The following is a 115343-nucleotide window of genomic DNA, read 5'->3' as shown; positions in this document are numbered from 1 at the left end:
GACCGTAGCCGGCTGATTTCCGCCCCGGTGGCCGTACTTCAGCTTAAAGGTTTCGCCGCCCTGAGACAGCGCCAGCAGCTGGTGTCCCAGGCAGATGCCGAAAATCGGAACCCGGCTCATCAGCTTCCGGATTTCTTCAATGCATCCGGTATTTTCCGCCGGGTCTCCCGGGCCGTTGGACAGCATTACACCGTCCGGTCGGGACGCCAGAATCTCCTCTGCGGAAGTGGTGCTGGGTACCACCCGAACCTCACAGCCGTACCGGTTCAGCTTGCGGATGATATTTCTTTTTGCGCCGTAATCGATCAGGGTGACGCGATATTTTGCTTCTCCTTCCGGAGAAACGGTGTACGCCTCATCGCAGGTAACGGACTTTACGGCATTAACAATTGTATATTCTGTTACTGCATCCAAGTTTTCCGGAATCTCGGAGCAGATGACTGCGTTCATTACGCCGTGCTCCCGAATTTTCCGGGTCAGCGCACGGGTGTCGATGCCCCAAATACCCGGCACATCGTTGTTTTTCAAGAATGTATCCAGATCATATTCCGAGCGGAAGTTGGATGGGGTATCGCAGTATTCCCGAACCACATATCCCTTCAAGGCGCATTTGCCCTCGAAATCTTCTTCCATCATTCCGTAATTTCCGATTAGCGGAAATGTCTGCATAACAATTTGTCCGCAGTAGCTCGGGTCCGTCAGCGTTTCCACATAGCCTTCCACACCGGTGGTGAAGACCAGTTCGCCGATAGAATCCCGTTCCGCTCCGAACCTTCTACCTTCCAGAATCGTGCCATCCGCCAGTATCAGATAGCCTTTCTTATCCTTATTCAAAGTAATCTCCTTTCAAAAAACCATCATTTCATACATTTCATAACCCTTGCGAATTTTTCCTATCTCATCACCTCCCGCAAAATTTCCCTGAAATAGCAACCTTCCTCTTTCTTTTAATCTATCTTGTGACCTTGTCCAGCCCAATGATGAACTGCTTCAGGTCTTTGATATGCGCTTCTGCTTCCCGGCGCGCCTTCTCCGCATCACCGGCAACAATTGCTTCCATAACATGCTTGTGTTCCTTCGGAATCCGTTCGAATACGGTTCCGTCATCATAATAGAGATACCGGAACCGCATGGACAGTTCCTGCACCTGACGGCTCAGCTCAATCAGCACGTTGTTTCGGCTGCAGCGAACGATGAAATTATGGAACTTCTCGTCGTATTCCACGATTTCCTCTTTATCTCTGGCTTCCACAGCCATCTCATACAGCCGGTGCATCTTGCTCAGTGCCAGCTTCTCTTCCTCTGTAATCCGCTGTGCCGCCAGACCGGCCGCTAGACCTTCCAAATCTTCTCGTACCTCAAAAATATCCAGCATGTTCTGGATTGAAATGTCCGATACGTACGCACCCCGTCTCGGTTCAATCACCACAAGTCCATCCGTCGCCAGCTCTCGAATGGCCTCCCGGATCGGTGTCCGGCTGACATTCATTCTCTCTGCCAGATCGATTTCCATCAAACGCGTTCTGGCTTGAATCTCGCCGGTAAGGATTTTGTGTTTGAGTTCCAGATATACTAGTTCTCGCAACGGCTTCTGAATCTGCAAATCAATGTTCATCATACATCTCTCCACTTTCTGTGTACCATACCTTCCAGTTGTCCCGAATCCATGGGGCATCTTTCGCCATTCGGTAATCAGATTCGGCTTGTGCCATCGAATTATAGTATGCAACCATTGTGGGGCCGCTGCCGCTCATCAGCACCCGGTCCGCCCGGAGATTTGCCTCCATGGCATCCTTTAGCGCTTTCGCTTCCGGATACTGTTTCAGTGTGTATTCTTCCATTCGGTTAAAAAAAAGTTTCTCCTCCACCGAACGTCCGGATTGAGCATCCAATGCTTCGTACACTTCTCGCGTAGATACTCCGATTCCCGGATTCATCAGAATCACTCCGTATGGTTTCGGTTCCGTCGGCCGAACAATTTCGCCGATTCCCTCAATCTCTGCAGCTACTGAAGCTTCTTCAATTCCCGGCAATTCCGAAAAAACCGTTCTGTTCTTTCGCGCATTCATCATCAACGAGAACGGTACATCCGCTCCCACCGATGCCCCCAGCACCATCAGTTCCCGCAGCGAGAACGGGTTTCCGCAAAGGGCATTGGTCGCCAACATGCATCCTGCCGCATTGCCGCTTCCCCCGGCAATGCCTGCCGCTACCGGCAATTTCTTATCCACGAAGAGATACAGTTCCTCCGGTCGTTTTCCGTCTTCCGGCAATGCCTTCAGCACCGCTTCCACTCCCCGGTACGCCAAGTTGTCCGATCCCAGGGAAATTGCACTGTAATTCATACAAAATTTTACACGAACACCCTGGATAAAGCAATTGTTTGAAGGAAATTTTTGCATGCAAATACCCAAGGACTCTTCCGTAAGTCCCATAGTCACTACATCGTGAAGTCCAAGATCTTGCATAAAGGACAAAATATCGTGATATCCGTCCGGACGTCTCCGGAGTACTTCCAGCGAAAGATTAATCTTCGCATAGGCGTTCATGGTGATAGATGAATTCATGCTTTTCCCTCCTGATTCGGAATCTGCTTACAAAAAAGGAATGCCAAGGGCATTCCTTTCAAAAAATACTATCTCTGGTTCCGATTGCCGAACTTCTTCGCCGCTTTCGCCGCCTTTGCCGTCGGACCGTGTGAGGAAATATATTTACCGCCCGCTGTAGAAATCGGACGCGGTGCGGAAACGCTGTACACGTTCGGGAGAATCTCACTCAGCTTCAGCTGATAATCCTTCACGTACTCGGCTTCTCCGTTCTTGTTCTTCCGCTTTGCCTTCTTTGCGGCCTTTTCTTCCTTCTTCTTGTTCTCTGCAATAACCTCTTCCACGGTCTTGCCGGTGCGCTTTGCTTCGTGGTACGGATTGAAAGCGACCTCTTCCTTCTCGTCCTTCTTATTTTTCTTTTCCTGCTGCTGGTTGGCATTTCGAATGGTCATCACGGTAATACCACCGAAGATCAGGAACATCATGCCCATGTTAATCATCATGTTCAGGCGCTGATTGAAAGTCGTGAAAGAAAGGGTGGTCTCCTTGCCCAGGCGGTCACCCTGATCGTCCATCAGATTCTCGGAAATTACCAATTTGTATTTCGCGTTGTTCTCAACCTTGAATTTCTTATTGTTGCTGTCACCCAGAACCAGCAGAAGACCCTTGTCCGCCTTGCTGCTCATCACCTTAATCGGAATTTCCTTGCCGTTCGGGTCCACAATCTTTACGCACTTCGCGTTGTTCTTCTGTGCCTTTTCGCCGGCCAGCTCCCGGTTGAAACGCAGCTTCACGCCGACGTTCTCAATGGAAGTATTGGTCTGTCCATCCTTCGGATAGGAATTCACCAATTTAAAATCGCTTTCATCCGCCGAAACGAATGCCATGCTCATTGTTACCAGCACCGCTGCCAGCAGTGCAATCAGGCCTTTTCTCTTCATCAATTGTTTCCTCCATCAGTATTGTCCGGCGATGTCATTCTCTGCCGGAAAAGTTTTCGCTTCCGTGCCTTCACCGCGCGCATGTTCCGAAAGAAATCCGACAGAATCTGTCCGCACTCCGCCTCCAGAATTCCCGTCTCCACCTCCATTCGGTGATTCAACCGTTCCTCCTGTACCACATTGAATACAGAGCCGCAAGCTCCGTTCTTCGGATCCATCGCACCAATCCACAAGCAATCCAACCGTGCCAAAACCATGGCGCCGGCGCACATGGCACAAGGCTCCAAGGTGACGTACAGCTCGCAGCCGGTCAGCCACTTGCTTCCCAGCACCCGCTCCGCCTCCCGAATGGCCAGCATCTCCGCATGCCCGGATGAATTTCGGTCGGTCTCTACATGGTTATATGCTTTTGCGATAATCTCTCCATCTCGCACCACAACCGCGCCCACCGGGACTTCTCCGATTTCCGCCGCCGCTTCCGCTTGATGCAGTGCCTCTCGCATATACATCTCATTTATATCCATAGCCGAATAATTTTATCATAGTCGGGGTTTCAATACAAGTTCTTTCGCAGATTATACCCCCCCATTTAAGAAAACTTTTGGTTAGTCGCATTTAACAATCTAGACAAATGTTTCGCCATTGCATATAATGGAGTAGGTAGATTTTGTTAAGATAAAGGAGGGTTATCCCAATGGCTACATTAGATGTAAATGTTGAAGTAAGTGCTCGCCACGTGCACCTGTCCCAGGAGGACATCGAGAAACTGTTTGGTGCAGGTTATGAGCTGAAGGTTAAGAAGGAAATCGCAGGCGGTTTCGTTGCAGAAGAAAGACTGACCATCACCGGACCGAAGAGATCCATGGAGAGAGTTGCAATTCTGGGACCGGCTAGAAAAGGCACTCAGATTGAGCTGGCTGCTACAGACGCTCGTTCCCTGGGCGTAGATGCTCCGATCAGACTGTCCGGAGATCTGGCAGGCACACCGGGAATCAAGCTGACTGCTGAGAACGGAAACTCCGTTGAGACCGAAGCAGGCTGCATCGTTGCTCAGAGACACGTTCACCTCTCCGAGGAAGACGCTGCTAAGCTGGGCGTTGAGCAGAACCAGAACGTTGATCTGAAGATCGATACCGGCAAGAAGAGAGCTCTGGTATTCGGCGACGTTATCGTAAGAATCGGCGGACCGGTTTCCGTTGTTCATCTGGACACAGACGAAGGCAACGCTGCATGCACCGGCAGAGCTTGCGTTGGTACCGTTATCGCTGAATAATTTCGGCACGAACGAATTTTTGTAAAAAAAGAACGAGAGGGAATCGGTAAAGCCGTTTTCCTCTCGTTTTGTATTGCATAGATTTCCGGTTCGTTTCAATGTATCATCCCGACACTACGCCAGCTGATGGAAGTTTTCCCGCAGGTAGTCCACGAACGCCTTCATCACCGAGTTCATCCACTTGTTCTTCAGGCGAATCAGTTGGGTCCACATCTGCATCTCCAGCTTTTCCGTATCGATAATGGCCAATGCGCCGTGATTGATTGGATCGTCCGCCAAGAATTTCGGCAGAAAGGACACGCCCTTCCCCTGGCAGATCATGTTGATAATAGCGGAGGTGGAGCCGATTTCCAGGCTCGGATGATAGCTGATACCCCGCTCGGCCAAAGCCTCTTCCATGTAGAGGCCGTAGCTGACTCCCCGGTCGGAAGTGATGAAGTTATCCCGAACCACCCGTTCCAACGGTACGTTCTTCATGGCAGCCAGCGGGTTGTCCGGATTCGTGACGAACACGATATCCTCTTTCCGCTCCACCACACTGACGAAGTCCGCAGAAATCAGTTTCCGCTCCAGGGTAAAGATGAAGTCCAAATCGTTCTGACGAAGAAGATCGAATGTGGAGGTCAGCATATCGGACGTCTTGATCACCACGTCAACCTTCGGATATTTCTCGTGAAAACCCGGGAGAATTCCCGGAAGAATTCCGGCCGAAAAGGACGAGCTGGCACCTATGCGAAGTGTGCCGGAAGGCTCATCGTCTTCCTTCATGAACGACGCCGCTTCTTCCACCGATTTCAGCAACCGCAGTGCATATGGCATGAACTTTTCGCCGGAATGGGTCAGCTTTACACTTCGACCGATTCGATCGAACAGCTGCGTGCCCAGCTCGTCTTCCAGCTGCTTGATCTGTACCGTAACCGCCGCCTGAGAGTACCCCAGCTGTGCCGCCGTCTTGGTAAAGCTCTGCATTTCCGTCGCTTTGACAAATGTTACTATATTACGAATTTCCATAAACGTTCTCCTTATACCTTTCAAAATTTATAATATCAAAAACAAACGCAAAATTCAATAGACCGTTGAAAATGTTGATATACTTGAATTTGAGAAGATATTCGATTTTCTGAATATCCCATTTGGTTTTCGTAAATCATTTATTATTTTTTATTGTTAGATTTATAACTATTAATTTTACAAAACATTCCCCGTATAGTATTATCATATTGTAATAAACAAACCTCTACAAAATAACCATATAAGAAAAAAACAGAAGTGACGCCGTTCTTATCGCTTCTGTTTTTCTTTTTTGATTTTATTCTCGCCCTCACGGAGATCTTTCGGTTGACTTCTTTTCGAATCACCTATATGATACATAATAGTATACGAAAGGTGGATTATTATGAAAAAACAATTTACTCATATCTTTACGCTTCTCACCATGGCACTGGTAATGGCTGCCGTACCGGTATGCTCTTTTGCGGCGACCGGCGGAAAGAGCCACGTAAGGGAAATTCTCTTTGCAGGCATCGCCATCGCCTTCGCAATTGATATGTGGCGAGAGTTCAAGAAAAGAAAATAACGGAAATCAAAAGGGAAAATGCACCATCATCGCATTCTCCCTTTTTTATTTCTATTTGTATTTCGTCTTAACCCGATTCAGATAAGAGGTCTTCGTTGTCGGCGCCTCCTCCATCCCCAGGAGCAGTGACAACACGTGGCGAATTTCTTTTCCGTTTCGAGCGTACTGTCCGGCACAGGAAGCGCAGAACGTGGTATTCCGAAGCCCGGAAGAAGTCAGCCCTTCGCCGAATTTTTTTGCCAGCTCCGGCTCCTCTGCCGATGCCATGCCCCCCAGACCGCAGCACTGTTCTGCCGCAGTCACTGCCGGCTCATATCCCAACAGTTTGCAAATGCCGTCGTACCATTCCCGATCGATTCGGTCCGGGCACGGAATCTGAATCTCGATATCCTTCGGCACGGAAATCTCCGGGACCAACTCCGGAAGCACCTCGTAGATGGATCTCACCCGTTGAGGAATTCGTTCCTTTAAGAAATAGTAACAGTTCGGGCAGGTGGTAATCACCTCGCCGATGTCCCGGCTCTCCAGTTCCCGGCTGATTCGGTTCACGATTCGCTCCTCGTCCCGGTAGAGTCCCAGCTCCGCAATGGGCTTTCCGCAGCAGTCGTACACCGTTCCGATGCCCTTGGCCTTGCACAGGTCCGCGATTTTCCGGTTGGTCTTCGGAAACATCGAAGGGAAGTTGCAGCCCGGGAACAGCACCCGCCCCGCCGTGGCATTTCGGTAATTCCGGAATTTGTAATCCTTCTTTTCCTTGAGCACGAAGGAATAGGGTTTCTCCTCCAGCTTTCCGTCCCGCACCTGCATCCGCCGCAGATTCTGAAACAGCTGCCTGCCGGAAATTCCCGCCGGGCACACCCGGTCGCAGTTACCGCAGAGAAAGCACCCGTAAACATGTTCTTGTAATTTCGTCACATCTCCCAGATCCATCTCGTACTTGTCCAGGAATGCGCAGTTCTCCCGGCATTTTCCGCAGTGCACGCAGGCATCCGCTATGTTCTGCAGGGATTCCAACGAGCAAGTCTCGTCCCATTTTTCGAATTTACTCATCGGAGGCCTCCTCTTCCGGCACGTATTTCTTCCGCAGGGTTTTGCTCAGCACCATCACCGCCACCACAATGGCCGCGGTCAGACCGATATACAGCAACTTGTTGGACGCACCGGTGAGGGCGTAAGTTCCCACGGTGTACATGGCCACCCCCGGGATCATGAACACGAAGGTGCCCAGGGAATACTTGCCCAGACTGATATCCGTAATCCCGTAAGCGAAATTCTGCAGGTTGTACGGAAACAGCGGCACCAGCCGGGTGATCATCAGCACCATCATCTCATTTTTGGTGCTCTTATCGAAGAGCAATCGGTTGATGTAGCGATTCTTTACAATTTGATCCCGCAGGCTGTCCTGCAAAAAGAACCGCCCTACCAGGAAGGCGGCAATCGCCCCCAAGGTGGCCGACAGGACGCAGAGCAGCGTGCCCCACCAGGGACCGAAAATCGCCCCGGCGATGATGGCAAAGGTCACTCCCGGCACCGCCAGCACCACGCTGGCAATCACCATCACCACGATGTAGATTAGGGCTGCCTGCAGAAAATTGGTCTTCACCATCTGCTGCAGGTTTCCGTACCAGTCATCCCCGGAAAAGATATCCGACCACCCGTAGTAATGATTCAGCGCCACAATCAGCAATACGATTAGAACGAAGGCAATGAGCTTGATCGCTCCCTTTTTCTTCTTATTTGTTGTCTCCACACCTTTCTCCTGTTTTTAATGTTACATATCCTCCGGCATCCATTGGAAGTTATCCTTTCCGGCGCCGATTTCAAAATGGCATTTCACGATGCCCAGGTCCACCTTGGTGAAAGGACCCTTTCCCGCTTCCACGGAAACCACGTTTCCGAACCGCTCGAAATAAAAGCTCTGCCGGTTCATGGCCGTGGGTGCCATCATGGCCGCCAGCACGCCGTTCTTGTACCATTCCGGAACGCTGAGGCTCACCTCCGTGCCGTCGCTCACGTCGCACATGGACTTGCTCTTCCGGCTCTTCCCCTGGTTGGCGCCGTAGCCGATGGCGATGGCCGCCACCACTTTCTCCCCCGGTGCCAAGTTGTAGCATTCCGGTTTTTTCTTGAAGGTGGAACCCACCCAGCAGGTATTCAGTCCCAGCTGCTGGGCCAATAAAACCACTTTTTCGCCGTAATAGCCGCACCGTTCTTCCAGAGTATCGTCTTTCTCCCCCGCCAGAATGATGTAATTCTCCACGCCGCGAAACCGCATGGCTTTGGACCGGAGTCCGGAGAAGGCCTCCGGCTCGTGCAGCACCAGATGCATGTGCAGACCCCCTACCTGATTGCAGGCCCGCATGGCGGCCAGCAGGCGTTCCACGATTTCCTCCGGAATTTCTTTTTCCAGATATTGACGGACGGAATGCCTCCGCTGTATCGCTTCAATGATGTTCATCGCTAACTCCTTTTACAGAAACGCTCAGCCGATTAGTACTTCTTTACAATAAACGGATGATCTTCTCCCTTCAGGTAGGCCTGAATTCCCAGAATGGAATTCTCCACCATGTTGGCTACCGCTTCCTCCGTGTAGAAGGCGGTGTGCGGGGAGAAGAAGACGTTGTAGAAACTGCGGAGGATGGCCATCTCCGGATTGTCGATGATGGTGCCGGACAGATCCTTGTAATAGATGCCCAGTTCCTTTTCGATGACATCCAGGGCGGCAAAGCCGATCTTGCCGTTGGACAGGTTGCGAATCATGGCCTCCGTGTCCACCAGCTGGCCCCGAGCGCAGTTTACCAGGATAACCCCGTCCTTCATTTTCGAGAAGGCGGTTTCATCGATCATGTGGTAGTTGTCCTCCAGCGCCGGTGCGTGGAGGGTGATGATGTCGCTTTCGGCGTACAGGGTATCCAGGTCCACGTACTCCGCATGCTGCCGAACCGCATCCTTTGGAAAGATATCGTAGGCCAGAATTCGGCATCCGAATCCGGACAGGTGCTCGATGACCGTCTGACCGATTCGGCCGGTGCCGATGACGCCCACGGTGCTCTTGGAGATTTCCCGGCCCAGTTTACCCTTCAGGGTGTAATCCTGTACGTTGGCCTTATCCATGATGTACCGCAGCTTCCGGCAGGCGATGAGCATCAGCATGATGGTGTAATCCGCCACGGAGGCCGGGTCATAGGTGACGTTGGTGACTCCCATCCCCACCTCAAAGGCATGCTTCACGTCGATGTGATCGTATCCGATGGTGCGGGTGGAGATGACCTTTACGCCGTTCTCCTTCATGGCATCGATCATCTCCGCCGGGGTCGGAGTGGTGATGATGGAAATGGCATCGTAGCCTTTCGCCAGATGGTAGTTCTCCGGTCCCGGGGACTGGGTGGTGTAGCCGAATTCCACACCGTACTGTTTCGAAAATTTTTCAAAGAAAGGGAGTTCGTCGAACTCTCTCAGGGTATATACAAAGATTTTCACTTTTTTGCCTTCCTTTCCGGTCGTTTTTGCATTACGTTAAACTATTTTTATTATATCTCAATCCTCTTACCCTTGCAATCCGGCGCCCTTGGGATTACAATAGAGCGTACGTGTTTTCGGCGGAGATCGCCTCTGCCGGAAGACATTCCCATCAAGCAGTTCGGGTCCGATATCCTGCTTGTAAAATATCAAAACCAAAGGAGTACTATTATGAAAAAATGGATCAAAGGGGAACTGGAGGATTACCGAATCCTTCTTCGCAACGTTCCCAGTCTCGTAACATCTCTTTTCGTGGTCAGCGTCATCATGATGAACCTTCTGGCCAACAAGGAGCTGTTTTCGTTTAAGTATCTGGCACTGGACTGCGGTTTCGCACTGAGCTGGGTATCTTTCTTGTGCATGGATATGCTGTGCAAGCGCTTCGGCGGAAAGGCGGCGGCGAAAATCGCCATTCTGGCTCTGGTGATCAACCTGGGTGCCAGCTTGATTTTCAAGGCGCTGACCATGACGCCGGGCATGTGGGGGGAATACTATTCCACCGGCAGCATGCAGGTGAACGACGCGCTGAACGCCACCATCGGCGGGGCCTGGTACGTGGTTCTGGGCAGCAGTCTGGCCATGTTCCTGTCTTCCATCTGCAACGCCGGCATCAACTCATTCCTGGGCAAAAGGCTCCGGAACACGAGCTACCGGGATTTCGCCATCCGCTCTTTCACCTCCACGATAATCGCGCAGTTCATCGACAACCTCACCTTCGCGCTGGTGGTGTCCTACCACTTCTTCGGCTGGACCCCGGTGCAGGTGTTCTTCTGCTCCCTCACCGGCGCCGTAATGGAACTGCTGTGTGAAGTGGTGTTCAGCCCGCTCGGCTATCGGGTAAGCCTGCAGTGGGAAGCGGAAAAAGTAGGCGAACCGTACCTGCAGTATTGCCGGAAAACGGCGCAGTTCGCGTAAATTGTTTTTAGGAGAATGTGATAAAAGGAGTTTGCCATGGACATTCTGATTACCGGCACGTCCGACGGTATCGGTCGGGCCACGGCGGAATATTTTCTGGAGCGGGGTCACTCGGTGGTGGGTTTCGACCGGAAGCCCCCTGCCCTCGCACATCCCAATTATCGCCATGAGATTCTGGATATCTGCGATGCGGATGCCTATCCGGAGGATGTGCAGCCGGAAATTCTCATCAACAATGCGGGCGTTCAGGACAGCGGACGGGATATCGAAATCAACCTGATGGGGACGATTCGAATTACGGAAAAATATGCCATCGCCAACCCGCGGATTCGGGCGGTGGTGATGGTGGGATCCGCCAGCGCTCATACAGGGTCGGAATTTCCGGAGTATGCGGCCAGCAAGGGTGGACTTCTCACCTATACGAAGAACGCAGCGCTTCGTCTGGCGCCTCGGGCGGTGTGCAACAGCATCGATCCCGGCGGGGTTCTGACGGATTTGAACCGACCGGTGATGGAGGATCCGGAGCTGTGGAATCAAATCATGGCGCTGACGCCGCTTCGACGCTGGGCGACGCCGGAGGAAATCGCGGAATGGATCTATTTCGTCGGGGTACGGAATCGCTTCATGACCGGGCAGAACCTGCTGATTGACGGCGGGGAAGCCGGAGACGCCCATTTTGTATGGAAGGACTAGAGTTTTTAACGCATGCTGAATAATCTGATTTTTTGTCTCAACGCGACGGTGCCCATCTTTTTTCTGATTCTTCTGGGGATGTTTCTCCGGAAAATTCAGCTGGTGGACGATGCTTTTACCGCGCGGCTCAACACGCTGGTGTTCCGGGTTTGCCTTCCGGCGCTGCTCTTTCACGACATGTACCGGACGGACTATCGGACAAACTGGAATACCGCTTACGTGGTGTACTGCGCCTTGGCCACGCTGGCCAGCATCCTGATCTGCACCGGAGTTTCCTATCTTCTGAAGGATCGGAGCATCCAAGGGGAGTTCATTCAGACGTCCTACCGTAGCAGCGCTACCATTCTTGGCATTGCGGTGGTCCAAAATCTGTATCACAACGTGGGAATGGCGCCTTTGATGGTCATCGGTGCCGTGCCCATCTACAACATCGCGGCGGTGATCATCCTGGAGATGTACCGGCCGGACCGGGGGAAAATGGACGCGATGCTCCTCCGCAAAACCCTTCACGGGATTCTCACCAATCCTATCATTTTATCCATTCTCTTGGGTTTTGCATGGTCTCTCCTGTGCCTACCGCTTCCGACCATCGGCGATACCACCGTGGACTACGTGGGTCGCTGCGCTACCCCGCTGGGAATCATCGCCATGGGTGCTTCCTTTCAGTGGGAGAAAGCCCGGCAGTCTGCCGTTCCCGCGCTGGTCAGTACTTTTATCAAGCTGTTCGGTCTGTGTGCCCTGTTCCTGCCATTAGGAGTTCATCTGGGGTTCCGGAATGACCTGCTGGTGGCGGCACTGGTGATGTGCGGTTCGTCCACCACCATCAGCTGCTTTGTCATGGCAAAGGGCATGGGGCACAAAGGAGACCTTACCATCAGCACGGTGATGCTCACCACCCTGCTTTCCGCCTTTTCTCTCACCTTCTGGCTGTTCATCCTGAAGAGTCACGGGTGGATCTAAGTTTCGAAAAATTAACGCTACATCTTCCGGGGATATAAATGAAAAAAGAACTGCAATCCTTATCCTTACGCTGATCACGATATTCTGCTTCGTGCCGATGTCCGCATCTGCCGCGGAGTCCAACGTCATCCGCGTATCGAACCAAAAGGAATTCGAGGAAGCGATTGCTCGGGTCAACAAGGATTCCGACAGCGAATATACCATCGAGCTGACCGCCGATATTTCCGCAACGGCTTTTCCATCGACTCGTCCCGCAAAGCGACCATTCTGGGAAATGGCCATACACTGACAATGGGAGTGTACGGTTCCATCCAGGTGACCAAGGGGGCGGAATTGACATTGGGTTCGACGGACGGCAACGTCCTGAACATCCGCAGCGCAGAGGGTATGAACAACGATGCGCCGGACATGCTGAATATTGAGGGCACCTGCAATATGTACTCGGGTATGACCCTTTCGGGAAGAGAAGGAAACAACTATTTCGGCGGCGGTGTTTTTGCATCCGGTTATTATTATGCGTCTGCGGACGCGATTTGCGCCGCTACCCCTGCCGCAGGAGCTACGAAAAAGCCGGGACTGTATGTTAAAAACGCTCAAATATCGGACAACACCGCTGGTACATCGGACGGAATGGGTGGCGGCGTGCTGGTGTCCATGCTGAAATCGCCGGCAGCGGCTTCCATCGAAACCACGAACGTCAAAGAAAATAAGGCAGCGACCGGTGCCGGAATTGCATCTTACGGTTACTATACAAATATGAATATCAAGGGATGCACCGTCACAGAGAATACCGCGAACAAATTCTCGGTACACCGAGCAAGAGAAGGCGGCGCGCAAGGAATACACCGGCTATGCCAGCATTGACGGCTCCGGAGAGGTGGCTTTAATTGCCGCCGCAAATCCGTCTCTGGTACACATCAAATTCACCAATGAAGACGGATCCACGGTGTATAAAGAATCGTACTACCCGCTGGGCACCACCGCCAAAGATATCATCTTGCCGGACGCCACTAAAGCATCGGATGAGAAATACGATTATATTTTTAAAGGCTGGAGTCCGACCATCAAAGATGCCACGGAGGGTGCGGTGTACACCGCCGTGTTCGAGAAGGTATTTAAACAGTTTACGGTTCAATACGAATTCAAAAGTCTTACCGCCGACAAAGAACTGCCGGAAGAAGTGACGGCTTTGCTTCCGAAGGATCCCGCCGGCGACGGAAATGTGAAGTTCACCGGAACCTGGGAATTTACCCCAAAGGATCCGGACCCGCTTCCATCCACCGGCGGCATGGGAACGCACCTCTTCATCATTGTGGGCGCGGCCCGAGAGAGGCCGGCCGGCGACCGGTGGGCCACGCTGACCCAACGACGTGGTACCCCGCGACGAAGGATCAAGGCTTTGACGCGTGTGAAGCACCACGTCCACCCGAACGAAGACCCTTTCGGGTCCAACAACGTGGTGCCCCGCGACGAAAAATCAAGGCTTTGACGCGTGTGAAGCACCACGTTTACCCGAACGAAGACCCTTTCGGGTCCAACAACGTGGTGCCCCGCGACGAAAAATCAAAGACTTGCGAGGAGTCAGGCGCCAACAGGATCGGCCGGTTTTCCGAGGCGCGGTTTGCTCCCCCATCCCCGCTAGGTCTTATAGTTCCGTCTCGGGGAGCAAAATCTTCACACAAATCCCGCGCCGGCGCATAAAAAACATTCCCTTTATACAAAATCAGCGGTGCGCCAACAGGCATTTCACCTGTAGCACACCGCTGTTTTCAATCTTCTTTTTTCAGGTCTTCCCTTTTTTCTTCAGTGCGGCCGACCGCTTCTATGGCTCGGCAGCGCCTCCTGTTTTTCTAGAACGTGGCCACTTCCGGATCCGCCGGCGCACATGCTTTTACCGACTTGGCGTAAAGCACCGGGCCCTTCTCACCATAGGCTTCCTCGTATTCTACCCGGACTTTGGCGGTGATTTCCACCCAATCGCCGGTTTTGAAATCATCCGCATTGGCGTAAATGCACATCAATCCGGCGAACTGAATATCCTCCACGCAGCAGGTCATCACGTGACGGCCGAAGGCGAAACGTCCCTTCGTGCCCAGGTCCTCCGCCATGGCCACGCGGCCCTTCAGGGTCAGGGTTTTGCCCTCGTAATCGTCCTCGTTCTCGTTGATATCCCGGTACCACTCCGCGTAATCATCATCGGAAATGGTGATTTTAGACTGGGTCTTATCGAACGGCAGCGGGTCCTCGATATCATCCGGCTCCACATCGTACGGACCGTACTCGTAGAGAATTTGAGATCTCCGGTTCGCCACCCGCACCTCCTTGTGGAACGGCATTTTGTCAAACCCCTTGGTGCAGCGGTTGAACACCACCAGCTCCGCGGTCTGCATTTTGTCAAAGCACAGCTGACGCATGTTCTGGTTGTACATCAGGAACGTGGTGGCATCCACGAACAGCATCTCCTGCGCCACAATCCAGTTCGGCGGCAGGCTGGCAAACAGGGACTGGAGCATCCACATGCCGTTGTACTCCACCAAAATCCGGTCGAACCGATACTTGCTCTCCAGCTTCTGCAATGCCATACGCGTCAAATCCGCCTCGTCATCGATGTATTCCACGAAAACGTTTTCCGGACTTGCGAATGCGCTGATATCGTATTCCGCCTCGCCCTCTTCGCAGACCAACAACAACGTCGGCACCTCCGGATCGAAGTCCGGGCTGTTCAGTGTATCTTGAATAAAAGTAGTTTTGCCGCCGCCCAGGAATCCGGTAAAAAGATATACCGGCAGTTCTCGGGCTTGACGATCTTCCAATCTTACTGTCATAATTCTCCCCTGCTATTATAATCCGAACAACTCTTTGATGTGATCCTGTGCCAGACCCACACCGATGACGCAAATCATGCCGGTGGCTTCCGGCTCGCCCTCACGCACTTCCGGTTCGCCCGGAACGTAATCGAACTGGTACCACTTGCCGTCGGTACCTTCCAGGATACCCTTGGAACGGAGCACCTGTCCGCATTCCGCTTCGTTCTGGATGGCTTCCAGAGCAGATTCAATCTGCTCTCTGCTGTATTTGTGAGCAGTGGTAACACCGAATTCATCGAATACCTCGTCCGCATCGTGACCGTGGTGGTGGTGATGATGATGGTGGTGACCGCAGCCGCATTCATGGTCATGGTCGTGATGATGCTCGTGCTCTTCGTGGTCATGGTCGTGGTGATGTTCGTGATGGCCGCAGCAGCCGTGTTCTTCATGGTCGTGATCATGCTCCTCATGGTCATGGTGGTGCTCGCAGCCGCACTCGTGGTCATGGTCCTCATGGTCATGATCGTGATGATGGTGCTCCGCCTCGTGCTCTTCCTGTTCCCGATGTGCTTCTTCTCTCAGGTGATCCAGCTCCGCGGACAAAGTCTTCTTCTGTTCCATGGTTTCCAGGATCTTCTTGCCGCTGATTTCCTTCCAATCCGTGGTCACGATGGATGCCTCGGTATTGTGTTCTCTCAGCAGACCGATGACCTGATCGATTTTCTCCTGGCTCAATCCCTGCACGTGGCTCAGGATAATGGAGCTGGCGTGTTCCACCTGGTTCACGTAGAATTCGCCGAAGTTCTTCAGATACATCTTCGCCTTCTTGGCATCCACCACGGTGGTAAAGCCGTTCAGCTGAATCTCCTCATTCTCCAGATCCTGCACGGCGATGATAACGTCGGACAGTTTGCCCACGCCGGACGGTTCGATGAGAATCCGATCCGGATGGTACTGCTCGATGACCTCGTTCAGTGCCTTTCCGAAATCCCCTACCAGGGTGCAGCAAATGCATCCGGCATTCATCTGGTTAATCTGAATCCCGGTATTCTTCAGGAATCCCTTGTCTACACCGATTTCTCCGAATTCGTTCTCGATCAGAACGATTTTCTCGTCCCCATAAGCTTCCTCAATCAGCTTCCGAATCAGCGTCGTCTTTCCGGCTCCCAGGAATCCGGAAAAAATATCTACTTTCGTCATTTCTATCCCTTCTTTCTTGTATATCTTACCCTTGCGGGTTTTGGTTCAACGTATTTAATTTTAACAGAGTCCTAGCACTCATTCAAGGAAGTGGATGGGAATTCCTGTGTTTTTTGCTTCACACATTCCGAGCCGGCGGTTCGCGCTCGGAAACCGAATTCATTGGCTTTGTCGGCCGGCGGGCGCGAACCGAACCTGAGTCCGGGCTGCTTTTCCGCCTCTTCCAGTTCCAGGGTTCGCGCTCGGAAACCGAATTCATTGGCTTTGCCGACCGGCAGGCGCGAACCGAACCTGAGTCCGGGCTGCTTTTCCGCTTCCTTCCGTTCCAGGGTTCGCGCTCGAAAACCGAATTTATTGGCTTTGCCGGCTGGCAGGCGCGAACCGAACCTGAGTCCGGGCTGCTTTTCCGCTTCCTTCCGTTCCAGGGTTCGCGCTCGAAAACCGAATTTATTGGCTTTGCCGGCTGGCAGGCGCGAACCGAAAAGGCTGCGCGCCGGGGGAACGGCGCCCCTGTTGGCGTGGCCTGACGAAGGCGCAAGGGCTTGCGGGGAGCAAGGCGCCAACCGGAAAGGCCGCGCGCCGGGGAAACGGCGCCTCTGTTGGCGTGGCCCGACGAAGGCGCAAGGGCTTGCGGGAAGCAAGGCGCCAACATGGAAGCCCGCGCGCCGGGGAAACGGTGCCTCTGTTGGCGTGTCCCGACGAAGGCGCAAGGGCTTGCGGGAAGCAAGGCGCCAACATGGAAGCCCGCGCGCCGGGGAAACGGTGCCGCTGTTGGCGTGGCCTGACGAAGGCGCAAGGGCTTGCGGGGAGCAAGGCGCGAACCGGGAAGGCCGCGCGCCGGGGAAACGGCGCCTCTGTTGGCGTGGCCCGACGAAGGCGCAAGGGCTTGCGGGAAGCAAGGCGCCAACAGGAAAGCCCGCGCGCCGGGATAACGGCGCCTATGTTGGCGTGACCCGACGGTGGAGCAAGGGCTTGCGGGGAGCAAGGCGCCAACAGGGAAGACCGCGCGCTCGGAATCGGGAATAGAAAAAGAGCTGCCGCCGCAGCTCTTTTCGTCTCGTTGACTTCGGTCGTTCTATTCCGCCAAAAATGCAGTTTTCAATAGGTAGCCAGTGAAAAACAGACTTTTTGTTTAAAACATTCCCAAGCTCTTGAACAGGAACAGCCACAGGAAGATGGTCACACAGGACAGCGGCGTGGCAAAAATCACCGCATTTCCCGCAAGCTCGCCGTCGGAGTCCATCGCCTCCGCCATGGTATAGGAGGAAACTGCCGGTGGCGCCGCCATCATGGCAATCAGGGAAACCAGCGCCACGTCTCGGACGCCCAGCATCGCCGCAAGCCCCAAGCCAATCGCCGGTACGATGACCAGCCGGGCCAGAACGCATATCGTAAGATTTTTTTTGCCCGCATGAACGCTGCTCTTGTTGAAGGATGCGCCCAGCAGAATCATGGCAATCGGCGTGGTGGCATCGCACATTCCGGAGATGGTTTTGTTCACCGCAGACGGCACCGAAATGTTCAGCGCCAGCGCCAGAATCGCCGCCACCGCACCCAGGATGATCGGGTTCGTCAAGATTTTTTTCAGCACGGACTTCAAATTCGCCCGGCCGCCCCGGAAGTATTCCAGCACGATGACCGCCAAGAAGTTGTACAGCGGCACCACGAACATGATCAGCGCCGCCGTCACCGACACGCAGCCCTTGCCGTAGATGTTCTCCGCCACCGGAAGCCCCATGAGGATGAAGTTGCTCCGGTACACCGCCTGAATCATGGCGCCCCGGGTTCGGTCCGGTATGTCCATGCGAACTACGATTCCCCAGGTGATTCCGCACACTGCCAGCACGAAGAGGCAGGCAAAAAGAATCAGCCGTCCGTCGAAGGCTTCCGAAATATCCGCCGAATAGAGATTTTCAAACATCAGCGCCGGAAAAAACACCGCGAATACCATCTTGTTGAATTTCCGCACATCCTTTTCCGTCAGCACGCTGTATTTTCGCACCAGCATTCCCACCACCAGGTACAGCACCAGCGGGATGACTGCATTTAAGCACACGATAAAATTATGTATCATCAATCGCTCCCATTCCTCTTTATATTCACGAGGAATATTGTACCACAAAAAGAGTTTTTGGGAAGGCGAACATTTCCGACACCTTGCCTACAGCGCCTCCAGCACCTCGTCCGCAAACTCTCGGCAGGTTCCGCCGCCCGGAAGTCCGGTCATCTTCGGTCCCAGCTTCGCATCCGCCGCATCCAAAGCTTTTTCCAGACGTTCCGCTTTTTCCACATATCCGATGTGGGCCAGCATCATCGCCGTCGCCTTCATCAGGCTGGCCGGATTGGCATAGCCTTCGATGCCCTCTTCCACCATGCGCGGAGCGCTTCCGTGAATGGCTTCAAACAGGGCGTAATCCCTTCCGATGTTGGCGCTTCCGGCGGTGCCTACGCCCCCCTGAATCTGCGCGGCTTCATCGGTGATGATGTCCCCGTACAAGTTCGGCAGCAGGAACACCTGGAATTGGTTTCGAATATCCTTGTTCACCAGGTTGGCCGCCATGATGTCCACGAACCAGTTGTCCGTCTCGATTTCCGGATATTCCTCCGCCACCTCCCGGCAAATCTGAAGGAAGTCACCGTCTGTCTTCTTCATGATATTGGCCTTCGTCACGATGGACACTCGCTTCTTTCCGTTGGCCCGGGCGAAATCGAAGGCAGCCCGAGCGATTCGCAGGGCTCCTTCCCGGGTGGTCACCTTGAAATCCACATCCAAGGAGTCGCCGATTCGAATGCCGCGGCTTCCCAACGCGTATTCCCCTTCCGTATTTTCCCGGAAGAAGGTCCAGTCGATGCCCTCCTCCGGAATGGAAACCGGGCGCACGTTGGCATACAGGTCAAAGGTTTTCCGCAGGTACACGTTGGCGCTTTCCAGATTCTTGGTATTCATGGATGCGTTCGGTGTGGTGGTGGGTCCTTTCAGCAGCACGTCGCACTGCCGCATCTCCGTCAACACTTCGTCCGGAACGGTCTGTCCCTTCTCCAGCCGGTTTTCCAGGGTAAAGCCATCGATTTCCCGAAGGCGCACCTCACCCGATGCCAGTTCCTCTGCCAGCAGTTTTTCCAGCACTGCCCGGGCTTCTTTCATGATGACCGGCCCGATGCCGTCTCCCGCCGTCAGACCGATGGTCACGCCCCGGCCTTCTTCTTTGCCGTTTCCGGCGGATTCCCGACTCTTCCGAATCCGTTCATTTCGCGCTACCTGTTCCCGCAGCAGCACTTCAAATTCCGCTACCGCTTTCTGAATATCCTTTTCAACTCCGCAGTCCACTGTCTTTCCTTCTTTCCCTTTTATCTCTGCTTACCCGTCGCTGCCGCATATTTCAGCAATCCACCGGCCAGGAGCATTTCCTTCTGCCTTTCCGCCAGCTCCATTCGCAGCGGAATTTCTTTTTCCCCGGCGTGAAGAATCACCCGGTTCTCCTTTAACCCTTCGAAGATATCCGAAAGGGTCAGCACGTCGCCTTGCCGGATCCGATCGTAGTCCGCCGGGTCCTCAAATACCAGCGGCAGAATCCCTGCATTCACCAGGTTGGCCATGTGAATTCGAGCAAAGCTCTTCACGATTACCGCCCGAATGCCCAGGTAGAGCGGCGCCAATGCCGCATGCTCCCGGGAAGATCCCTGACCGTAGTTGGATCCGCCCACGATGATTCCCTTGCCCGCCGCTTTGGCCCGCTCCGGGAAGGTTTCGTCCACTACGCCGAAGCAGAAAGTGGAAATCTTCGGAATGTTGGAACGGTACGGCAGCACTTTGGCGCCCGCCGGCATGATGTGATCCGTGGTGATGTTGTCGCCCACTTTCAGGAGGACCTCCGCCTGAATTTCATTTTCCAGCGGGTGGGTTTCCGGGAACGGCTTGATGTTCGGTCCCCGAAGCACTTCCGCATCCTTCGCCTCTTCCGGCGGCAGCGGCGGAATAAAACCACTGTCGTTAATCCGGAACTGCTCCGGTATCTCTACCTTTCCTACGGATTCCAGGGTCGTCGGATCCGTGATATATCCCGTCAGAGCGGAAGCCGCTGCAGTTTCCGGGCTCACCAGGTACACCTGTCCGTCCTTGGTTCCGGAGCGGCCCAGGAAGTTTCGGTTAAAGGTCCGCAGACTCACGCCGCCGGAATTCGGGGAGAAGCCCATTCCGATGCATGGACCGCAGGTGCATTCCAGAATCCGGGCACCGGCATCAATCATATCCGCCAAAGCGCCGCACTCCGCCAGCATGGAAAGCACCTGGCGGGACCCCGGGGAAATTCCCAGGCTGACGCCGTCGGCGATTTTCTTTCCCTTCAGCATTCTGGCTACCTTCAACATATCCGCATAGGAGGAATTGGTACAGGATCCGATGGCAATCTGATCCACCTTTATTTTCTTCAATTCGTCCACCGGCTTCACGTTGTCCGGGCTGTGAGGGCATGCCGCCAGCGGTTTCAGCTCGCTCAAATCAATGGTATACTCCGCTGCGTATACCGCATCTTCATCGCTGAACAGCGGAATCCAATCTTCTTCCCGGTTCTGGGCTTTAAGGAACTTCCGCGTCTCCTCATCCGATGGAAAAATCGAGGTGGTGGCCCCCAGCTCCGCACCCATATTGGTGATGGTGCACCGTTCCGGCACGCTGAGGGATTGAATTCCTTCCCCGCCGTACTCCACGATGGCACCCACGCCTCCTTTTACGGACAGCTGTCTCAGCACTTCCAGAATCACATCCTTGGCGCTCACATTGTCGCCCAGCCGGTTCTTCAGGTTCACCCGAATCATGCGAGGCATTGGAATGTAATACGCACCGCCGCCCATGGCAACCGCCACGTCCATTCCGCCGGCACCCATGGCCAGCATACCCAGACCGCCGCCGGTTGGTGTGTGGGAATCGGAACCGATCAGTGTCTTTCCCGGTTTTCCGATGCGTTCATACTGCAGCTGATGGCAGATGCCGTTTCCCGGACGGGAGAACCAGATGCCGTGCTTCGCCGCAACGCTCTGGATGTACCGGTGATCGTCCGCATTCTCGAAACCGGACTGTAATGTATTGTGATCGATATAAGCCACAGACCGTTCTGTGCGAACCCGATCCACGCCCATGGATTCAAACTCCAGATACGCCATGGTTCCGGTGGCATCCTGGGTCAGCGTCTGATCGATTCGAAGACCAATCTCTTCCCCGGGCTTCATTTCCCCGGAAAGCAGATGCTGCTCAATAATCTTCTCCGCAATTGTCTTACCCATTTTTACTGTTCTCCTTCTGTCCCCATATCGGAGGCGATAAATTCATCAATCTTCTTGTCCACTTCTTTTCCGCTGATGATGGACATTCTGCCGTTCGCGTACTGTTCATCGATCCAGTTCTTCACGTATTTCACTACCGGACTGTGCTTGCCGACCCGGTGTTCTCCCTCCAGTCCGTAGGATTCGTTAATCCACAGCGCCACGCCGGCCGCACCGGAATTCTGGTTCAAGGAAACCAGCGGCGGACGCTTCAGGAATTTCTTGGTGTCGAAAATATTATAGATTTCTTCGTTCTTCAACAATCCGTCTGCGTGAATGCCCGCTTTGGTCACGTTGAAATTCTCTCCCACAAAAGGAGTCTGCGGCGGTACCTTGAATCCGATCTTCTTCTCATAGTATCTCGCCAGGTCGGTGATTACCGTGGTGTCCATCCCGTCCAGGGTTCCCTTCAGCTGTGCATACTCGAATACCATGGCTTCCATCGGGACATTTCCCGTACGCTCTCCGATGCCGAACAGGGTGGTATTCACCGAAGCGCATCCGTACAGCCATGCACTGGCCGCGTTGGCTACGGCTTTGTAGAAGTCATTGTGGCCGTGCCACTCCAGCATCTCGCTGGGCACATCGCAGTAGTTCTGCATGCCGTAGACGATGCCCGGTACGCTTCGCGGAAGCGCCGTTCCCACATACGGAATTCCGTATCCCAAAGTATCGCACATGCGGAATTTCACCGGAATCTTCGCCTGCTCCGACATTTCCTGAATGGCTCTCACGAACGGCACCACGAATCCGTAGAAATCCGCCCGAGTAATATCCTCCAGGTGACACCGCGGCACCACGCCGGCCTCAAAGGCATCGTTGATTACGGAAAGGTAATGCTCCATGGCCTGCCGTCTTGTCATTCCAAGCTTCGTGAAAATGTGGTAGTCTGAGCAGCTTACCAGGATGCCGGTCTCCTTTACGCCGATATCGTGCACCAGCTTAAAGTCCTCCTTCTTCGCCCGAATCCACGTGGTGATCTCCGGGAACTTCAATCCCAGGTCCATGCACTTCTCGATGGCCTCCCGGTCCCGGTCGCTGTATACAAAAAACTCCGTCTGCCGGATAATGCCATTCGGTCCGGACAGTTTGGAAATCATTTTGTAGATATCCACAATCTGCTGCACGGTATACGGCTCCCGAGACTGCTGTCCGTCCCGGAAAGTGGTATCCGTAATCCATATATTCTCCGGCATATTGTACGGGCTCCGCCGGAAGTTGAACGAAACTTTCGGAATCTCCGTATATTCGAAGAACTCCCGCATCAAATTCGGCTCTTCCACATCCTGCAGTTGATAGCTGTACGGCTCTTCCTGCAAAAGATGGGTCCGCTCGTTCAGTTTAATTTCATTCATATCTCTTACCTCTTACGCTGTTCGGGCACCATGCGCCCCCTTCTTTTAAAATTGTATACTTGTATTCTAACCCCCTGTTTTTCTCCTGTCAATGGTTTTTTTAACAATGCTTTATGTTTATTTTTGTAAAAAAATAAATAAAAAAATAAATCCGCAGCACCGGAGGCTTCCGATTGCCGCAGATTGTATTCAATATTTACAGGAACCACTCCGGGTCCTTTCTTTTGCTATACAGCTTCTCCAGCGCCAAGCCGGAAGCCGCACACATCGGTCCGTGAAAATCCCGCGCCCCTTCCGGACATGCCCGGATGCAAGCGGTGCAGGAAATGCACTTCCGCACATCCACCTTTCGCACATCCCTCAGATTAATGGCCCCCATGGGGCAAATCTGTGCACAGGCTCCGCAATTGGTGCAGTGCTTGTTGGGCGTCGGGTGCAGCGGCAAGCGCAGAGGGGCTTTGTGAGGAATGGACCCCTTGATGTCCAGCGGTGCCGGTTTCGCCCGCAGCTCTTGAATCATGGTGCCGCAGAATCGGTGCAGCTTGCGGGAGGTAAGCTCACAGAATTCCTTTACCTTCTGAAGATCTCGGACGTCCGGACGGCACGCCGCTATTTTTTTGAAAATTACGTGCTGGGAGACGAATGCTCCGGCGCTGAGCACGGAAAATCCCTGGTCCTCCATAAAGGTATATAACTCGTACAGCGCATCTCCGTAGGAGCTGTTGCCGTAATCCACCAAGCAGACGGTCATGGTATTCTTGCCGTGCATTTTCTGAATCATCTTAACACAAGGCAGGGGCACCCGTCCGGTAAACGCCGGAATCCCAATCACCACAATTGTTTCCTCATCAAAAGTACAGTCCTCCATCAGAGGATTGCGCAGCAAATCGATATATGATACAGAGAGGTTCTCAATGCAGGCGTCGTCCATGCGCGTCGCGATTTCCTCTGCTACTCTTTTGGTCAGCCTCGCGGTGTCGCCGGAGGGGCTGAAATACAATCCCACAAGTTTGTTAATCATGGATTCTCCCTATAAAAAATCAATACTCTACATTTCTATACACTAGAATTTTACCACATCCCGCGTTTTGTAAATGGTCGCATTGTGAAGAAATGATGTGACGAACAGAAATAGTTTTCCACAGAAATGTGTCGGTCGCCTCCGCACTTTTCGTCCCTTTTTTTACAGAAATTTTTCTGCAAAAATACAATTTCGGGATATTACATTTTCCGAATAATGCTATACTGAACGCATATAAGGAGGTAAAAAACATGGCGGATATTACAAGAACACTCGGCCTGCAGAAGCGGATTGCGCTGATCGCTCACGACCACAAGAAGCAAGCATTGATTCGGTGGTGTCAGAAGAATCGGGACATTCTGGGACAGCATTTCCTCTGCGGAACCGGAACCACCGCGCGGCTGATTTCCGAGAACACGGGACTTCCGGTAGAAGCGCTGAAGAGCGGTCCTCTGGGCGGCGACCAGGAGGTGGGAGCCCGCATTGCGGAAGGGAAAATCGACATGGTGATTTTCTTCAGCGACCCGCTGGAAGCCCAGCCTCACGATCCGGATATCAAGGCGCTGCTTCGAATTGCCAATGTGTACGATGTGCCGTTTGCCAACAACCGATCCACAGCGGATTTTATGATTCACAGCGATTTCTTCAACCGAGAATACACCTGCATCAGCGAGGATTACACCGATATGAATCAGCGCAGGGTTCAGGACATCCAGGAAGAAATCGACAGTTCCGGGGAATAGGATGAACCGGCGAATTTAAAACCATCAAAACCGAGGAAATATTGACTGTCGGCAAGACCCGACAAAAGCGGAACGGACCCGGAGGCTCCGGGTGTTTTCACGCTTTTTGTTATTTTTTGGTGCGGCCGGCGCGGACTTTGCGCGGCGGCGTCCGGCCGGTGCGGACTTGGTGAACGAATCCCCGCAAAACCCTGTTTCTCCGTTTCCCTTGCACCAAGTCCAGGAGTCTTTTCGGCGAACGGCCGGCGCGGACTTGGTGCACGATTCCCCGCAAAGCCCTATTCCTCCGTTTCCTTTGCACCAAGTCCGGGTGCCTTTTCGGCGAACGGCCGGTGCGGACTTGGTGCACGATTCCCCGCAAAGCCCTATTCCTCCGTTTCCTTTGCACCAAGTCCGGATGCCTTTTCGGCGAACGGCCGGCGCAGGCTTGGTGCACGATTCCCCGCAAAACCCTGTTCCTTCGTTTCCCTTGCACCAAGTCCGGGTGCCTTTTCGGCGAACGGCCGGCGCAGGCTTGGTGCACGATTCCCCGCAAAACCCTGTTCCTTCGTTTCCTTTGCACCAAGTTCGAGAGACTTTTCGGAGACCGGCCGATTTCATCCCATAAAAACACCCTCCCGCAAAAGGAGGGTGTTTTGAACTCGTTTGGCGAGTCAATCCGGCTGCGCCGGGCTTCCGGTTTCAGTCCGAGGCCGAACTCGGTTCACTTTCTCATGCTACTCGCTTCCCCGGCCGCTGCCTCGTCCGGCAACCAGGCGGAGCACATCGGTTTCCTTCATCAGCTCCGACACGATAATGCCCAGCATTTCGTCCAGCTTTTCCACGTCTTCCTCCGGAAAGCGTTTCCGAATCCGCTGGCAGACCATGTTCATGTAGTTGAAGATATCTCCGTAATCCTCTTCGTATTTCGGCGTAATCCGGAGATGGAACTCCCGCTTATCCGTGTCGCTCTGAACCTTCTCGATATAGCCTTTTTTCACCAGTTGGTTCACCCGGTACGCCGCATTGGGCGCGGACAGGGTGGCCATGGCGGCGAATTCGTTCACCGTCGGTTCGTTCATGCAGTTGATGATTTCCATGGAAATCACTTCCTGTGTGGTGAGGGAATCCTTTCCCCCGTCCCGGTCCTCTTTAAAAATCCGGGCGTATAATGATAATTTGAATCGGTTATAGACCCTTTGAAAATTTCGTTCCAGCATTTTGTTTCACCTCATCCGTGATTATATCAGAAAAAACGGATTCAGTATAGCTTACACCTCGCCGATTGCGAAAGAAATCTCACCGGTAACGGCCGTCTCGCCGTCCACCGTGGCCTCCACTTCCCCAAAACCAACGCTGCCTCTCATGCGGGTCAGGTAGCACCGTAGATTCAGTACGTCTCCGGGAACCACCTGTCTCCGGAAGCGGCAGTTCTTTACGCCGCCGAAAAAGGCCAGTTTCCCTTCGTTTTCCGGAAGGGACAAAATTGCCACCGCACCGGTCTGCGCCAGCGCTTCCAGGATCAGCACCCCCGGCATCACGGCCTTTTCCGGGAAATGTCCCTGAAAGAAAGGTTCGTTGCCGCTGACGCATTTTACCGCCTCCGCCGATTCGCCGGGCACCAGATCGGTTACCCGGTCAATCAACAAGAACGGGCTGCGATGGGGAAGTATCTCTCTAATCTGTTCAAAATTCAGTTCCATTTTTTCTCCATTTATCCTTTGATTCTATGATTACACTCTCCGGAACAGCAGGGTGGCGTTGTGTCCGCCGAAGCCCAGAGAATTGGACAGCGCGTACTGCGTCTCCACCGCTTTCCCCTCGTTCGGACAGATGTCCAGGTCGCAATTTTCATCCGGCACCTGATAGCCTGCCGTTGGCGGTGCAAACTGATTCCGCAGCATGCTGGCGGTAATCACCGCTTCCACGCCGCCGCTGCCGCCCAGCAGATGGCCAGTCATGGACTTGGTGGAGGACATCACCACGTTGGATGCGGACTCTCCGAAGGCCAGCTTTACCGCAGCGGTTTCGCATCGGTCGTTCAGCGGCGTTCCGGTTCCGTGGGCGTTGATGTATCCCACTTCCTCCGGGCGCACATTTCCGTCTTCCATCGCCATCGTCATGCAGGCAGCCGCACCGCTTCCGTCTTCCAGCGGAGCGGTCATGTGGTGAGCATCACAGGTGGCGCCGTATCCCGCGATTTCTCCCAGGATTTCCGCCCCTCTTGCCACTGCATGCTCGTACTCTTCCAGAATCAGCACGCCGGCACCTTCGCCCAAGACAAAGCCGCCTCTTTCCCGGTCAAAAGGAATGGACGCCCGCAGCGGGTCCTCCGCCGTGGTCAGTGCCTTCATAGAGCTGAAACCGCCCAGCCCCAGGTCGCTGATGCAGGCTTCCGAACCGCCGGCGGCCATAACATCAAAGTATCCGTCCCGGATGGCATGGAAGGCCTCGCCAATGGAGTTGGTGCCCGATGCGCAAGCCGTCACGCAGCAGGTGCAGCTTCCCTTGAATCCCAAGCGGATGGCAACGGAACCCGCCGCCATGTTCACGATGGCCATCGGCACGAACAGCGGAGAGATTCGGTCGAAGCCCCGCTTCTGTCCTTTCCGGTATTCTTGCTCAATGGTCTGCAGGGAACCGATTCCGCTTCCGATATTTACACCGAAGCGAAGGGCATTCTCCTGCGCCATGTCCAGACCGCTCTGCTCAAAAGCCTCCAGCGCCGCCTTGATGGCGAACTGGGTAAAACGAGCACTCCGTCTGGCTTCCATTTTGTCCATGATTTCCGTCGGATCGAAGCCCTTGACCTCGCCGGCTACTTTTACCTGCCGCTCTTCGGTGTCCAGCGTCTCAATCGGGGCGATTCCCACCACGCCGTTCCGAACGTTCGTCCAGGTCTCCTTTGCGGAAAGTCCCACCGGTGTAATGGCACCCATTCCGGTAATCACAACTCTTCTTTTCATCCTGTTCTCTCCTTATCTCTGCCTCTACATCGCCATTCCGCCGTCTACCCGCAGGACCTCGCCCGTAATGTATCCGGCCTGTTCGCTCGCCAGGAAAGCCACTGCTTCCGCCACGTCTTCCGGCTTTCCGGTGCGCCCCATTGGTATTCCGGTGACGATTTTATCCTTGGCGCCTTCCGGCATCGCCTCCGTCATATCCGTATCGATAAAACCCGGTGCCACGGCGTTCACCGTGATTCCCCGGCTGGCCACTTCCCGAGCGTAGGATTTCGTCATGCCCAGGATTCCAGCTTTGGCCGCCGCATAATTCGTCTGTCCCATATTGCCCATCAGCCCCGTTACGGAGGACAGGTTCACGATTCGGCCGTACCGCTGCTTCATCATGATGCGGTTCACGGCCTTCATCATATTCCACGGACCCACCAGATTCACATCCAGCACCGCCCGAAAATCCTCTTCCGTCATGCGTGCCAACAGCCCGTCTCGGGTGATTCCCGCATTGTTCACCAGCACGTCCACCCGGCCGAACGCTTCTTTGGCCTGCGCCGCCAGCTTCTCACAATCCTCTGCGCGGGACACATCGCCCTGCACCAGGAGTACCTCCGCTCCCAGCTTTCGGCAGAGCCGCTCCGTCTCTTCCGCCGCTGCGCTGTTCCCTCGGTAGTTGATCACCAGGTTCATTCCATCCTTCGCCAGGCGCACCGCCACGGCTCTTCCAATGCCCCGGCTGCCTCCGGTGACTATCGCTGTCTGCTTCATAATCTCTCCTTTATCGGCACTTCCGCCGCATCACTACGCCTCTTCCTTCAGCAGCGCCCGCACCTTCTCCACATCCTCGCAGGAGCTGATGCTGATGCACTCCGCCTTCCGGTCAATTTTCCGAACGAATCCCGCCAGGGTGCTGCCCGGCCCAATCTCAACGATTCGTTCCACTCCGGTCGCCAGCATATTTCGAATGATGGCTTCCATCTTCACGCCGTTGGACACCTGGTTCACCAAAAGTTCCGGGATCGCGTCCCCTTCCGATTTCTCATCCCCGATAAAGTTGTACATCAGGGTAAAAACAGGTTCGTTCCAGTCCACGTGTCCGAATCGCTCCCGGAGAGCGTCCCCCGCCGGCTTCATATAAGAAGTGTGGAAAGGACCGCTTACGTTCAGTTTCATGCAGCGCCGAGCGCCCATTTCCTGCGCCAGTTCCGCCGCCCGCTGCACCGCTCCGGCTTCACCGGAAACGATAATCTGACCCGGGCAGTTCAGGTTGGTAATCTCCGCCACGCCGGAAACCCCTTCGGATTCCCCGGCTCGGAGACAGCATTCTTTTACCCGATCTGCATCCAGCCCCATGATGGCCACCATTTCCGGCCGGATACCGGCAGCGGCTTTCTTCATCTCTTCGGCCCGAAAACGAACCAGCTCCACCCCGTCCTTCGGGGTCAGCACCTGTGCCGCCGTCAGCGCAGTGTATTCTCCCAGGCTCAGTCCGGCGCCCAGATCCGGTGTCCAGCCGTCCTTGTGAAGAATCTCATAGACGCCTGCACCGAATGCCAAGAGAATCGGCTGAGTGTAGGCCGTGTCGCTGAGCTGCTCCTCCGGTCCGTTCCACGCAATCTGCTGCTCCTCCGGAGTCAGCAGGTCGAACACCCGGCGAAACTCTTCGTAATTGTCATAAAGGTCTTTTCCCATTCCCACGGTCTGGCTGCCCTGACCGGCGAACAAAACTGCTGTTTTCATGCTTTACTCCTTTGCAGGAATCCGCCCCTATTCCGGGCAGATGCCCTGCTTCAATTCATCCATTAGTTCTTTTACCGTCGTCATCCCATGGATTCGGCCCACGTTGGCCCCGGAGAAGAAAAGCCCTTCCTCCCAATTGCCATGGAATGCCTGAATCAGCGCCTGACTGATGCAGTACTTGGTGCTGCTCGGGTCGCAGCTCTGAATGCAGTTCCGGCACCGCTTCGGCGCGATGCGGCCTTCCCGGTCCACCCGCTGCAGCAGCGGGGAATCCACCGCTCTTCCCGGAAGTCCTACCGGACTCTGGATGATACGGAGGTCCTTCTCCTGCGCATCCAGAATCACTTTTTTGAATTCCGGGGAGGCATCGCATTCTTCCGTAGCGATGAACCGGGTGGCAATCTGCACGCCCTCCGCTCCGGCGGCGGTCATTCGGCGAATGTCTTTGGCATCGAAAACGCTGCCGGCGGCGAACACCGGAATTTCCGGATCCAACGCTGCCACGTCCTTCACGATGTCTTCCAGCGACTGTGTCTCGTGAGCCAGCAGATCGTCCTCGGAGAATCCTAAGTGACCGCCGGCATCGGAACCTTCCACCACGATAAAATCCGGTTTCCGGCCGTGTCTCTTCCACGCCCGGCCGATCAAGCGCGCCGCCCGGCCGCTGGATACCACCGGCGCCAGCATCACATCCCGGTCTCCCGCAATTTCCGGAAGCTCCAGGGGCAGCCCCGCGCCGGAGATAACCGCATCCACGCCAGCCTCGATGGCCGCGTTCACCAGCTCTTTGTATTCCGTGGTAACCACCATGGCGTTGATGGCGATGGCACCCTTTCCTTCCGAGATTTCCCGGGCTTTTCGAATTTCCTCTTTCAAAGCGCGAATGCCCGCTTCCACCGGATGGGTCCAGGCGTCTTCTTCCCGAAAACCGATGACCGCCGTGGAGATGACCCCCATGCCACCTTCCCGGGCAACGGCTCCCGCCAAGGAGCCCATGGAGATTCCAACACCCATGCCTCCTTGAATGATCGGCACCTGCCATTTTTTGTACATATTCATTCCTCGATTCTATCCATCTGCAATCTCTACAGGCTCTCGTATTCCTTCATCATCTCTTCCAGAATCACGCGCAGGGGACGGATTTCCTTGATGTAGGAAGCGTCCTGTCCCGCCATCAGCGATCCCCGGTCCACGTCACCCTCGTGTACCGCTCTCCGAAGGGCACCCAATGTGAACTTCTCCAGCTCCATCTTCTCGGCACCGCTCTGCTCCAGCTCCAAATAGTCTCGGGTCATGCCGTTTTTCAGTACCCGCACCGGAACACCTACGCTTCGGCCGGTCACCACGGTGGCGCGGTCCTTTGCCTTAATCAGAGCATTTTTGTAGTTCGCATGGATTGGACACTCTTCGCTTCCCAGAAGCACCGTACCAATCTGAACGCCCACTGCACCCAGGATTTCCGCCGCCTTCATCTGTCTTCCGGAAGCGATTCCGCCGGCACCGATCACCGGTACGGAAACCGCATCCGCCACCTGAGGCAGCAGCACCATGGTGGTGAGCTCTCCGATATGGCCGCCGCTTTCCGTTCCTTCCGCGATGATGGCATCCACGCCTTCCCGCTCCAATCTCTTTGCCAGGGCTACGGAGGAAACCACCGGAATCACCTTGATGCCCTGTTCCTTCCACATCTTCACATATTTGCCCGGATTTCCCGCCCCGGTGGTGACAACGGACGGCTTCTCTTCCGCAATGATCTGCGCCATCTCTTCCACGTCCGGATTCATCATCATGAGGTTCACGCCGAAGGGCTTGTCCGTCAGGGATTTCGCGGTTTCGATTTCCTTTCGCATCATCTCGCCGTTCATGGCGCCGGTGCCGATGATTCCCAGCGCACCCGCATTGGATACCGCCGCCGCGAACGCACCGGTTGCCACCTGAGCCATACCGCCCTGCATAATCGGGAATTGCGTTCCCAAAATCTGATTCAGTTTCATATTCTCTCCTGTCCCTTTAGATTGTCATGAGAACACCGCCGTAAGTCAGTCCGGCCCCAAAGCCCACTGCCATCATCCGGTCTCCCCGCTTGATTTCTTTTCTTTCCAGGCATTCCGCCAATGCCACCGCTACGCTGGCCGCGGAGGTATTTCCGTACTGCTCCACGTTCAGGAAACACTTCTCCTCCGAAATGCCCATCTTCCGAACGGCACTTCGAATGATCCGCATGTTGGCTTGATGGAAGATATACCGATCCACATCCTCGACGGTTCTGCCCGCCCGGCGCAGAAGCTCTTCTCCGCACTCCGGCACCGCCGATACCGCAAAACGATACACTTCCTGTCCCGCCATCCGGATATTGGGATCGAATCGGTCGCACCACAGGATATCGTGGTTGGGTTCCGTTCCCTCCAGGTGCTCAAACTCCCCGTCCGGATCTGCTTCCAGCACCACAGCTCCCGCCGCATCGCCGAAGAGGACGCAGGTTCTCCGGTCCTCCATGTCCATCATGGGACTGATTTTCTCGCTTCCAATCAGCAAAATCCGCCGAAAACCGCTGCTCATCAGCGCGTTGGCCAGCACCAGTCCGTACACGAATCCGGAGCAGGCGCTGTTCACGTCCAGGGTCATCACCTTTCCGGAAATGCCCAGCCGACCCGCCACTTCCGCCGCCATGGACGGTGTCGCCATATCCGGCGTAAAAGTAGCCACGACCAGTCCGTCGATTTCCGACTTCTCTTCCGGTGTCAGATGGGCCACTGCTTTCGCTCCGGCCTCTGCCGCCATATCCAAATTACTTTTATTCTCTGCAAAATACCGCTGGCCGATTCCCGTCTTGCTTCGAATCCACTCATCGCTGGTATCCACATACTGTTTCATGTCCTCGTTGGAAACGCATCGGTCTCCGTGGGCACTGCCCCATCCGAGGATTTTCATTCCTGCCATAATTACTCCTGTTCTTCTCCTGAATCCCACGGATTCTCCCGAAGGAGCTCCCGTCCCACGTTCCGGAGTCTCCGATACCGAAGTTCCGCAATATCCTTTCGGCGAATCCGCTGAAGCTCCGTCAGCGCCTGCGCCACTTCCTTCTCCACTTCTGCGAAAACGAAGGGCCGCTGCTCGTGCGCTCCCTCTCCCGGTTCCGGCACGATGACGTCGCACACGTTCATCTTCTTCAGATCCGGTGCGGTGAGCCGCATCACTTCGCTGGCCTCCTCCCACCGGGTTCCGTCCTTCCACAGGATACTGGCAAAACCCTCCGGCGACAGGATGGAATAGATGGCGTTCTCCAGCATGATCATCCGATCGCAGATACCGATGGCCAGCGCGCCGCCGCTTCCGCCTTCGCCGATAAAAACAGAAATCACCGGCACAGACACCCGGGACAAGGTCTTCAGGCATTCCGCTATGGCGCTGCCCTGACCTCGCTCCTCCGCTTCCTTTCCCGGATATGCCCCCGGGGTATCCACAAAGGTGATAATCGGCCGGTGGAATTTCTCCGCCTGCTTCATCAGGCGAAGGGCCTTCCGGTACCCGTCCGGGTTGGGCATGCCGAATCTTCTTTTCAGGTTTTCCTCCAGGGAACGGCCCTTCTGGTGGCCGATTACCGTCACCGGAATTCCGTGAAAGCTTCCGATGCCTCCGATAATCGCCTCATCCTCCGAGTAGGCCCGATCTCCGCCCAAGGGAAGAAAATCCTCAATCATCGCTTCTATATATTCTTTCGTGGTCGGCCGGGATTCCATCCGGGCAATCCGCACCCGGTCCGCCGGCCGCCGTTCCGTTATCTTCATCATCATTGCTGCTCCTTCAATCACCTACGCGTGCAGCTCCAGAATTCGTCCCAGGGTATCCCGCATTTCGCGGCGATCCACGATTCGATCCAGGAATCCGTGGTCGTACTGGAACTGAGCCCGCTGAAAGCCCTTTGGAAGCTTTTCCCCGATGGTCTGCTCGATGACCCGGGGACCCGCAAAACCGATCAGGGCATCCGGCTCCGCCAGCTGGATATCTCCCAGCATCGCAAAGCTTGCCGTAACGCCGCCGGTAGTCGGGTGAGTCATAACCGATACGTACAGTAGCCCCGCTTCATCGTGTTTGGCCACCGCCGCGGAGGTCTTCGCCATCTGCAACAGGGACATCATGCCTTCTTGCATCCGAGCGCCGCCCGAAGTGGAGAACACGATGACCGGCAGTTTTTTCTTCGTGGCATATTCAAAGGCGCGGGTGACTTTTTCTCCCACCGCCATGCCCATGCTGCCCATCATGAATCGGTTGTCCATCACGACCAACACCGTGCGCCGTCCGTGAATCTTTGCCGTTCCGGTTACCACCGCATCGTTGAGATTTGTTTTATCCCGCATTCCCTGAATCTTCTCGGTATATCCGGGGAAACCCAGCGGATTGCCGCCGCGAATGCTGCGGCCAAATTCCCGAAAGCTTCCGGAATCCGCGGTGATGCGAATCCGCGATGCGGCCGTCATCCCCCGGTGGTTTCCGCAGTGGGGGCAAATATACAGGTTGTCCCGCCATTCCTCCCGCATAGCGGTCTCACCGCAGGCCCGGCATTCCACCGGTTCTTTGTCCCGGCGAATCTTGGCTGCCGGCTCTTTGGCGTGAGCCAGCCGGTGAATGGCTTTCATTACACCCTTTCGTTCCTGAAACGGATTCATTCTTTACTCCTTTATCATTCCTGCTGTCTGAATCATTTCCGTCAGCTCCGGCAGCTCCTCTCCGATGAAACCGGTGTTGTAATTTCCCCGAAGGAATTTCCGGTTGTATAGGATCATCTGCTGTAACGGCTGGGTGGTTTTCGGACCACGGATGATGGTCTCTCCCAGCACTCTTCTCATGCGGCGCACCGCACCGATTCGGTTCTCTCCCTTTACGATGACCTTGGCCACCATGGAATCGTAGTACGGACTGATTTCCGCACCGCTGTACAGGGCGCTCTCCACCCGGGTTCCAAAACCCGACGGGAAGTGCACGAAGTCCACCTTTCCCGGGCACGGAGCGAAATCATTCAGCGGATCCTCGCAGCAGATTCGGCATTCGATGGCATGTCCCTTTACTTGAATCTCATCCTGGGTATACCGAAGGGGCGCGCCGGAGGCAATCCGCAGCTGCTCCGCCACGATGTTAATTCCCGTCACCATTTCCGTTACCGGATGCTCCACCTGAATTCGTGTGTTCATTTCGATAAAATAAAAATTCTCCCGGTCGTCCATGACGAATTCCACCGTGCCGGCACCTTCGTAGTCGCAGGCTTTTGCCGCCGCAACCGCCGCCTCGCACAGGGTCTTTCGGGTGCTTTCCTGAAGGCCGAAGGCCGGGGCTTCTTCCAGCATCTTCTGATTCCGCCGCTGGATGGAGCAGTTTCGCTCTCCCAGATGAATCACGTTATGGTGCTGATCTCCCAAAACCTGCACTTCGATGTGCCGCGGGTTGATGATCAGCTTCTCCAGGTACACGGTGCCGTCGCCGAAGGCCGCTGCCGCTTCCATTCCCGCCTGTTCCATCGCGGTGGGCAGTTCTTCCGGAGAGTCGGCTCTCCGCATGCCGCGGCCGCCGCCACCGGCGGATGCTTTTACCAGCACCGGATACCCGATGCGTTCCGCTACCTTCAGGGCTTCTTCCGGCGTCTTCACGGCGCCGTCCGAACCGGGAACCACCGGAACGCCGGCTTTCATCATCATCTGACGAGCGGTGGATTTGTCCCCCATCTTGGAGATGGTATCCCCATCCGGACCGATGAACTTGATGTCGTTCTCCCGGCACTTCCGGGCGAACTCCGCGTTCTCCGAAAGCAAGCCGAACCCGGGATGGATGCCGTCGCATCCGGTGGACATGGCCGCCTGCAGGATATTGTCCATATTCAGATAACTTCCGGAGGCATTCCCCGGACCGATGCAAACCGCTTCATCCGCAATCAGGGTGTGAAGGGAATTTCGGTCCGCTTCGGAGAACACCGCTACTGCGGGGATTCCGCAGTCCTGACATTCCCGAATGATGCGAACCGCGATTTCTCCTCGGTTTGCCACAAGAATTTTCTTTAACATTTTTCAACCTCGAAAAGCACCTGATTGTATTCCGCCATCTCTCCGTTCACTCCCAGAATGCGGCGAACGATCAAATCGTACGGTGCGGTTAATTCGTTCATCATTTTCATGGCCTCCAGAATGCACAGGGTTTCCCCTTTGGATACCTTCTGGCCCTCCTGAACAAAAGGATCGGCGTCCGGAGACGGTGCCGCATAGAAGGTTCCCACCAGCGGTGCTTTTACCGGCTCCAGATTGTCGTCGGTGCCTGCCGCCGGCGCATTTTCCTTTACGTTCTCCGGGGCACTTGCTGACGGTGCGTTTTCCTTTACGGTCTCCGAGGCACTTGCTGCCGGTGCAGCGGCATTGCCGGAAACCCGTTCCGCGGCCGGATTATTTTGGGCAAAGGAATTGCCGGATGCCATTCCGCTTCCGGCATTTACGCCTCGACCGAACCGAAGCCGCAGTTCCGCAGTCTCCATTTCAAATTCCGTCAAATCCGATTCCTTGAATTCGTTCAGAAGATCCTTGACGATTTTCTGACTGTCCATAATTCACCTACTGATATTTCTCAACACAAGCAACAACGTCGCTGACCAGCTTCATGTTCGGAAGCTCGGTGTCCGGAATCTTCACGCCGAACTCGTCTTCCAGTGCCATTACCAGCTCTACGGCATCCAGGGAGTCGATCTTCAGATCCTCTGCGATGGATGCTTCCGGTGTAATCTTGTCCTCGTCACAGCTCAGGGTGTCTATCATCACTTCTTTTACTCTGTCAAATGTCATTTTCTTTTCTCCTTCTTCGCTTGGTTTTAATTTGGAAATATTTTTTCGGTATGTTTGTTGGTTAAAATATTTTTTGTAAAGAAATTTAAATAAAATATTTTAATTAAAATTCTTGAATATAATACACCCGGTTCCCGACGGTGTCAATACGAGTTATGTGAAGAATCCTTCATATAGTTAAAATTTTTTAATAAAAAAGTATCGGGTAGAGATTCTCAATTGCGGAAAGCCAATCTGTTGGCGTGGCTCAACGGGAAAATCCGATTGACAGAACCGGGTTTTGCGGACATACTGGTGATAGGTTTTTAAATTAAGGAAGGGAGGCACACCATGCCACATATTAATGTAAAGATGTTCCCGGGACGGGACGATGAGAAGAAGAAGGATCTTGCGGACAAGCTGCTGCAGTGCGCACAGGAAGCGCTGGGCTGCCCGGCGGAAGCACTCTCCGTATCCGTTGAGGATGTTGCACCGGAAGATTGGAACCGGGATGTTGGGGAGAAGATTCCGGAAGATAAGATTTACTCCGGCGAGATGTACAAGGTAAAATAGTCGACTTGGCGACTTCACATCGTCGGTTTGGCAACTTCAAAAGAAAAAGATGCAAATGGCTGCGGCTTCGGGAGAGAAAGATGGATTCTCGCTCGGGCCGCAGCTTTTTTTTGCCTTTTCGGTGGCGCGCGGCTCAAGACTTGGTGCAAGGAGCCCCGCTAACCCCTATTACTCCGTTCCCTTTGCACCAAGTTTCATCCTCTTTTCGCCGGCGCGCGGTTCAGGACTTGGTGCAAGGAACCCCACTAACCCTTATTACTCCGTTCCCTTTGCACCAAGTTTCATCCTCTTTTCGCCGCCGCGTGGCGCCGGACTTGGTGCAAGAAGCCCCGCTAACCCTTATTACTCCGTTCCCTTTGCACCAAGTTTCATCCTCTTTTCGCCGGCGCGCGGTTCAGGACTTGGTGCAAGGAACCCCTCTAACCCTTATTACTCCGTTCCCTTTGCACCAAGTCCCGCCCACTTTTCCTCACTGCGGCCCGACGGCAGGCGGCTTCCAGCCGCCCAGGGGGTGCCGCATATGTTTGTACATGTGCACAAAGAATTTGTTTTATTTTGTGTACATCGCTTATTTTTATTGCATTTAACAAATTCTTGAGTATAATATAGTTTATCAAAACAATCGAACAGCCCAAAGGAATCGCAGATATCCGAAGGGCGCGAACTCCTCCGCGGGTTCAAAGGAATATATATAACAGGGATAGAAGGAGATAAGGAAATGAATAATCGAAAAGTTGGAATCATCGGTGTCGGTCACGTAGGAGCTCATGTTGCGTACAGCTTGGCAATTCAGGGCATCGTGGACGAGCTGGTGCTGGCGGACACGGACACCGCCAGAGTGGAGAGTGAATATCAGGATTTGCTGGATGCGCTTCCTCATATGCCGCACCGCACCAGAGTGTCCATCGGAGAATATGAGGATTTGGCCGATTGCGATTTAATCGTTAACAGTGCCGGGCACATTGAGTTGCTCTTGGGATCCGACGATCGATCCAGAGAGCTGAAGTTCACGATTCCCGCCGTTCACACCTGGGTGGACCGCGTTCGCAAAGCCGGTTTCGACGGCGTGGTTCTCAACATCAGCAACCCATGCGACGTCGTTACCCGAGAAATCGCCAAAAGCCTTGGCCTCCCAAAGGGCCGCGTGCTGGGTACCGGCACCGGTCTGGATTCCGCCAGACTGGTTACCCAGATTGTAAAAAAGACCAATGTGGATCCGAATTCCATTCAGGCCTTCATGTTCGGCGAACACGGCAATTCCATGTTTGCTGCCTGGTCCTGTGTCACCGTCAATGGCCTGTCCATCGACGAGATGGCGAAACAAGATCCTCGCTGGGATTTTGACCGACCGGAAGTAGAGCAGCTGGGTCGCCACGGCGGCTGGGTCACCTTCAGCTGGAAGCATGCCACCGAATACTCCATTTCCACCACCGCCGCACGCATGGTAAAAGCAATTCTTCACGATGAGAAGATTCTCATGCCGGCCAGCACCGAGTTGAACGGCGAGTACGGCCAGCGCGACGTCTACGCCGGCGTTCCGTGCATCATCGGCAAAGACGGCGTGGAGCGTGTCGTGGAATTCCCGCTGACGCAGGAAGAACTGGACAAGTTCAACGACAGCTGCAACGCCATCCGCGCCAACATCAAGATTGCAGACTCGCTGTAGTCATTGATGTTCATAAAAATATATTGCCTCGCCGGAAGCGTCCAACCTTCCACTGACAAATTGCGTTTCCGGCCTTGCATTGCATAGTGATGGGACTATTGGTACCTTTGCCAACCTAAGTTTCATTCATTACATTATCACACATGAGAGAGCAGGTCCGTTTTTCGGAGCCTGTTTTCTTCTTTCCTTCGGACATTCTGTACGAAAATAGTTTATTTTTACCTTGACATTTTTACTCATGTAGTATATTATATTTATAAAGAATTATTCCTAATAAGGAGGCTCGATGAAACGACGCAATACCATACAGCGAAATCTGGTGCTGGAAGCCATCCGCACCATGAAGAGTCATGTTACCGCCGAAGAGGTGTTTGAATTTATTCGAAAGAATCACCCCCACATCGGAAAGGGAACTATCTACCGGAATCTGGGGATTTTGGCGGAGGAAGGCGAGATTCGCCGAGTGGAAATCCCGGACGGCCCGGATCGATTTGATTTTACCCTGAAGGATCACTACCATGTGCGGTGCATTCGATGCGGCGAGGTCTTCGATGTGAAGATGGACGCGCTTTCGGATTTGATGTCGAAGGTTCGGGGACCTCGGGGAATGGAATTTCTGGATTACGATATTTCTTTTAAAGGAATCTGCCCGGATTGCCGGACGGAATAGCACAATTTCAACAAGGAGGAAGAAAATGGCTAAGAATAAGTACACAGGAACACAGACAGAAAAGAATTTGCAGGAAGCATTTTCCGGAGAATCTCAGGCGAGAAACAAATACACCTATTTTGCATCCGTTGCGAAGAAGGAAGGCTACGAGCAGATGGCGGCCCTCTTCCAGAAAACCGCGGACAACGAAAAAGAACACGCAAAGATGTGGTTCAAGGAATTGGCAGAGTTGAACGACACTCCGGCGAACCTGGCTGCGGCCGCTGCCGGCGAGAACTACGAATGGACCGACATGTATGATGGTTTTGCAAAGACCGCGGACGAGGAAGGTTTCCCGGAATTGGCGCAGAAATTTCGTGCAGTAGCGGCAATCGAGAAGCACCACGAGGAGAGATACCGGGCGCTGCTGAAGAATATCGAGACTTCTCAGGTATTCGAAAAGAGCGAAGTGAAGGTATGGGAATGCCGGAACTGCGGTCACATCGTGGTAGGAACCAAGGCGCCGGAAGTATGTCCGGTATGCAGTCACCCGCAGAGCTACTTTGAAGTTCATGCAGAGAATTACTAAACGATAAAAGGAGGTACGATTATGAAGTACGTATGTAATGTATGCGGATGGGAATACGACGAAGAGCAGGGTTATCCGGAAGGCGGAATCGCTCCGGGCACCAAATGGGAAGACATTCCGGAGGATTTCGAATGTCCTCTGTGCTCCGTCGGAAAAGACCAGTTCTCGGCAGAATAGTTTTTCAGCCCTCAATTAACACTTAAGAGATAGCGGCGAAGAGCCGGAGCGGGAATCCTGCTTCGGCTCTTCGCCTTTTCATTTTGTATCGTCACAGACTCTTCACACTATAATTAGCACTCACCTATTGACAGTGCTAACAAAAAGAGTTATAACATAGTTGTAATCGGAAAGAGGTTACAACAAGAGAACAGATGAGTTCCGACCAGGAGTGTTCTCCCTGAGAGACTCCACCGGTTCTCCTTCGATTGTGTATAACGTCAGTAAAAGGAGGATTTAATTATGTTACTGCCTAGTGTATTTACAAATGATTTTACAAATGATGACTTTTTTGATGATTTCTTTAACGCTCCGGCAAGAAGAAGCTACATGCCGACCGCAAGCATGAAGTGCGATGTCAAGGAACTGGATCAATCCTATCAGATTGATATGCAGCTTCCGGGATACGACAAAGACGATATAGAAGTTTCCGTGGACAAGGGTTACCTCACCGTATCCGCTTCCCACAAGGAGAACAAAGAAGACAAGGAAGACGGCAAGTACATCCGGAAGGAATGCTTTACCGGCAGCTGCCAGCGCAGCTTCTATGTGGGCGACGCCGTAAAAGGCGAGGACATCGGTGCCGCATTCACCAACGGCATTCTGAGTCTGACCGTTCCAAAGGCCGAAGCGCTTCCGCAGAACGAAACCAAGCAGTTGGTTCATATCGAAGGATAGTCCAACGTGAGACGTTCCCGAAACGCTCCGATAAAAAAAGAATTCGCAGGGTCGGAAGTCTCCGGCTCTGCGATTTTTCTTTTACCCGATTCTTTTGGCGTTCTACTTCAGCCGTTGGGACTCGATAAACTCATTTTTCTTCACCCGGAACGGCGTGCAGTTGCTGCCGTAGAACTCGTACGGCTCGTCGATAACTTCGGCGCCCATTTTCAAAAGTATTTTCAGCGTCACATCCCGAGCGTCTCCGTACACCTCCGAAGCCCCCAGAGCAAACAGTGCACTCAAAACCCCGCGCAGCAGGTCGGTGCCCAGATGGCGGTGCCGAAAGCTTGGATGAACGGCAAAGCGTCCTACATGCGGCCCTTCCGGTTCTTCCCAGGATACGATTCCCCCCACGATCCTGCCGGAAATCTCTATGCACCACCACTGGGGTGATTTCTCTGCAGGAATGTCATCCATGTCCCGCGGGATGCCTTGCTCGATTTCAAAAACATCGGATACCAGGGTCAGCACCCGTTCCTTCTCCTCCGGTCGAACGCAGCGCATCACCGTCAGCTTTTCTCGATTCTCCATTCGTCCTCCACGATTCTTTCTTTATAAGATTAAATCCATAGACCCGATTTTAAACCCCTTGTTAAGTACTATGATATCATAGATTCCCCTTGATGGCAAAGTTCCCCGACTCTTGAATCAGCCGAAGCTTTTCACTGCGCGTCATCTTCTTAATGGCGCATTCTCGCCGCAAAGCTTCCTTCTTATCCATGTATTCCTCATAATATTCCAGCCGCACCGGCCTGCGAGCGCGGGTGTATTTGGCCCCCTTACCGGCATTGTGCATGGCCACCCGGTGCTCCAGATCCGTGGTCCAGCCGGTGTACAGGGTGCCGTCCCCGCACCGGAGAATATATACGTATTGCGTCTTCTGCTGATTCTCTTCCACTGCGCGCTTCTTTCTCTGTTCGGAATTGCGGTATTCGGCCCAACCCCGGTTCCGCCCGCAATCTTTTTAGTGATACTTTTTTCTTTTATATAGTACCACACCGAAAATCCATCCGCCACACAGAAGAAGCGTGACAATTCCGGCCGCATAATACGGCGCGTCGCTGTTTCCCACGCCGGTGACCGTGGCGATGGGACGGTTGTTGGTGACGATCACTTCAATGTCCCCATCCTCTTCATCCAGCACTTCCGCCTCCGTGGCGAGTCCCTTTCCCGCATCGGCATTTTCCCGCTGCACGGCTTGATGCGTCGGTTTTTCACCGGTGGCTTTCTGCCGATAGGAGGCGATGTGGTCGCTGGCCGCTTCCGTAATCCGATACGTTGTACCCGCCGGAAGTTCTTTGAATTGTGCGCTTTCGTCGTCCTTCAATTTCAGACGAAGTTCCGCTTTTCCGCTTTCATCCGAAGAAAAACCTTTTTCCGTAAGCTCTCCCGTGTCCGCCGCTTCGATGCCGTCCGCCTCGTATTCGGCGGAAGGCTTCAGCCCGGATAAGCTCACTTGGAATTCGAACTTCTTGCTTCGATCCCCCAGCGCACCGGTCACTTCCTTACGCAGGGTTAGGGTGCCCACCGGAATTTTTCGGTACACCACTTCAATGTGGTGATCCTTCTGAACATCGGTAAAAGTATATTCGTTCGGATATTCTTTTACATTCACCGCCTCGCCGTCCACGGTCACCTTCTCCAGTTCATACCCATCGTTCGGACGGTAGTGAATGGTCTCATCATCTCCTTCTCCCACCACCACGTCGGGATCGATGGTTCCGCCGGTCACCTTGGTGGTGATTTTGTGTTCAATCCGTTGAAATTGGACATCGATGGTGTAGATTTTGGTCTCCAGCTCCCGGCCCGTCTTGGCGCTTCGCGGGTGTACCGGACTGGTGTACAGGCGATCGAAGCGATAGGTTCCGCCCGCCGGATTGAAATCCACCGGCTCCCCCTCTACCGTCAGGGATTTTACCCGGTACCCTTTCGCCGGGGTGTAATCGTAGGTGGTGGAACTGTTGATAATGTAGGTGGTGAGTCCTTCCTTCTGAATGGAACCGCCCTCGCCTCGAGTGGCTTTCACCGCCACCTCCGGCTGCGTCCACAACGCCGTCCCCATCATTTTCCCGGAAATACTGATGGAACCCGTCCATTTGAAACTAAAGCCCTGAGGCTGCACCGGGGAAATAAAACCGGAGTAATAGGTTCCGTTGTCGCCGCTGGTTCCGGTGGCCTTGTTGTAGGCTTCCATCTTCGCACCGTCCCCGCAGACCCGCAGGTTCTCTCCTACCGTCATCACCTTTTCCAGCGTCTGCATTGCTTTGTTGGAATCACTTTTCTTCGCCAGTGCCACCGGGCTCTCGAATCCGGAAATCAGCTCTACGCCCTCTGCGTAGGGTCCGTTATACCGTTCCGCCGCACTCTTCCCTTTGGCGATGGTGGTATCCTCCACATCCAAATCCCGGAACCCGAAGAGCAACCGCGGATATTTCGCTTCGTCCACCGGCGCATCCGTTCCCGACTGAAGGATTTGAATCTTCACATTGCACTTCGTGGTGATGCAGGCTCCCGCCAACGAATTGGCCGTGGTTCCGTTGTTCACGCTGTACTTCGTGCGCGGGGAAGCGGTGCACAGCTCCGTGGCTTTGCTGTTCGGTCCTGAGGACTGAAGAATTGGCACGTACACCTTTGTGTCATTCCCAATCTTTGAATTCTGATTTTTTCCCAGGGAAAAAGTCCATCCGCTCACCACGACCTTCACGTCGGCCTTGGTGTTGTCCGAAAGAACCGCCCGGTTCCGCCAGCGCAAGGTGATATTTCCTTTTACCTCGTTGGCCTTCGTAACCGCATTGCTTGTGTCATTTCGATTCCGCGTTCCGAACTTCACCGCTCCGTAGTACGCCACAAAATCCCGCTTCTCCGTCTGATTGTTCCCCACGTATCCGTTGTACTTGTGGATATTTCCGTTCGTGGTGGTAATCTCCGCCTCCTGCAGGGGCAGTCCGGTAATCTTCGCGTAATTCTCCGGCAGCTCTTGAAATCGGTCGTAGGTCACCCGAAGATCTTTGGTGGCACCGTATGTGGGCACTCCCGCACCGATTGTGAACAGGGTAAAAAGAAGCAGCGTACCGACAAGGGTGCGCATGCAATCCTTCTTTCGTTTTCGGCGATTCTTCCTTAGACAAAACAACGCCGCCAACGCGCCGAGAAAACCCGCGCCCGGGAGAAACAGGGATTTTACATCTCCCGTCTCCACCAAAGCCGCCTTCTCATACCGATCTTCGTACCGAATTTCCGTCACCTTCTCTCCGTCCGTCTCAATCACCTGCTGCACATCTCCGTCGCTTCGCACTACCACCGTTACCCGGTACACCGAGGAATCTCGGGCGGTGATGCCTTCCGGATTATTCCGGCGATTGACTTCATAGATATACACACCGGGGCCGGGAAAAACGATTTCCCCAAAAGAACGCGTCTCTCCCGCCGGCACACAAAGCCGGTGCCCCACTGCTCCTTCCGGCATGGGAGTATCTTCCGTGGTCCCCCGCAATTGAAAAACACCCTCCGCATCTCCCGGGCTGCCCACTGCACTGTAGCTCACCTTGATCTCCGTCATCCATCGGCTTTCCGCACCCACGGAAACCGCATACATCATGCACAGAATCAGGGCGAGCCAAAGCGTCGCTATTTTTCTCGTCATACTTCTCTCCTTTCTATATGTTGCGCCGTCGCCACAGGAGAAATACCTTCCCCCGAATTTGGTCCTTTTCAATCGTTCCAAAGCATCGACTGTCCGCAGATTCCTCCCTGCAGTCTCCCAGGATAAAAAACCGTCCCGGTTCCACGGTAACCTCTGCCTTTAGATCTCCGGCCGGCGTTTCACTGTAAATTCCCAGTCCCGGCTGTACCGGCTGAATCCGCCCATCGATGGTCAGGCGGTGATCTTCGGTTTTTCCGATAACCGCTCCCTGGCATCCGGCAATCCGCCCCAGGTACACGTTCCCGTCCGCTTCATACACCACGCTGTCCCGGTTGACAAAATCTCCGCACCGATAGTACACCACCAGGTCTCCCTCCCGAATCGCCGGTGCCATATCGTTTCTGTCTGCAATCCGGATTCCGAATACGAACGTAAAAACAATCCATAGCGTCAAGGCGAAGGTTCCCGCACGAATCAGGATTCCCTTCCGGATGCTCTTCACGATTCTCTTTTTTTCCGCAATTTCTTCTGTCATTCTTTTCTTCCTTCCGTATGAGACTCTTCCGGTTCCGTCATTCGGCAGAACACCACGATCCTCCGGTCGTCCATATCTCCGGAGCAGGTGGACAGGCACAGGAGCCGGTCCCGGAACTTCCCGCGGACCGGCCGTTTCCGCCTGCACCGGCGGAAGGATTCCATGGGGCGGTTCTTCTTTCCGTTTATGCTGTAGATTTTGGAATCATAGGCATCGAATATGCCTGCCCCGATAATCTCCAAATCGTATCGGCCCTTCGGTGTCAGCAGCTGACCCCTTTTGTTTTTATGGAAGAAATTCTTGTCCAAATACTTCTTCAGGTCGCCGAACATGGCACCTCCGGCCATATGGTGGCCGTGAATGAGCTGGTATCCTTGGGCGAAATCCTTGGGGCATTGCTCGTCCAGAAACAGGGTGCCGCCGGCATAGGTTTTTCCGTAGAAGTCCCGGTCCAAATATTCGAAATTATCCGTTCCCTTCACCACCGGATGGTCCACATGGGTTCCATCCAAAGTGAGCCAGGCGGCCACATCGGGATTAATTTGCCGCAAAGCCGCAAAATCCCGATACGCCACTCCGTCGATTCCCGCCCGGGTAAATCGATACATGTCGTAGTAGGAAAAGCCCACCATGATCAGCAAGGTCAGCACGAACCATTTCAGCATCCATGAGACGATGCGGTCCGCCCGGATGCTTCGCCGTACGCGGCGATTCCAACGATCCAGTTCCCGGCTCTCCTCGGATCTATTCATATTTCCGGCGGCGTGTGGCAATAGCGCCGGCTGCCGCGATAGCCAGAAGTGCCGCCGGTCCGGTGCTCTCCGCTACGCCGGTGACGGTTGCCAGATTTCGCTCATTGATAAAGGCCACCGTGACGGTTCCGTCCGCCTCATCCACGCGTTCCGCTTCGGTGCTCAGTGCTTTGTCCTTGATGTCGTTATCCTTCATCTTGTTCTGAATTTCCGGTGTTTTTCCGGAACCGCTGATTCGGTAGGAAGCGATATGGTCGCTGGCCTGCTCCGTTACCTGATACGATGCGGAAACCGGCAGCCCGTTCAGAACAAATTTTTCATCGTCCTTCAGACGAACGGTGAATTCTGCTTTTCCGGAATCGTCGGAAACGAGGGTCTTCCCTTGAATTGTTCCCACCGATGCCCGTACCACATTCACCCCGTCGTCGGTTCGGTCTCCCGTATCCGCCGCCGCTTCCTCCGTGGTGTAAGCGGTTCCCGGCTCCAATCCGGACAGCTTTACTTGAAATTCGAAGGCTTTATTCCGGTCCCCCAGATTTCCTTTGACGTTGTTGGTGATTACCAGGTCCTGGACGTGGGCGTCATTCCAGAAGCGATAGGCTTCCAGCCGGTTTGGATGCTCGCCGTCGGATGTTCCGACTTTTGCCAGATTTTCCCTGACGTTTTCCGTGGCATCGCTTCCGCCGTTGTCGGTGATTCCGGAGATGTCCGAGAGATTCGGCTGATAATTTTCCTTGCCGGATTCATTCCGATAGGAGGTAATATTGTGCACATATACGCCATCCTCCGTGTTTCCCGCATCGTCGGTTTTGTTTGTTACGTAAACGGCCACAAAATAACTGTGGTCATCGTATGTGACACCCGGCACCTTCTCCGGGTCGGAGCCTTCTTCCGTGAGCTTATACAGATAATAGCCGGCCCGGCGGAACTTGATTTTCACCGGGGTCACGCGGCTCTTCTTCGTGTCGCTGTCCCGCTCCGCCGTCTGAAAATCTCCCACCGTAATCTCGGCATTGGTGCCGTTTACTTTTACCTGATGGTGTTCTGCTGCAGACGCTTCCGGCATAGGCATATTCTCCGCCGCAATGGGCTTTCCGCTGGCGCCGGTGCTTTCGTTGGCGTTGTCAAAACCTCGTACCGCCGTCAGCTTGTACTTCACGTTCCGCAAAGTACCCGGAAATTTTCCGGCATGGTTGGCCGTGAGGATTTTGCCCATGGTCAGGGTGGCTTCGTCACCGGAAACCGCCTGACGAGGGTCCTTTCCCGCAGCCCATGCGCCGCTTGGGATTGCCGCGCCCAAAGTCAGACAGACGGCCAGCAGGCCTGCCCGTATTCTGTGTGATGTGTGATTGGCCGGACCTCCGGTGTGATTGGCCGGACCTTCGGTGTGATTGGCCGGCCCTCCGGTCACTGTGTGGGGGCCGTTGGCCCGTTTTTCTTTTTTCATTTTTCCCTCCTTAGAACTTAAATCGATGACTTTGCATTTGCTGTGGGGATATTATGGCACATAAAAAATTCCCCTTCAGTACACGTTTGTTTTCATCCGGCATGAATGGGTACTGAAAAGGGGAATCTTAAACTTATTATTCGGTTTTTCGGGATTAAAAATATTTACTAGTTGTATTAGAGTATTATTTGCGTGCTAATCTAACCGTTTTCTTCTTTCTGGCCCGGTTGGGTCTGCGATGGGCAGCCGGCGGGCCGGACGTGGTGCACCCCTCCCCGCAATCCCTTATTTCTTCGTCGACGGGCACCACGTCTCCAGAACCCAAGGGACCCGAGGCGAGCCGGACGTGGTGCCTCTCTCCCCGCTAGCCCTTGTTTCTTCGTCGGCGAGCACCACGTCCCCAGAGCCCTAGGGGTCCCCGGCGAGCCGGACGTGGTGCCTCCCTCCCCGCTAGCCCTTGTTTCTTCGTCGCCAAGCACCACGTCCCCAGAGCCCTAGGGGTCCCCGGCGAGCCGGACGTGGTGCCTCCCTCCCCGCTAGCCCTTATTCCTTCGTCGGCGAGCACCACGTCCCTCGAACAATTGGGGCCGCCGGCGGGTCGGACGTGGTGCGCCTCTCCCCACTAGCCCTTATTCCTTCGTCGACGAGCACCACGTCCCTTGAACAATTGGGGCCGCCGGCGGGCCGGACGTGGTGCGCCTCTCCCCGCTAGCCCTTATTCCTTCGTCGCCAAGCACCACGTCCCTCGAACAATTGGGGCCGCCGGCGGGCCGGACGTGGTGCGCCTCTCCCCGCTAGCCCTTATTCCTTCGTCGACGGGCACCACGTCTCCAGAACCCAAGGGACCCGAGGCGAGCCGAACGTGGTGCGCCTCTCCCCGCTAGCCCTCATTCCTTCGTCGACGAGCACCACGTCCCTCGAACAATTGGGACCGCCGGCGGGTCGGACGTGGTGCGCCTCTCCCCGCTAGCCCTTATTCCTTCGTCGGCGAGCACCACGTCCCTCGAACAATTGGGGCCGACGGCGGGCCGGACGTGGTGCGCCTCTCCCCGCTAGCCCTTATTCCTTCGTCGCCAAGCACCACGTCTCCCGGCCCGAATGCCCAACGGCCTGCCGAGACAAAAAAAGCAGGCTGCCCCAGATCCCCCTGGGGCAGCCTGCGAAGTCCACTTAAAGGACTCGTCATTCTATTTCTGCATATACTCGTCCATGTGAGCAGCCGCCAGTTTGCCGGCGCCCATGGCCTTGATTACAGTGGCAGCGCCGGTTACCGCATCACCGCCGGCGAACACGCCTTCTCTGGTGCAAGCACCGGTTTCTTCATCAATCTGAATGCCGCCGCGTGCGTTTTCGTCCAGTCCTTCGGTGGTATCCACGATGAGCTGGTTCAGGCTGGTACCCAGAGCCATGATGACACCGTCTACGTCCAAAGTAAACTCGGAACCCTCAATGGCAACCGGTCTGCGACGTCCGGAAGCATCCGGCTCGCCCAGTTCCATTTTGATGCACTCGATCTGGCTTACGTAGTTGTTCTCGTCGCCCAGAATGCGAACCGGGTTGTTCAGCAGGTGGAACTGAATGCCCTCTTCCTCTGCGTGCTCGATTTCCTCGGCACGAGCCGGCATCTCATCTCTGCCTCTCCGGTAAATTACATGGACCTCAGCGCCCATTCTTTTAGCGCATCTTGCTGCGTCCATGGCAACGTTTCCGCCGCCTACAACCGCAACCTGCTTGTGCTTTTTGATCGGAGTGTCGTACTCGTCCAGGTAGCCCTTCATCAGGTTGATTCGGGTCAAATACTCGTTGGCGGAGTATACGCCTACCAGGTTCTCGCCTTCGATGTTCATGAACTTCGGAAGGCCGGCACCGGTACCGACGAATACAGCGTCGTATCCCTCATCGAACAGGTCCTGGATATCCAGGGATCTGCCCACTACCACGTTGTGGTAGAAGGTGACGCCCTTCTTCCGCAGGGTGTCGATTTCGTATGCCACGATATCCTTTGGCAGACGGAATTCCGGAATTCCGTATACCAGCACGCCGCCCTCTTTGTGGAGACTCTCGAAAACGGTTACTTCGTATCCCTTGTTCACCAGATCACCGGCAGCGGTCAGTCCGGCCGGGCCGGCACCGACAACGGCAGCCTTCTTGCCGTTGGATGGGATTTTTTCTACTTTATCATTGCCGATGTGCTCTCTGTGCCAATCCGCTACGAAACGCTCCAGTCTGCCTACAGCAACCGGCTCGCCCTTGATTCCGCGAACGCACTTTCCTTCGCACTGGGTTTCCTGCGGGCATACACGGCCGCACACTGCCGGCAGGGAGTTGGTGGAAGTGATCACTTCATAGGCACCGGCAAAATCCCCCTCGGCTACCTTTGCGATGAATTCCGGAATCCGTACGTTTACCGGACATCCTGTCACGCAAGGCTTGTTTTTACAATTGAGGCAACGCTGCGCTTCGTTTACCGCCATCTCCTCGGTGTATCCCAGAGCAACTTCCTTAAAATTCTTATTTCTGACATCCGGTTCCTGAGACGGCATCGGTGTCTTTGTCATCTGATTATTCATAGTGTCTTACACCTCCTGTCAGTCGGCAGATATGATCCCGTTCTTCCTTCTCTTCTTCGTGGTAATATGCATTGCGGGCAATGAGTACATCCCAGTCTACCGCTGCCGCATCGAATTCCGGTCCGTCTACGCAGACATACTTGGTCTCGCCGTTAATGGAAACTCGACATCCGCCGCACATTCCGGTTCCGTCGATCATCAGCGCCGTGAGAGATGCGATGGTCTTGATTCCGTAAGGCTTAGTCACCTCGTTGACGAACTTCATCATGATCGGAGGTCCAACGGTGATGACTTCATCGTAATCGTTTCCGGCCTTAATCAGTTCCTCCAGCTTCGTGGTGGTGAACCCCTTCTCGCCGGCAGAACCGTCGTCCGTCATCAGGTAGAAATTATCTACCGCTTCTTCAAACTCTTCCTTCAGCACAATCAGCTCCTCGGTTTTGAATCCGGAAACCATGTCCACCTTCACGCCGGCTTCCGCAAGACCTCTTGCCACCGGGTATGCCAGTGCGTTTCCGGTACCGCCGCCAACCACGCAGACCTTCTTCAGGCCCTCCATGTGGGTCGGTTTTCCCAGCGGTCCAACCACGTCCTGAATGTAATCGCCTACTTCCAGCTGGGACAGCAGCATGGTGCTTCTTCCCACTGCCTGGAAAATCAGGGTTACGGTTCCCGTCTCCTTATTTGTTCCCGCCATGGTAATCGGAACTCTTTCCCCGTATTCATCCACGCGGAAAATAATGAACTGTCCCGGTTTCGCTTTCTTTGCAACAAAAGGTGCCTCGAACTCAATCCAGAACATATCGTGGCTGAGCTGTTTCTTCAGTACAATCTTGTGCATTTCTAACTCCTTCCTCAAGTAAAAATATCCTGCAACGATCCCGCAGTCTCCGCCGGGAAACTACATCTCGTCTTGCATGCGCTGTGTAATCTTCCGCTTCGCCGGATCCTTTGCTCTCCGGTAAAGCACGAACCGCCGGCCGATGGCCTGGACGAAATCTGCTTTTAGCTCATCCGCAACCTGATTGGCGGTCTCCTTGGCCTCCAATTCTGCACCCTCCTGAATGGCCACTTTCAGCAGCTCATTGGCGGTCAGATATTCATCGATGGTCTGCATCACCGCATCCGTCACTCCGGCTCTGCCGACGATTACCGCCGGCTGCACGGTCTGCGCCAGTTTTTTCAAATAACCTCTCTGCTTTCCTGTCAGCATCCTCTCTCCTCCAAAAATAAAATCGCTATCTCGCAGAAGCTTCCGGCTGTTTCGGGTTTACGTCCTCCGGATACGCCGCAATCGGCTCGTTGCTGAGACGCTTGTAGTACGCTTTCGCCTGGTACAGCGCCGCCACCGGATTGTGACCCATCACCCGGTCTTTGGTTACCAGGGTGGTGCACAGGGCATCCGCATATTTATAGAAAAGACTGTCGTGTCCCACGCATAGCCCCACGATCACGTTGAAATCCGTCTTCTCCCGGTTCATGATTTTCGCCTGCATAATCGGATTGCACATAATCGGACCGGTAATCCGGGTGTCCTCTTCCGGGACGCCCACCTTGGTCTTCTCAAAAGAACCCACTTTGCACACGGCGCCTACCACTTCGAATCCGTTCTTCCGAAGGATCCGGGCAAAAATCCGGCTTTCCTCAATCAGACCCACACAGGTGGCAATTCCGATCTTGTGATAGCCCATCCGTTTTGCAAAAGCTACGATTTCCTGCACCCGAGTGTATCGCAGGTAAAAATCCGATTCAATCTGAGCGGATACTACCGACGCCTTCTGATTCTCCGGCTCCTCGTACAGCTTCCACACTTCCGCTCTTTCCTCGTCCGTCAATTCCGTGGTCAGGCAGAAGTCCGGATATTCCTTGTCCCGCGTGTGACAGTTGTATACACCGCAGTCCACACAGGAGCGTTTGGTTTCCTCGTTCATCATGCTCCTCCAATATTTAAAAACATTTGTATTAAGGATAACATATCTTCCTTATTTTTCAAGTAATTCTAAAGATTTTTTGCACTAAAAATTGGTTTACCTCTGTTTTTTATCTGAACTTTTTGCATGAATCTCGAGATTTCCCGTTTTAGCAGTGATGTTGCACGCTTTCATCCCTAAAAAAACCGGCAGGTTTCCCCACCGGTTACACTCCTCATCCGTTGTCCGCTCGGACGCCGAATGCCTTCCCATCTTTTTTTATCGAAAGCTTCGCTGCTGCAGCGCCCTCCGGTACCTTACGACTTTAGTCCGGAGCGCCCGGTAGTTCGCATACCCATCCCGGTCGCTCCGGTTCATCCAAATACCTTCGCCCCTCCGGAAAAACTGCAGGCAGTTCGGATAGAGCATGTAGTCTTCCTCGTAAATCATACGTTCCATCTTTCGAAGCACCGCTTCCACCTTCTCTTCCCACTCCTCCTTATCCGGGAAGCGCACCAGGGAACGCAATTCCGCGACGATTTCATCCTCTTCCATTTTCATCTGCTTCACCCAGCCGGCAGCCCCGTATCCCTTCTTCAGCATCGGATACAGAACATCCCACTTCTTGGCATAATGTTCGCCCACACCTCTCAGAATTTCTACTTCTTCCCGTGTAAGATCCCGGTTCTGCCCGGCGCGTATATTTCTCCGTACCACATCGATCTGCTTCTGCAGCACGGCGTTTTCCAATTTCAGAATGTTCAGATTATTCATCTTCTTCATTTTCTCCTTTCCACCAGAGAAGACCTCTGCCGGAATACCCTACACTCCGGCGCCCCCTCCTCGGTACGGTCATTGTATCATCTGAACTTCCGGAATCCGTAACTGTTTCATGTGCGTTCCATGAACAGCCGGTGATGTGCCCGAGGCGGCTGGACCCGGGGATTCTGCCGGCTTTGGTCGCTTCACCCGGCCGCCCTTTGTCATTTTCCCGGCCGTCTTTCGTGCAAATTGACGATGAAACTCCGGGAAACCGCCTCCCAACGTCAATTCTAATTCAATGGCGTTTTAGCTGCTCTAATAAAGTAATACTTTTTTTGAAAAGTTGACGATGAAGCCCTCAGAATCAAGTCTTCATCGTCAACTCTCTCTTTTCTTCTATTGAAATCTCCGCTCGCTGCTTTTCAAAACAAAAGCAATTGACGTCAAAGCCCCATAAAAGAACCCCTTATCGTCAATTCTTCCGTTTCTATTTAGCTCTCAACTCTAATACTGCCTTGTTCTTTCATGAGCATTGACGATAAACACTAAAAAACCAGGGTTTCATCGTCAATTTCTGTCTTCTAACCTAGATTTCTCGATTTTTCTCGATAAATGTGTACTGAAGGGGAAATTTTTTTCTGTCATAATGATAAGAGAATAATTCTGAAACAGGAAAGGAAGGTCCACTATGAATGATTACAAAAAAATCTGCCTCTTGGCTTTGAACGATCACCGACAGCTCAAACGACAGTATCAAAAGAAAATGCGAAGCCTCTCCGCTTACGATGGAATTCTCTTACAATCCAGTCTTCGCAAAGGAACACCTTACTATTATTGTCTTAAGAAGGGTGGCAAGCGGCGCTATTTAGGTCGGGAAACCCACGAGGTCGTCCGAAAGATTCGTGAACTGCGCTTCTGCAAGAAAATGGTGGAAATTCTGGATGACAACATCCGTCTCCTCCGGGAGTTCACAGAACGGTATTGCGACACCGACGTGGAATCCGTTCGGCAGCGTCTCCCGAAGCAGTACATTCCTCTGTTGACCGACATCCTGGAGCTGAACACCGACAGCATCGAAGCCCGCGTTCAGGCGATGCGGGAACGGAAGGCTGCGATTCCGCCCAGGCATCCGGAGGCCCTTCGGATTACCACCTTTGACGGCACTTTGGTGCGAAGCCGCGTGGAAGCATTGCTGTACGAACGTTTCTGTGCCGCGGGCTTCTACGTCCTCTACGAATATCCCGTCGAATACGCCCCGGGCAAATACCTCTGCCCCGATTTCCTGCTGATTCACCCAGTCACCGGCCAGGTCATTCTCTGGGAGCACTTGGGGCGCTGGTTTCACGCGGAGAATTCCCGGCAGTACCGCGACAGCTTCAACTGGAAAACCGACATCTACCGGGAGCTGGGTTTTATTCCCGGCATCAACCTCCAGATGTCCTTCGAGACCGACAGCGGGCTGGACCTAGAATGGATCTCCGGCCAAATTGAATATTTATACAATTCCGTCCCGACCACATCCCTTCTGGCCATCCGGGAAAAACAGCTTCACGATTTCGCCGACTTCAATCTGCTCATAAAAACAGCTTCGTGATATCCAGCGGCGTCCGACCGACCTCCAAAAAAAATTGACGACAGGCCCTCGTTTCTGGGTACTCTGTCGTCAATTTTCTCGATTTCTCTCTCGATTCCTCGCGTGCTTTCCCGCGCACGGCCGAATCCATATATTTCCATTTAGAATTTGCTCTTTATCGCATTCACCACGAAGCTCTTGAAATCCTCACTTAGGAGAAACTCCCTCATGCCCGTCACATCGTTAATCAGGCGTATGCAAATGGACGCCAGAAAACCGATGACCAGCAGGAGAATAATCGTCGTGGCCGGAATATCCAGGCGGCCCTCGTCCTGCTTCTTCTTTCGCCGCCACAGAACGTAAAGAATTTCCATCAGCACCGTGAATAACAGGATGAAAATTGCACTCATCGTAATCTCCACGGACATGGACTGAATCTCTCCGTCATCCAAAAAATCCATGCTCAGGTGACCCACCATCACGCCGATAATCAGCAATACACATCCAAAAAAATACTCACTTCTTGCCGGTTTCTTCATTATTCCCCCATTAATTCTTCATGATCCCAAAAAATACGCATAAATTTTAGCATTTAAATGCGCGAATTTCAATATAAATCCATTGATTTCTTCATTTTTGCGCTACAATTCTTCCATTTTTGCCGCGATTTCCCGGTAGAACGTCTCCTTCTCGGCATCACGTCTCTCCAAGCAATCCAGCAAATGTCCGTCCTTCATAAAAATAACCTTCCGGCAATACATGGCGATTTTCGGGTCGTGGGTAACGAGAATCACCGTCTTTCCGTCCGTCTCATTGAATTCCGCCAGGGTTTCAATCACTTGCTGTCCCATCACGGAATCCAAATTTCCCGTAGGCTCATCCCCCAGAATGACATCCGGATCGTTGATCAGCGCCCGGCAAAGCGCCACTCGCTGCTGCTGACCGCCGGACATTTCATGGGGATACTTATCCCGATATGCCTGAATTCCGAAACGCTGAATCAGCTTCTCCGTCCGGTCCTTCCGCTGCTGCTCGTCCATTTTATCCAGCAGCGCCGGCAGCATGATGTTCTCCCGCACCGTCAGGCTTCCCATCAGGTTGTAGTCTTGAAAAATAAATCCCATATTCCGCCGGCGAATATCCGCGATCTCGCTTCCCCACAGTCCGGATACCGCATTGCCTTCAAAGAAGTATTCCCCCTCCGTCGCAGACTCAATCAACCCCAGGGTTTTCAGCAACGTGGTCTTTCCGCAGCCGGATCGTCCCATAATCGCAATAAAATCCTGTTTTTCAATTCGGAGATCGATTCCCTTCAGAATCCAATCTCCCTTCTCCTCGTATCTCTTCCGAAGCCCCTTTAGCTCCATCACACTGCTCATTCTCTATCCTCTCCATCACGTCTCGCCGGCGGCAGCTCACCGCCGCACATCTATCGATTCACTCGTCTGTAATATCTCGTCAGCACCGTCAGAACCAGAAGCAGCACGGCCATCGTTCCGCCGCCGAGTCCCAGCAGATTCCGCAGGTACAAAAGGCTCTGACTCCGGCGGAACATCCGCAGAAACGGCAGCAATGCGGCAAAAGGCGCCGACAGTACCAACGCCGCCCCCATGCTGCACAGCACATAGGTTCGAGCCTCCCGATTGAACAGCTTCTCCTGCTCCCGGTCGTTCATCCCCAAAGTGCCCAGCAATCGGTACTCCTTCCGCTGCTCCGCTCCCGCCAAACTGTATCGAATGCAGAAGGTAAACAGCACCATCAATAACAATCCCACCGCGGTCATCTCTTCCATCCGACGGGCAAAATCGGCGGCCGCTTCGTTGTTCTTCTCCGCCTTCGCCACACCGTACCAGGTCCGAATGGATTCATCGTACTGCAGGTCGGAAGAATGCCTCTTCTGAATTTTCTTCAGTACCGATTCCACCGCTTTATTCTGTCCCGTCTTCACCCGAATCAGTACCAGCTGATCCGGTCCCTCCTTCACGGCGGAAGGGGGAATGCTTACCGACGGATCCCGCGCTTGTCGCTTCTGCGAATACACGGACCGGAAATACGAATCGGACAGAACCAGGATGTTTTCCTGATTTCCTGCATGCAAAGCGCCCACCAAATTCGTCCGCTCATAGGTCGCGTCGTGGGGGATGTAGGTCCGGGTCACCTGATTTCGGTCGTAGGCCACCAGCGGCTGCCCCAGCCGGAACAGGTTGCCGCCGCCCCCGCTGTACCATTCCAGATTGTGCGCCTCACTTGCGGCGTTTTGCTGCATCACGATGTGCACACGATGGCCATCCGCGCTGAGATTCAGCTTCTGCGGGGTTTTTCCCGCCTGCCGGCAAAGCTTCCGGTAGCTGCTTTCCGACACCGCAATGTGCTGCCCCTGGGGCCACAGCACCGTCCGGTAATCCTTCTTCAGCCGGGAAATATCTGCCCCCAGCGGCGTGGTCGCCCGCAGCATCGGAAGTTCCTGCAGGGTGCCTTCTTTTTTTAGTCCCTGAAGATCCGGAAGATCCGAATCGTACACCATTGCTACGTAGTCATAGGGCGCGGTTTTTTCCGGCGGAATTCCCTGTGCTGCCAGCCGCGGCAGGAAAATGCCAAACAGCATGATTTGCAGCGCCGTCAGTAAAAACAAAAATCGAACGTTCGTGCGAAACCGGTTGCGCCAAGGGAGGATGGTCAGGAGGCCGGTTTCCGTTACTTGGAGCCGGTCGACGCGTTTTTTCAGAATTCGGGTGGCCGCGCCGTACAGGAACAGGCCAAAACCGGCAATCAGGCCGCCCAGGATGTACAGATCCTCCCCAGAGCCACGGCGGGCGAAGAGGCCCAGGCTTCCCAGCATGACAAACAGGCCGATTCCCATCATCACGCCGGCGCCGTAGCGAGGCACCGGTTCGTTGGCGGAAGATCGGTTGTAACGAAGGACATTTTTGAACTCAAAAATATGATAGTTCACCAAAGTGGAAATCAGAACCACCAGCAGGTAGCAGAGCACGGCCGGCGGAAGCATTCGAAGTAAATTCCCGGCAATCGGAACCCCGATTATTTTCAGGGTGGCCAGTCCCAGGAGGATTCCCCCCGCCAACGCGGTGAGGATACAGGTGCCGTATTCCAGCCCGATGATTCGAATCAGGGTTTTGTTCCGAATTCCCAGGGCGATGTACATGCTGTAATTTTTCATGCGGGTCCGCAGGTATCCACTGATAATCAGGGACAGCATCAGCACCGCCAGGAGCATGAACACCGGCAGCAGCTGTTTCAGGCTGCTTGCTATCTGCTGCTGAAGCGCCGATGCCCCCAGCAGACGAATTCCGCCGCACCCCTGCTCCATTCCCCAGATGACCAGGAGCACCGTCATGGTCAGGACCGCTCCCACCAGGAACAGCAGGAAATCCCGAATGTTGGCCCGGAAGTTCTTGAAAATCACGCGATAGAATTCACTCCCATACCGGCCCGGGAACGCCTCTCGCCGCTTTTTCTCTTCCTTTTCCGCCTGCTCTTTCGCTCGCAGCGCCGCTTCCGCTTCGCGTAGGGCCTGCCGCTCGTCCAGGTATTTTCCAAGCATGGCATCCAGGAACACCAGCAGCATTCCCACGATCATTCCGCCGGAGTACCCGTAATAATTAAAAATCATAAAGGCGCACAGGTACAGAAGCCCCAGAGCATATGCCGCCCCGCTGAGGAATCGTTCCTTTCGGCCGGCAAGAAGCCATGCCGCCCGAAGCAGCAGCACCGCCCCCAAAAAGATGATCAGATAAATGCACCAATAGTTCATGGTGAGATTGGCAATCCCCTCGGTGTTTCCCTTTCCGGCCTCCGTTAGTGCGAATTTCTCAATTCCGCCGGCGGCTTTCACACCATGAATAAAAACACGCACCGAAAAACTTCGGTTCCCTTCTCGAAGCCATGGTGCCAACACCACATCCGCCAAGAAAAGAACCGCCGTCAATACCCGGAAATACCGGGATGGATTCTGTTGTAGATTCTTTTTTTCGTTACTCATGGTTTGATTATATCACCCTTATATCTTATTGGGAACAAATTATAGCGTTCCGGAAGAATAATCCTCATGCAAAAACGACCTGCCCTTTCGGGTCGGCCGTCTCTGCATGTATGAATGTATTTTTATGAAAATATTAGGCTTATTTTCCGGCGCACTCTTCCTTGAGCATGTCGCCCAGAAGGTGAATGCCTTTGTCGATGGCTTCCGGTGAAGCATTGGTGAAGTTGAGGCGCAGGGTGTTGGCATCGTGAACGCCTACGTAGAACGGATCGCCCGGAACGTATACCACGCCCTTCTCCGCTGCTTTCGGGAACAGTTTGATGGCGCTGACGCCTTCCGGCAGGGTTGCCCAGATGAACATGCCGCCTTCCGGTCTGGTGTAGGTGACGTTTTCCGGGAAATATTTGTCCATGGCGTCCAGCATGCAGTGGCACTGCTGTCTGTACAAATCCTGAATATCCTTAACGTGTGCCGGCTGGTCGTTGTTCTGTAGGTAATCCAGCAGCAGGTACTGGGAGAAGATGTTGGTGTGCAAGGAAGTGGCTTCCAGAGCCATAGCGATGTATTTGGCCAGTTCCTTGTTCTCGGTTACCACGTAGCCCACGCGCATTCCCGGGGTTGCCACCTTGGAGAAGGTGCCCAGAAGCGCCGCCTGCGGGAGCTTGCCCAGACCGATGTACGGCGGTTTGGTTCCTTCAAAACGCAGCTGGCCGTACGGATCGTCCTCAATCAGAACGACGTTGTATTTCTTCAGGATTTCGGTGACCTTTGCGCGGTTTTCTTCCGTGTAGGTCAAGCCGGTCGGATTCTGGAACTCCGGAATCAGATAGGCCAGCTTGATTTTGTCGCCGTACTTCTCTAAAGTCTCTTCCAGTTCTTCGATGTCCAGTCCATCGTCATTCAGTGTGACCGGATAGTATTCCGGGCAGTACTGGTCAAATGCCTGGAACGCACCCAGATAGCTTGGCTTCTCTACCAGGATTCCGTCGCCTTCGTTGATAAATACTTTTCCAAAACAATCCAGTGCCTGCTGGGAACCGGTGGTGACAACGATGTTGTCTGCATCCAGGTTCACGCCGTAGGTTTTGTTGTAGTCCTCTGCCAGGTACTGACGGAATGCCTGCAGACCTTCGGTCTTCGCATACTGGAATACGGCGGAACCGTATTTATCGATAATGTTGTTGCAGGATTCTTTCAGCGCTTCCATCGGGAAGGACGCCGGATTGGGAAGTCCGCCCGCGAAAGAAATCACGTTGGGATCCGCTGCCGCGGTCAGGATTGTGCTGATAAAGGATTCGCCGGTTTTCGCATACGCTTTGGATAATAACTCTTTCATTTCTGTTCCCCTACTCTCTTCATTATATTTGCTTTTGGTTTGTCCGGTTTCTGTCGGATGGAGTCGGACCTGCTAGGGTTGCCCCTGTGCGGGCTCCTCCTTCCTGTCGGGGCTCCGCCGTACCGGTGGGCGCTGCCGCCATGTGGGGCTCCGCCGTACCGGTGGGCGCTGCCGCCATGTGGGGCTCTGCCGTACCGGTGGGCGCTGCCACCATGTGGGGCTCCGCCGTACCGGTGGGCGCTGCCGCCATGTGGGGCTCCGCCGTACCGGTGGGCGCTGCCACACTTCATCCGAATATCTGAATTATACTCTGTTCGATTCAGGATTTCAATATGTTTTTTGTATTATTTGTAGAAATTACGCTGTATAAATTGTGGTACAATACAATTTATATGGCGCGGTGAGGGATGGAACTCGGGAGGTCGGGGCCGCTGAAAGGGAAATAGGACAAGCGGCCGTCCCGGGGGCCGGCTTGGTTCGCGCTCTGTTCCCCGCTAACCCTTTAATTTCGGTTTCCGGGCGCGAACCTCGGGCCGGGATTTTCGGGTTTAGCGGCCCGGCGGCCGGATTGGTTCGCGCTCGATTCCCCGCTAACCCTTTGATTTCGGTTTCCGGGCGCGAACCTCGGGCCGGGATTTTCAGGTTTGGCGGCCCGGCGGCCGGATTGGTTCGCGCTCGACTCCCCGCTAACCCTTTGATTTCGGTTTCCGGGCGCGAACCTCGGGCCAGAATTTTCGGATTTAGCGGCCCGGCGGCCGGATTGGTTCGCGCTTGATTCCCCGCTAACCCTTTGATTTCGGTTTCCGGGCGCGAACCTCGGGCCGGGATTTTCGGATAAGGCGGCCCGGGCGCCGGCTTGGTTCGCGCTCGATTCCCCGCTAACCCTTTGGTTTCGGTTTCCGGGCGCGAACCTCGGGCCGGGATTTTCGGGTTTAGCGGCACGGCGGCCGGATTGGTTCGCGCTCGAGTCCCCGCTAACCCTTTAATTTCGGTTTCCGGGCGCGAACCTCGGGCTGGGATTTTCGAATTTGGAGGCCCGCCGGCCGGCTATTTGGTCTGCCGGTTTGCTCCCCGCTCCCCGCTAGCCCTTATACCTCCGTTTCGGGGAGCAAAATCTTCACACAACTCCCGGCCGGAAAGCGCAGGGTTGCCGTCGATTTGGCCGGCCGGTTTGCTCCCCGCTCCTCGCTAGGCCTTGTGGCTCCGTTTCGGGGAGCAAAATCTTCACACAACTCCCGACCGGAAAACGCAGTTTCGCCGGCAATTTGGCCGGCCGGTTTGCTCCCCCCTCCCCGCTAGCCCTTATACCTCCGTTTCGGGGAGCAAAATCTTCACACAATTCCCGGCCGGAAAGTTCTGATTCGCCGGCGGCCGGGCCGGCCGGTTTGCTCCCCGCTCCCCGCTAGGCCTTATGCCTCCGTTTCGGGGAGCAAAATCTTCACACAATTCCCGGCCGGAAAGCGCAGGTTTGCCGTCGATTTGGCCGGCCGGTTTGCTCCCCGCTCCCCGCTAGCCCTTGTTCTTCCGTTCCGGGGAGCAAAATCTTCACACAATTTCCGCGCCCCCACCTGGGGCCGGCCGACTTTTCCAAGGCGCGGTTTGCTCCCCGCTGCCTGCTAGCCCTTGTAGCTCCGTTCCGGAGAGCAAAATCTTCACATAATTTCCGCGCCCCCACCTGGGGCCGGCCGGCTTTTCCAAGGCGCGGTTTGCTCCCCGCTCCCCGCTAGCCCTTGTTCTTCCGTTCCGGGGAGCAAAATCTTCACACAATTTCCGCGCCCCCACCTGGGGCCGGCCGACTTTTCCAAGGCGCGGTTTGCTCCCCGCTGCCTGCTAGCCCTTGTAGCTCCGTTCCGGAGAGCAAAATCTTCACATAATTTCCGCGCCCCCACCTGGGGCCGGCCGGCTTTTCCAAGGCGCGGTTTGCTCCCCGCTGCCTGCTAGCCCTTGTGGCTCCGTTTCGGGGAGCAAAATCTTCACACAATTTCCGCGCCCCCGCCTGGGGCCGGCCGGCTTTTCCATCGCCCGGTTTGCTCCCCGCTGTCCGCTAGCCCTTGTTCTTCCGTTCCGGGGAGCAAAATCTTCACACAATTTCCGCACCCCCACCTGGGGCCGGCCGGCTTTTCCAAGGCGCGGTTTGCTCCCCGCTGCCTGCTAGCCCTTGTGGCTCCGTTTCGGGGAGCAAAATCTTCACACAATTTCCGCGCCCCCGCCTGGGGCCGGCCGGCTTTTCCATCGCCCGGTTTGCTCCCCGCTGTCCGCTAGCCCTTGTTCTTCCGTTCCGGGGAGCAAAATCTTCACACAATTTCCGCACCCCCACCTGGGGCCGGCCGGCTTTTCCAAGGCGCGGTTTGCTCCCCGCTGCCTGCTAGCCCTTGTGGCTCCGTTTCGGGGAGCAAAATCTTCACACAATTTCCGCGCCCCCGCCTGGGGCCGGCCGGCTTTTCCATGGCCCGGTTTGCTCCCCGCTGTCCGCTAGCCCTTGTTCTTCCGTTCCGGGGAGCAAAATCTTCACACAATTTCCGCACCCCCACCTGGGGCCGGCCGGCTTTTCCATGGCGCGGTTTGCTCCCCGCTCCCCGCTAGCCCTTGTTCTTCCGTTCCGGGGAGCAAATTTTTTCACATCCGGCCTCCCCACCCCCCTTGTAACTTCCCGGCCGCCCATGTATAATTGTTACGTTTGATAAAACATTATTTTTTGAGCATATATAAGGAGATTACCCATGGACTACAAAATGAACATCGCCGGATTGGACCGGAACCTGCCGCTTTGCAAAGTCACCGATGACCTGTACATCGCCGCTTTTATCCTCTTCAATGATGTGGAGATTACCAGAGCCGCTGCCACCGAGCTTCTGAAGAAAGCTCCGGAGTTCGATGTCATCATCACGGCGGAGTCTAAGGGAATTCCTCTTGCATACGAGATGGCGCGCCAGGCCGGCAACAAGCCATACATCGTTGCCAGAAAGGGAAGCAAGCTGTACATGCAGGATGTGGTTACCATCGAGGTTCGTTCCATCACAACGGATCACGTGCAGACCCTGTGCTTGGGCCACGACGAGCGGGAAGCCATGGACGGCAAGCGCATCCTGATTGTGGACGACGTTATCAGCACCGGTGAGTCGCTGGCAACCCTGGAACAGCTGGTGAACAGCGTGGGCGGCAACATCGTCGGCAAAATGACGGTTTTGGCCGAAGGCAATGCGGCGAAGAGAGACGACATCACCTACCTGAACGTCCTGCCGGTATTCAATGCCGACGGCACCATCAAGGAATAATAAAAAATACTGATGACGAAAATCCCCGAAGCAATGGCTCCGGGGATTTTTTCTTCCTATACCAAAAGCTGCGGCGTCCGGCCGCAGCTTTTTCGATGTCTGTCCTCTATTTCTTCTGTGCGTCAATCTGCTTCTGGGCGTCTTTGCCCGCCTGCACTTCCGCTTTTGTCCACGGCACCATCTTGCACATCACAATGTACCGGGCCTCCTCATAGTCGTAGGCGCAGGTGCTCAGGGTCACCAGCCGGTCGTTCTTCGTTACGTCCACCGAATCCCTGGTGATGGGCAGCTCCGACCGCTCCCAAGCTCGGTCGATATAGGCCTGCTTCTCCGCCTCGCCGTACGTCATCTTATAGGTGTCCTCGTCCGTTGCCTTCGTGATAAAAGCAGAGAACACCACCAGATGATAGTTTCCGTGAGGCGTCGCAAGCTCCAGGTTTTTGTGCTTGTCGTAATAGCCGTCTTCCTTTGTATATCCCCGAATGCTTCGGAACATGCTGCCATCCTTCATGTGATGACCATATATAATGGAATTAAAGCCCTTAAAATCCTTCTCCATCCTGCAGTCCACGAACAGGGTGCCGCCGCCGCTCCACTGCTTGTCGAAGCGCGTATGGAGGTAGGTGTCGTTGTCCGTTCCCTGAACCACCGGATAGTTGATTACGGTGCCCTTCTGGTACAGCCAGCCCTGCACATCCGGATTCACCTTCTTCAACGCCTTCCAATCCACCACCCCGGTGAACTGCTTCGGATCCACCTTCGCGGTCTTCTCACTGATATTCGTATACGCGGACTTTGCCACCTGGTATTCCCACATGGTCTTTCCGATCTTATATCCGCTCACCAAAATAATTCCAATCAGGCAAACGGTAATCACGTTGAGCGCCCCGTTTCGAATCCGCACCGACAGGGGCGCATTCCGAAGCGCTTCTTTCCGCCGCATCTTCGCTTCCCTCTTCGCCGCCCGCTTCTCCTGACGAGTCGGACGTGTTCGGTCCGCCGTATTTTTATTTTTACCCGAGTTCATACACCCTCCTTCTAAACCGATTCTCTCTTATTATACCATGACCCCTGGGCTTTACAACTTTACTTTGGTTCACAAATCGGTTAGTATAGCATTGTGATAAAAATACAGGCGTTTCGCGGGGTCGTCCGACGTCGCGGGGCCGGATTAGAATTAGAGGTATCGAAATGAAAAATATTATGAATTTGCAGAACGGCAGCGATATTCGGGGCATCGCCCTTCCCGGCGTGGAAGGAGAAGAGGTGAACCTGGACCGCTACGACGCGATTGCCATTGGAGAGGCGTTCGTCTACTGGCTGGCGCTGAAGCTGGGCAAGAGCGAGTACGACCTGAACATCTGCATTGGCACGGATTCCCGGCTTTCCGGGGAGAATCTGAAGAAGGACGTGATGCGGGGCATCTGCATGCTGGGGTCGCGCTGCACGGATGCGGGTCTGGCGTCCACGCCGGCCATGTTCATGTCCACGGTGATGCCGGTGTACCAGTTTGACGGGGCGATCATGATTACCGCCAGCCACCTGCCGTGGAACCGGAACGGATTCAAGTTTTTCACCGCAGAAGGCGGACTGGAGAAGGCGGACATTCAGGCAATTCTAAAGCGGGCGTCCACCATTTACCCGATTGCGGAGCATTACGAGTGCGAGGAAAACGAACTGATGGATATGTATGCGGCGCACCTGCGCTCCATCATCACCCGCAAAGTGGGCGGAAAGCTGGATGGCATGAAAATCACCGTGGATGCGGGAAACGGTGCCGGCGGATTTTTTGCGGAGAAGGTTCTGGCACCGCTGGGAGCGGATGTTTCTTCCAGCCAGTTCCTGGAGCCGGACGGCCACTTCCCGAATCACGTGCCGAATCCGGAAAACCCGGAGGCTATGGCGTCCATCTGCGCCCGGGTGCAGGAAGCCGGTGCGGATCTGGGAATTATTTTTGACACGGACGTGGACCGCAGTGCGGCGGTAACCGGAAGCGGTCAGCCGATCAGCCGGAATGCCATCGTGGCGCTGGCCGCAGCTCTGGAAGCGCCAAACCATCCGGGAGGCACCGTGGTTACCGACAGCATCACCTCCAACGAGCTTCACACCTTCCTGGAACAGGAACTGGGTCTCAAACACCTGCGCTTTAAGCGGGGCTACCGGAACGTAATCAACAAGGCCATTCAGCTAAAAGAAGAAGGCGAGGATGCCTTCCTGGCCATCGAGACTTCCGGCCATGCCGCATATTCCGACAACTACTACCTGGATGACGGCGCCTACCTGGCCTGCCTGATTGTGGCCGCCGCCGCTAAGCTGAAAAAAGAAGGCAAGGATATCGAAACCCTGATCGATGCACTGGGTTCTCCGGCGGAGGCCAAGGAAATTCGGTTCAACCTGGATCGGGAGAATTTTGTGGAGATCGGCACCGGTATTCTGGAAGGCATGCCGGATTGGGTTGCAAAAACAACCGGTCTTTCCCTGGAAGAGCCGAATCACGAAGGTGTCCGGGTCAATTACGATCGGAACGGCCACACCGGTTGGTTCCTCCTGCGGAAGTCCCTGCACGATCCGGTGCTTCCGCTGAACGTGGAAGCCACCCACGAGGGGGGCATCGCAGAAGTGCTTCCGCTGCTGAAAGCGTACCTGGAAGGATTCGAGGGAATCGACCTGAGTCCGCTGGAATAGCAGGGATGATAGGATTAATAGGATAGGAGTAAACACCGGGCGGCCGCCCGGTGTTTTTTTGTTGGGACCCGGCCCGCTGGGAAGCAAAGCGGGCTCGGGGGACGGCCGGGGCGGGTCCGCCGAAAGTGGGATGGGCCCGCCGGGCATACTTGCAGGTCCTCCGGTAAGCAAAGTGGGCCCGGCGGCCGGCCGGGTGTTTCGGGTTTGGCGGCCCGCCGGCCGGCATGGTTCGCGCTCGACTCCCCGCGAACCCTTTGTTTTCGGTTTCCGGGCGCGAACCTCGGCCGGGTGTTTCGAGGTTGGAGGTCCGGTGGCCGGCATGGTTCGCGCTTGACTCCCCGCAAGCCCTTTGTTTTCGGTTTCCGGGCGCGAACCTCGGGCCGGGTTTTTCGAGATTAGCGGCCCGACGGTCGGCATGGTTCGCGCTCGACTCCCCGCAAGCCCTTTATTTTCGGTTTCCGGGCGCGAACCTCGGGCTGGGAATTTCGGGTTTGGAGGCCCGCCGGCCGGCATGGTTCGCGCTCACCTTCCCGCAAGCCCTTTGTTTTCGGTTTCCGGGCGCGAACCGCAGGCCGGGGCCGGGCGCCTTTTCCAAGGCGCGGTTTGCTCCCCGCTAACCGCGAACCCTTGCGGCTCCGTTCCGGGGAGCAAATTCTTCACACAAATTCCGCGCCGACACCCGGGGCCGGCCGGCTTTTCCAAGGCGCGGTTTGCTCCCCGCTCCCCGCTAACCCTTGTAGCTCCGTTCCGGGGAGCAAAGTCTTCACACTTTTCCCGCGCCGACACAGGGGGCCGGCGGCCTTTTCAGCCCCTGCGGTCACACTCCGCACCGTTCCGCGCCGACGCACAAAAAGCACCTTGCCGGTTTATCGGCAAGGTGCTTCCCTCTCCTCAACAGTGCCCCGCAGGTCCCAGTCCCGCGGGGCACTTTTAATTAATTAAATAAGTACACGCTGGAGGACAACAGCATGAAGACAATCATGATGATACCCAACAACAGTGCCATGACACGGCTGACCTTTGAAATTTTCCGCCGGTCCGTCGCGAAACCGGTCGGACCGGTTTTGGCCGCTTCGTTTTTCTTCTTCTTATTGTTCTTGGAAGCCACGGTCCACTCCTTTCTATTTCCCCAGCCGGTTTTTCTTCGCCCACCGGCGCCCGGCTCAAAGAGTTTCCATTCAGTGCAAATGATATAAGAGAATTATAGACCATTTGGGGGAATTTTTCCACCCCCGGGCCGGCGGCAATGCTTGGTCCCGGGCCGGCGGCATCGCCCAATGCCGAAGGCAATGCTCCACCCCGAGCCGGAAGCCTATCACACCGGCCGGAGGCCCTGCTCATACCGAAGGCCTATCTAAACAGCCCTTTCTTCTGATACTCTTCGCTCTCCATATCCAGCAGGCGGTAGCCCATTTCCCCCAGCTTCTTCTCCAGCTCCGGCTGCGGAATATCGCACTCCGCAACGATGGTGCACTCCCCGGTTCGGTGAGAGGATTTCACTTTTTTTACCCTAAAATTCTTCCGGACCAGGTCGTTCACATGGCTCTCGCACATGCCGCACTGCATTCCGTCAATATGTGCCGTAATCTTACGCATCTCTCCATCTCCTTTTTTTACCGTAAAAACAAATTCGTCAAGCAAAAATCCCCGACAAGGCTGCCGGGGAATTGCTTTACCTGTTATTTCTTTGGGTGGCATCCTCCGCTGCAGCCGTGTCCTCCGTGAGAACACATCGAGCAGGTGGAACAATCGAAGCCGCAGGATTTATGCCCTGCCTTCTTTTCCTTAATCAGATACCGGATTACCACAACCACCAGGGCCAAAATAACCAGACAGATTACAATATCAATTCCGTTCAAAGCATTTCCTCCTTTCCTATCTTATCGGAAAAACCCGATTACAATTCGAATGGCTATCACCATCAGAATGCCGATTCCGGCCAGTACAATCACGTCTACGCCGTTCAATGCCATCTCTCCTTTTACAATTATAACTTAGTTCTTCTCCAGCGCAACCTTTGCTTTCTTGTTCAGATCCGGACGGAACAGCAAGTACAGCACGAATGCCAGCACGATAAATGCGACTACCGTTGCGATGCCGAAAGACACTTCGCCCAGAATCAGTCCGCCAATCTGGTACACAATCAGAGACACGAAGTATGCGCTGACGTTCTGGAAAAGTACGGAGTACCAGAAGAATTTCCGGTTGTTCATTTCCTTCGCGGTGGTGGACAGAGCCGCCAGGCACGGGGAATCAAACAGGTTGAATACCATGAAGGAGAACGCTGCCAGCATGGATGGGAAGAATGCGGCGAACTGTGCCTGGTACGCTGCACTGTATCCCTCGATCTCGCCCAGTCCGGACAGAACGCCCATGGTAGATACGATACCTTCTTTTGCCACAAAACCGGACAGGGAGGACGCAACAGCCTGCCATGTTCCGAATCCCAGTGGTTTGAATATAAAAGCAATTGCGCCGCCGATAACCGCCAGCAGCGAGTCTTCTGCGTCCACCAGGCCGAAGCTTCCGCCCGCAAAACCAAAGTTGCCCAAGAACCACATTACCGCACAGCAGAGGAACAGGATGGTTCCCGCTTTCTTCAGGAATGCCCATACTCTTTCCCATACGCTGAGGAGCACGCTCTTTGGAGACGGTGCGTGGTATGCCGGAAGTTCCATAACGAACGGAGCCGGGTCTCCTTCAAACATCTTTGTCTTCTTCAAAATAATGCAGTATACGATAACCAGTCCAATGCCCAGGAAGTACATTGCCGGAGCCACCCACCATGCACCGCCGGCGATGTAGCCTGCGATGGTAGCGATTACCGGAAGTTTTGCACCACATGGAATGGTGGTGGTGGTCATCATGGTCATGCGGCGGTCCTTCTCATTCTCGATGGTACGGGTTGCCATGATTCCCGGCACACCGCATCCGGAGGAAATGAGGAACGGGATAAAGCTCTTTCCGGACAGTCCGAACCGACGGAAGATTCTATCCATGATAAAAGCAACTCTCGCCATGTATCCGCAGTCTTCCAGCAATGCCAGGAAGAAGAACACGATGGCCATCTGCGGTGCGAATCCAATCGGCGCACCCAAGCCGCCAATGATACCGTCGGATACTAGGGAAATTACCCAATCCGATGCACCCATATGGGTCAGTCCGTTGGACGCCCAGTCCTGAATTCCCGCAACGAACACGTCGTTGGTCCAGCCGGTAACGATGTCACCGATGGTGGTAACGGAAATATAATATACCAGGAACATCACTACGGCAAAAATCGGCAGTGCCAGCACTCGGTTGGTTACGATCCGGTCGATTTTATCGGACAAAGTCAGCTTCTCGTGACCTTGTTTTCTTTCAATTGCTTTTGGGACCACGCGGTTGATGTACTCGTAGCGCTGGTTGATGATGATGCTCTCCGCATCGTCGTCCATTTCTTTTTCGCAGTCCTCGATGTGACCTTCAATCTCGCTGAGAACGGAAGCGCCCAGCTTGATTTCTTCCCGAACCTTCTCATCCCGTTCGAAGAATTTGACGGCGTACCATCTCAGGTTGTTTGCAGACACCTTGTCTTCAATGGATTCCTCGATGTGTGCGATGGCGTGCTCCACGCTGCCGGAGTACACGTGCGGGGTGTCTCCCATGGTTCTCTTCTTTGCCACTTTGACCGCCTGATCAATCAGCTCCTCGCTGCCGTCTCCCTTGAGAGCACTGATCGGAACGATTGGACAGCCCAGCTCTTTGCTCAGCTGCGGGACGTCGATGCGGTCTCCGTTCTTATTCACGATGTCCATCATGTTCAATGCGATGATGGTCGGAATGTGCAGCTCCAACAGCTGTGTGGTGAGATACAGGTTTCGCTCCAGGTTGGTGGCGTCGATGATGTTGATGATGGCATCCGGTCTTTCGTTCACCAAGTACCGCCGGGTGACCACTTCCTCCATGGTGTACGGGGAAAGGGAATAGATTCCCGGAAGGTCCTGAATTGTAATGGTTTTGTCGGTCTTTAATCTACCGTCCTTCTTTTCTACAGTAACGCCCGGCCAGTTTCCCACATACTGGTTGCTTCCGGTCAACGCGTTGAACAGCGTTGTCTTTCCGCAGTTCGGGTTTCCTGCAAGTGCGATCTTAATTGCCACTGAATAACTCCTTTCTTAATATCCTAAATTCGTTTATCTCCAAAATTTTACTTTGCTTTCTGAATGTTCTCGATTTCAATCAGTTCCGCATCGCCTTTCCGCACTGACAGCTCGTACCCTCTTACGGTCAGCTCCATCGGGTCTCCCAGCGGTGCGACTTTGCGAACATAGACCTGCGTTCCTTTGGTCAGGCCCATATCCATGATTCTTCTCCGGGTCTGTCCCACGCTTCCGATTTTCTTGATGGTTGCGCTTTCGCCCACCGCCAGATTGTTCAATGTCTCCATTTTTTCCTCCTTAATGTTCTCTTAAATAGTGACCTGAATTACTTCATTCTCTATCCTTAACTTCTAAAACTCCACAAGCAGCCGGCTGGCCATGCTCTGATCCAAAGCAAGCCGCGTTCCGTGTACCTGCAGAATTAAATTCCCTTTCACCGCCTTCACGACTTTAACTTCCGCGCCCACTGCGAAACCCAGTTCCGCCAAATGGGTCCGAATGGAATCATCCCCTGTGATTCGGATGATACGAACGATATCACCGGTTTTTGCAATTGTGATTGGCATGTTCCCACCTCCTGTATCATTCATCCTGACAAGGCCTTCTCCGTCTCGTCGTATATGTGTGCACGTGCATGTGCTCCGCAGTCTTTGCGGTGCTTCGCGGGCTCCGTTGATGCTCCGCAGGACCTGCAGGCGCTTCGCATTTCTTGCAGACGCTTCCGGCATTCGCGACCGGTTCGTTAGCTGTATATTACTTCTGTTAGTCTTGTGTTACATTTGTTAGTTCAGCTTAACTAACTTCTATATTATTATAGCGATTTCTTCCCTCTTGTCAATAAAGTTTCAGAAAAAAGTTATAGGCATCTAACTTAAAAGGCCGCCGGTGGCAGGCGGCGGCGCGGAATTGCTGTGAAGATTTTGCTCCCCGGAACGGTGCCGCAAGGCTTTGTGAGGAGCGGGGAGCAAATCGCGCCGCTGTAAAAGGCCGCCGGTGGCAGGCGGCGGCGCGGAATTGCTGTGAAGATTTTGCTCCCCGGAACGGTGCCGCAAGGCTTTGTGAGGAGCGGGGAGCAAATCGCGCCGCTGTAAAAGGCCGCCGGTAGCAGGCGGCGGCGCGGAATCTGTGTGAAGATTTTGCTCCCCGGAACGAAGCCGCAAGGCTTTGCGGGGAGCGGGGAGCAAATCGCGCCGCTGTAAAGGCCGCCGGTGGCAGGCGGCGGCGCGGAATCTCTGTGAAGATTTTGCTCCCCGGAACGGAGCCGCAAGGCTTTGCGGGGAGCGGGGAGCAAATCGCGCCGCTGTAAAAGCCGCCGGTGGCAGGCGGCGGCGCCTAGACCGACCGGAGACAAGTCCACTCCCCTTTATTTTTTTCGGCCGTCCCGGGCACGGAAGTCCGCGTCGATTCTTTTTTTCCATTGAGGCGTTAACTCCTCGTCCGCACGCACATCGGATATTGCGTCGCTCAGCACCTCAAAGTTCAAGGCGGTTCCAATTCCGTCACAGCGATAATTCACCGCTCGATCCGCGTCGATGCCAATCCATCCGGCGGTCTCCACCGCATCGATATTGGCCCCCAGGAACATGAACTCCCATCCGTACTTCTTTTTCCGGCGTTCAATCATGCTTTTTACCCGGTCGATATTATAGTGGCGGCTGGCATTTTCCAGTCCGTCGGTGGTAATCACGAATAAGGTGTGCTCCGGCACGTCCTCCGGCCGAGCATATTTGTGAACGTTGCCGATGTGGTGAATCGCACCTCCGATCGCATCCAGCAGCGCCGTGCAGCCGCAAGCCACGTAATCCGCCTTCGTCATCCGAGGCACATCCTGCACCGGGACCCGGTCGTGCAGGACCTCACTCCGACTGCTGAACAGCACCGTTGAAACCAGCGCTTCCCATTTTTCTTTTTTCTGCTTCTCAATCATGGAATTAAACCCACCGATGGTGTCGCCCTCCAGCCCGTTCATGGATCCGCTGCAATCCAGTATGAATACGATCTCTGTCAGATTCTTTTTCATTTGCTTTTCCTCCCAATTTAAAAAAATGACTGCTCGGTAATCAAACCTTACAGTCACATTTTACCGGGGATGGCAGGGGAGTTGGTCGCATGGATGGCGACATCTCCGATTGGAGCCCCCAAGTTCGCCTACATCCCGATCAGCCGCTGGTCGAAGGCGAACAGCGCCTCGTTAATTTCAAACACGTTGTAATTTCCCTGCTGTACGAAAAACTCCACGATTATATCGAACTTGCTGGAGTGGGACAGGGTAAAACCGGCTTTGCGGAGCATATCCTGCATTTCCGAAAGGGGCAGCTCCAATGCCAGGGCAAAGGCAATTGCCGTGGTCTTTGACGGTTTATAGAATTTGTCGGAACGAATCTTGGAAAACAGTTTCCGGTCGATATTGGCTTTTTTGTAGCACTGGACATCCGTCATGCCGGACTCGGTGATTTTTCGAAGCAGCATTTCCGAGAAACTCTCATCCAGTTGAGACAGCGCATCCTCCAGCGAAAACGCCGGAATATCCGCCTCTGCGGAAGCGATTTCCACATCCGCCCGATTCTCTGTATAGAACCTCCGCACCGTGTGTTCCGCCTCATATCGGTCATCGATGTATTCCGCGATTTCCGAAAAAAGTTTCTTTCCAATCCGATAGGACTGCCGGTCAAAAATCACGATATACACCGTCATCTCATTTTCCGACAAAAAATCCCCAATCGCATCCACCGCCACACGCAGCGCCCGATCCTTCGGGTACCCGTAAATCCCCGAAGAAATCAGCGGAAAGGCTACCGTCTCACATCCGTATTCCCGCGCCAGCTCCAATGACGCACGGTAGCAGGATTCCAAAAGCGCTTTTTCCCCATGCTCTCCTCCGCGCCACTGCGGTCCTACAGTATGGATTACGTACTTGCACGGCAGCCGGTACCCCTTAGTAATCTTCGCCCCGCCGGTTTCGCACCCCTGCAAGGTGCGGCATTCCTCCAAAAGCTCCGGTCCGGCGGCACGATGAATACAGCCGTCCACACCACCGCCGCCCAGCAGGCTTGGCTTCGCAGCATTTACAATGGCATCCACTTTCAATTTCGTGATATCGTCACGGATAATCTTCAAAGGCATAGCAAAAAACTCCTTCCCCGTCTCACTCTGAATTTCAGTGTATCACAAAAAAAGGAGTTTCACCACCGCCCCAACGTCCGAGAAAAAAACGTAAAAGAGAAAACCCCAGGAAACAATGCTTCCTGGGGTTTTGCAATACTTCTCTGAAATTAACGCTTGGAGAACTGGCTCGCTCTTCTCGCCTTCTTGAGTCCGTATTTCTTTCTTTCCTTCATTCTCGGGTCTCTGGTCAGGAAACCAGCTGCCTTCAGTGCAGGTCTGTTTGCTTCCTCATCAGCTACGCAGAGAGCTCTGGAAATTCCGTGTCTCAGTGCACCGGCCTGACCTGTTGTACCGCCACCTTCAACGATTGCGATAACGTCATACTTGCCGGCTGTGCCTGTTACGTCGAAAGGTCTTTTTACTTCGTTCTTCAGAATATCCATTCCGAAGTACTCTTCCAGATCCTTCTTATTGATTGTGATCTTTCCGGTTCCTGGGAGTAATCTGACTCTTGCAACCGAAGATTTTCTTCTGCCTGTTGCCTGATACTGTGTATTAGCCATCTTCTATTCCTCCCTTCCTAGAATGTCCACTCTTCCGGATTCTGCGCAGTGTGCGGATGCTCCGGTCCAGCGTATACCTTTAACTTCTTGAACATCTGTCTGCCCAGCTTGCCCTTTGGCATCATGCCCTTAACAGCGTGACGGATGATTTCTTCCGGCTTCTTCGCACGGAGTTCTCTGAGAGTAGTCTCCTTCAAGCCGCCCGGATAACCGCTGTGGCTCTTGTAGATTTTCTGCTCTTCCTTCTTACCGGTTACACGAACCTTCTCTGCGTTGATTACGATAACATAGTCACCGGTGTCAACGTGCGGGGTGTAAATCGGCTTCTTCTTTCCTCTCAGGATGGATGCAACCTCAGATGCGATCTTTCCCAGAGTCTTGTCTTCTGCATCGATAACGTACCACTTACGTTCTACCTCTGCAGGCTTTGCAATGTAAGACTTCATTTTTCTTCCTTTCTACCTACTCAGATTGCTTACAACTCAATCGGTTTCGGCATTGCCTACTGGAATCTCTCGATCTGGTTCGGCATACTAAAAATAAATTATTAGCGTCGGAGTTACCGGCACGAGGCCTGCTCCTTTTTTGCACACAAATACAGTTTCGCATTTGCAAGCCTTTAAATTATAATCCTCCGGAGGTTCTGAGTCAAGGGTTTTGGGGACTTTTTCCGGAAATTTGAGGCGCCTTTCCCCGGAAGGGCGCCGTTCGGCTCGTTCTCTTTTCAAAACTTATGGGAATAAATGCAATTCGGGGGTAGTTTTTTCTCATAAAATCTGATATACTACACTGAGTGATTTATGAATCACGCCTAGCGCCCGTAGCTCAGGGGATAGAGTAGCACACTCCGAATGTGAAGGTCGCGAGTTCGAATCTCGCCGGGCGCACCAATATGGTATACATGGTCGGACGCGGTATTGTACTCGTCTGATTTTTATTTTTAGGGAAATCGCAGAAATGAGGTAATATATGTTTGAAATTCTGAAGGCCGTGCTCTTCGGCGTTGTGGAAGGTATTACGGAATGGCTGCCGGTGAGCAGCACGGGACACATGATCCTTCTGGACGAATTCGTCAAGATGAATGTCTCCCCGGAATTCTGGGACACCTTTCTGGTGGTCATCCAGCTGGGTGCCATCCTGGCGGTGGTGCTTCTGTACTGGGGCGAAATCTGGCCGCTGAAAAGAGTCATCGTGGAGGGAAAGCACGCCACCAATCCCCAGAAAGCAATCCGCCTGGATAAAGGCGTCCTGAACCTTTGGGGTAAAACCATCGTGGCTTGTCTTCCGGCGGCGGTAATCGGCGTGGCTTTTGATGACTGGCTGAACGCTCACTTCTACAACTGGCTGGTGGTTTCCATCATGCTGATTGTGGTGGGTGTAGCATTTATCATCATCGAGAACCGCAACTCCCATAAGACCCCGCGCACCGAAACCATGGCGGGCATCAGTTATAAGGAAGCGTTTGCCATCGGTCTGTTCCAGGTCATTGCGGCGGTATTTCCGGGTACTTCCCGTTCCGGCGCCACCATCCTGGGAGGATTGATGATTGGCGTATCCCGTCCGGCTGCGGCCAACTTCACCTTCATTCTGGCGATTCCGGTAATGGCCGGCGCCAGCCTGTTAAAACTTCTGAAGAACGGACTGCTGTACACCCCCACGGAATACGTCATCCTGGCGGTGGGCATGATCGTGGCCTTCGTGGTCTCCCTGTTCATTATTAAGTTTCTGCTTTCCTACATCCGGAAGCACAACTTCAAACCTTTCGGTTGGTACCGAATCGTGCTGGGCGCACTGGTCATCCTGTACTTCGGCGTGCTGCACTAATTATTAAGAATCGTTTTGGCGCTGCGATTGCAGCGCCGTTTTTATTTTGGGAAACGTAAAAAGCCGCCGATGGGGGCTCGGCGACTTTTTACCACTACGAAATTATTAATTAAGAAAGAACAATTAAAGAAAATGCATTATGGTTTCTCGCTTCCGGTACTCTGTGTCATTTCCCTTCTGCACCATTATAGTACCACCCGTTTGTGTAGTTTTTGTTAACTGAATATATGCCTTCTGTGTGAACCGTCTATCGGATTCTTCGCAAACGAACAGTCGTCCGACACATACGGGAAAGTACCCAAAGGTGTAATTTCCATTCCTTTTCCCATATGCTATAATAAACCAACCGTATAATTCTCGTCGTATAGACAGGAGGATCAAATGAATTATAAAATTATCGGCGACTCCGATGCGCCAATCGTAGATATTACTCTCAGCTCCGGCGAAACCATCAAAGTGGAACGGGGCGCTATGGCATTTATGCAGAACGTCAGCCTTCAGGCAGAAACCAACAGCAAGAAGTCCGGCTTTGGCGGATTGGTAGGCGCGATTGCCCGCAGTGCGGTGAGTGGCGAGAGCATGTTCATCACAAAAGCAGTCGGTCAGGCGGAAGGTGCCCGGCTGGGTATCGCACCGGCCGTTCCGGGAAAGGTAGCATGCCTCAACGTAGGCGGCGGAAATCAGTACCGTCTGAACACCGGTGCGTTCCTGGCTTGCGATGATTCCGTATTCTACAACATCAAGCGCCAGGACATCGGTAAAGCCTTCTTTGGCGGCACCGGTGGTCTCTTCGTGATGGAAACGGAAGGAAACGGTCAGGTTCTGATTAATGCCTTCGGTGACCTGGTTGTCCTGGACATCACCCCGAATGCACCGATGGCCATCGACAACGAGCACGTAGTTGCTTGGGAAGCCTCCCTGGATTACAACATCCGCGTGGCCTCCGGCACCTTCGGTTTCATGTCCGGCGAAGGTCTTGTAAACGAATTCCACGGAACCGGCAAGGTCATCATCCAGACCCGGAACGTGCACTCCCTGGCAGACGCCGTAGCGAAGTATATTCCGACTTCCAACAACTAAGTCTTGATAAAAAACAGCGGGTGGAATCGCCTCCATCCGCTGTTTTTTGCTAAAATAACATTCTATTCTGCGTTCTCTTCCGCAGCCTCTTCCTTCATAATCTCCGCCAGAGACTTTCGCTGAAGCTCTTCAAACAGGACTTTCTGGATTCGGCAAAGCTCCTTATGGAATCGGCAAGGGGCATCCTCTGAATCCAACGGGCATTTCACATCCGGATGCAGGCAATCGTTGAGTACCGTGTCCGGATTCATGATTTTGAAAACATCATAGAGGGTAATCTCGCTCATATCCCTGGTTAACTTATATCCACCGGAATTTCCCCGGACACTTTCAATCAGGCCGCCTCGATCCAGTTTTCGGGCAACCTTATAGGTAATAGCAGTGGTCATAAGTTCCTTGTCGATGAGTTGGCTGATGCTCTTGTGCTCCTTTGCATCAAGATTCCGCAGCAGCCGTAATGCGTAATCCGTTTCTCTTGTAAAAAGCATTTTTCTTATTCCTTTCTTTCTCCAGTCCTCAAATTCCCCATTCTTTCCTGTCGCCACTGCAGTTTGAAACATTATTCATTTTCGTGCAACATTATTTAAAAATATCACATACCAAGTCAGTAGTCAACTACTTTATTCGTCCAGATTTTTTTGTTCGGTTTCATTCCCCATCTCCGAAACATTTCGAAGCTTCCGCTGAATCTGCCGGGTTCGCACGCCCACCAGCCGATCCAAATCCGCATTGGCCTGATTCAGCCGATGCTGCGTGCTCTGCAGCACGTCGGCAAAGGTGTCGAATTCCGAGCGCACCGACGCCAGCAGCTTCCACACCTCGTTAGACCGCTTCTCGATTGCCAAAGTGTTGAAACCCATCTGCAGGGAATTCAGCAGCGCCGCCATGGTGGTCGGTCCCGCAATGGTCACCCGATACTTTCGTTGGAGCATCTCAATCATCCCGTTACGCACAACTTCCGCGTACAACCCCTCAAAGGGTAAAAACATCACTGCAAAATCCGTGGTGTACGGGACGGCAATGTACTTATCGCAGATGTCCTTCCCTTCCGAAGCAATCCGCGTAAGCAAGCGCTTCCGCGCCAGTTCAATTTCCGCTTTGTCCCCGGTATCATACGCCTCCTGAAGAGCGCTGTAAGTGTCCCCGGGGAATTTGGCATCGATGGGAAGGTATACGGTCTCTCCCGCACCGGAACCCGGAAGTTTTACCGCAAATTCCACCCGCTCCGAGCTTCCCGGCCGGGTGGCCACGTTCTCCTCGTACTGTTCCGGACTGAGAATCTGCTCCAGGATTCCGCCCAACTGCACCTCCCCCAGAATGCCCCGAGTCTTTACGTTGGAAAGGATTTTCTTCAGATCTCCCACATTGGAGGCGATGGTCTGCATTTCCCCCAGGCCCTTATACACCTGTTCCAATCGCTCGTTGACCAGGCCAAAGGATTGGGTGAGCTTGGTTTCCAGGGTATCCTGAAGCTTCTCATCCACCGTCTTTCGGATATTTTCTATCTGCTGGGCGTTCTCCTGACGAAGCCGGCTGAAATTCTCGTCCAAAGCCTTCAGCCGAGCATCCTGCTGCTGGGCCACCGCCCGCTGCAAAGCGTCCTGCTGCTGGGCAATGGCCTTCTGAGTTTCCACCGCAGATTGATTGTACAACCGGAAGTACTCCCCGGTCTTGGCGCCGCTCCGCCGCACGCCCCCCGCCAGCATCCACAAAAGCGCAATGATGGCGGCACTCATCAGAACCAACAATATCAGCAGCACCTGTTCCAACATACACAACTCTCCTTTTCCCTTAATACAAAGAAGCGGAATAACCTAGGTTACATCCGCTTCTTTTCATCGTCTGAAATTCAAAATCTTCCGATTGCTCAGAGATTAGCCAACGATACGATACTTCTTCTCAACGTGGTTCAGAAGTTCGTGACCATCTTCTGTTACCAGAACCAGGTCCTCTACACGAACGCCGTATTTTCCTTCGATGTAGATTCCCGGCTCGATGGAGAAGATGTTGCCGACAGCAGCCGGATTGTGGTTAATCGGGCTTACATCACCGAATTCGTGGTCGTCCTGACCGATGAAGTGTCCCAGACGAACGCCCCAGTACTTGGTATATCCCATCTCATCGATGTAATCTCTTGCCTGCTTATCGATGTCGCAAACCGGAATTCCCGGCTTGATTACTTCCTCTGCCTTCAGAACAGCGGTACGAACGATGTCGTGAATCTTTGCCTGCTCTTCATCTACGCTCTTGCAGTAGAATGTTCTGGTCATGTCGGAGCAGTAACCCTTCCATACGCAGCCCATGTCAATCAGGATGCACTCGCCGGCCTTCAGCGTTCTGGTTTCGCTCGGCTCATGGTGCTGGTCTGCAGCGTTCTCACCGAAGCATACGATGGTCGGGAAGCTGTTTCCGGATGCACCTTCCTTGAGGTACTCTGCATCGATAAAGTCTGCAACCTGTCTCTCGGTCATGCCTTCCTTGATGTACTCTGCAACTCTCTCCATTACGACGTCGTTGATTTCGGAAGCCTTCTTCATGAGAGCGATTTCCTCTTCGTCCTTTTCTGCACGAACATCATCTACGCAGTTGGAACCCCATACGGTCTTCAGGTTCGGGCAACGCTCCTGCAGCGGAATCAGGAAACGAGCCGCCCATGTCTTGTCGATTCCCAGGGTGCCCTCTTTGTCGATGTTCTCCATAATCAGACCGATCTGGTCGTCCATGTCGGTGAACCAAACTTCCTTGTATCCTGTTTCGGAAACGAAGAACAGTGTGTTCATAAAGAATACGTGCTCCCCGTTGGACTTCAGCAGCAGTGCCCAAAGTCTTTCATACGGATCTACGAAGATACCGGTCAGGAATGCGATGCTCTTTGGATCGCTGATCAGCAGCTGCTCCAGGCCGTTTTCCTTCATTTTCTCCATTACACGAGCAATTCTTTCGTTCTGTTTTGCAGTGAATTTTTCGTTCATTATTTCGTCCTCCTTATATATAATGACTCTGACCCTATAATATCACGATTGGTTTTCATAAACTAGTATAAAGTCTAAACTTTGGTCTACTATTTTGTTTTTCAATAAAAAAAGATATTCCCATAGATTACATGTTCCGATGATGCACATCCATCTGCGGATACGGGATTTCCAAACCGGAGGCGATAATATATCGCTGAATGATGGCCATGGATGCCCGCAGCATCGGCCAGTGAATTTTCGGAGAGCAGTAATAGCGAATCCGATAGATCACCCCGGACGCCTCATACCGCTGAATGCCCAAATACTCCGCTCGGGTAATCCCCTTGTTCTTGGCGATTTCTTTTGCCGCCTCGCTAAAAACTTCTTTTACCCGATCCGGATCTTCCGAATAAGCCAGCTGCAGATCGATGTCGTAGATGCCGTTGACCTTGGCCACCTGAGTGATGTTTCGATTGCACATCACCACCGTATTGCCCGTGTTCAGGTCCTGAAGCACCGTAGTCATCAGGGAGAAGCTCAGCACGATGCCTTCCACGCCGTTGATTTCCACCACTTCACCCACCACTACGGAATGATCGTTCACGATGTGAATCCCCATGATGATGTCCTTGAAGAAATCCTGCAACGCAAGGCCGGCAATGGCACTGACCACGCCGACGCCGGTAATCATGGACGTGATGTTGATATCGTTGGCCTGAAGCACCGCAAACAGGCAGATGACAACAACGATTCCCTTGATGGTATTGAAAACGCTCCGCACAAAAGCATTCAGACGAATGTCCGCGGGATCGATTTTCTCCCGATATTTCTTGGATAAATGGTTCAGCAACACTACCAAGATGAAGGCGGCCACAACGTAAGTGGCGCTGATAATCATTCCCTTGGACAGCAGCACGCTCAAAACTTTTTCCAGACTTTTCTCCACTCTTTTCTCCTTTTCCGTTGCGGGCTTTCGCCCAATTCGCAAACAGCATCATTATAGCCCGAACGACGTCCCATTTCAATGTTCATACGGTGATAAAAAGAAGAAGAGATTGGCGCCGCCCGAAGGCAGCGCCAATCTCTTCTTTAAAGTATGGATGATTTTCGTTTTCCCGAAAATTACATCGTTTTGATGCTCTTTGCGGAAGACCACTTGGAGTAGTACTTGCTTCCGCCTACCTTCTTGTAGGTACGGATTCTTACATAATACTTCTTATGTCTCTTCTGTTTGATGACCCATGTGGACTTCTTCTTCGAAGAAACGTTCTTGATCTTTGCCGATTTGAAGCTCTTCTTGGTGGAGTACTGAACCTGGTATCCGCTGATCTGCTTGGTCTGCTTCTTCCAGGTTGGCTTGAACGCTCTCACACCTTTCTTCAGATGCTTGATGGAAGTACCCTTTGGGTTGATTTTAAAGGTCTTTGTGATTGTACCTTCATATTTACCCTTGCCGGTAACGACTGCTTTTGCTTTTCCCACATTCTTGTTTGCGGAATAGCTTACGGTGTAATCACTTCCTGCCTTCAGTTTTTTACCGTCGAATTTTACAGTCACTGCCGGTTTCTTTGCCTTGCCGCTGTAAGTGTAAGCGGTTTTGGACAGGGAAACATCCTTTGCCTGCAGCTTCTCTCCGGCGTATACGATTACATTGTTGTACAGGGAAACGGATCCCATCTTGAAAGTAACGACGCCATTGCTTTCGATGAACTTCAGCTCATGGAGCTTGTCATTATCGTCGATATAGTATACCTTCGAAACCTTCTTTCCTTCCGGAACCGCACGGGTATAAACAAAATCACCTGCAGAGAGCTTGGAAATCTCCGTACGATACATGTTCACCGCATCCACATCTACGACTTCATAGTCCTTGCCTTCCAGCGCTTTAACCTTCTGGTCTACCACACGATCGTTGATGAAGTAGCTTCCGTTTCCGAAATTCAGTCCGGTTACGGTCGTGTTCTTTGAAGAACCAATCATCTGCACGTCTCTGTCATGCTCGGTTCCCTTGTCTACCAGGAAGAGGGAGCTGACACTTCCGCAGCTGAAGTGGTTAAATGTGTATTTTCCCCAGCCGTATTCAGACTTGTCTTTGACGGTGAGTGGGAAGGATTCAATGCTATACTTCTCATCGTCCACGAGAACCATGTAGTTGTAATCTTCCATCAGATTAACATTAATGTTTCCATCCTTATCGCTGACAGTCTCTACGGTATCGTACTGGTTCACCAATCTTACTTTTACGCCGGAAACGGTCTTCTGATTTCCGTCTTTATCTACGTAGAACACCGGCATGGTAACGTGCACTCTAGCCGCATCTTCCGGCTTTGCCAAGTCTTCTGCACGGCGCGTCATGTCAAAACCGGATACTTCCTTGATTCCGTTCTTGTAGGTGGTTACTTTGCCATCCGCGGAAATCTGAATGTAGTAATTCGGCATTTCGTACCGGCTGTCCTGTGCATAGACGATGTAACGGTGATCCTTGTACATCGAAACATCCGGAAGAACGCCGTTCTTTGCGGTAACTTTTGCTTCAATTGTCTGAGTAGAACTATCATAGAAAACAAAAGTAACGTCCTTCTTCAGCGGAGTCCGGGTGGATCCGGAAACTTCGTTCACCTTCATTCCCTTGAGGGTCACGATGTCCTTCGCATACAGAGTCTTTACGCCCGCATCTTCACTTCCGCTTCCGTCTTTGGCCTTTGCGGTGACGGTCACCGTCTTTCCTTTCCCCTTGGACTTAGTCGTCACCACGCCTTTGCTGTTTACCGTAGCGTATTTGGTATTGCTGCAGGTCCACGTGACGGAGCGGTCGGTCGCCTTCGCCGGGGAGACTTTTGTTTTTAGGGTGGTCTTCTTACCGGCGGCAATCTTCAGAGACGGCGATGCGGCGATGGAGATTTTGGAAACCATGACCTTGGCCGGTGCCTCCGGTTCCCCCTCTTCATATTCCAGAACCTCGTCCCCAAAAACATTCATGGACGGGGGAGCGGTCTCCGTTCCGCCTTTTTGACCGATTGCGGTTCCGCCGTATGTCCAGTCGGCATCATCCATATTCAAAACCATGGCCGGACGAACTCCCACGTCTGCGGCCTCCACTCTCGTTCCGAAGTAGCGGATAAAGCCCCTGTTGCACACAAACGCGGCATTCCATTCGAACTGCCCCGGGGAACGCATCCACCACATGCTGTTGCCTTCAAAACCCTTTTCGTGATTGCACCACAGTCCCTTCGCCTTGGAGTAGGTGCTGCCCTGAGCGCGCCTGCCTTCATCCTCCATATCCCGCGCCAGCTTGATATCCTCCGGCGAACCGGAATTCGGTGCTGCGACGAATCCATAATACCACGCCAGCCGAGACCGGTACAATTCATCCTCCGATAAAAGAAAGATGCGATCTTCCGTGTCGTTTCCGCCGTTGGTGCCGCAGTCATAATTGTTTTTATTCTCCACGCGCCCGGCAACAATCGGTGCCTGTTGGGCCTCTCGGAATGCTGTTTTTATGAAACCGTTCTTGCTGTAGTCCTGCCCGTTTTGATTGGCTTCCGCACCGTATCCGTTGAGCCAGCTTCGAATCGTGGACTTTTCCCAGGTGATGTCAGTCTGCGTTTCGTTGTACTTCCGATCGTCCAGGATTTTGTCCGCCAAAAGCTGTGCCCATTTTCCCTTGGCGGTGTCCTGCACGTAAAGAACCCGCCAACGAATCGGCTCGTAGCGAAAGTAGTGGTATTTGATTTTGGCATTCCAGAAGTAACGATTGTCAATTTCACCTCTGGAGATGTAGGTCCGGTCCTCCGCCTTCATACGACGGTACTTGATGCCGTTCAGCACCGTATCCCCATCCGCCGTGTACCTTGCCTTCTCCAGCTTGGCATACACTTCCGGCTCCAGGGAATAATCCGACTCCGAGTTCCAAAGGGTGGTTTTGATTCCGCACTGTCCGGCCTCCCCCACGATTTCCGTCTGCGGATAGTATCCGTAATAAACGGTATCCCATTGGGTATTCTGGCTGCCTCCGTCCGAGACCAGCTTCGGATTCCGGAGTTCCGGCTTCTCCCCGGCAAAAGCCCCCTGCAGGGAGAGCACCATTACCATCATAAAAAGAATTCCGATAAGCCCCAGTTTCCGGATTTTCCGAAATGTCATCCCTCTCATTGTTTTCCTTTTCCTTCCTTTGCGTTGACACGCCTCGTTGGCGCGCTGTGGATGCGCAACCTATTGGCGCGCCGTGCATGTGCAGCATGTTGGCATGTTGTGCGTGTACGGCATATAAATGTGATTGTATTTTATTGCCGGCGCTTTTGCCAATTGAAAAAAGCAATAGGAAATTGGAGCGACCGGGCCGCATTTTCCATTTTCCTCGGCCCGTGGTTCGCGCAAGGAAACCGAGTTCATTGGCTTTGCGGGCAGGCGAGCGCGAACCTTACCGGCTCCTGGGCCGCATTTTCCTCTTTCCCCGGCCCGCGGTTTGCGCAAGGAAACCGAGTTCATTGGCTTTGCGGGCAGGCGAGCGCGAACCTCGCCGGCGACCGGGCCGCATTTTCCTCTTTTCCTGGCCCGCGGTTCGCGCAAGGAAACCGAGTTCGTTGGCTTTGCGAGCAGGCGAGCGCGAACCTTACCGGCGCCCGGGCCCGCGCGCCGCATCCCAACAATGAAGAAACCGAAGGCGCGCGCCTTCGGTTTCTTTTTTTCCTATTATTCCCGGTTGCGGCCGGATGCTGCCAGCCGGCCGATCTGAGTTGCCATGTACCCGGCACCGTAGCCGTTGTCGATGTTCACCACTGCCACTCCATTGGCACAGGAGTTGATCATGGTGAGCAATGCCGTCAGGCCCTGCATGTTGGCGCCGTAACCCACAGAAGTAGGGACGGCGATGACCGGATTTCGCACCATTCCGCCGATCACCGTCGGAAGCGCCCCCTCCATGCCCGCCACCGCAATGACGCAATCGGCTTTGCGGATTTCATCCATGTTATTGAACAGCCGGTGGATGCCGCTGACCCCCACATCGTAGAACCGGTCCACTCGGGCGCCAAAGAATTCCGCCGTCTGCGCTGCCTCCTCGGCCACCGGGATATCCGCTGTGCCGCCGGTGCATACCGCAACCCGGCCGCCGGAGGCCCCATTATTACCGGAAGCCCCATGCGCGCCGGAGGCAGTACCGATACCGGAGACGCCGTGCACGCCGGTGGCTCCGCTAACGTCGGAGATGTCACAACTGCCGGAGACTCCATGCATTCCGGAGGCGCCGGTGTTGCCGGAGGCGCCGGTGTTGCCGGAGGCACCACCACTGCGTTCCACCTTCAAGATTCGGGACACCGGGTCATACTCCGCCGCCGGGATGGCTTCCTGTACCAGCGCCGCCTGGTGCGGCGTGGCCCGCGTGCCGAACGCCCGGCCCTCCAATTCCGTGATTTTGCGGTAAATGGCCACCAGATAATCGTCCGGCTTCCCGCTGCAGAAAATCACCTCCGGAAAACCCGACCGCTCTTTCCGCTGGGTGTCCAGTCGGGCGAATCCCATGTTGGTATAGCCCTTCCCCGGCCGCTCATCAATCTGGCGGATTTTCGCCTCCGCAATCTCCAGGGAAATCTCCCCCGCCTTGTAGCCTCTCAAAATCTCCTGAATATCCATACCGTTCTCCTTACAACTCCCGTGCCTCCTGCTGTGCCGCCCGGTACACCTCCTGGAAAGGAACGTTCTTCTCCCGAGCAATCGCCGCCACGTCCTCATATTCCGGGTAAAAATAAGTTTCATCCCCGCTCCGGCAGATTTTAATTCTCACATTTCCGAAGGGGGTCCGGGCATTTCCGGTCTGCCGCTTCAGGATGCTTCGCTCCATCCGGATGCGCCGAATGCCGATGGTGGTGGTTTCCCGGAAGATGATGCGCTCCAGCGCCGACCGGTGCTCCTCATCGCAGATTACCTGGAGCTGCCACGCCGGTCGGTTCTTTTTCATGAAACACGGCAGGTAGTGGGCATCTTTAGCCCCCGCCTCAAGCAGGCGCTCCAGGGTGTAGCCCAGCACTTCCCCCGTGGTGTCGTCGATATCCGATTCCAGCTTCCACACGGAATCCGACGCTTCGTCCGCAGACTCCAGAAGCATGCCCCGAAGGACGTTGGCCCGTTCCGTCTGCCGCTTGCCGGCACCCATTCCGGTGCGGGCGATGGTGCAGCCCGCCGGAAAACCGCCGCCGGTACGAACTGCTTTTACGATGGCCGCACCGGTTGGAGTGACGAACTCGCCCTTGTACGGCAGAATTTCCATCGGAATCCCGGAACCCTCCAGGATGTTGGTCACCGCCGGAACCGGGACCGGAAGGATTCCGTGCTGGCAGCGAACCACTCCGGTGCCCTCACAGAGTTTTGGCACCAGCACCCGGCGGATGTCCAGGTTATCGAAGCACACGGCGAAAGCCACGATGTCCACGATGGAGTCCACCGCACCCACCTCGTGGAAGCCCACCTTCTCCAAAGGAAGGTTGTGGGCCCGACTCTCCGCCTCCGCGATGATGCGGAAGATTTTTTTTGCCAGGGCATTGGCGCCGTCGGTCAGATTGCCGGCGTCAATGATCCGATTGATTTCCGCCAGGTGGCGATGAACATGAGCGTGGGAATGATGATGGGCATGGGCATGGTCGTCGCCATGCGAATGTTCGTGCTCGTGCTCATGGGTGTGTTCGTGCTCATGCTCGTGGGTGTGCTCATGCGCATGCTCGTGTTCGTGGGCATGGGTATGGCCTTCCCCTTCCCCGTACAGGTACTCCATATCGTGGTCGTGGTTCTCCTCCTCCAGAACCACGTCGAAGTCGCAGCAATCGATGCCGTTCCGGTTCACCCTGGAAATCCGAATCTCGTACCCCTGCAGCGGCAAGGATTTCAGGGCCTCTGCCAGAACCTCCCGGTCCGCCCCCAGGTCCAGGAGCATGGCCACCGACATGTCTCCGCTGATTCCGCTTTCACATTCCAAGTACAATGTTCTATCCATTGACAACTCCCTTCTTCTTCTCATCCTTCAGAATTTCGTTCATGCTTCCCGTGCGGTACCCTTTCAAGTCCATGGTGACGTAGGTAAAACCAATTTGCCGAAGGGCTTCCGTTACCGAGTCCCCCAGAGACAGCAGCTTCTCCCGCTGTTCCGGCGCCACCTCCAGCCGGGCCAGGTCGGCCCCATGGATGCGCACCCGAACCTGCCGGAAACCTTGATCCGCCAGGAAGTCTTCTGCCTGCTCCACCATGCGGAGTTTTTCCCGGGTGATCCGTTCGCCGTAGGCGAAACGGGAGGCCAGGCAGGCGGCGGAAGGTTTGTCCCAGGTGGGAAGGAGCAGCTCTCGAGAAAGCTGTCGAACCTCTTCTTTATATAAGCCCGCCTCTTTCAAGGGGCTCAGCACCTGCAGCTCCCGGAGGGCGCGGAGTCCCGGCCGGTAATCCACCAGGTCGTCCATGTTGCTTCCTTCGGCTACGTGAGGGATGCCGTGACTTGCCGCCGTATCCAGCAGGTTTTGAAAAATTGTTTTTTTGCAAATGTAGCAGCGATCCGGGGGATTGTCCTGAAAACCGGGAATCTCCAGCTCGTTCATCACCACGATTTCCTGACGGATGCCTTCCTGTCGGCAGAATTCCATTCCCTGAGACAGATCCCGTCCCGAGAACACGCTGCCCTTTGCGGTCACCGCCAACAGCCGGTCCCCCAGCTCCTCATGGGCAACCTTCAGCAGAAAGGTAGAATCCACCCCGCCGGAAAACGCCACCGCCAGAGAGCCCAGATTCCGCAGGTTCTCCCGCAGCTGCGCTTCCTTCTCTTGTAACTTATTTGAATTCATCTCTAAGTCCTTCCTTTTCCATCCGGATAATCCGGTCGCTGATGTGTTCCACCATAGGAATATCGTGGGAGATAATCAGCAGGGTTAGATTGCGGCGGTCCCGAAGATGCTTCAGCAGCCGAAGGATTTCCATCTGCACCGGGGCGTCCAAGGAGGACACCGGCTCGTCCGCAATCAGGAATTCCGGATCCATGGCCAGCCCTCGGGCGATGGCCGCCCGCTGCCGCTGTCCCCCGGAAACCTCATAGGGATACCGGTCCAGCAATGCCTCTTCCAGCTCCACCTGTTCTGTCAGCTCCCGGAGCTTTTCTTTTCGCCGCTCCGGCGGCATTTTCCCGATGACCAGCGGCTCCTGAACAATCTCGCCCAGGGTCATCCGTTCGTTGAAGGAGGCCACGGAATCCTGGAAGATCAGGACGGGTTTCACCGGGCGAAAGAATTCCACCTCCCCGGCGGAAGGTTTCAGTATGCCGCAAAGCACCTTAGCCATGGTGGATTTGCCGCAGCCCGACTCGCCGATCAGGCCCAGGATTTCCCCTTCCCGGATGTCCAGACTGCAGTCCCTCAGCGCCGGTTTTGGCGCTCCGGGATACCGCACCGTCAGGTGATGCACCGCTGCCAGGCGCTTCCTTTCCGGCTCCGGCTTCAATGATTCCGCAGGCGCTTTCCCGCGTCCCCACTCCGCACAGCGCACCAGCTTCTTCGTATAGTTCTCCTTCGGCCGCGCAAAAATATCTTCCGTGGTTCCCTGCTCCAGGATTTCCCCGTTCTTCATCACCAGCACCCGGTCCGCCAACGCCGACGCCACCGCCAGGTCGTGAGTCACAAAGAGGATGCCCTTCTGTTTCTCATCCGCCACCCGGCGAAGGAGGTCCGTTACCATCTTCGCGGTTTCCGGGTCCAAGGCAGTGGTCGGCTCATCGGCGACGATCAGAGACGGATCTCCCGCCAGCGCGATGGCCACCGCCACTCGCTGCCGCTGTCCCCCGGAAAGTTGATGGGGATATTTTTCCAGAATCTCCTCCGGCTCCTTCAGGCCCATTTCCAGAAGAAGCTCTCGGGAGCGGACTTCCAACGCGCCGGCATCCTTCATGCCAAGGTGACGGCGCATGGGTTCTTCCAGCTGCTCCCGGATTCGGTACACCGGATTCAGGGAACTCAGCGGATTCTGGAATACCAGCGACGCCGCCTTGCCCCGAATCTGCTCCATTTCCCTTTCGCTGCAAGTCCGCACATCCCGGCCGTCCAGGAGAATTCTTCCGGACAGGTACCGGGCATGGGCGGAGTGAAGCATCAGGATGGCCCGGCACAGTGCGGTTTTGCCGCAGCCGGATTCGCCCACCAGGGCCACAATCTCGCCCCGCCGAACTTCCAGATTGGCATCCCGCACCGCATGCACCGCGCCAAAGCGACCGTTAAAGCAAAGTCGGAAATTCTCCACCTTCAGAACGGTTTTATTTTTGCCCGTATTCCTTTCTCCCTTGTTGACGCAATCCTTCATCATCTTCTATCGTTCCAGTTTCCAATCCGCTACGTTCCAGAAAATCCCCACGCCGTGGTGCCCAAGGACCACGTTCTTGTCCACGCCTTTTACCGCCTTGTTCACGCCGTAGTTGGCTTTGATGTAAGCGATGTAGGTGAACGGCATCTGCTCGGTCATGCGGTGGAGGAAGGTGCTGTAATACTGCTTCCGCAGGCTGTTGTCGTCGGTGGAGCGCGCCGCTTCCAGGGTCCGGTCCACATCGGCGCTTGAGTATCCGGTGTAGTTGTCTCCCGCACCGGTGGTGAACACCTTATAGGTATGGTCGTCCGCGTCAAACGGGCTGCCCCATCCGATGATGCAGGCATCCTGACCGGCCCAATCCAGCTCCTTCCGGTTCTCCGCCGTGGCATGGATGCCTTCCTTCTTCAGCTGCTCCGCGCACATGTTGGCCATATCCACCCGCACCTGATCATCGGACATGGCGGCGATGGTGAACTTCAGCTCCGTGCCGTCCTTTTCGTACCAACCGTCCTTGTTTTTCTTCCAGCCGTCCTGCTCCAGCAGGGATTTCATTTTCGCCGGGTCGTAATTGAACTTCTCGATGCTGCTGTCGTTGAACGGATTCTTCTGAATCGGCGAGTAGGCAATCTCCCCCTCGCCCAGAAGCACGCTCTTCAGAATCGCCTGCCGGTCGATGCCGTAGCTGAGGATGTTCGCCAGCTCCGGATACTTCTTGAACAGCTTGCTGCCCGCAAAATTATACGCAATCGCCCGGTAGTCCGCAGTGTCCATCTCGTACACGCTGCAGTCCGAATCCTTTTTCATCAGGGCTTTGCCGTCCTTCGGAGTCAGCTGGGCCATGTCCAGGTCGCCGGATTCCAGCTGCAGGAGACGGGTGGCACTGTCCGGCACGATTTTAAAAATAATTTTCGGAATGTTGGCTTTTCCGGCATAGTATCCGTCGAACCGCTCCAGGGTGATGCTCTGTCCCTCGTCCCACTCCGTCAGCTTGTACGGTCCGGCGCCCACCGGCTTCTGATTGAACTCGTCGGTGGTGAGATCCTTCCCCTCCAGGAGGTGCTTCGGCAGGATACCGATGGTCATGTATTCCGGGAATCCCACATTCTCTTCCTTCAACTGAATCTTCACCGTGCGGGCATCCGGGCAGGAAATCTTCTTTATGTCCGCGTAGTTGGACACAATTTCCGATCCGTTCTTCTCGTTCAGGATGGATTCCAGGGTGAACTTCACGTCCGCTGAGGTCAGAGGTTCGCCGTCGTGGAAGGTCAGGTTTTTCCGCAGGCGGAATGTCCAGGTTTTGGCGCCTTTGTCGTAGCTCCACTTCTCTGCCAGTCCGGGAACCACGTTGTTGTCCGCATCGTGGGCCGTCAATCCGGCAAAAATAAGCAGGTTAATCTCCCCGTGCTCGTACAATGCCGGGTTAATGGCGGTATAGTCCTGACTGCCGTACACCATGGTGTCGCCGGCCGGCTTCGTCTCGCCGCCGCATCCGGCCAGAAAGGCCAATGCCAGAACCAGCAGCATGGCCGGCAGAATTCGCTTCCACTTCTTAGAAATATTTTTCATCTCGTTTCTACCTTTCGCTTACGCAGAAATAACGCCAATCTCTTTGCCCGGTTTTCCCCTTCAAGGGCTTATAAATTGCTGTGCAGCCGGGTGTTCCCCTTCCGCACCTGTTCCCCCAGCGCCGCGATGGCGATCAGTGTTCCGATCAGCACGATGCCGGGAATCAGGATGATCCACCAGCTGTCGGAGAGCAGTGCATTCCGGGAGTCGGACAGCAGGCCTCCCCAGGACACCTCCGCCACCGGGAGTCCCAATCCCATAAAGCTCAAGGTGGCCTCCGTCATCATGGCCGCGCCGATGCTGCTCACCGCCGCGTACAGCACCGCCGGCAGAAAGCCCGGCAGCAGGTGCTTCCGAAGGATGTACCCGAAGCTGCCGCCCATCATCCGGGCCGCGGTGACGTAATCCGTCTCCCGAATCCGCCGCACTTCGTTTCGGATGATCCGGGCCATGGCCATCCAGCCCGTCACGCCGATGGAGAGGGCCAGAGACAGGTATCCGGATTTTCCGAAAATCGCCTGGAGAAATACCACAATCAGGATCTGAGGCACGCTGAGCATCAGGTCCGCAAAACCCATGAGTCCCCGGTCCACCCACCGGCGGCTCATTCCGCTGAGGGATCCGTAGACCATGGCGATGCCGGTGCTGATGGCCGCCGCCATCAGTCCGATGCACAGGCTGGCCCGCCCGCCGTACAGAATACGGCTCAGCAGATCCCGACCCATGGAATCGGTGCCGAACAGGTGATCTGCCGAAGGGGCTTGGTTGATGGCCGGTCCCATCTCGTTGGGGCCGTAAGGTGCCAGCAGAGGCGCCAGCAGCGAAGCGATGCCCACGACAGCCAATAGAATGATGCTCAGCCGGACGCCCGGGCCGAGGCGATTCTTTTTTTTATTCATAATCCACCTCCCGGAATTCCGCCGCATCGTCCCTCATTCTCGGATCGATGGCCGCACTGAGGACCTCTCCCAGCATGTTGCAGAAGATGACCAGGGCGCCGGTGAGCAGGGTCACCGCCATCAGCACGTTGAAATCTTTGTACAGGGCGCTTTCGAAGGCCAGGGTGCCCAGCCCCGGATAACCGAAGACCATTTCCACCACGTAGGTACCGCCCAGGATGTGGGGCACCGCCATGGTCATGGCCGGAATCATGCCCGGCAGGATGTTCTTCATGCAGTATCTTCGGAGGATTTTCTCCCGGGGAATGCCCTGGGATTTGTGCAGCAGCACGTAGTCCTTTCGGGTTTCCTCCACCAGCAGGTTCCGCACCATCAGGCCGTAGTAGCCCACGTGCTCCAGCACCAGCACGGCACATGGAAGCACCAGGTGCCATATGCGATCCGGCAGGCTGTGAGCCATACCGTAGGAATAGGCGCCGCCGGAGGGAAAGAGCCGGATTTTCACGGTGAAAAACAAAATCAGCAGCAGTCCCAGGAAGAAGGAAGGAATGTTTCCCGTCACCACGGCGATACGGGAGAGCCGGCGGTCCTTTCGGCTGCCCTCTTTCAGGGCACAGCTGCTCCCGATTCGGAAAGCCGGCAGAAAGGTCATCACGTAGGCCAGGAGTCCCAGAATGGCGGTATTTCCCGCCACGCTGCCCAGCACCGCCGTCACCGGCCGCTTGTATTTAAGGGAGATTCCCAGGTTGCCTTGGAACAGGTTCCGAAGCCACAGGCCGTACTGCACCCACAGGGACCGGTCCAGTCCCAGGTTCCGGCGCATGGCCTCTTTCTGTGCCGCACTCAGCCGGTCCACCCCGTCCCCGTACCAGGACCGCAGCGGATCTCCGGGGCACGCCCGCGCCAGAAAGAACACCACCAGCGACAGGACCAGCAGCAGGAACAAGCCCCGCACCAGACCTCCCGCCGCAGCACCGACCCGGCTCCGCCGGATGCCCGGATTCTTCTGATTTTCAATCCGGCTATTCATCCGCTTCCCCGTCTTCCCGAAGCAACTTCTCCAGCGCTTCGCGAGCCTGTTCGTAATTCTCAAAATGCACGGTGCGGAAGCCCAGTTCCCGGGCCGCCTGAATGTTCTTCCCGTTATCGTCCACGAAGACGCACTCCTCTGCCTTCAGCTCATACTTCTCCAGCAGGATGCGGTAAATCTCCGGCTCCGGCTTGATGCGGTGCACCTGATAGGAAAACACGCCCCCATCCAGGTACGGCAGGAAATCCAGTGTATGTGTGCTTCGCTTTCGCACATGTTCCGAATAGTTGGACAGGAACAGCACCCGGTATCTCCGGGCCTTCAGATCCTCAATCCACGGGATGGCGTACTCCTTTCGCTCCGTACAGCATCCCACCCGGTCAAAGGCGACCCGGATTTCCTTCTCCCGTTCCGGCGCCCGGGCGATGAACCGCGCCAGCACCTCTTCCTCCGACCAAATTCCCCGGTCCATCTCGTTCCAGATTCCGCTGCCGAAGGTGGCATCGGTCACCCGGGCTTCCACCTCCGGATTGCCGAACAGTCGGTGGACGTAATCCTTCCACTCGAAGCCGATCAGCACTCGCCCGATATCGAAAATAACTGTTTTTATCATATCATCGCCTCGTTTTCTTTCCCGGTGCTTTCGCCGGCCCTATGTTACCGTTCTGCCAGGTACGCCAAAGCATGGGGAACGTAGGCCTTCACGTGAATGCCGTCCCCCTCGTATTTTTCTTCCAGCAGCTGTCCGAATTTCCGAATCTGTTCCAGAATGCCCATCTCCGAGTAGGTGAGCACCGTGTTCACGTACACCCGAGATTCCCGAACGATTCGTCCCAGCTCTTCAAACATCTCTTCCAAGCCCAGGTTCTTTTTGGCGGAAATCATCACCGATGCATCTGCCTGAAAATCCTGCCTCTTCTCTCCTTCCGGAAGCAGGTCCATCTTGTTCCACACCGTGATTAGCGGTTTGCCCACCACGCCAAGCTCCTTCAGGGTGTCCAGCACCACCTTCCGGTGCAGTTCCCACTGAGGGTTGGATGCGTCGATCACGTGCATGATGATGTCTGCGTATTTTGCCTCTTCCAGCGTGCTTCGGAAGGCGTCCACCAAATGGTGAGGCAGCTTGTTGATAAAACCAACGGTATCCGTCAGCAGCACCGACTGTCCGTCCGGCAGCACCGCGGTTCGGGTGGTGGGATCCAGTGTGGCAAAAAGCTTGTTTTCCGCCAAGATGCCCGCATCCGTCACCTTGTTCAGCAGGGTGGATTTCCCCGCGTTGGTGTATCCCACGATGGCCACGGTCATGGTGGCGCTTTCGGACCGCTTTTTCCGGGTAGTTTCCCGCACCCGCTTCATATCCTCGATCTCATCGGACAGCACCTTGATTCGCTTCTGAATCACCCGGCGGTCCGTCTCCAGCTTGGTTTCGCCCGGTCCCCGAGTACCGATGCCCGCACCCAGCCGGGACATGGCTTCTCCCATTCCCCGGAGGCGAGAGGCCCGGTATCGCTGCTGGGCGATTTCCACCTGAATCTTTCCTTCCTTTGTCTTGGCGTGAGCCGCAAAGATATCCAGAATCAGCAGGGTCCGATCCAGCACCTTTGCCCCGATGGCTTCCGACAGATTTCGGAATTGGGACGGGGTCAGTTCATCGTCACAGATGATTCCGTCCGCTTCTTGCACCTCCAGTATCTCCCGAATTTCCAGGGCTTTGCCGCTGCCCACATAGGTGGCCCGCTCCGGATGGTCCAGGTTCTGCACCACCATGGAGGAAACCTCTGCGCCGTCGGTGCGCACCAGTTCCCCCAACTCCTCTAGGGATGCCCAGGCCGCCTCTTCCTCGCCGGTGGCTACCGCCACCAAAATATATTTTTCTGTCTTTTCGATTTGTTCCATATCCTATTTCCCATGTTCCGCTTCGGTGTCGGTTCTAGCCCCAGCTCTGGCCGATGCCCTTCTCCACCGCTTTATCGTAAATGACCTTTGCCGCCACCAGATCCAGAGCCGCAATGCCCACGTTCTCAAAGACGATGATCTCGTCGTCGTTCTCTCTGCCGGCCACGGTGCCGTTAATCACGTCTCCCAGGCTTCCCAGCACGTCGCTTTCGGAAATGATGCCCTCTCGAATCGGAATCAGCAGGTCCCCGCTTTCCGCCATCACCGCGTCTTTGGAGTCGCAGATAATCTTAGCGGTTCTCGGCAGCACCGCCGGATCCAGTTCGTGCTTGTGCGGTTCGTAGGTGCCCACGCAGCTGATGGTGCAGCCCGGTTTTACCTTGGTGCCGTCAAATACCGGCTCCGAAGATCCCGTTACCGTAATCAGCAGGTCTGAATCTTCCACCGCTTCGTCGGCGCTGTCCGCCGCATAGATTCGGGTGCCGAATTCCTTCAGTTCCTCCTGCATCTCCGCCGCAAAAGCCTCTCGCTTCTCCTTGTTCCGGCTGTACACGGCCACCTCTTCCAACTTTCTTGCCGTCAGCATGGCCTCCAGCTGGCAAGCCGCCTGTCCGCCGGTGCCGATCATGGCCCCCTTGCGGCACGCCTTCTTTCCCAGAATATCGAAAGCGGCTCCCGATGCCGCACCGGTGCGGGCTTCCGTCACGTAGGTGCCGTCCAGGATGGCGCGGATGTATCCCGTCTTACCGTCGATGAGCAGCACCTGCGCCGGAGAGGTCTTCAGCCCCTGTTCCGGGTTGTGGGGAAAAATATCCACCACCTTCAGCGCCGCCGCATCCAGTCCCGGTGCGTAGGCCGGCATGAACACAAAGGATCCGTCATATTTTCCCGGAATTACCGTGCGCAGCGGATTCTCCACTTCTCCGTCCACCACGCTCTTGTAGGCCACCTTGTTGCCCTCGATGATATCTGCCATGGTTACGACTTTGCGAATGTCTTCTTTCGATAGTAACAGCATTTTCTTTTCCTCCTATAAAACCATATTTCGTTACGCCGGCCTCTGCCGGTTTTCCATCGCTTGAACCGCTGCTTTGGCCGCGGCGGTGGCATCGTCCGTATAGATATCCGCGCCGATGCTGTCGCAGAAATCCTGAGTCACCGGGGCGCCGCCTACCATGATGGTCACATCCTCTCGGATACCCGCTGCCTTGCAGCCTTCCACCACCTTCCGCATCTCTTCGATGGTGGTGGTGAGGAGCGCGGAGCAGCAGATGATATCGCACTTCTCTTCCTTGGCGGTGCGGACGAAGGTCTCTGCCGGCACATCGCTTCCCAGGTCAATCACGTCAAAGCCGTTTCCTTCCAGCATGATTTTCACCAGGTTCTTTCCGATGTCGTGCATATCCCCCTGTACCGTGCCGATGCACACTCTACCCAATGATGCGCTTGCATCGGCTACCAGCATGGGCTTCAGCAGATCCAGTGCTGTGGTCATGCATTTTGCCGACATCAGCATTTCCGGGACGAACACCTCTCCCCGGGAGAAGGCATTGCCCACTTCCGTCATTCCGGTAATCAATCCCTTGTTCAGAATTTCCTGAGGCGCATATCCCGCATCCAGGGCTTCCCGGCACACCTTCTCCATCCGGTTCCGGTTTCCCTTCATCAGCACGTCCGCCACCTTTCCCAGCGGGCTCTTCCGAACACTGTCGGACACCTTCTGTTCCCCGTGAGACGCGGATTTATTTTTGTCCGTGGAAAGGGCATATTTCTTTCCCGTCACCGGATAGTTGTAGTGCCGGAAGTGAAGCTCATTGTTGTACCGGGCGATTTCCTCGTCGATAATCGGATCCACGTGCTTGAAAATGGTGCCGCTCAGCCCATATGTGATGGATGGGATGAAGTGCTCCAGGGATCCGTTCTGCTTCAGCATCTTGCGCATGTATTCCCGAATTTCCTCTTCCGTGGCATCGCTCCGGTCTATCTCAGCGCCCACGCCGCCCATGACGATCATTCGGCCGTCCAGGTGGCGCACCACTTCCGGGATGTTGTTCTCCGGCAGGATTCCCTGCCAGCACTGAATGCCGATTTCCACCATATCATCCAGAATCGGCACCAGATAGGAATCGGAGTGGTGGATGGCGATGCATCCCGCATCCCGAATCTCTCCGTAGAACTTCCGATACGGTTCCTTAAAGAATTCCCGCCAGATTTCCGGCTTCATGAACAGCTGGTTTTTCGCACCCCAGTCGTCGTGGGAGAAGATGACGTCCGGCTGCAATCCCTTAATCAGCATCCGAACATATTCCAGGCGGTAACTGAGGATGTAGTCAATCAACTCGTGCATCTCCTTCGGGTGCTCGTAAAAATTGGTCAGGGTGTCTTCGAAACCCATCAGGAAGTGGCACTGTTCGAAGATTCCGGTTCCCATAAAACCCGCCAGAAGGCGCTGATTTCCCGCCTTTTCCCGCTGGATTTTTCGGAATTCCTCCCAGCCCTCTTGGCAGTTGCTTTTAATATCCGGTGCGTGGACCTCCTCTTTCCATCGGGTAATGTCCTTCAGCACCGTGGCTTCCTCCGAGTGATACGGGATGGTGCCCGGCGCATCTTCCGGGAAAAGAATGGTCACGCCCCAGCGGTCGATGGTCCGAGATCCCCGAACCTGACCGGCCCGAAGGTACCGGCTCACCGGATCCCCCAGCGCCATCTGCAGAGCTTCATACTGGTCCAGCAGGCGCTCCGGCCGCCCCTCTTTCTTCAACAGTTCCAGAAATATTTCTTTTGGTGTCATTTTGCGTTCTCCTTTGTCCCTAAAACAATCCCTTTTCTAGTCAATCAGTACCGCAGCGGAATAGGTGATGGTGCCCGGCCCGTAGTCGTACCGAAGTCCGGAGGCTTTTGCCACATCATTTACCAGCAAGCCGTAGCCCTCCATGGAAGTGAACATTTCCTCCGGATGGCGGCAGGGCCGGTCCGGATAGGTGCACTTTCGACACAGGGTACAGGCCCCCGTTCCCATGGGAAGGCAGTCCGGATATCCGTAACGAATCTGCCGCACCAAAGTGGCAAACCGTTCCTTGTGGCGTTTCTCTGCCTGTAAAATTCCCTCGCTGTCAAAGTCGTGGGCCATCTGCCCCGTGGTCTGTACCAGGATCCCCCGATGATACTTCTCCGTGCGCCGACGGCTGCGTTCCAGATCCCCCACCGCCGGCGGGCAGCTCCACCGGGTGCCGTAGGCCCGGCAGCGTCCGCTTGAACACATATCCCGCACCTCCGGCCGGAAGTCCAGCGCCCCCATATTCAGTTCTCCGGCGTGGTCGAATCCCACCTCCAGTGCCAGCTCGATGAGCTCCTCTGTTTTCATTTCCCTACCCCCTCGGTATAATGATTCATTATACCATTTTTGATATTTTCTTGACACCTCCAAAACCCTCTGCCTATAATATTAAGAAAAGATTTTATAGGGACAAAGAGACAAGCATAAAGGAGCATATTATGGAACTTCATTTTCCGATTCTGCTGGACGGCGCCACGGGGACCGAGCTTCAAAAACGGGGCTACCGGGGCGGCATCAGCGCGGAGCAGTGGGTGCTGGAGCACCCGGATGCCATTACGGATTTGCACAACAACTACATCGAAGCCGGAAGCGACGTGCTGTACGCCCCTACTTTTGGGGCCAACCGGGTCAAGCTGGAGGAGTACGGCGTCTTCAATCAGGTGCCGGAGTACAATCGACGTCTGGCAAAAATAGCATTGGATAATGCCGAGGGGCGCGCGCTGGTGGCGGGGGATATCTCCCAGACCGGCAAATTTCTAAAGCCTATCGGAAACACCACCTTCCGAGAGATGCTGGAAATCTATCGGGAGCAGGCGGAAGCCCTGGAGGAAGCCGGGGTGGACCTGTACGCCGTGGAGACCATGACCAACCTGGCGGAAGCCCGGGCGGCGGTGCTGGCCATCCGGCAAATTTCCGATAAACCCATCATGGTGTGTTTTACCTGTGAGGCCAACGGACGCACGATGATGGGCAACGATATTGCGGCAGCGCTGGTAATCCTGCAGAACATGGGCATCGATGCCTTCGGGCTGAACTGCTCCACGGGGCCGGATCAGATGCTGCCCCACATTCAGCGGCTGCAGAAGTACGCGGAGGTGCCTCTTATCGCCAAGCCCAATGCGGGCATGCCAAAGACGAAGAACGGGGAGACCTACTACGACTGCGGTCCGGAGGAACTGGCGTCCTACGTGAAGGATCTGGCGGCCGCCGGCGTAGGCATTTTCGGGAGCTGCTGCGGCTCCACGGAGGAGCACATTCGGGCGATTCACCGAGAGCTTCAGAATGTGGAATTCCTTCCGCCTCACCCGGATTTTCAGGGCAAAATCCCTCTGGCGACGGAGAAGAATCTCTACCTCCTGCCGACGGATCTCGAAATCGGCAAAATCTATCCTTGCGATGAGCACCTGGAGGATTCCTGCGAGGAGGCAGAGGAGGACGACGAGGCTCTCTTCATGACGATTGAACTGAAAGCGGAGGAGGAGCTGGATCACCTGGAGGACTTCCAATACGCCATCTCGCTGCCGCTGTGCATTCTTTGCAATGATGCGTCCCTTCTGGAGCAGGCGCTGGAAATTTATCAGGGCCGGGTCCTCTATGCCGGCGATCTGCCGGAGGAGGAGCTTCTGCCGCTGGCCAACCGCTACGGACTGGTAATCTAGGGGGCTTGCCGGACGAGCGGGCCGCGGCGAATTTGTTTTTATCGCTTGACAAGGTTTTGCGCCGGTGCTAAAATCTATGATTATAAAAATAAAACGATGACGAGGACAGTACGCTTGTCGGGAGAATCTTACAGAGAGGGATAGCCGGTGAAATTATCCCAGATTCGGACTTGCGGAACACCACCTCCGAGTGGCACTAATCCTGCCCGCCGGCCGCGTGAAAAGCCATAATGAGTGCCGGGATTTTCCCGGAAGATGGGTGGAACCACGAATACGAAATGTATGCGTCCCTTCTGACAGTATATCTGCGGAAGGGACTTTTTGGTACCTTCCGTTTCAAGAAGGAGGAAACCAAATGATTATTACTTTGAAAGACGGAAGTACCCGTGAATACGGAGAACCGATGTCCATCTACGATATCGCGAAGGATATCAGCGAGGGTCTGGCCCGTGTTGCCTGCGTGGGCGAGGTGAACGGTGAGGTGAAGGATCTGCGTACCGTAATCGACAGCGACTGTGAGCTGAACATTCTCACTTTCGATTCCGATGCGGGCAAACACGCATATCGCCACACCTGTTCTCACGTTCTGGCGGAGGCGGTGCTGAACCTGTACCCAGAGGCAAAGCTGGCCATCGGACCTTCCATCGACACCGGATTCTACTATGACTTCGACATGCCGCCGCTGACCCGGGAGGACCTGGACAAGATCGAGAAGGAGATGAAGAAGATCATCAAGAAGGGCGACCGTCTGGAGTACTTTACACTGCCGAGGGAAGAGGCGATTCAGATGATGAAGGATCGGGAAGAGCCGTACAAGGTGGAGCTGATTGAGGATCTGCCGGAGGGCGAGACCATTTCCTTCTACCAGCAGGGTGATTTCATCGAACTGTGTGCGGGTCCGCACCTGATGAGCACCAAGCAGATCAAGGCGTTCAAGCTGACTTCTTCTTCCGGTGCATACTGGAGAGGGGACGAGCACAACAAGATGCTCACCAGAATCTACGGAACCGCGTACACCAAGAAGGCGGATCTGGAAGAGTATCTGGAGTACCTAGCAGATATCAAAAACAGAGACCACAACCGTCTGGGCCGTGAGATGGACCTGTTCACTACGGTGGATGTAGTGGGTCAGGGCCTGCCGCTGTTCATGCCGAACGGTACCAAAATGATTCAGAAGCTGCAACGCTGGATTGAGGATCTGGAGGATTACGAGTGGGGCTATGTTCGTACCCGTACTCCGCTGATGGCGAAGTCCACCCTGTACAAAATCTCGGACCACTGGTACCACTATAAGGACGGTATGTTCCTGCTGGGCTACGATAACCTGGAGGATTTGAACAATGCGGAGGACGCTTCCCGTGAGATTCACGGTGTTCAGGACCTGAAGATGATTGAAAACGATGCGGACAGCGATGTATACGCACTGCGTCCGATGACCTGCCCGTTCCAGTACTATGTGTACAAGGCGCGTCAGAAGAGTTACCGCGATCTGCCTTACAGAATGGCGGAGACTTCCACTCTGTTCCGTAACGAGGATTCCGGCGAGATGCACGGACTGACCCGCGTTCGTCAGTTCACTATTTCCGAGGGTCACCTGGTGTGCACTCCGGAGCAGATTGACGAGGAGTTCAAGAACTGCGTTCGCCTGGCAAAATATTGCCTCACCACTTTGGGTTTGGAGGAAGATGTAACCTATCGGATGTCCAAGTGGGATCCGGAGAACTCCGAGAAGTATCTGGGAACTGCGGAGGATTGGAACCGCGTAGAGGATGCCATGAGAACCATCCTGGATGAAATCGGTCTGGACTACACCGAGGCGACCGGCGAGGCAGCGTTCTACGGTCCAAAGCTGGACATTCAGGCCAAGAACGTATACGGCAAGGAAGACACCATGATCACCATTCAGCTGGATATGTTCCTGGCAGAACGCTACGATATGTACTACATCGATAAGGACGGTTCCAAGAAGCGCCCGTACATCATCCACCGTACTTCCATTGGTTGCTACGAAAGAACACTGGCATGGCTCATTGAAAAATATGCGGGCAACTTCCCGACATGGCTCTGTCCGGAACAGGTTCGCATCCTGCCGATTTCCGACAAGTACGATGACTATGCGGAAAAGGTATTCCGTGAACTCCGTCGTAACGGCGTCGATGTTCACGTGGATCACAGCACGGAACGTATCGGCTATAAGATCCGTAAGGCACAGATGGAAAAGATTCCGTACATGCTGGTTCTGGGTGCCAAGGAAGAGGAAGAAAATGCCGTTTCCGTTCGTTCCAGATTCGCCGGTGACGAAGGCAGCAAGCCGCTGTCCGAATTCGTCCGCCAGATTGTGGAAGAAATTGAGACAAAGGCGATCCGGAAAAAAGAAGTAGAAGAAAAATAAGAAATGGGACTGTAAAATAAGTCCGCAAATAAAGAAGCGCCAGTTCCGGCGAATGCCGGTTCTGGCGTTTCTTTGTACTAATCTTTCTGTTGATGATTGGTTATGCATGTTTATTGTAAAATATATTACTGTTCTACCTTCTTTCTCCGCGCAAACAACCATGCACACAAACCAACGAATACGCTTGTAGCCCCGATTAATATTGGCCACACCGGGATTGGACAGACGCCTTCACGAATGAGGTGGAGTCCCCGGTATAGTGTGTACACTCCAAAGATGGAGAATATTACGAATGCAAGACTGTTCAGAAGTCCGTCCGGCGTCTTGCTTTTCAGCAGATATCCCACCATCATCCCCAGGATATCCGCTGCGAACAATCCAAGAGAACAAGCAAGCCAAACGATAAACGCCGCACTCATTCCCTCATTTGCACCAAAGGTGATGGCAGTAAGCTGCGTCTTGTCTCCCAGCTCTGCCACAAAGAATGTGCAAAAGACAGCCAGTGGCGCGAACTGAATTCCGGATTTCGCATTTTCTTCCTCTTCATCCTCATCCCCCGCAATGGTAGATGCAGCGAAATAGAGAAATGCCAGTGCAGCAACAATCTTAATGACCCAATCTGGGATAAATTCACTCACCAGTCCACCTGCCAGCACTGCAAGTCCATTCAGCACGAGAATCGCCACCGCAGTTCCCAGTATAATGTCCTTTAATTTGTACTTCGAGTTAAGCGCAATCAGCATCAGCTGCGTCTTATCCCCCATCTCTGCAATGAATTCCGTCAAAAAAATTTTAAAGAATAACACCATTCATTCTCCTTCAAAAAACACAAATGCTCGAATCCGAGAATCCGAGCATTTGTGCGTTCTTTATATTTGCCTTAAGTTAAAGTCTTACAACTAGTCTTTAAATTAACCCCAGAAGCTTGTGAGCTGTCCATAAACTACCATTGCCAGGAAGATCGGTCCAACCCACTTGATGCAGAAGTTGTAGAAGCCTCTGGACTTGAACTTTCTGGTTCCGCCATTGCTGATTTCATCATCCAGATATCCAGGTACAAACCAGCCAAGCAGGATTGTCATGATGAGACCGGTCAGCGGCATCAGGATACCTTCTGCGATGCAGTCCCATACGTCCAGTACATCCGGCTGTCTGAACAGGCCGCGGAATGCTACGAAGAATGCATTCTGGCTTGTGCCCAGTCCGTCAGCTGTGGTCAAGAAGTTACCAATCCATGCCATGATTGCCATGACAACGGTAACCTTTACTCTGTTTGCGCTCTTTCCGGCCTTCACTCTGGAGTCCAAGATTGCGGAAATACCGGCTTCCATCATTCCGATGGAAGAAGACAGTGCTGCGAAGAATACCAGCAGCCAGAACAGCAGCTGGAAGATCTTTCCGGCAGTGCCCATGGATGTGAATACGGTTGTCATCGATACGAACAGCAGTCCAGGTCCTGCGGATGGCTCCAGACCGAATGCGAATACAGCCGGGAAGATAGCTACGCCAGCCAGAACCGCTACCAAGGAGTCACCAAAGGTGATGATTGCTGCGTTGGATTCCAGGTTCTCCTTCTTATCCAGGTAAGAACCGTAAGCAATGATACAACCGGACGACAGGGAGAGCGAGAAGAAGCACTGTCCACCTGCCGAAGAGAGTACACTGAAGAATCCCTTTGCACTTCCCCAAGCGCTCAGATCCGGGCTGAACAGGAACTTCAGTCCAGGGCCTGCGCCAGGCAGTGTGCAAGATCTTACTACTACGATGAGCAGCATGAAGAACAGCAACGGCATTGCTACCTTACAGAACTTCTCGATACCGCCGGATACACCACCGAATACGATAACCATCGTCAGGAGCAGGAATCCTGTCATCCATGCAACGGAGTTTCCGGTGTTGGTCAGCAGTCCGCCGAACTGTGCGCCCGGATCTGCAGTGTTCAGAACACCCTTACCGAAGAGCGCCAGAATGGAGTCTCCCAGGTACTTAGTGATGAATCCACCGAATGTGCAGTAGAAGCAAATCAAGAGCCAAGGAACGATGGTCTGCAGAACACCGTTGAAGGTGAATCTGTGATCGGCTTCCTTGTAAGCCTCGATTGCCGCCTTCTGAGTCTTACGACCGAGAGCCATCTCGGAGAGCATCAGAGGGTAACCGGTTACAATTGCCAGAATTACGTACAAGAGCAGGAAAGCGAATCCGCCGTTCATACCCATCTTGTAAGGGAAGGACCACAGGTTACCAAGACCTACGGCCGATCCAAGTGCTGCCATCAAGAATCCAAAATTGGAATTAAATTGGCCTTTTTGGTTTTCTTGTTCCATTTCAATACCTCCATACAAAAATGAAAACGACACATATAAGAACTCTGTATAAGACATTATACCTTTCGGACTAAATCGGAATAATCACTCTATTGGTTAATCCGCCCTATACAATTTATGCTCAAAGTATATCACCTGTTCTTCACATTCGCAACATATATTCTGTATATTTAGTTAAAGCGAGAAAACTTTTTACAATTTTTAATACTGGCGGAAACCTATTGAACAATAGGGTTTTAGAAATTTGTACGATTTTAAAAGCAAAATTTCGTTATTTTATTGTCGTACTTTTTTAAAACCGCTATATATTGTGTTTTCTTTTCATTTTTAAATCAATATAAACGCTCATATTTGCCTGATTGTTGATTAATTATCCATTCAACCAATTTTTAGTATAAATTGAAAATTTTTTCCAGCCCACTTTTCAACTGTTCTTTTTTGCTATCATGTTTTTTTATACCGACTTCGGTATAATCATTGGTCTATCACTGCGGGAAAATGCGGCCAACACTGCGTATAACAGAAAAACACCGCCTCCGAAACCGAGACGGTGTTTCCCCTATATAATATAGAAATTAGTGTTTTAAGTGTTTTTATTCTGCTTCCAGCTTCTTACCGGCCTTCAGTTCCTTTCCGGAGAACAAAGCAGCATCTTTCTTCCAGAATGCACCCAGACCGCAGCCGATCAGTGCCGGGATGACCCAGCCCAATCCGAAGGATGCGAACGGAAGGTTGTCGATGAACGCAATCGGATGTCCGGAGGTGCTGATGGTGCTCAGGATGCTGGTAATCAGCGCCACATAGGTTCCCACACAGATGACGTGATCGTTATCCGTAATTTTTTCCACATAGGCACCCAGTACCAGTACGATCAGCGGCGGGTACAGAATGTTCAGCACTGGTCCCGCGATGGCGATGATCTGGCTCAGTCCGAAGTTGGACATGGCGTAGCTGATGGCAATCAGAGCGATTACAATCTGCTTATACTTCAGCTTTCCGTGGGTCAGCTCTTCAAAGTAGTCTCCTACGATGGAGCTGAGTCCTAGTGCGGTGGTGACGCAAGCCAGGATTACGATGGTCGCCAGGGCGTATACGCCGTATTTTCCCATCAAGTGGTAGGTAATCGCTACCAGCAGGCCGGCCTGGTCCAGTCCGGCATATTCCGGAATACCGGATGCGGTGGAGCCCAGATACGTCAGTCCGCCATACACGATGGCCAGCAGCGCTGCGGAAATGAGATCCGCGCCGACGATCATCTTTTTAACGTCTTCGTGTTCCTTGTAGCCATAGTTGTACGCAGCGGTAATCAGCATGATGGTAATCAGCACGCCGCCGATTCCGTCCAGTGTCTGATATCCGTTCTGAATGCCGGATGCGATAGGAACAATTTCCTCCGGGGAAACGGAAGCGCCCAGCGGATTGATGATTCCGATGACAATCAGGAGAATCATCACCGCAAGCAGACATGGGGTGAGGTAATTACCGATAATGTCTACTACTTTCGATGGGCGGATAACCAGACCCAACGTAATCAGGAAGAACACCAGTCCGTAGAGCCACAGCGGAACGCTTGGCGCGATGGTCTTGAATCCCAGCTCATAGCTGGTAGCCGCGGTTCGCGGAATGCACACGCACGGTCCCAGACAGAGCATGATGGTGGTAAGCAGTACCTTTCCCGGCTTCGCTCCCATCTTGCCAACCACTCCGTCTACGTTCCCTTTTCGGTTCAGCACTACCGACGCAATCGCAATTGCTGCCAGTCCCACGTCCATGATGAAGAATCCCATGAATCCGCTGATCCAGCTGCTTCCCGTTTCTCTTCCCAGAAACGGCGGGAAAATCAGATTTCCCGCACCGAACTGTGCGGCAAACAATGCAAGTCCCATACACAGGGTTGCAGAGAACTTACTTCTTTTCTTTTCCATTTTTTCACCTTACCTATTAATACATATAACCAATACGCACCTACTCTACCATGAAGAAATGTGTTTTAAAAAAGAATTCTTTTCATCTTGCAAGCACTTTTTTTCATGTTTTGACATACTAAACCAATTTATTCTATTGTTTATTATTTTTTATCCGTTATAATAAGAATGAGAGGTAAAGGTTATGGATATTCAAAAATTAGACTATTTTTTGACAGCAGCAGATACCGGGAATTTTACCCAAGCTGCCGACCAATGCAGAATTGCGCAGACAACCATGAGCAAGTACATTGCCCAACTGGAGAGCGAATTCAATTGCAAGCTGTTCTACCGAACCAATAAGGGCTGTGAGCTCACCGACCAGGGACAAATTTTCTACGAAAAGGCGCTGGTCATGAAAAAAGATTATGCCAACCTGGTGGCCGCCCTGAAGCAGGATCATTCCCGGGATTTGAACCTGGGGCTGGACGGTTCGCATTTCTACGTATCCCTCTTTACGGATTTTCAAACCGCCTATCGGGACGTAAACCTGAAAGCCGCCTTCGGCAGTGAAAAGGAATTGGTAAGCGATCTGGTACACCAGCGACTCCACGCCATCGTCATGCCGGACAACATCAGCGAAAAAGTTCGCTCCTATCCGGAAATCCGCAGCATCGACATTCTAAAGGCCCTGGACTACCTGGTTTTTCCGCCGAATACGGTACGCCACTTCGGTTCCATCGAGAAGGCGATTGAGAACCTTCCCCTGATTACCAAATCCGTGGATGAAGAGTATTACGAATACTGCCGCACCAATCTTCACAAAAAATACGGCACAACCTTCCACGAAGTTCGGGTCGCCCGCAGTCAGGATGTACAGACCATGATGCTGGCTCTGTCCCAAGGTTTTGCCATCCTTCCCCTTTCGGAAGTCGACGCAGACAGCGACTTTGAATGTTTCCCGCTGGGAGAAGAATTCGTGGAAATGCTTCAGCTCTTCTACAGCACCAAATACATGAACGACCCTCTGCGGAAGCTCATCGAATTCATCAACCAGCACGGCATCGTCACCTGTTAATTCATCTCATAAAAAAACCGGCAGGCGCTCCACTTTCGTGAAGTGCCTGCCTTTTCGTTTTGCATCCATTTCCGGGGGGACCGGAAATCGGGTTCGTCAATGGCCGAGGAAAAACTCTTTTTATAAACTTTTAGTCGAGATTCACATTTGCCTTCAGATTTTCAACCTTCTTGCTCTGCGGCTTCGGAAGGAATGCGCCTACCACGCATCCGATTACAGCCGGAAAAATCCAGCCCAGACCATCTGCCGCGAACGGCAGCTTTGCAGCCATGTCGGAGATTGCGCCCATCGGCAGGGTTCCCGCCAGGCTGGCCAGCAGGGATACATATGCACCCACGCATGCAGCCATATCGTTCTTTACCACCTTCTCCAGCAGCGTCATTACTACCAGAACGATCAACGGCGGATACAGGATGGACAGGATCGGTCCTGCCAGCGCGATGATGTTGCTCAGTCCGAAGTTGGAGAGAATATAGCTGAATACAATAACTGCGACAACGGTGTGCTTATACTGCATCTTTCCGTCGGTGAGATCCTTGAAGTAATCACCTACTACTGCGGAAAGTCCGATTGCGGTGGTCAAGCAAGCCATCAGTACGATGATGGTCAGCGCGATTACGCCATAGCTGCCCAGCAGTTTGTTGGTGATTGCCATCAGCAGCGGAGCCTGTTCCAAATTCTTATATTCTGCGATACCGGAAATGGTGGAACCCAGATAGGTCAGTCCGCCGTATACCAGAGCCAGTAAAGTTCCGGAAATCACTGCAGAACCGCTGACAGTCTGACGAATTTCATCCTTTGTGGTATATCCGTAAGCACATGCCGCAGTAATCATCATCAGTGTCTGCGGAACGCCGCCGATACCGTCCAATGTCTGGTATCCGTTTACGATACCGTCGTGCATCGGGGATGCGTTTGCCAAGATTGCGGCCTCGTCGATCGGATTCACGATACCGATCACGATCAGCAGTACCATTACTGCCAGCAGAATCGGTGTGAGATAGTTTCCGATAATATCTACTACTTTTGTCGGGCGGATTACCAGAAGCAGTGCGATTCCGTAGAAAATAGCACCGAATGCCCACTGCGGAAGTCCCGGAATCAGCAGCTTAACGCCCATTTCATAGGTGGTTGCTGCTGTACGCGGAATTGCGATCAGCGGTCCCAGGCAGATGATGATAGCGGTTACCATCGCTTTTCCCGGGATACGGCCCATTTTTCCCATAACGCCGTCAACGCCGCCCTTCTTGTTGGATACGGTTGCAATAATCGCTGCTACCGCCAGACCAACGTCCATCAGAAAGAAGCCGATGAATCCAACGAACCAGGAAGAACCGGTGTCTCTTCCCAGGAACGGCGGGAAAATCAGATTTCCGGCACCGAACTGTGTTGCAAACAGCGCCAGACCCATGATGATAATGGCGGAACGCTTGCTTCTTGTCTTACCATTCTGTTCCATAATTTCAATACCTCTCATACTTTTCATCCCCGCTTCTCCGGGGATGTACCTAAAGCACTCTTTCCTTACGGTACAGATGTTAACATATTCACAATTCCTTGAAAAACGAATTATTCCTATGGGTATAGCACTTTTTTTCATGTCGCCCGATGTTATGTGTTCGTTTTGTAAAAATATTCTTTCCGCTATTCCTATATTCTACCGATACCCTCCATTCCGCACGGTGGGCTATTCGTAGCGGTCCTCCGAATCTGCTTTTACCAGGTCGTAAATCAGTGGGTCTCGAATCAGATGCCGCCACACCGTAGTGGTGGCCTTCACAAAATCATCATTCAGCGGAAGGGTCTCTTCAATCAGCGGACAGGCGTACGGTACCTCCGTATCATCATAAATCATGATGAGCTCGCCCTCCTCCGTCAAATGGGGCAGCAGCGGAAATGTCCGGCACTGAATGGGCCGCAGCGCTCTTTGGCAGTGCGGGGGATTCATGCAGTGCAAAAAGAACACCTTCCCCTTCCAGGATTCCGGGAATTCGAACTCTTCTGTGGATTCTTCCGTCCACCGATAGCCCTCGCCTTCCCGGCGGTGGATTTTGTCCTCCCCCGGCAGCAGGTAGATGCCCATTTCCATATCCGGCTCCGATTCCACCATACAACATGCGGCACCGCAAAGGGTGCCGCAGTCGTAATCCACCGGAGATACCCGGTCCAGTAACCGATATATTGCGCGATAGGTGCGCTTCCTAATTGTGGATTTAATCAATTCTATTATTCCTCATCGTCATCGTCGTCATCAAAATCCAGTTGAGCGTCGAAGAAGCAAATAATGTCTTCTACCACTTCATCCTTCAGATCTTCGTAGTTGTGGATTTCGTGGCGGTAACCCGGATACAGCTTCGTCTCTACGGCATGTCCGCTTTCCGTCAGCCAATTGGATACCTGATACACTCCTTCGCCATACTGCCCCACCGGGTCCTGGTCGCCGGCAATATTGAAGATTGGGAGTTCTGTCGGAACATTTTTCGCCCAATCCGCTCCGGTAATGGCGGTAATCATCTGACAGAAGTAGAGGAAGGACCGATTGGTGGTCGGCTTTGTGAAAGCGTCAAACGGGTCGTGGGCGTGGTCGTACTGAACGCAAGGATCTGTGCAAATCCACTCGTTGCCCAGTTTAATCTCTTCATCGCAGCGGTCGAACATCCAGCCCATCACCACATTCGGTGCTTCGGTGGCCGGATCCTCTCCGTGACCGGCTGCCACTTCTTTTTCCAGGAGATCGATTCCTTCTTCTACGTGCGGGAATACGCCGCTGGTGCCGCAAAGGGTTACGCCGGTAAGTTCATCGCCGTATTTGGTGATGTAATCTCGCGCGATGAAGGAACCCATACTGTGGCCGAACATGAAGTACGGAAGATTCGGATACATTTCCTTGACCAGGGTGGTGAGCGTGTGCTCGTCCTCCATCATGGTGCGGAAACCCTTGTCGCCCCAATCGCCCCAGGTGTCGTTCACCATGGCGGTTTTGCCGTGACCTACGTGATCATCGGCCGCGACGATATAGCCGGCCTCCATAAAATTCACGATCATATGGAAATATCTTCTGGAATGCTCTCCGAAGCCGTGCACCAGCTGAATGATTCCGCATGGCTCTGTTGCCGGAACGTAAATCCAGCCTTGCACATCATCTCTCTCATTAAAGGATTTAAAACTTACTTCATGTAACATCGTACACCTCCCGACACGGGGCTTTCACCCGGTCTGTTTTTTTATAGAGCAATCCGGACACGGCATCTTTCGATCGTGTCCGGATTAAAATCGATTAAAGCACAGATGTGCTGTCAGTTCTTATTTGTCGTATTCGTTCATCCACTTGATCAGCTCAACGCAGTAATCATCGTGTCTGTCTACGAATGTGGTGTGTCTTGCATTTTCCCAGAGAATCCACTTGGTGTGCTGGATTCCGTCTGCCATGGTCTTTGCAACCAGCGGGGAACACAGATCGGAGATACCGCTCATGATCAGGGACGGTACTTCGATTTCAGGCAGTCTGTCGATATACTCGAAGTCTCTCAGTGTACCGGACGGTACGAATTCGTTCGGGCCCCATCCATACAGATATGCTTCGCCGCCGCTCTTCTTTGCTCTGGTGCAGCACTCCGGAAGATCTTCTCTCCAGTATGTGCAGTATCTGTCCATATAGTGATCTACTGCCTTCAGATAATCTTCGCCGGTGAAGTCTTCGGTTTCCAGTGCGTGGTTGATGGCTTTCTGATCTGCCTCATCCATCATCTTAATTCTTCTCATACCTTCCTTTGCCCACAGGCTGCTGCTTGGGTGACCGGAGGAGATGATGAAGGATTTTACGCCCTTTGCACCACGCTCAATTGCGTATGCAATCTGCATCATACCACCCCAAGACTGACCGATGATGTGACACTTATCCAGACCCAGATGCTCTCTCAGAGCATCCAGCTCGTCCAGCCACAAATCCTGTGTCCACATTTCAGGATGTCCGTCCAGGTAAGAATTTCCGCAGCCAAGCTGGTCGTACATTACGATCATACGATCATCATCGTCTGCTACGTTGTCCAGTACTTCGAAGTAGTTGTGGGTGGATCCCGGACCACCGTGCAGGCAGATCAGCGGAGCCTTTCCGTTGTCCTTCTGCTCACCAACGATTCTGTAATACGTCTGATAACCTCTGAACGGCATGTAACCTTCTGTAATCTTTGCCATTTTTTTAACTCTCCTTTGTAAAACAAATGCCGCAGCCCGCAGACCGCGGCACCCTTATCATTTCCGTTTTATTCCCTCGGAAGTGTCTGCCGAGGCGAACTTTGTTTTATGAACAATTATTCTCCGTCCGGAACAACGATGATTTCATCCTTCGGATACTCGTTGAGCACTTCGCAGCCATCTTCGGTGATGTACAGGATGTCCTCGATTCTTACGCCGATGCCCTCGTCATAGAGATAGATTCCCGGCTCAACGGAGAAGCACTGTCCCGGTACGATGATTTCGTCGTTCGCCAGGGATACGTCACCAACCTCGTGGTCTTCCAGACCGATGGAGTGACCTGTTCTGTGTGTGAAGTATTCACCAAAGCCCTGCTCGGTGATGTAATCTCTTGCAGCCTTATCTACGTCGCTCATCTTGTTGCCCGGCTTTGCTGCTGCAATACCTCTCTTGTTGGCTTCCAGAACGATGTTGTAAATCTGCTTCTGTCTCTCGCTTACTTCGCCGATGAATACGGTTCTGGTGATGTCGGAAGCATAACCCTTCCACATTCCGCCGATGTCCAGGACAACGGAGTCGCCGTGCTTACCCTTGCTATTGTCGGTGATATGGTGCGGATCTGCGCCGCCCTTACCGTATGCAGTGATTGGGTCGAAGGACATGCCGCTAAAACCAACTTCCTTGCACAGTTCTGCAGTCTTCTGGTTCAGCTCGATTTCAGTGAGGCCCTTTGCAACCCATGGAATCAGTTTATCCATAACCTGATCGATCTTCAGAGCGGATTCCTTCATGATCTTGTGCTCATCTTCACCCTTAACCTGTCTAACTTTATCAATTACGCATGCGTTGTTTACGAAGGAGCTGCCTGCGCCCAGTTCCTGAAGTCTCAGAACGAATCTTGCCGGCCAAGTCTTGTCGATACCCATTGTCTTCTCTTTGTCGACGAAACGGGACAGAATCTCTACGCCGTCCTCCACGTCATCGTAATAGGTAATCTCCACGCCAAGGTCTTCCACCTGTGGGAACAGCTTGTTCAGTACGAAGTGAACGGTACCGTCAACATTGATGTACAGCGCACCCATTCTTTCGCCGAAAACAAATGTCTTGTCCAGCAGGTAGTACAGTGCGTACTGGTCGGAAACGAGCATCTGAGGGATGTCTTTTTCCTTCATCTTGGCAATGGTTCTCTCCAAACGATCTTTTTTCAACATGATGTAATCCTCCATTTCTTAAATCTTTCCGGATTGTTCCGAAAACAACATCCACAAATCATTATAGCACGACCGCCGGCACTTTGATAGAGAATCTACAGTTATTATATACTTTCTTTTTATAAAATAATTATTTTCTAAATTCCAAGTGTCCCAGTGGTCCGGCGGTGCAGAGCTGCACCGGTCTCTCGTTCGCCGAGAGTGTTGGATTTCTAACTAGATGGCTCTGGTGTACTCCTTGAGCCATTCCTTCTCTTCGTCGGTGAGGAATGGGCTAACCTTCTCGTAGCAATCCTTGTGGTAATCGTTGAGCCATTCTCTCTCGGAGCGTGTCAGCTCTTCCGGATCGATACCGTCCAGGTCAATCGGTACGAAGTTCAGTGTCTCGAAGTGCATGAACTGACCGTACTTGTTCTTCTCGCCCTTTACGGTGAGCAGGTTGTTCTCGATACGGATACCGAAGTCGCCTTCTTCGTAGATTCCCGGCTCATTGGTTATAACCATGCCTTCTTCGAACTGGTGATGCTCATTCTTGGACGGAACGATGTACCAGCGGAATCCGGTTGGCGGTTCGTGAATGCTGCCCAGATAACCGAATCCATGTCCGGTTCCGCACTGGAAGTCCTTGTTCAGATCCCAGATTGGCTGTCTTGCCAGTACATCCAGGGACCAGCCGTGGTTTCCGTACAGGAAGTTTGCCACGCTCAAGTGCTGCATTGCTCTGTATACTGCGGTGTAGTATTTCTTCAGCTCCGGTGTGATATGGCCCAGAACGGTGGTACGGGTGATATCGGTGGAACCTTCATAGTAGCCGCCGCCGGTATCGGTCAGCAGCATGCCGCCTTCTTTCAGCGGAACATCGGACTCCTCTGTCGGGGAGTAGTGCATCATTGCTGCGTGTGCACCAAATGCCTGCAGAGGTTCGAAGGAATCCCGAATGTATCCTTCCTGTTCAGCGCGGAGGGATGTCAGCTTATCGGATGCGGACAACTCGGTGATCTCCATCTTGTCGTAATTCTTTTTAATCCAGTACATGAACTTGGTGAGGGCAACGCTGTCCTTCAGCTCTGCTTTCCGGATGTTTGCGATTTCCACTTCGTTCTTCATGGCCTTCATCAGGATGGTTGGGTTGGCACCTTCTACCACCTTGCATGGCAGGCTCTTGTAAAGTGCGTAGTTCATCTTCATCGGGTCGATGAGAGCGACTTCGTCTTTACCAATCTTCTTGGCATCTTCGTAGATGTCATTATATGGGTGAATCTGAACGTTGTTCTTCGCCAGTTCTTCACGGATTCTGTCGTTCAGTTTGCTCTCGTCGATGTACAGGTGTGCATCGTCTTTGCCAACGATTACATAATCCAGAACCAGTGGGAAGAAGTCAATATCGTCACCACGGAAGTTCAGCAACCAGGCATTGTCATCCAGAGATGCAATCAGGTGTACGGTAGCACCGCATTCTGCCATCTTTGCCCGAACTCTTGCCAGTTTGGATGCAACGTTCTCGCCGGTGTACTTGTCTTCCAGGAAGAAGCATGGCTTCTTGGACTGTTCCGGACGGTCGCTCCAAATCTGATCGATCAGATCTACTTCGTACTCGATGGTGATGTTCTTTGATCCCAGAACTTCTTCGTATTCCTGACCTTCGCCCATGGAGAGCACACGGCCGTCGAAGGCAACCTTGCCGCCTTCCGGAATCTGTTCTGCCAGCCACTCGGTAGTGGATGGAGTGTCATCAACGAACATCTTCATCAGACGGACGCCGCTGCCTTCCAGTTCGGTCAGTGCCTGGGTGAAGTATCTTCCATCCGTCCACAGACCGGCATCGTTCTGTGCGATAACAGCTGTTCCATAGGATCCACTGAAACCGGTAATGAACTGTCTGGCTTTGAAATGTTCGCCAACATACTCGCTCTGATGGAAGTCTGCAGTCGGAACGACATATGCGTCGATGTTCTGCTCTGCCATCAGCTTGCGAAGCTGTTCAATGCGCTTTGCAACTTCTGTCATTTTGTTTCCCTCCTTAATAACACGCGGTAGAACTCCGGAGCATAGACCGTGTTCTATACCTAGTCAAAATTGTAACACTTTCAATAAATAATTCAACCGGTCCGGCTACTCAAAAAATTAATACTTCCCCCAGAATGCTCTTGATTTTTTTATGGATACAATTTTAATTTTCGGTTGAAATTGCCGGAAAGGGCTTATTTTTCACTTTTGAACCGGCTATTCCTACTAAATTTCGATTTGAACGGGGCGGCAGAACCGCCTGCCGGTAGGGGCCCTACGGGGAAGAGGTGAAGGCCCGCCGGGAAGAAGGGGCCCTTCGGGAGAAGAGGGGCAGGCCCGCCGGGAAGAGGGGCCCTTCGGGGGAAGAGCACGCCCTGTTGGCGTGCCCCGACGGTGGGATAAGGGGATGTCGGCGGGGCGGCGCCAACATGGGCCGGCGCCGGGTGAGATTTGAGGCGCCCTGTTGGCGTGGCCCGACGGTGGATCAAGGCTTTGCCGGCGGGGCGGCGCCAACATGGGCCGGCGGCGAGCGGGATTCGGGGCGCCCTGTTGGCGTGGCCCGACGGTGGGATAAGGCTTTGCCGGCGGGGCGGCGCCAACATGGGCCGGCGCCGAGCGGGATTCGGGGCGCCCTGTTGGCGTGGCCCGACGGTGGATTAAGGCTTTGCCGGCGGGGCGGCGCCAACATGGGCCGGCGGCGAGCGGGATTCGGGGCGCCCTGTTGGCGTGGCCCGACGGTGGATCAAGGCTTTGCCGGCGGGGCGGCGCCAACATGGGCCGGCGGCGAGCGGGATTCGGGGCGCCCTGTTGGCGTGGCCCGACGGTGGGATAAGGCTTTGCCGGCGGGGCGGCGCCAACATGGGCCGGCGCCGAGCGGGATTCGGGGCGCCCTGTTGGCGTGGCCCGACGGTGGATTAAGGCTTTGCCGGCGGGGCGGCGCCAACATGGGCCGGCGGCGAGCGGGATTCGGGGCGCCCTGTTGGCGTGGCCCGACGGTGGATCAAGGCTTTGCCGGCGGGGCGGCGCCAACATGGGCTGGCGCCGGGTGAGATTCGGGGCGTCCTGTTGGCGTGGTCCGACGGTGGATCAAGGCTTTGCCGGCGGGGCGGCGCCAACATGGGTCGGCGGCGAGCGAGATAAAGGGAGAAAGTGATGTTGACGCCCTTGTTTTTCCGCCTCATGCATCAACTCCACTTTCAGAGTTAATGCATGAGTACCCGTTTTTCCATACCATGCATCACTTCTAATTATTTTTATACTGTTTTTCTTCTACTTTGCTTTCAATCAGGTAATAAAGTGATGCATAAGCAGCTGTTTTCAGCATTCCGACATCACATCTTGCCATTTCCGCCGGGCATCTTTTCTCTAATCTGCCCGGCGACCACAACAAAATGATGCAGGAACCTCTTTTTTCCGCGTTCCTGCATCATTTTCCCGATTTTGTCCCGGCGGCCCGACTTAGACTCGGGCCGCTCTTAGATGAAAAGAGATGCGCGAAGGGCTTTCACGGCCTTCGTGCATCTCTTCCCATCATTAGAAATTCCAAAAGGAAAGAATTGACGACGAACACCCCATCTTCCCCCGTTCGTCGTCAATTCTAATCATCTTCTCATGCCGCCTGCTCTAATTTGCATTCGGCCCACAAAAAATTGACGACAGACCTTCTGTTCCGGGTAGTCTGTCGTCAATCTAACGATTTCTTCACGCTTTATGCTCTAATTTAAGTTAATCCTGAGTCAAAATTCCCTTCATTTAGCCCGGATTTGGTGAATTGAAAAAGTAAGTTCCAGTTCAGCCAAAAAACTTTCCGCTTTGCAAAAGTAAATTCTGGTAGGGGGCTAAAATTAGAGTAAAAAGCGAAAATACCGTACAAATATGGCGAATACGGAAGG

109 protein-coding genes and 1 tRNA gene (1 of these 110 running past the window's edge) are annotated in these 115343 nt (G+C 53.9%); 28 read left to right on the top strand and 82 right to left on the bottom strand.

Annotated features, from left to right (window positions below; genetic code table 11):
* From carA to tadA, 5 genes are all read right to left on the bottom strand, one after another.
* Window positions 1-834, bottom strand: the 5' portion of a protein-coding gene (carA, locus tag FYJ65_RS03225; protein ID WP_154553913.1) for a glutamine-hydrolyzing carbamoyl-phosphate synthase small subunit. 255 nt of this gene lie to the left of the window's left edge; the window shows 834 of its 1089 coding nt (coding positions 1-834); it begins with the start codon at window positions 832-834; its stop codon lies off the left edge, out of view.
* Window positions 835-952: 118 nt separating this feature from the next.
* Entirely contained in the window at window positions 953-1618 is a 666-nt protein-coding gene (locus FYJ65_RS03220; protein WP_206157293.1) for a GntR family transcriptional regulator, read from the bottom strand.
* The gene (locus FYJ65_RS03215; protein ID WP_154553911.1) at window positions 1605-2567 is read right to left on the bottom strand and encodes a 4-(cytidine 5'-diphospho)-2-C-methyl-D-erythritol kinase; all 963 of its coding nucleotides are present in this window, start codon (window positions 2565-2567) and stop codon (window positions 1605-1607) included. The genes FYJ65_RS03220 and FYJ65_RS03215 overlap by 14 nt, the downstream gene beginning before the upstream one ends.
* 68 nt (window positions 2568-2635) lie before the next feature.
* Complete coding sequence (locus tag FYJ65_RS03210) at window positions 2636-3487, bottom strand: Ig-like domain-containing protein (protein ID WP_154553910.1); 852 nt, start codon at window positions 3485-3487, stop codon at window positions 2636-2638.
* Window positions 3487-4011 carry a tRNA adenosine(34) deaminase TadA gene (tadA, locus tag FYJ65_RS03205; protein ID WP_154553909.1) on the bottom strand — a complete coding sequence of 175 codons (525 nt, stop codon included), beginning with the start codon at window positions 4009-4011 and terminating at the stop codon, window positions 3487-3489. Before tadA ends, FYJ65_RS03210 begins: the two co-directional genes overlap by 1 nt.
* A gap of 170 nt (window positions 4012-4181) precedes the next feature.
* Here tadA and pduL point away from each other — a divergent pair, with 170 nt between their 5' ends.
* Window positions 4182-4760, top strand: a complete 579-nt coding sequence (gene pduL / locus FYJ65_RS03200) for a phosphate propanoyltransferase (RefSeq protein ID WP_154553908.1) — start codon at window positions 4182-4184, stop codon at window positions 4758-4760.
* A gap of 114 nt (window positions 4761-4874) precedes the next feature.
* On the opposite strand, the gene FYJ65_RS03195 is transcribed toward pduL, so the two are convergent.
* Entirely contained in the window at window positions 4875-5771 is an 897-nt protein-coding gene (locus tag FYJ65_RS03195; protein ID WP_154553907.1) for a LysR family transcriptional regulator, read from the bottom strand.
* 385 nt (window positions 5772-6156) lie between these two features.
* On the opposite strand from FYJ65_RS03195, the gene FYJ65_RS03190 reads away from it, so the two are divergent.
* On the top strand, window positions 6157-6336 hold the full coding sequence (locus FYJ65_RS03190; protein WP_154553906.1) for a hypothetical protein: 180 nt from the start codon (window positions 6157-6159) through the stop codon (window positions 6334-6336).
* 51 nt (window positions 6337-6387) lie between these two features.
* Here the strand turns inward: FYJ65_RS03190 and FYJ65_RS03185 are convergent, their stop codons facing one another.
* From FYJ65_RS03185 to FYJ65_RS03170, 4 genes are read right to left on the bottom strand one after another with little or no spacing between them, the layout of a single operon-like run.
* Window positions 6388-7386 (bottom strand): (Fe-S)-binding protein, encoded by a 999-nt coding sequence (locus FYJ65_RS03185; RefSeq protein WP_154553905.1) that lies wholly within the window; start codon window positions 7384-7386, stop codon window positions 6388-6390.
* Window positions 7379-8086, bottom strand: a complete 708-nt coding sequence (locus tag FYJ65_RS03180) for a TVP38/TMEM64 family protein (protein WP_288796312.1) — start codon at window positions 8084-8086, stop codon at window positions 7379-7381. Before FYJ65_RS03180 ends, FYJ65_RS03185 begins: the two co-directional genes overlap by 8 nt.
* 21 nt (window positions 8087-8107) lie before the next feature.
* Complete coding sequence (locus FYJ65_RS03175) at window positions 8108-8794, bottom strand: nitroreductase family protein (RefSeq protein ID WP_154553904.1); 687 nt, start codon at window positions 8792-8794, stop codon at window positions 8108-8110.
* A 32-nt stretch (window positions 8795-8826) separates the two neighbouring features.
* Window positions 8827-9816: a D-isomer specific 2-hydroxyacid dehydrogenase family protein gene (locus FYJ65_RS03170; protein ID WP_287795294.1), complete on the bottom strand. Its 990-nt coding sequence runs from the start codon at window positions 9814-9816 to the stop codon at window positions 8827-8829.
* Window positions 9817-10026: 210 nt separating this feature from the next.
* Between FYJ65_RS03170 and FYJ65_RS03165 the strand changes: the two genes are divergently transcribed.
* The 6 genes from FYJ65_RS03165 (at window position 10027) to FYJ65_RS03140 (ending at window position 13912) form a co-directional block, all read left to right on the top strand.
* Window positions 10027-10770 (top strand): VUT family protein, encoded by a 744-nt coding sequence (locus FYJ65_RS03165; protein WP_154553903.1) that lies wholly within the window; start codon window positions 10027-10029, stop codon window positions 10768-10770.
* Between the two features lie 36 nt (window positions 10771-10806).
* Window positions 10807-11463 (top strand): SDR family NAD(P)-dependent oxidoreductase, encoded by a 657-nt coding sequence (locus FYJ65_RS03160; protein WP_154553902.1) that lies wholly within the window; start codon window positions 10807-10809, stop codon window positions 11461-11463.
* A 12-nt stretch (window positions 11464-11475) separates the two neighbouring features.
* Window positions 11476-12423, top strand: coding sequence for an AEC family transporter (locus FYJ65_RS03155; RefSeq protein WP_328603035.1), 948 nt, complete (start codon window positions 11476-11478; stop codon window positions 12421-12423).
* A 97-nt stretch (window positions 12424-12520) separates the two neighbouring features.
* Window positions 12521-12712, top strand: a complete 192-nt coding sequence (locus FYJ65_RS03150; protein ID WP_154553901.1) for a hypothetical protein — start codon at window positions 12521-12523, stop codon at window positions 12710-12712.
* Window positions 12713-12714: 2 nt separating this feature from the next.
* Window positions 12715-13287: a hypothetical protein gene (locus FYJ65_RS03145; protein ID WP_154553900.1), complete on the top strand. Its 573-nt coding sequence runs from the start codon at window positions 12715-12717 to the stop codon at window positions 13285-13287.
* Window positions 13288-13300: 13 nt separating this feature from the next.
* Window positions 13301-13912, top strand: a complete 612-nt coding sequence (locus tag FYJ65_RS03140) for an SHIRT domain-containing protein (RefSeq protein WP_154553899.1) — start codon at window positions 13301-13303, stop codon at window positions 13910-13912.
* Between the two features lie 361 nt (window positions 13913-14273).
* Here the strand turns inward: FYJ65_RS03140 and FYJ65_RS03135 are convergent, their stop codons facing one another.
* Together FYJ65_RS03135 and FYJ65_RS03130 are read right to left on the bottom strand one after the other, a co-directional pair.
* Window positions 14274-15248: a TIGR03943 family putative permease subunit gene (locus FYJ65_RS03135; protein ID WP_154553898.1), complete on the bottom strand. Its 975-nt coding sequence runs from the start codon at window positions 15246-15248 to the stop codon at window positions 14274-14276.
* Between the two features lie 15 nt (window positions 15249-15263).
* A complete protein-coding gene (locus tag FYJ65_RS03130) occupies window positions 15264-16430 on the bottom strand; it encodes a CobW family GTP-binding protein (RefSeq protein ID WP_154553897.1) in 1167 nt (388 codons plus the stop codon).
* Window positions 16431-16543: 113 nt separating this feature from the next.
* Here FYJ65_RS03130 and FYJ65_RS03125 point away from each other — a divergent pair, with 113 nt between their 5' ends.
* A complete protein-coding gene (locus tag FYJ65_RS03125; RefSeq protein WP_154553896.1) occupies window positions 16544-16957 on the top strand; it encodes a hypothetical protein in 414 nt (137 codons plus the stop codon).
* Between the two features lie 605 nt (window positions 16958-17562).
* Here the strand turns inward: FYJ65_RS03125 and FYJ65_RS03120 are convergent.
* The 5 genes from FYJ65_RS03120 to FYJ65_RS03100 form a co-directional block, all read right to left on the bottom strand.
* A complete protein-coding gene (locus FYJ65_RS03120; protein WP_154553895.1) occupies window positions 17563-18504 on the bottom strand; it encodes an AEC family transporter in 942 nt (313 codons plus the stop codon).
* 87 nt (window positions 18505-18591) lie between these two features.
* Window positions 18592-19758, bottom strand: a complete 1167-nt coding sequence (locus FYJ65_RS03115) for an isocitrate/isopropylmalate family dehydrogenase (protein ID WP_328603034.1) — start codon at window positions 19756-19758, stop codon at window positions 18592-18594.
* A 20-nt stretch (window positions 19759-19778) separates the two neighbouring features.
* The gene (locus tag FYJ65_RS03110) at window positions 19779-21710 is read right to left on the bottom strand and encodes an aconitate hydratase (protein ID WP_154553894.1); all 1932 of its coding nucleotides are present in this window, start codon (window positions 21708-21710) and stop codon (window positions 19779-19781) included.
* 2 nt (window positions 21711-21712) lie between these two features.
* The gene (locus FYJ65_RS03105) at window positions 21713-23104 is read right to left on the bottom strand and encodes a beta/alpha barrel domain-containing protein (RefSeq protein WP_154553893.1); all 1392 of its coding nucleotides are present in this window, start codon (window positions 23102-23104) and stop codon (window positions 21713-21715) included.
* Between the two features lie 196 nt (window positions 23105-23300).
* Window positions 23301-24125 (bottom strand): 4Fe-4S binding protein, encoded by an 825-nt coding sequence (locus tag FYJ65_RS03100; RefSeq protein ID WP_154553892.1) that lies wholly within the window; start codon window positions 24123-24125, stop codon window positions 23301-23303.
* A 251-nt stretch (window positions 24126-24376) separates the two neighbouring features.
* Between FYJ65_RS03100 and FYJ65_RS03095 the strand changes: the two genes are divergently transcribed.
* Window positions 24377-24868 (top strand): methylglyoxal synthase, encoded by a 492-nt coding sequence (locus FYJ65_RS03095; RefSeq protein WP_154553891.1) that lies wholly within the window; start codon window positions 24377-24379, stop codon window positions 24866-24868.
* Window positions 24869-25584: 716 nt separating this feature from the next.
* Here the strand turns inward: FYJ65_RS03095 and FYJ65_RS03090 are convergent.
* Genes FYJ65_RS03090 through acpP form a run of 13 tightly spaced genes read right to left on the bottom strand, consistent with a single transcriptional unit; the run spans window position 25585 to window position 36362 of the window.
* The gene (locus FYJ65_RS03090; RefSeq protein ID WP_154553890.1) at window positions 25585-26067 is read right to left on the bottom strand and encodes a MarR family winged helix-turn-helix transcriptional regulator; all 483 of its coding nucleotides are present in this window, start codon (window positions 26065-26067) and stop codon (window positions 25585-25587) included.
* 51 nt (window positions 26068-26118) lie between these two features.
* Window positions 26119-26550: a 3-hydroxyacyl-ACP dehydratase FabZ gene (fabZ, locus tag FYJ65_RS03085; RefSeq protein WP_154553889.1), complete on the bottom strand. Its 432-nt coding sequence runs from the start codon at window positions 26548-26550 to the stop codon at window positions 26119-26121.
* 30 nt (window positions 26551-26580) lie between these two features.
* Entirely contained in the window at window positions 26581-27813 is a 1233-nt protein-coding gene (fabF, locus tag FYJ65_RS03080) for a beta-ketoacyl-ACP synthase II (RefSeq protein ID WP_154553888.1), read from the bottom strand.
* A 24-nt stretch (window positions 27814-27837) separates the two neighbouring features.
* The gene (fabG, locus tag FYJ65_RS03075) at window positions 27838-28572 is read right to left on the bottom strand and encodes a 3-oxoacyl-[acyl-carrier-protein] reductase (protein ID WP_154553887.1); all 735 of its coding nucleotides are present in this window, start codon (window positions 28570-28572) and stop codon (window positions 27838-27840) included.
* A 33-nt stretch (window positions 28573-28605) separates the two neighbouring features.
* On the bottom strand, window positions 28606-29544 hold the full coding sequence (locus FYJ65_RS03070; RefSeq protein ID WP_154553886.1) for an ACP S-malonyltransferase: 939 nt from the start codon (window positions 29542-29544) through the stop codon (window positions 28606-28608).
* A 27-nt stretch (window positions 29545-29571) separates the two neighbouring features.
* Window positions 29572-30603, bottom strand: a complete 1032-nt coding sequence (locus FYJ65_RS03065; protein WP_154553885.1) for an NAD(P)H-dependent flavin oxidoreductase — start codon at window positions 30601-30603, stop codon at window positions 29572-29574.
* A 26-nt stretch (window positions 30604-30629) separates the two neighbouring features.
* Entirely contained in the window at window positions 30630-31538 is a 909-nt protein-coding gene (locus tag FYJ65_RS03060) for a nitronate monooxygenase (protein ID WP_154553884.1), read from the bottom strand.
* A gap of 16 nt (window positions 31539-31554) precedes the next feature.
* Window positions 31555-32484 carry a beta-ketoacyl-ACP synthase 3 gene (locus FYJ65_RS03055; RefSeq protein WP_154553883.1) on the bottom strand — a complete coding sequence of 310 codons (930 nt, stop codon included), beginning with the start codon at window positions 32482-32484 and terminating at the stop codon, window positions 31555-31557.
* A gap of 2 nt (window positions 32485-32486) precedes the next feature.
* Window positions 32487-33338: an acetyl-CoA carboxylase carboxyltransferase subunit alpha gene (locus FYJ65_RS03050; RefSeq protein WP_154553882.1), complete on the bottom strand. Its 852-nt coding sequence runs from the start codon at window positions 33336-33338 to the stop codon at window positions 32487-32489.
* 18 nt (window positions 33339-33356) lie between these two features.
* Window positions 33357-34211 (bottom strand): acetyl-CoA carboxylase, carboxyltransferase subunit beta, encoded by an 855-nt coding sequence (accD, locus tag FYJ65_RS03045; protein WP_154553881.1) that lies wholly within the window; start codon window positions 34209-34211, stop codon window positions 33357-33359.
* A 3-nt stretch (window positions 34212-34214) separates the two neighbouring features.
* Window positions 34215-35597: an acetyl-CoA carboxylase biotin carboxylase subunit gene (gene accC / locus FYJ65_RS03040; protein ID WP_154553880.1), complete on the bottom strand. Its 1383-nt coding sequence runs from the start codon at window positions 35595-35597 to the stop codon at window positions 34215-34217.
* Window positions 35591-36127 carry an acetyl-CoA carboxylase biotin carboxyl carrier protein gene (accB, locus tag FYJ65_RS03035; protein WP_154553879.1) on the bottom strand — a complete coding sequence of 179 codons (537 nt, stop codon included), beginning with the start codon at window positions 36125-36127 and terminating at the stop codon, window positions 35591-35593. Before accB ends, accC begins: the two co-directional genes overlap by 7 nt.
* Window positions 36128-36134: 7 nt before the next feature.
* Entirely contained in the window at window positions 36135-36362 is a 228-nt protein-coding gene (acpP, locus tag FYJ65_RS03030; RefSeq protein ID WP_154553878.1) for an acyl carrier protein, read from the bottom strand.
* A 330-nt stretch (window positions 36363-36692) separates the two neighbouring features.
* Here acpP and FYJ65_RS03025 point away from each other — a divergent pair, with 330 nt between their 5' ends.
* From FYJ65_RS03025 to FYJ65_RS02995, 7 genes are all read left to right on the top strand, one after another.
* Entirely contained in the window at window positions 36693-36914 is a 222-nt protein-coding gene (locus FYJ65_RS03025; RefSeq protein ID WP_154553877.1) for a tautomerase family protein, read from the top strand.
* A gap of 49 nt (window positions 36915-36963) precedes the next feature.
* On the top strand, window positions 36964-37512 hold the full coding sequence (locus tag FYJ65_RS03020; protein ID WP_154553876.1) for a hypothetical protein: 549 nt from the start codon (window positions 36964-36966) through the stop codon (window positions 37510-37512).
* 120 nt (window positions 37513-37632) lie between these two features.
* Window positions 37633-38580, top strand: a complete 948-nt coding sequence (locus FYJ65_RS03015) for an L-lactate dehydrogenase (protein WP_154553875.1) — start codon at window positions 37633-37635, stop codon at window positions 38578-38580.
* A 286-nt stretch (window positions 38581-38866) separates the two neighbouring features.
* Window positions 38867-39250 (top strand): Fur family transcriptional regulator, encoded by a 384-nt coding sequence (locus tag FYJ65_RS03010; protein WP_154553874.1) that lies wholly within the window; start codon window positions 38867-38869, stop codon window positions 39248-39250.
* Window positions 39251-39275: 25 nt separating this feature from the next.
* Window positions 39276-39818: a rubrerythrin gene (rbr, locus tag FYJ65_RS03005; RefSeq protein ID WP_154553873.1), complete on the top strand. Its 543-nt coding sequence runs from the start codon at window positions 39276-39278 to the stop codon at window positions 39816-39818.
* A 21-nt stretch (window positions 39819-39839) separates the two neighbouring features.
* On the top strand, window positions 39840-39995 hold the full coding sequence (locus FYJ65_RS03000) for a rubredoxin (protein ID WP_154553872.1): 156 nt from the start codon (window positions 39840-39842) through the stop codon (window positions 39993-39995).
* 282 nt (window positions 39996-40277) lie between these two features.
* Window positions 40278-40712, top strand: a complete 435-nt coding sequence (locus FYJ65_RS02995; RefSeq protein ID WP_154553871.1) for an Hsp20/alpha crystallin family protein — start codon at window positions 40278-40280, stop codon at window positions 40710-40712.
* 102 nt (window positions 40713-40814) lie between these two features.
* On the opposite strand, the gene FYJ65_RS02990 is transcribed toward FYJ65_RS02995, so the two are convergent.
* The 11 genes from FYJ65_RS02990 to FYJ65_RS02940 all read right to left on the bottom strand — a co-directional run bounded on the left by FYJ65_RS02990 (window position 40815) and on the right by FYJ65_RS02940 (window position 52394).
* The gene (locus FYJ65_RS02990; protein ID WP_154553870.1) at window positions 40815-41285 is read right to left on the bottom strand and encodes a GNAT family N-acetyltransferase; all 471 of its coding nucleotides are present in this window, start codon (window positions 41283-41285) and stop codon (window positions 40815-40817) included.
* 76 nt (window positions 41286-41361) lie between these two features.
* Window positions 41362-41652: a GIY-YIG nuclease family protein gene (locus FYJ65_RS02985; protein WP_328603033.1), complete on the bottom strand. Its 291-nt coding sequence runs from the start codon at window positions 41650-41652 to the stop codon at window positions 41362-41364.
* A 66-nt stretch (window positions 41653-41718) separates the two neighbouring features.
* The gene (locus tag FYJ65_RS02980) at window positions 41719-44397 is read right to left on the bottom strand and encodes a DUF7601 domain-containing protein (protein WP_154553869.1); all 2679 of its coding nucleotides are present in this window, start codon (window positions 44395-44397) and stop codon (window positions 41719-41721) included.
* 13 nt (window positions 44398-44410) lie between these two features.
* Entirely contained in the window at window positions 44411-44932 is a 522-nt protein-coding gene (lepB, locus tag FYJ65_RS02975; protein ID WP_154553868.1) for a signal peptidase I, read from the bottom strand.
* Window positions 44929-45684, bottom strand: coding sequence for a class B sortase (locus FYJ65_RS02970; protein WP_154553867.1), 756 nt, complete (start codon window positions 45682-45684; stop codon window positions 44929-44931). The genes lepB and FYJ65_RS02970 overlap by 4 nt, the downstream gene beginning before the upstream one ends.
* Entirely contained in the window at window positions 45677-47131 is a 1455-nt protein-coding gene (locus tag FYJ65_RS02965; protein ID WP_154553866.1) for a DUF7601 domain-containing protein, read from the bottom strand. The genes FYJ65_RS02970 and FYJ65_RS02965 overlap by 8 nt, the downstream gene beginning before the upstream one ends.
* Before the next feature lie 1187 nt (window positions 47132-48318).
* The gene (gene gltA, locus FYJ65_RS02960; RefSeq protein ID WP_235898184.1) at window positions 48319-49701 is read right to left on the bottom strand and encodes an NADPH-dependent glutamate synthase; all 1383 of its coding nucleotides are present in this window, start codon (window positions 49699-49701) and stop codon (window positions 48319-48321) included.
* Window positions 49694-50542, bottom strand: coding sequence for a sulfide/dihydroorotate dehydrogenase-like FAD/NAD-binding protein (locus FYJ65_RS02955; RefSeq protein WP_154553865.1), 849 nt, complete (start codon window positions 50540-50542; stop codon window positions 49694-49696). The genes gltA and FYJ65_RS02955 overlap by 8 nt, the downstream gene beginning before the upstream one ends.
* 60 nt (window positions 50543-50602) lie before the next feature.
* A complete protein-coding gene (locus FYJ65_RS02950) occupies window positions 50603-50914 on the bottom strand; it encodes a YhbY family RNA-binding protein (protein WP_154553864.1) in 312 nt (103 codons plus the stop codon).
* A 25-nt stretch (window positions 50915-50939) separates the two neighbouring features.
* Complete coding sequence (locus FYJ65_RS02945) at window positions 50940-51635, bottom strand: DUF1847 domain-containing protein (protein WP_330636935.1); 696 nt, start codon at window positions 51633-51635, stop codon at window positions 50940-50942.
* 255 nt (window positions 51636-51890) lie between these two features.
* On the bottom strand, window positions 51891-52394 hold the full coding sequence (locus FYJ65_RS02940) for a hemerythrin domain-containing protein (protein ID WP_154553863.1): 504 nt from the start codon (window positions 52392-52394) through the stop codon (window positions 51891-51893).
* A gap of 667 nt (window positions 52395-53061) precedes the next feature.
* Between FYJ65_RS02940 and FYJ65_RS02935 the strand changes: the two genes are divergently transcribed.
* Window positions 53062-53967, top strand: coding sequence for a hypothetical protein (locus tag FYJ65_RS02935; protein ID WP_154553862.1), 906 nt, complete (start codon window positions 53062-53064; stop codon window positions 53965-53967).
* Window positions 53968-54107: 140 nt separating this feature from the next.
* Here the strand turns inward: FYJ65_RS02935 and FYJ65_RS02930 are convergent, their stop codons facing one another.
* From FYJ65_RS02930 to FYJ65_RS02915, 4 genes are all read right to left on the bottom strand, one after another.
* Complete coding sequence (locus FYJ65_RS02930; RefSeq protein ID WP_154553861.1) at window positions 54108-54485, bottom strand: hypothetical protein; 378 nt, start codon at window positions 54483-54485, stop codon at window positions 54108-54110.
* 102 nt (window positions 54486-54587) lie between these two features.
* Window positions 54588-55325 (bottom strand): ABC transporter ATP-binding protein, encoded by a 738-nt coding sequence (locus FYJ65_RS02925; protein ID WP_154553860.1) that lies wholly within the window; start codon window positions 55323-55325, stop codon window positions 54588-54590.
* Between the two features lie 50 nt (window positions 55326-55375).
* Entirely contained in the window at window positions 55376-57946 is a 2571-nt protein-coding gene (locus tag FYJ65_RS02920) for an ABC transporter permease (RefSeq protein WP_154553859.1), read from the bottom strand.
* 139 nt (window positions 57947-58085) lie between these two features.
* Window positions 58086-59282 carry an aminotransferase-like domain-containing protein gene (locus FYJ65_RS02915; RefSeq protein ID WP_154553858.1) on the bottom strand — a complete coding sequence of 399 codons (1197 nt, stop codon included), beginning with the start codon at window positions 59280-59282 and terminating at the stop codon, window positions 58086-58088.
* Between the two features lie 86 nt (window positions 59283-59368).
* On the opposite strand from FYJ65_RS02915, the gene FYJ65_RS02910 reads away from it, so the two are divergent.
* Both FYJ65_RS02910 and FYJ65_RS02905 read left to right on the top strand, forming a co-directional pair.
* Window positions 59369-59584: a hypothetical protein gene (locus tag FYJ65_RS02910; protein WP_154553857.1), complete on the top strand. Its 216-nt coding sequence runs from the start codon at window positions 59369-59371 to the stop codon at window positions 59582-59584.
* A 2418-nt stretch (window positions 59585-62002) separates the two neighbouring features.
* Window positions 62003-62557, top strand: coding sequence for a phosphoribosyltransferase family protein (locus FYJ65_RS02905; protein WP_154553856.1), 555 nt, complete (start codon window positions 62003-62005; stop codon window positions 62555-62557).
* 106 nt (window positions 62558-62663) lie between these two features.
* On the opposite strand, the gene srtB is transcribed toward FYJ65_RS02905, so the two are convergent.
* The gene (gene srtB / locus FYJ65_RS02900; protein ID WP_154553855.1) at window positions 62664-63584 is read right to left on the bottom strand and encodes a class B sortase; all 921 of its coding nucleotides are present in this window, start codon (window positions 63582-63584) and stop codon (window positions 62664-62666) included.
* Window positions 63585-63748: 164 nt separating this feature from the next.
* On the opposite strand from srtB, the gene FYJ65_RS02895 reads away from it, so the two are divergent.
* The gene (locus FYJ65_RS02895; protein WP_154553854.1) at window positions 63749-65242 is read left to right on the top strand and encodes a phosphohexomutase domain-containing protein; all 1494 of its coding nucleotides are present in this window, start codon (window positions 63749-63751) and stop codon (window positions 65240-65242) included.
* A gap of 934 nt (window positions 65243-66176) precedes the next feature.
* On the opposite strand, the gene FYJ65_RS02890 is transcribed toward FYJ65_RS02895, so the two are convergent.
* The 10 genes from FYJ65_RS02890 to rplM all read right to left on the bottom strand — a co-directional run bounded on the left by FYJ65_RS02890 (window position 66177) and on the right by rplM (window position 73498).
* Window positions 66177-66350, bottom strand: a complete 174-nt coding sequence (locus FYJ65_RS02890) for a hypothetical protein (protein ID WP_154553853.1) — start codon at window positions 66348-66350, stop codon at window positions 66177-66179.
* A 242-nt stretch (window positions 66351-66592) separates the two neighbouring features.
* On the bottom strand, window positions 66593-66838 hold the full coding sequence (locus FYJ65_RS02885) for a heavy-metal-associated domain-containing protein (protein ID WP_154553852.1): 246 nt from the start codon (window positions 66836-66838) through the stop codon (window positions 66593-66595).
* Window positions 66839-66921: 83 nt separating this feature from the next.
* The gene (locus tag FYJ65_RS02880) at window positions 66922-67101 is read right to left on the bottom strand and encodes a FeoB-associated Cys-rich membrane protein (RefSeq protein WP_154553851.1); all 180 of its coding nucleotides are present in this window, start codon (window positions 67099-67101) and stop codon (window positions 66922-66924) included.
* 135 nt (window positions 67102-67236) lie between these two features.
* Complete coding sequence (feoB, locus tag FYJ65_RS02875; RefSeq protein ID WP_328603032.1) at window positions 67237-69384, bottom strand: ferrous iron transport protein B; 2148 nt, start codon at window positions 69382-69384, stop codon at window positions 67237-67239.
* A gap of 47 nt (window positions 69385-69431) precedes the next feature.
* Complete coding sequence (locus FYJ65_RS02870; RefSeq protein WP_154553850.1) at window positions 69432-69671, bottom strand: FeoA family protein; 240 nt, start codon at window positions 69669-69671, stop codon at window positions 69432-69434.
* 63 nt (window positions 69672-69734) lie between these two features.
* Window positions 69735-69950, bottom strand: coding sequence for a FeoA family protein (locus tag FYJ65_RS02865; RefSeq protein ID WP_154553849.1), 216 nt, complete (start codon window positions 69948-69950; stop codon window positions 69735-69737).
* Window positions 69951-70747: 797 nt separating this feature from the next.
* Complete coding sequence (locus FYJ65_RS02860) at window positions 70748-71404, bottom strand: vWA domain-containing protein (protein WP_154553848.1); 657 nt, start codon at window positions 71402-71404, stop codon at window positions 70748-70750.
* 128 nt (window positions 71405-71532) lie between these two features.
* Complete coding sequence (locus tag FYJ65_RS02855; protein ID WP_154553847.1) at window positions 71533-72507, bottom strand: O-acetyl-ADP-ribose deacetylase; 975 nt, start codon at window positions 72505-72507, stop codon at window positions 71533-71535.
* A 149-nt stretch (window positions 72508-72656) separates the two neighbouring features.
* Window positions 72657-73052, bottom strand: a complete 396-nt coding sequence (gene rpsI, locus FYJ65_RS02850) for a 30S ribosomal protein S9 (RefSeq protein ID WP_154553846.1) — start codon at window positions 73050-73052, stop codon at window positions 72657-72659.
* A 17-nt stretch (window positions 73053-73069) separates the two neighbouring features.
* Entirely contained in the window at window positions 73070-73498 is a 429-nt protein-coding gene (gene rplM, locus FYJ65_RS02845; protein WP_154553845.1) for a 50S ribosomal protein L13, read from the bottom strand.
* A gap of 368 nt (window positions 73499-73866) precedes the next feature.
* Here rplM and FYJ65_RS02840 point away from each other — a divergent pair.
* The 3 genes from FYJ65_RS02840 to FYJ65_RS02830 all read left to right on the top strand — a co-directional run bounded on the left by FYJ65_RS02840 (window position 73867) and on the right by FYJ65_RS02830 (window position 75956).
* Window positions 73867-73942: transfer RNA gene (locus tag FYJ65_RS02840), tRNA-Arg, on the top strand.
* A 79-nt stretch (window positions 73943-74021) separates the two neighbouring features.
* Window positions 74022-74876 (top strand): undecaprenyl-diphosphate phosphatase, encoded by an 855-nt coding sequence (locus FYJ65_RS02835; protein WP_154553844.1) that lies wholly within the window; start codon window positions 74022-74024, stop codon window positions 74874-74876.
* Window positions 74877-75257: 381 nt separating this feature from the next.
* A complete protein-coding gene (locus FYJ65_RS02830) occupies window positions 75258-75956 on the top strand; it encodes a TIGR00266 family protein (RefSeq protein ID WP_154553843.1) in 699 nt (232 codons plus the stop codon).
* 62 nt (window positions 75957-76018) lie between these two features.
* Here FYJ65_RS02830 and FYJ65_RS02825 read toward each other — a convergent pair whose 3' ends face one another.
* From FYJ65_RS02825 to FYJ65_RS02740, 17 genes are all read right to left on the bottom strand, one after another.
* A complete protein-coding gene (locus tag FYJ65_RS02825; protein ID WP_206157292.1) occupies window positions 76019-76444 on the bottom strand; it encodes an RrF2 family transcriptional regulator in 426 nt (141 codons plus the stop codon).
* A gap of 132 nt (window positions 76445-76576) precedes the next feature.
* Entirely contained in the window at window positions 76577-77728 is a 1152-nt protein-coding gene (locus FYJ65_RS02820; protein WP_154553841.1) for a DNA recombination protein RmuC, read from the bottom strand.
* Window positions 77729-77830: 102 nt separating this feature from the next.
* Window positions 77831-78928: a M24 family metallopeptidase gene (locus tag FYJ65_RS02815; protein ID WP_154553840.1), complete on the bottom strand. Its 1098-nt coding sequence runs from the start codon at window positions 78926-78928 to the stop codon at window positions 77831-77833.
* Window positions 78929-79055: 127 nt separating this feature from the next.
* Window positions 79056-79856: a mechanosensitive ion channel family protein gene (locus tag FYJ65_RS02810; RefSeq protein WP_154553839.1), complete on the bottom strand. Its 801-nt coding sequence runs from the start codon at window positions 79854-79856 to the stop codon at window positions 79056-79058.
* A gap of 176 nt (window positions 79857-80032) precedes the next feature.
* The gene (locus FYJ65_RS02805) at window positions 80033-83062 is read right to left on the bottom strand and encodes a DUF6273 domain-containing protein (RefSeq protein WP_154553838.1); all 3030 of its coding nucleotides are present in this window, start codon (window positions 83060-83062) and stop codon (window positions 80033-80035) included.
* A 540-nt stretch (window positions 83063-83602) separates the two neighbouring features.
* Window positions 83603-84541 carry a nickel pincer cofactor biosynthesis protein LarB gene (larB, locus tag FYJ65_RS09635; protein ID WP_235898183.1) on the bottom strand — a complete coding sequence of 313 codons (939 nt, stop codon included), beginning with the start codon at window positions 84539-84541 and terminating at the stop codon, window positions 83603-83605.
* Window positions 84542-84551: 10 nt separating this feature from the next.
* Entirely contained in the window at window positions 84552-85895 is a 1344-nt protein-coding gene (gene larC / locus FYJ65_RS02795) for a nickel pincer cofactor biosynthesis protein LarC (protein ID WP_154553837.1), read from the bottom strand.
* Window positions 85888-86730: an ATP-dependent sacrificial sulfur transferase LarE gene (gene larE / locus FYJ65_RS02790; RefSeq protein ID WP_154553836.1), complete on the bottom strand. Its 843-nt coding sequence runs from the start codon at window positions 86728-86730 to the stop codon at window positions 85888-85890. The genes larC and larE overlap by 8 nt, the downstream gene beginning before the upstream one ends.
* Window positions 86717-88234 (bottom strand): ATP-binding cassette domain-containing protein, encoded by a 1518-nt coding sequence (locus FYJ65_RS02785; protein ID WP_154553835.1) that lies wholly within the window; start codon window positions 88232-88234, stop codon window positions 86717-86719. The genes larE and FYJ65_RS02785 overlap by 14 nt, the downstream gene beginning before the upstream one ends.
* Window positions 88235-88237: 3 nt before the next feature.
* On the bottom strand, window positions 88238-89800 hold the full coding sequence (locus tag FYJ65_RS02780; RefSeq protein WP_154553834.1) for an ABC transporter substrate-binding protein: 1563 nt from the start codon (window positions 89798-89800) through the stop codon (window positions 88238-88240).
* A gap of 68 nt (window positions 89801-89868) precedes the next feature.
* A complete protein-coding gene (locus FYJ65_RS02775) occupies window positions 89869-90699 on the bottom strand; it encodes an ABC transporter permease (protein WP_154553833.1) in 831 nt (276 codons plus the stop codon).
* Window positions 90692-91729 carry an ABC transporter permease gene (locus tag FYJ65_RS02770; RefSeq protein ID WP_154553832.1) on the bottom strand — a complete coding sequence of 346 codons (1038 nt, stop codon included), beginning with the start codon at window positions 91727-91729 and terminating at the stop codon, window positions 90692-90694. The genes FYJ65_RS02775 and FYJ65_RS02770 overlap by 8 nt, the downstream gene beginning before the upstream one ends.
* Window positions 91722-92342: an HAD family hydrolase gene (locus FYJ65_RS02765; protein ID WP_154553831.1), complete on the bottom strand. Its 621-nt coding sequence runs from the start codon at window positions 92340-92342 to the stop codon at window positions 91722-91724. Before FYJ65_RS02765 ends, FYJ65_RS02770 begins: the two co-directional genes overlap by 8 nt.
* Window positions 92343-92386: 44 nt before the next feature.
* The gene (gene hflX / locus FYJ65_RS02760) at window positions 92387-93625 is read right to left on the bottom strand and encodes a GTPase HflX (protein WP_154553830.1); all 1239 of its coding nucleotides are present in this window, start codon (window positions 93623-93625) and stop codon (window positions 92387-92389) included.
* Between the two features lie 34 nt (window positions 93626-93659).
* Complete coding sequence (locus FYJ65_RS02755; protein WP_154553829.1) at window positions 93660-94643, bottom strand: ornithine cyclodeaminase family protein; 984 nt, start codon at window positions 94641-94643, stop codon at window positions 93660-93662.
* Window positions 94644-94673: 30 nt separating this feature from the next.
* On the bottom strand, window positions 94674-96416 hold the full coding sequence (locus tag FYJ65_RS09630; protein ID WP_235898182.1) for a cobalamin-dependent protein: 1743 nt from the start codon (window positions 96414-96416) through the stop codon (window positions 94674-94676).
* Window positions 96417-96452: 36 nt separating this feature from the next.
* Window positions 96453-96989: a DUF2284 domain-containing protein gene (locus tag FYJ65_RS02740; protein WP_154553828.1), complete on the bottom strand. Its 537-nt coding sequence runs from the start codon at window positions 96987-96989 to the stop codon at window positions 96453-96455.
* A 131-nt stretch (window positions 96990-97120) separates the two neighbouring features.
* Here FYJ65_RS02740 and FYJ65_RS02735 point away from each other — a divergent pair, with 131 nt between their 5' ends.
* The 3 genes from FYJ65_RS02735 to thrS all read left to right on the top strand — a co-directional run bounded on the left by FYJ65_RS02735 (window position 97121) and on the right by thrS (window position 100733).
* Window positions 97121-98341, top strand: coding sequence for a homocysteine S-methyltransferase family protein (locus FYJ65_RS02735; protein WP_154553827.1), 1221 nt, complete (start codon window positions 97121-97123; stop codon window positions 98339-98341).
* Window positions 98342-98571: 230 nt separating this feature from the next.
* Window positions 98572-98700: a hypothetical protein gene (locus FYJ65_RS09745; RefSeq protein WP_268890077.1), complete on the top strand. Its 129-nt coding sequence runs from the start codon at window positions 98572-98574 to the stop codon at window positions 98698-98700.
* Window positions 98697-100733, top strand: a complete 2037-nt coding sequence (gene thrS / locus FYJ65_RS02730; RefSeq protein WP_154553826.1) for a threonine--tRNA ligase — start codon at window positions 98697-98699, stop codon at window positions 100731-100733. Before FYJ65_RS09745 ends, thrS begins: the two co-directional genes overlap by 4 nt.
* 125 nt (window positions 100734-100858) lie before the next feature.
* Here the strand turns inward: thrS and FYJ65_RS02725 are convergent, their stop codons facing one another.
* The 3 genes from FYJ65_RS02725 to brnQ (FYJ65_RS02715) form a co-directional block, all read right to left on the bottom strand.
* On the bottom strand, window positions 100859-101518 hold the full coding sequence (locus FYJ65_RS02725; RefSeq protein ID WP_235898181.1) for a TMEM165/GDT1 family protein: 660 nt from the start codon (window positions 101516-101518) through the stop codon (window positions 100859-100861).
* Between the two features lie 126 nt (window positions 101519-101644).
* Window positions 101645-103057: a sodium-dependent transporter gene (locus tag FYJ65_RS02720; protein WP_154553824.1), complete on the bottom strand. Its 1413-nt coding sequence runs from the start codon at window positions 103055-103057 to the stop codon at window positions 101645-101647.
* 593 nt (window positions 103058-103650) lie between these two features.
* Window positions 103651-104982, bottom strand: coding sequence for a branched-chain amino acid transport system II carrier protein (gene brnQ / locus FYJ65_RS02715; protein ID WP_154553823.1), 1332 nt, complete (start codon window positions 104980-104982; stop codon window positions 103651-103653).
* 184 nt (window positions 104983-105166) lie between these two features.
* Here brnQ (FYJ65_RS02715) and FYJ65_RS02710 point away from each other — a divergent pair, with 184 nt between their 5' ends.
* The gene (locus FYJ65_RS02710) at window positions 105167-106039 is read left to right on the top strand and encodes a LysR family transcriptional regulator (protein ID WP_154553822.1); all 873 of its coding nucleotides are present in this window, start codon (window positions 105167-105169) and stop codon (window positions 106037-106039) included.
* 130 nt (window positions 106040-106169) lie between these two features.
* Here the strand turns inward: FYJ65_RS02710 and brnQ (FYJ65_RS02705) are convergent, their stop codons facing one another.
* From brnQ (FYJ65_RS02705) to FYJ65_RS02680, 6 genes are all read right to left on the bottom strand, one after another.
* On the bottom strand, window positions 106170-107525 hold the full coding sequence (gene brnQ, locus FYJ65_RS02705; RefSeq protein ID WP_206157291.1) for a branched-chain amino acid transport system II carrier protein: 1356 nt from the start codon (window positions 107523-107525) through the stop codon (window positions 106170-106172).
* Between the two features lie 201 nt (window positions 107526-107726).
* Window positions 107727-108260: a hypothetical protein gene (locus tag FYJ65_RS02700; RefSeq protein WP_154553820.1), complete on the bottom strand. Its 534-nt coding sequence runs from the start codon at window positions 108258-108260 to the stop codon at window positions 107727-107729.
* Window positions 108261-108265: 5 nt separating this feature from the next.
* Entirely contained in the window at window positions 108266-109222 is a 957-nt protein-coding gene (locus FYJ65_RS02695) for an alpha/beta fold hydrolase (RefSeq protein ID WP_154553819.1), read from the bottom strand.
* 120 nt (window positions 109223-109342) lie between these two features.
* Window positions 109343-110233, bottom strand: coding sequence for a proline iminopeptidase (pepI, locus tag FYJ65_RS02690; RefSeq protein WP_154553818.1), 891 nt, complete (start codon window positions 110231-110233; stop codon window positions 109343-109345).
* Between the two features lie 116 nt (window positions 110234-110349).
* On the bottom strand, window positions 110350-111459 hold the full coding sequence (locus FYJ65_RS02685) for a M24 family metallopeptidase (RefSeq protein WP_331469430.1): 1110 nt from the start codon (window positions 111457-111459) through the stop codon (window positions 110350-110352).
* Window positions 111460-111660: 201 nt separating this feature from the next.
* Complete coding sequence (locus tag FYJ65_RS02680) at window positions 111661-113451, bottom strand: aminopeptidase P family N-terminal domain-containing protein (protein ID WP_154553817.1); 1791 nt, start codon at window positions 113449-113451, stop codon at window positions 111661-111663.
* Window positions 113452-115343 lie beyond the last annotated feature (1892 nt).

The sequence above is a fragment of the Mogibacterium kristiansenii genome (assembly GCF_009695905.1).
Lineage (GTDB): Bacteria > Bacillota > Clostridia > Peptostreptococcales > Anaerovoracaceae > Mogibacterium_A > Mogibacterium_A kristiansenii.
This window is presented reverse-complemented; position numbering and strand designations above follow the sequence as displayed.

Excerpts from the sequence above, each read along its gene's own strand:
- pduL (WP_154553908.1), top strand. The coding sequence starts at position 4,182 with ATGGCTACATTAGATGTAAATGTTGAAGTAAGTGCTCGCCACGTGCAC.
- FYJ65_RS03010 (WP_154553874.1), top strand. The coding sequence starts at position 38,867 with ATGAAACGACGCAATACCATACAGCGAAATCTGGTGCTGGAAGCCATC.
- FYJ65_RS02950 (WP_154553864.1), bottom strand. The coding sequence starts at position 50,914 with ATGCTGACAGGAAAGCAGAGAGGTTATTTGAAAAAACTGGCGCAGACC.
- brnQ (WP_154553823.1), bottom strand. The coding sequence starts at position 104,982 with ATGGAAAAGAAAAGAAGTAAGTTCTCTGCAACCCTGTGTATGGGACTT.
- larC (WP_154553837.1), bottom strand. The coding sequence starts at position 85,895 with ATGGATAGAACATTGTACTTGGAATGTGAAAGCGGAATCAGCGGAGAC.
- FYJ65_RS02970 (WP_154553867.1), bottom strand. The coding sequence starts at position 45,684 with ATGAATAGATCCGAGGAGAGCCGGGAACTGGATCGTTGGAATCGCCGC.
- FYJ65_RS03000 (WP_154553872.1), top strand. The coding sequence starts at position 39,840 with ATGAAGTACGTATGTAATGTATGCGGATGGGAATACGACGAAGAGCAG.
- FYJ65_RS02835 (WP_154553844.1), top strand. The coding sequence starts at position 74,022 with ATGTTTGAAATTCTGAAGGCCGTGCTCTTCGGCGTTGTGGAAGGTATT.
- FYJ65_RS02925 (WP_154553860.1), bottom strand. The coding sequence starts at position 55,325 with ATGAGCAGTGTGATGGAGCTAAAGGGGCTTCGGAAGAGATACGAGGAG.
- FYJ65_RS02860 (WP_154553848.1), bottom strand. The coding sequence starts at position 71,404 with ATGAAAAAGAATCTGACAGAGATCGTATTCATACTGGATTGCAGCGGA.
- FYJ65_RS03185 (WP_154553905.1), bottom strand. The coding sequence starts at position 7,386 with ATGAGTAAATTCGAAAAATGGGACGAGACTTGCTCGTTGGAATCCCTG.
- FYJ65_RS03135 (WP_154553898.1), bottom strand. The coding sequence starts at position 15,248 with ATGACAGTAAGATTGGAAGATCGTCAAGCCCGAGAACTGCCGGTATAT.
- FYJ65_RS02720 (WP_154553824.1), bottom strand. The coding sequence starts at position 103,057 with ATGGAACAAGAAAACCAAAAAGGCCAATTTAATTCCAATTTTGGATTC.
- FYJ65_RS02735 (WP_154553827.1), top strand. The coding sequence starts at position 97,121 with ATGGAACTTCATTTTCCGATTCTGCTGGACGGCGCCACGGGGACCGAG.
- rbr (WP_154553873.1), top strand. The coding sequence starts at position 39,276 with ATGGCTAAGAATAAGTACACAGGAACACAGACAGAAAAGAATTTGCAG.
- srtB (WP_154553855.1), bottom strand. The coding sequence starts at position 63,584 with ATGAACTCGGGTAAAAATAAAAATACGGCGGACCGAACACGTCCGACT.
- FYJ65_RS02820 (WP_154553841.1), bottom strand. The coding sequence starts at position 77,728 with ATGTTGGAACAGGTGCTGCTGATATTGTTGGTTCTGATGAGTGCCGCC.
- FYJ65_RS03145 (WP_154553900.1), top strand. The coding sequence starts at position 12,715 with ATGGGAGTGTACGGTTCCATCCAGGTGACCAAGGGGGCGGAATTGACA.
- FYJ65_RS02740 (WP_154553828.1), bottom strand. The coding sequence starts at position 96,989 with ATGAAAACAGAGGAGCTCATCGAGCTGGCACTGGAGGTGGGATTCGAC.
- brnQ (WP_206157291.1), bottom strand. The coding sequence starts at position 107,525 with ATGAAAAGTATGAGAGGTATTGAAATTATGGAACAGAATGGTAAGACA.
- FYJ65_RS02815 (WP_154553840.1), bottom strand. The coding sequence starts at position 78,928 with ATGAACGAAAAATTCACTGCAAAACAGAACGAAAGAATTGCTCGTGTA.
- FYJ65_RS02865 (WP_154553849.1), bottom strand. The coding sequence starts at position 69,950 with ATGCCAATCACAATTGCAAAAACCGGTGATATCGTTCGTATCATCCGA.
- FYJ65_RS03175 (WP_154553904.1), bottom strand. The coding sequence starts at position 8,794 with ATGAACATCATTGAAGCGATACAGCGGAGGCATTCCGTCCGTCAATAT.
- FYJ65_RS03195 (WP_154553907.1), bottom strand. The coding sequence starts at position 5,771 with ATGGAAATTCGTAATATAGTAACATTTGTCAAAGCGACGGAAATGCAG.
- FYJ65_RS02755 (WP_154553829.1), bottom strand. The coding sequence starts at position 94,643 with ATGCTGTTACTATCGAAAGAAGACATTCGCAAAGTCGTAACCATGGCA.
- gltA (WP_235898184.1), bottom strand. The coding sequence starts at position 49,701 with ATGAATAATCAGATGACAAAGACACCGATGCCGTCTCAGGAACCGGAT.
- FYJ65_RS03155 (WP_328603035.1), top strand. The coding sequence starts at position 11,476 with ATGCTGAATAATCTGATTTTTTGTCTCAACGCGACGGTGCCCATCTTT.
- FYJ65_RS02930 (WP_154553861.1), bottom strand. The coding sequence starts at position 54,485 with ATGAAGAAACCGGCAAGAAGTGAGTATTTTTTTGGATGTGTATTGCTG.
- rpsI (WP_154553846.1), bottom strand. The coding sequence starts at position 73,052 with ATGGCTAATACACAGTATCAGGCAACAGGCAGAAGAAAATCTTCGGTT.
- FYJ65_RS03055 (WP_154553883.1), bottom strand. The coding sequence starts at position 32,484 with ATGGCAGGAATGAAAATCCTCGGATGGGGCAGTGCCCACGGAGACCGA.
- FYJ65_RS02825 (WP_206157292.1), bottom strand. The coding sequence starts at position 76,444 with ATGCTTTTTACAAGAGAAACGGATTACGCATTACGGCTGCTGCGGAAT.
- FYJ65_RS03215 (WP_154553911.1), bottom strand. The coding sequence starts at position 2,567 with ATGAATTCATCTATCACCATGAACGCCTATGCGAAGATTAATCTTTCG.
- FYJ65_RS02955 (WP_154553865.1), bottom strand. The coding sequence starts at position 50,542 with ATGCACAAGATTGTACTGAAGAAACAGCTCAGCCACGATATGTTCTGG.
- FYJ65_RS03160 (WP_154553902.1), top strand. The coding sequence starts at position 10,807 with ATGGACATTCTGATTACCGGCACGTCCGACGGTATCGGTCGGGCCACG.
- fabG (WP_154553887.1), bottom strand. The coding sequence starts at position 28,572 with ATGAAGCAGACAGCGATAGTCACCGGAGGCAGCCGGGGCATTGGAAGA.
- larB (WP_235898183.1), bottom strand. The coding sequence starts at position 84,541 with ATGGATATTCAGGAGATTTTGAGAGGCTACAAGGCGGGGGAGATTTCC.
- fabZ (WP_154553889.1), bottom strand. The coding sequence starts at position 26,550 with ATGGAACTGAATTTTGAACAGATTAGAGAGATACTTCCCCATCGCAGC.
- pepI (WP_154553818.1), bottom strand. The coding sequence starts at position 110,233 with ATGGCAAAGATTACAGAAGGTTACATGCCGTTCAGAGGTTATCAGACG.
- FYJ65_RS02885 (WP_154553852.1), bottom strand. The coding sequence starts at position 66,838 with ATGCGTAAGATTACGGCACATATTGACGGAATGCAGTGCGGCATGTGC.
- acpP (WP_154553878.1), bottom strand. The coding sequence starts at position 36,362 with ATGACATTTGACAGAGTAAAAGAAGTGATGATAGACACCCTGAGCTGT.
- FYJ65_RS02710 (WP_154553822.1), top strand. The coding sequence starts at position 105,167 with ATGGATATTCAAAAATTAGACTATTTTTTGACAGCAGCAGATACCGGG.
- FYJ65_RS03190 (WP_154553906.1), top strand. The coding sequence starts at position 6,157 with ATGAAAAAACAATTTACTCATATCTTTACGCTTCTCACCATGGCACTG.
- FYJ65_RS02995 (WP_154553871.1), top strand. The coding sequence starts at position 40,278 with ATGTTACTGCCTAGTGTATTTACAAATGATTTTACAAATGATGACTTT.
- FYJ65_RS02980 (WP_154553869.1), bottom strand. The coding sequence starts at position 44,397 with ATGACGAGAAAAATAGCGACGCTTTGGCTCGCCCTGATTCTGTGCATG.
- FYJ65_RS02940 (WP_154553863.1), bottom strand. The coding sequence starts at position 52,394 with ATGAAGAAGATGAATAATCTGAACATTCTGAAATTGGAAAACGCCGTG.
- FYJ65_RS03120 (WP_154553895.1), bottom strand. The coding sequence starts at position 18,504 with ATGATACATAATTTTATCGTGTGCTTAAATGCAGTCATCCCGCTGGTG.
- FYJ65_RS03105 (WP_154553893.1), bottom strand. The coding sequence starts at position 23,104 with ATGAATGAAATTAAACTGAACGAGCGGACCCATCTTTTGCAGGAAGAG.
- FYJ65_RS02680 (WP_154553817.1), bottom strand. The coding sequence starts at position 113,451 with ATGACAGAAGTTGCAAAGCGCATTGAACAGCTTCGCAAGCTGATGGCA.
- FYJ65_RS02905 (WP_154553856.1), top strand. The coding sequence starts at position 62,003 with ATGGACTACAAAATGAACATCGCCGGATTGGACCGGAACCTGCCGCTT.
- tadA (WP_154553909.1), bottom strand. The coding sequence starts at position 4,011 with ATGGATATAAATGAGATGTATATGCGAGAGGCACTGCATCAAGCGGAA.
- accD (WP_154553881.1), bottom strand. The coding sequence starts at position 34,211 with ATGAATCCGTTTCAGGAACGAAAGGGTGTAATGAAAGCCATTCACCGG.
- FYJ65_RS02765 (WP_154553831.1), bottom strand. The coding sequence starts at position 92,342 with ATGATAAAAACAGTTATTTTCGATATCGGGCGAGTGCTGATCGGCTTC.
- FYJ65_RS02965 (WP_154553866.1), bottom strand. The coding sequence starts at position 47,131 with ATGAAAAAAGAAAAACGGGCCAACGGCCCCCACACAGTGACCGGAGGG.
- FYJ65_RS03210 (WP_154553910.1), bottom strand. The coding sequence starts at position 3,487 with ATGAAGAGAAAAGGCCTGATTGCACTGCTGGCAGCGGTGCTGGTAACA.
- FYJ65_RS03020 (WP_154553876.1), top strand. The coding sequence starts at position 36,964 with ATGCAAATGGCTGCGGCTTCGGGAGAGAAAGATGGATTCTCGCTCGGG.
- FYJ65_RS03060 (WP_154553884.1), bottom strand. The coding sequence starts at position 31,538 with ATGAAACTGAATCAGATTTTGGGAACGCAATTCCCGATTATGCAGGGC.
- FYJ65_RS02780 (WP_154553834.1), bottom strand. The coding sequence starts at position 89,800 with ATGAAAAATATTTCTAAGAAGTGGAAGCGAATTCTGCCGGCCATGCTG.
- FYJ65_RS02945 (WP_330636935.1), bottom strand. The coding sequence starts at position 51,635 with ATGATGAACGAGGAAACCAAACGCTCCTGTGTGGACTGCGGTGTATAC.
- accB (WP_154553879.1), bottom strand. The coding sequence starts at position 36,127 with ATGGACAGTCAGAAAATCGTCAAGGATCTTCTGAACGAATTCAAGGAA.
- hflX (WP_154553830.1), bottom strand. The coding sequence starts at position 93,625 with ATGGAACAAATCGAAAAGACAGAAAAATATATTTTGGTGGCGGTAGCC.
- FYJ65_RS02770 (WP_154553832.1), bottom strand. The coding sequence starts at position 91,729 with ATGAATAGCCGGATTGAAAATCAGAAGAATCCGGGCATCCGGCGGAGC.
- FYJ65_RS03150 (WP_154553901.1), top strand. The coding sequence starts at position 12,521 with ATGTCCGCATCTGCCGCGGAGTCCAACGTCATCCGCGTATCGAACCAA.
- FYJ65_RS03220 (WP_206157293.1), bottom strand. The coding sequence starts at position 1,618 with ATGATGAACATTGATTTGCAGATTCAGAAGCCGTTGCGAGAACTAGTA.
- lepB (WP_154553868.1), bottom strand. The coding sequence starts at position 44,932 with ATGACAGAAGAAATTGCGGAAAAAAAGAGAATCGTGAAGAGCATCCGG.
- FYJ65_RS02830 (WP_154553843.1), top strand. The coding sequence starts at position 75,258 with ATGAATTATAAAATTATCGGCGACTCCGATGCGCCAATCGTAGATATT.
- FYJ65_RS03100 (WP_154553892.1), bottom strand. The coding sequence starts at position 24,125 with ATGATTAACAAACTTGTGGGATTGTATTTCAGCCCCTCCGGCGACACC.
- FYJ65_RS02935 (WP_154553862.1), top strand. The coding sequence starts at position 53,062 with ATGAATGATTACAAAAAAATCTGCCTCTTGGCTTTGAACGATCACCGA.
- FYJ65_RS03165 (WP_154553903.1), top strand. The coding sequence starts at position 10,027 with ATGAAAAAATGGATCAAAGGGGAACTGGAGGATTACCGAATCCTTCTT.
- FYJ65_RS03110 (WP_154553894.1), bottom strand. The coding sequence starts at position 21,710 with ATGGGTAAGACAATTGCGGAGAAGATTATTGAGCAGCATCTGCTTTCC.
- FYJ65_RS02695 (WP_154553819.1), bottom strand. The coding sequence starts at position 109,222 with ATGTTACATGAAGTAAGTTTTAAATCCTTTAATGAGAGAGATGATGTG.
- rplM (WP_154553845.1), bottom strand. The coding sequence starts at position 73,498 with ATGAAGTCTTACATTGCAAAGCCTGCAGAGGTAGAACGTAAGTGGTAC.
- FYJ65_RS02775 (WP_154553833.1), bottom strand. The coding sequence starts at position 90,699 with ATGAATAAAAAAAAGAATCGCCTCGGCCCGGGCGTCCGGCTGAGCATC.
- FYJ65_RS03070 (WP_154553886.1), bottom strand. The coding sequence starts at position 29,544 with ATGAAAACAGCAGTTTTGTTCGCCGGTCAGGGCAGCCAGACCGTGGGA.
- fabF (WP_154553888.1), bottom strand. The coding sequence starts at position 27,813 with ATGAAAAGAAGAGTTGTGATTACCGGAATGGGTGCCATTACACCGGTG.
- thrS (WP_154553826.1), top strand. The coding sequence starts at position 98,697 with ATGATTATTACTTTGAAAGACGGAAGTACCCGTGAATACGGAGAACCG.
- FYJ65_RS03065 (WP_154553885.1), bottom strand. The coding sequence starts at position 30,603 with ATGAATATGTACAAAAAATGGCAGGTGCCGATCATTCAAGGAGGCATG.
- larE (WP_154553836.1), bottom strand. The coding sequence starts at position 86,730 with ATGAATTCAAATAAGTTACAAGAGAAGGAAGCGCAGCTGCGGGAGAAC.
- FYJ65_RS02915 (WP_154553858.1), bottom strand. The coding sequence starts at position 59,282 with ATGAAAGAGTTATTATCCAAAGCGTATGCGAAAACCGGCGAATCCTTT.
- FYJ65_RS02920 (WP_154553859.1), bottom strand. The coding sequence starts at position 57,946 with ATGAGTAACGAAAAAAAGAATCTACAACAGAATCCATCCCGGTATTTC.
- FYJ65_RS03025 (WP_154553877.1), top strand. The coding sequence starts at position 36,693 with ATGCCACATATTAATGTAAAGATGTTCCCGGGACGGGACGATGAGAAG.
- FYJ65_RS02990 (WP_154553870.1), bottom strand. The coding sequence starts at position 41,285 with ATGGAGAATCGAGAAAAGCTGACGGTGATGCGCTGCGTTCGACCGGAG.
- FYJ65_RS03130 (WP_154553897.1), bottom strand. The coding sequence starts at position 16,430 with ATGACGAAAGTAGATATTTTTTCCGGATTCCTGGGAGCCGGAAAGACG.
- FYJ65_RS02785 (WP_154553835.1), bottom strand. The coding sequence starts at position 88,234 with ATGATGAAGGATTGCGTCAACAAGGGAGAAAGGAATACGGGCAAAAAT.
- FYJ65_RS02685 (WP_331469430.1), bottom strand. The coding sequence starts at position 111,459 with ATGGAGGATTACATCATGTTGAAAAAAGATCGTTTGGAGAGAACCATT.
- FYJ65_RS03050 (WP_154553882.1), bottom strand. The coding sequence starts at position 33,338 with ATGATGATGAAGATAACGGAACGGCGGCCGGCGGACCGGGTGCGGATT.
- FYJ65_RS03090 (WP_154553890.1), bottom strand. The coding sequence starts at position 26,067 with ATGCTGGAACGAAATTTTCAAAGGGTCTATAACCGATTCAAATTATCA.
- FYJ65_RS09630 (WP_235898182.1), bottom strand. The coding sequence starts at position 96,416 with ATGACACCAAAAGAAATATTTCTGGAACTGTTGAAGAAAGAGGGGCGG.
- FYJ65_RS09745 (WP_268890077.1), top strand. The coding sequence starts at position 98,572 with ATGAGTGCCGGGATTTTCCCGGAAGATGGGTGGAACCACGAATACGAA.
- FYJ65_RS02870 (WP_154553850.1), bottom strand. The coding sequence starts at position 69,671 with ATGGAGACATTGAACAATCTGGCGGTGGGCGAAAGCGCAACCATCAAG.
- FYJ65_RS03095 (WP_154553891.1), top strand. The coding sequence starts at position 24,377 with ATGGCGGATATTACAAGAACACTCGGCCTGCAGAAGCGGATTGCGCTG.
- accC (WP_154553880.1), bottom strand. The coding sequence starts at position 35,597 with ATGTTAAAGAAAATTCTTGTGGCAAACCGAGGAGAAATCGCGGTTCGC.
- FYJ65_RS03015 (WP_154553875.1), top strand. The coding sequence starts at position 37,633 with ATGAATAATCGAAAAGTTGGAATCATCGGTGTCGGTCACGTAGGAGCT.
- FYJ65_RS02805 (WP_154553838.1), bottom strand. The coding sequence starts at position 83,062 with ATGAGAGGGATGACATTTCGGAAAATCCGGAAACTGGGGCTTATCGGA.
- FYJ65_RS02895 (WP_154553854.1), top strand. The coding sequence starts at position 63,749 with ATGAAAAATATTATGAATTTGCAGAACGGCAGCGATATTCGGGGCATC.
- FYJ65_RS02855 (WP_154553847.1), bottom strand. The coding sequence starts at position 72,507 with ATGCCTTTGAAGATTATCCGTGACGATATCACGAAATTGAAAGTGGAT.